Raw genomic sequence first — 89,425 nt, forward strand, 5'->3', positions numbered from 1 at the left:
CTGGTCAGCAGCGCCAGCAGGGTGGTCGGGCCGGCCAGGGTGATGCGGTGCTCGCGCTGCATCGCCTCGAACAGGCCGGGCCGGCGCAGCACCTCGGCGTACAGGCCCTCGGTGGGCAGGAACAGCACGGCGAACTCGGTGCTGTGCGGCGGCGCCACGTACTTGGTGCGGATCCGCTTGGCCTCCTCGCGCACGCGGCGCTCCAGCGCGTCGCCCGCTGCGCGGGCGGCGTCGGCGTCGGCGCGTTCCTGCGCGTCGAGCAGGCGCTCGTAGTCCTCGCGCGGGAACTTGGCGTCGATCGGCAGCCACACCGGCGCTTCCGGACTGGAGCCGGGAAACTTCACCGCGAACTCCACCCGTTCGGCACTGCCCGGCACGGTGGCCACATTGGCGGCGTACTGGTCCGGCGTGAACACCTGCTCGAGCAGGCCGGCCAGCTGCACCTCGCCGAACACGCCGCGGGACTTCACATTGGTCAGCACCCGCTGCAGGCCGCCGACGTCGGCGGCGAGCTTGGTCATGTCGCCCAGGCCCTGGTGCACCTGCGCCAGCATCCTGGTGACGTTGCCGAAGCTCTCGGTCAGTCGCGTCTCCAGCGTGGCATGCAGTTTCTCGTCGACGGTGGCGCGCATCTTCTCCAGCTGCTGCGCGTTGTCCTGCTGCAGCGCCTTGAGCTGGGCGTCGAGGGTGCCGCGTACCTCGACCATACGGCGCTCGTTGCCCTCGGCCACCGCGGCCAGCCGCGCCTGCATCTGCTCGCCGAACTGGCCGAGGGTCTGGCGCTGGTCCTCGCGGGACTTGCGGGCGTCCTCGGCCAAGCCGTTGCGCAGCGCCTCCAGGCCGCGCTCGGTGCGGTCGGTGAGGGTGGCCAGCCGCTGGCCGAACGCATCGATGCGCTCCAACTGCTGCTGCGATACCGCACCAAGCTGCTCGCCGACGTGCTGACGGAAGCGGTCGAAGCCCTGCTGCAGTTCCTCGCGACCGGCGCGTTGTTCCTCACGCAGCACGCGTTGCAGGCGCTCGTTGTCGTCCTTCAGCGCGTCCAGCCGCGCGGCGAGGTCGGTGTCGCCCCGCCCGCGCAGGAGCAGCACCAGTTGCAGCACCAGCCCGGCCAATGCGACCAGCAGCAGGGCGACGAGGAGGATCCTTTCGGGAGACATCGGTGATTCCATGGAGCACGAGACGCGAAGTCTACGCGCTGCCGTCTCGGATCCGGAGACGCCTGGTCGGCATGTGCCGTTGGTCGCTGTGCCTTTGGGCCGATGCGGCCGTTGCGCGTGGACGGCGATGCTGTGCGTCCTGCCCGAACGGGTGAATCGGAGCGATGGCGTGTCGCGAAGCTGGTCGAACTGGGCGCTGGTCGCCATCTGCATGGTGGCGATGCCGCTGCATGCCACCGATACCGCGGCGGTGCTGGCCCGCGCCAGGGCGGCCAGCGGCGGCGACCGCTGGAACACGGTGGGCGGCATCGAGATGCGGGGCCGGCTCGAGGCCAGCGGCCTGGCCGGCGAGGTCGTCGAATGGCAGGACCCGCGCACCGGGCGCTGGGCCAGTCGTGGCCGACTCGGCCAGCTGCAGCGGGCCGAAGGCTATGACGGTAGCAGCTCCTGGCAGCGCGATCCGGGCGGCGAGGTGAGCCGCACCACCGGTGCCAGCGAGCAGGCCCATGCCCGCACGGAAGCCTGGCTGGTCGCGCGCGGCTACTGGTTCCCCACGCGCTGGCCGGCGCAACTCGGCGCCGCCGAGTCGCGGAGCGAGGACGGCCGTCGCTACGAGGTGATCCGCGCCACCCCACGCGACGGCGTGGCGGTGGAGCTGTGGTTCGACCAGGCCAGCGGCCTGCTGGTGCGCACGCGCATGCGGCAGGGGCTGGACAGGCGCACCACCCGCTACGCCGACTGGCGCACGGTGGACGGGGTGCGGCTGCCGTTCCGCCGCGTGGAAGATCGCGGCGACCCGCGCACGGTGCAGCGGCTGACCTTGCACGAAGTGGCGATCCATCGCCCGGTACGCGACGCGCTCTATGCCGCCCCGGCGATGGACGACAGCGTGCGCATCGACAACGCCCGCGGCGTCGCCACGGTGCCGCTGCAGGTGATCAACAACCACCTGTTCGTCGACGCCCGCATCAACGGCCAGCCGGTGCACCTGCTGGTGGATACCGGTGGCTTCAACCTGCTCACGCCCGCCGCCGCGCGCCGACTGGGCCTGGCGACCGAGGGGCGGATGCGCGGTCGCGGCGCCGGTCAGAAGCAGACCGACGTCGCGCTGGCGCGTGCCGGCACGCTGCGGCTGGGCGACGCGCTGATGGAAAAGCCGGTGCTCTACGTGATCGACCTGGGCCGGCTCGACCAGGTCGAGGGCACGCGGGTCGACGGCCTGGTCGGCTACGAACTATTCCGCCGTTTTGGTGTGACCATCGATTACGCCGCGCACACGCTGACACTGGTCCGGCCGGACCGTTTCCAGCCACCGGCCGGGGCGGCGATGCTGCCGTTTACCCTGGACGAGCGCATCCCGCTGGTCCACGGCACGCTCGACGGCGTGCCGATGCGGGTCAGCATCGACACCGGCTCGCGTTCCACGGTGACCCTGCATGCGCCGTTCGCGCGCCGCCACGACCTGGTCGCGCGCTACCACGCGGCGGCCGAGGCGGTGGTGGGGTGGGGCGTCGGCGGGGCCTCCTACGGACGCCCGGCGCGGCTGGGGAGGCTTGACCTGGGCGGCATCCCGCTCGGCGGGCTGGTCGGCGACATCTACGTGCGCGACAGCGGCGCCTTCGCCGATCCGGACATCGACGCCAATGTGGGTGGTGGGCTGCTGCGCCGCTTCACCGTGGCGTTCGACTACGCACACAGCCGCATGTACCTCAAACCCAATGCGGACGCCCGTCGCCCTGACGACTATGACCGCTGCGGCTGCTGGCTGCTCGCCGACGGCGATCGACTGGAAGTGGCAGCGGTCACCGGAGCCGCGGCGGCCGCCGGGCTGGCGCTGGGCGACCGGATCACCGCGATCGGCGACGAGCCGGTCGGCCGACGCAGTCTGGACGCCTGGCGCCAGCGGCTTCGCGAGCTGCCGGCGGGCACGCGGCTGCGGGTGGACTACCTGCGCGGCGGGCGCGCGGAGACGCTCGAACTGGTGCTGGCCGACCGGGTGCCGCCGCCGCGTTGAGCGACGCATCGCCGCGAGCCCACGGCGGTGCTCACAGCACCTTGCAGAACACCGCCTTCAGGTAGCGGCTTTCCGGCACGTCGGCGCGCACCGGGTGGTCCGGGCCGGCGCCGCGCACGTAGAGGATCTGGATCTCGCGGCCGGCGTTGAGCGACACCCTGCGCAGCATCTCCAGGAAATCCGCCTCGCTGACCAGGCCGGTGCACGAGCAGGTCAGCAGCAGGCCGCCGGGCGGGATCACGTCCAGCACCATGCGGTTCATCGCGAAGTATTTCTTCAGCGCGTCCATCACCCGGTTGCGGTCGCGGGTGAGCTTGGCCGGGTCGAGGATCACCGCGTCGTAGCTCTCGCCGCGGGCTACCGCCGCGCGCACCCAGTCGAAGATGTCCGCCTGCTCGAAGGCGATGTCCAAGTGGTTTGCCGCCGCGTTGGCGCGGGCGATCTCCAGGATGCCAGCGTCCATGTCCACGCCGATCGCCGACTGCGCGCCGACGGCCATCGCGTGCACGGCGAAGCCGCCGGCGTTGCAGCACAGGTCGAGCACGCGGCGGCCCTTCGCCAGTTCGGCGAAGCGGCGGCGGTTGTCACGCTGGTCGGCGAAGAAGCCGGTCTTGTGGCCCAGCCCCGGCGCCGCATGGAAGGCCAGGCCGTGCTCGTGCACCTCGACCGGCTGCGGCGGCTCGGGGCTGCGGCAGTCGAAGGATTCCTGCTTCTGCACGTGGTTCTCGGCGAACCAGTACAGCCGCGCGTCGGGAAAGTGCGCGAGCAGGGCGGCGTGGATCGCCTCGCGGAACTTCCACATGCCGGCGGCGAAATACTCCACCACCAGGATGTCGGCGTAGCGGTCGACGATCAGGCCCGAGAGCCCGTCGCCCTCGCTGTGCACCACGCGCCAGGCGTCGCTGGCACCGTCCAGTTGCAGCCAGTCGCGGCGCAGCTGCACCGCCACGCCGATGCGGCGGGCGATCCAGTCGGCGTCGATGGTCTCGTCGTCCCTGTTGCTCAGAATACGCAGCGCGATGCGCGCATGGCCGTTCCAGAAGCCGCGGCCGACGAAGCGGCCCTTGGCATCGACTACCTCGACCACGCTACCCGGCGGCAGCCGGCCCTCCGGCTTGTGCACCTGCGCCGACCACACCCACGGGTGGCCGGGCGTGCGGTCGGACTTGAGCTGGATGACGGGGAGCGTGGCGGGCGTGTTCATCGGGGAATGATAGCTGGCGCCATCGGCGTTGTCGGCGGAGCGCACCTTCTGGTCAACTAGCCGAAGACCCAAGGCAAGGAGCGCACTGATGACATGGGCATTCGTTCGGGGCTGCATGCTGGGGGTGGGGCTTGTGCTCGGCGCCCCCGCGATCGCCGCCGTGCCGGCTCAAGGCAAGGCGTCCTCGGGACTCGACAAGCTGCTGAACATGGAGGGTATCGACGGCAGCTACGCCATTACCTATCGAGATGCCGAGGGCAAGGCGATCGCGCGCGCGGCATTCATCACCGCGGTGTTCGACCATCACGGCACTTTCAGCTTCGACCACGATCCGGCGAAACACACGGCCGACCTGCGACTCAATCGCCCCGGGAGCCAGGCTGCCCTGCTGGCTAAGGCCGCGGCGTCCAGCGCGCATGCGCGCGGAGCGATGCTCAAGTCCGGTCAGGCATGGCCGGCATTCCGGCTTGCCGATCTGCAGGGGCGCACGGTCGACGCGGCGTCACTGCGCGGCCACACCACGCTGATCAATTTCTACTTTTCGCAGTGCGCGCCGTGCATTCAGGAGACGCCCGTCCTGACCGCCTATGCGCACGGACATCCGGAGGTATCGGTGCTCGCCGTCACCTTCGACGATGCCGGAACCACCCGCGATTACGTCGCCAAACACCACTTCGGCTGGCCGGTACTGCCGGATGCCATGCCGTTGATCGAGTCTGTCGGCGTGAGCGCCTACCCTGCCATGGCGGTGGTCGGACCGGACGGCCGCGTCCTGCGCATGGCGCTATCGTCGGATATCGACCCGGGCCACGCCCTGACGGTGGCCGCGTTGTCGAGTTGGGTGGCCGGCGCGCAAGCGCCAGCCTCCCGCAACCATCCCATCGGGCGCTGACCAGCCGATCACTCGGCCTGCATCACCGCCAGTTCGTTGCCGTGCGGGTCGCGGAACTGGAAGCGGCGGCCGCCGGGGAAGCCGAAGATCGGCCGCACTACGGTGCCGCCGGCCGCGGTGACGGCGGCCAGCGCGGCCTCCAGATCATCCACCTGGACCACCGGCAGCGGCGCGGCCGGCGCCTCGCTGGCGTCGCCCTGCAGGCCGACGTCGACGTCGCCGGTGGTGGTCGCCGCGTAGGTTGGGCCGAAGTCGGCGAGCGCCCAGCCGAAGGCCTGGGTGTAGAAGGCCTTGGACGCCGCAATGTCGGCGGCGGGCAGCTCGATGTAGCAGGGTCGTGCCATGAAACCTCTCCTTGGTGGTTGACGATCGTTCCGGAAGATCAGCGCAGCTTGAGCACCAGCCAGGACAGCAGCGCCAGCAGGTTGAGGCCGATCCGCGACACGCCGGGTCCAGCCACCGCCAGCACGAAGCCGTGCGAGCCGATGTGGTAGTCCAGCCCCAGCCGCATGCCGTCGTGGATCACCGCGAACACGTTGACGAAGCCACCCGCGTGCAGCGCGTAGCTGAACACCGGGGTGGCGATCAGCGGCAGCTGCAGCAGCTGCGCCACGCGCGACAGCGACACACCGCGCTCGCTGCCTTCCAGCAGCAGCACGCCCGCGATGAGGATGAAGCCGAACAGCGCCAGGCCGATCAGCGCCATCAGCGTTTCGTAGGTGGAACCCAGCGGCAGCAACCGGCGGATCATCGCCACCACGCCGAGGAAGCCGCCGGCCACTTCGAGGATGCCGATCAGGCGGAACAGGAACGAACGCATGCAGTGCTCCGGAACAAAGGGAAATGGTTCTTGCAGGAGCGACCTTGGTCGCGATGTTCTTGCGGTTGCTGAGACAGCAAGAGCCAAAAGCATCGCGCCCGAGGGCGCTCCTACCTGAGGTAGCGCATCATTCCAGATCGTCGGCCAGTTCGTGCAGGTCTGTGACGTGCTGCTCCCACCAGCGCGGCTCGGCCACGAACGGGAACGCCAGCGGGAACGCCGGATCGTGCCAGCGCTGGGCGATCCAGCCGGCGTGGTGTACCTGGCGCATCGCACGCAGCGCCGGCACCAGCGCCAGCTCGGCCGGGTCGAAGTCGCGCATGCTGTTGTACCCCTCGAGCAGGGCCTCCATCGCCGCTTCGTCGTTGGCCAGCATCCACAGGTCCTGCACGGCCGGGCCGCTGCGCGCGTCGTCGAGGTCGACGAAGTGCGGGCCGGCGTCGGTCCACAGCACGTTGCCGGGGTGGCAGTCGCCATGCAGGCGCAGCGTGCGTATCGGGCCGACCGCCTCGAGCCGATCGGCCACGGCCTGGTCGAGCCGGTCGGTGGCGGCGCGGTAGGCGCCTTCCAGCGAGGGCGGCAGCAGCGGCGAAGCCAGCACGGCGGCCACCGGCGCGGCGATCATCGTGGCGCGGTCCAGCCGGCCGCGATGCGCGAACGGCGCGCGCGCACCGACGGTGTGGATACGGGCGATCAGCCGGCCCAGCCACTCCAGCTGGTCGCGCGATTCCAGCGACGGCGCGCGGCCGCCGTGGCGCGGCGCCAGCGCATAGCGGTAGCCGCCGTGCTGCAGCAGGCTGCGGCCGTCGAAGCGCAGCGGCGCGACCACCGGGATCTCCGCGTCGGCCAGTTCCTGCGCGAAGGCGTGCTCCTCCTCGATCGCCGCATCGCTCCAGCGGCCGGGCCGGTAGAACTTGGCGATCACCGGCGCGGCATCCTCGATGCCGACCTGCCACACGCGGTTCTCGTAGCTGTTCAGCGCCAGCAGGCGGCCGTCCGGCCACAGCCGGCAGGCGGCGACGGCATCCAGCACCAGGTCGGGGGTGAGCTGCGCGTAGGGCGCTTCGTTCGGCATCGGGGCGGGCGGCTCAGCCCTTGTTGCCGATCACGCGGGCCGGCACCACCGCCATGGTCAGGCGCGAGATGCACACCAGCGAGCCGTCCTCGTTCTCGATGCGGATCTCCCACACCTGGGTGGTGCGGCCGATGTGCAGCGGCCGCGCGGTGCCGGTGACGGTGCCGCTGCGCACGCCGCGCACGTGGTTGGCGTTGATGTCCAGGCCCACGGTGAGTTCCTGCGTCGGGTCCAGCGTGAGCATCGCCGCGGTGGACCCCAGCGTCTCGGCCAGCGCCACCGAGGCGCCGCCGTGCAGCAGGCCGTAGGGCTGGTGGGTGCGCGCATCCACCGGCATCGTGCCGCGCAGGAAATCCTCGCCGCGCTCGGTGATGCGGATGCCCAGCGCCTCCATCAGCGTGTGCTTCGACCAGTCGTTGATGGTGTCGACGCTGATGTCCTGCTTCCAGATACCCATGCTTGAACCCCGTATGACGAACCCGCATTGTCGGCTGACACCCGTCGCGGCGACAATCTCGCAAGTGTTCACCATCACCCTCCAGGCCACCGGCCACCGCTTCGCGGCGCAGCCGGGGGAAACCGTGCTCGAAGCCGCGCAGCGCGCCGGCATCGCCTTGCCGTATTCCTGTCGTTCCGGCGTGTGCGGCAGCTGCAAGGCGACTCTCATCGAGGGCCAGGTGGACTATCCGCGCCATCCGCCGCTGGCGCTGGACGCCGGCGAGCGCGCGCACCGCGCCGTGCTGCTGTGCCAGGCGGTGGCGACCAGCGACCTGCTGATCGCCGCGCGAGAAGTCACCTCGGTGGAGGACATCGCCCGCCGCGCGCTCGAGGTGCGCATCGTCGACAAGCGCCGGCTGGCGCCGGAGGTGACTGGCCTGCGGCTGGAGCCAGCCCCCGGCGAGCGCCCGCTGCGCCACCTGGCCGGGCAGTACCTCGACGTGCTGCTGGAGGAGGGCAAGCGTCGCCCGTTCTCCATCGCCAACATGCCCGCGCCCGACGGCAGCCTGGAACTGCATGTGCGCCATGTCGCCGGCGGCGGCTTCACCTCGTGGGTCAGCGACCGGGCGCAGGTGGGCGACACGCTGCGCATCGAGGGCCCACTGGGCACCTTCGTGCCGCGCGAGGATTCCGAGCGGCCGATGATCTTCATGGCCGGCGGCACCGGCTTCGCGCCGGTCAAGGCGGTGGTGGAGCACTTCCTCGCGCTGGGCACCCGTCGCGCCATCCGCGTCTACTGGGGCGCGCGCCAGCGCGGCGACCTGTACCTGCGCGAGCTCGCCGAGCAGTGGCAACGCGACGCGCACGACCTGGTCTTCATCCCGGTGCTGTCCGAAGCCGACGAGGCCACCGTCCGCACGGGCCTGGTGCACGAGGCCGTGCTCGCCGACCATCCGGATCTCTCCGCCCACGACCTCTACATGAGCGGCCCGCCCGCCATGATCGACAGCGCCCGCCACCGCTTCGTCGACGCCGGCCTGCCGGAAGATCGGCTCTATTACGACTCGTTCGAATACGCGCCGGACGTGCTGGCGCAGATCCTGGCGGGACGGGCGGGGATCCGGGCGCAGGGGTAGCGTGAGCAATCATCAAGTGGCTTGGTTAATTGCCTCCGTCCCCTTATGTCGACTCGACAGAAGGGGTGAGGCGGAGTGCCATCATGTGTCATTGCAGATTCGAAAAGACGGAGTCTTCTCATGAATCAGCTTGTTGAATCGATTATAAGCAGGGTCTATTTACTCATTGGTGCTCGCGGCACCTTTCGAAGGTATATTTTCGTGTTAATGGTCTTCTTCGCCATTATTTTCCTGGAGAAATATCTCGGGCGCTAGGAGCTGATCGCATTTTCCGCTAATGGGGTGCGGAGGTAATTAAGCCCCCGCCCGCACCGGTCTGGTGCACGAAGCCGTGCTCGCCGACCACCCGGACCTCTCCGCCCACGACCTCTGCATGAGCGGCCCGCCCGCCATGATCGACAGCGCCCGCCACCGCTTCGTCGACGCCGGCCTGCCGGAAGACCGGCTCTACTACGACTCGTTCGAATACGCGCCGGACGTGCTGGCGCAGATTCTGGCGGGAAGGGCGGGGATCCGGTGGCGAGGGTGATCTAGCTAGGGGCGGGCCTGAGTCCGCCTTTTTGCTCCAAGGACGACAATCCTTTGGGAAAAATTCTTACTTGATGCTCTCAGGGTTGGGATGTAACGTGACGATTGCCTTGGAAGGCCTTTGGAAATATTCGGAGAAATTGTGTGAAAGGACGCACAACTGCGGCACTCTTTTGTGTCTTAGCCCTGGTTTTGATAGGCGGTTAAGCTGAGGCTGCCTCATATATAAATTACAATGGATGCAATTCATGTCAAATGAATAATGCGGCCTTGGCAAACGGGGTTGGCAGGATTTTGGTAGGCAATCTTCAAGGTGATGATCTACAGGCGTTTCGCATTTATTATGCGCCTCAGCCAAGATCTGTTGGTGGCGTCGGTGCAAGCCTAAAAGTAAATAAATATGCGGAGCTGGACTCTTCGACGAGCAGCGAGGCAAACGCATTTTCTGCCTACAGGGCCTTGTATGTGGCTGCTGGAGGATCATACGTAAGGGTCGTTGCGAATATTTCGCTAAACAAGTCCAGCGTGGGTGCGGATCGAGCAAGGTACATCGAGCTGGCAAAGCCTGGAGCCCAGAGTAACCAGGTTTCTGGGGATGGAAATATTGACGCTTTCGATGTGGTTTCTACGCCAGTATATAGGGATCAAGTTGCCTCCAATATCAATGGGATTGCCATAAGCGGTTTCAAGAACATTCCCAATAGTTTGCAGCTTGCGATAGTTCGAGTTTTGAATTACGCGGGTATAGGAAAGATCATTTCTAGCCCCATTACGATTACTGTGACCGTGCAGTTTCAGGATCTTAGTCAGTCGGATTTTCACTGGGATTCCGTAAGCGGTGGCTGGATCTATATGCCGGGATCGTCCAAAGATTCTTCTGGAAATCCGATTCCTGAGAATGAGGCTGCGGCTCCCGGGATGCCAGCTGCTTCGGCACAAAAATATGTCTTCCCCGGCAATGTATACGGCATGCTGGATGGTTTTAACTAGATTGAAAATCTAAATCGTCTAGGTATTCCCATCAATAAACCAACTGTGAAGTCTGGCTATGGTTGGATAGTTGCATGTACATTTCTTGATGGTCATTCGCACTGTGTCGCTCAGCCGCAGTAGAAGTTCCGCCGGGGCGTCGTTCCGACAATCGTATAATTTTCGTCTGCTGAGATTGGCTAATGGCTGAATCAATGGTTTTCCTGGTGAGGTCCGCGTTTTTATTTTTCTTGTCATTGGTTGCTCTTACATGGGTGCAAGTTGCATGGGACGGAAACGCGGATTTCGTTCTTCTATTGAGTGCCTGCCCGGTAGTACTTGGGATCTTGGTTGCTCTGTTTAGGAAGTATTTGCTCAGGCGGGGTTTGATGGGAAGCGTGAGCGTACTTCTGTGCAATTTTTCAATTGTAGTATTGATATTTGCATCGGCCATTCCCGTGGTTCGAAAAATATTTTTCTCCTGATTGCTCCAATGTCGGATTGAGTGGTGCCAGGGTCTTAGGTTTCCCCACGTTTCATGCTGATAGCGCCATCTGATCGAGCACCTGCGGAGGCAGTGATCGCAGGCGATCGAGCCAACTTGATAGGGGCTCCATCGGCCAGCGTCCGACGAGCGCTTCGCGGCCGACGCGCAGCGTGGAGTAGAGTTTGCGCGTGCTGTGGATCGGGCAGAGCCATCGGTCGATACCGGTGGCTTCGCACCCAAGCACGCCAGCCAGCTGGCAAACGCAGCCAGCGTGTGGACGTCGGTGAGGCCGGCCGGCGTCAGCTCCTTGAACTTGCGCAGCAGGGTCATGAGCCATGTGACGACCGGCGCCAAATGCAGGCTCGCTTCAATCGCCTTGCGTGATCGTCAGGCCGGCTTTGCCACAAGCAGGCAGCTGCCGCCAAAGCGCATGGTCTTGCCGCGGGCCAGGCGGCTGATTTCGCTCTCCAGCACCCGGTCCAGCAGGCGGGCCACGGCGCCGCCGCGCGTTGCATGCTCACGGGCCGACGCCTCCGCGGCCTTCTCCTTCGACGACCATCCCAGGCGATAGGGAAATGCTCGGAGCAGCGCGATCGGAAGCGGCAGGAAGCGGAAGATGTAGGAGGAGAATTCCACCTCGAAGCCGGCGCGTTCGAGGACCCGGCGGATGCCCTCGCGTGTGTATCTCCGGTAGTGCCCCGCCGCGACGTCGTCCTGCGACCAGAGGAACGAATAGGCCGGCACCGTGATGTAGAGCCGCCCCTGCTCCATCATCAGCGCCCTGATCGACCGGAGGAATGCCAGGTCGTCCTCGATGTGCTCGACCACATCGAACAGACCGACCGCCGGAAGGGAGTTCGGGGTCAGTTGCGCCGAGTCGGTGGTGGCGCAGATCACGGTCTCCAACCCGCGGCGCTTTGCGTTGGCGGCTCCGGCTCGTCCGGGTTCGACCAGCGCGACCTCGAAGCCGGCGGCGGCGAGTGCGGCCGATACGCAGCCATTGCCCCCGCCAATGTCGAAGATCGCCCCTCGATTCGCTGGCGGATACAAACGCGCCATGGACAGGATGCAGTTGTTCCTGTGCCTGAACCAGAACGACTGGTCTTCCACCGCGAAGCAGAGTTCGTTGCCATCACTCGGGTAACTCACGCTGGCTTCGTGCTTGCCATACCAGATGCCATCCTCGCCAAGCTCGAGATTGGCGCTTATGGCCAGCATGTCCAGCATGAGTGACCCTCGGTTTGTTCGTTGCCGTCCGCTCGGCAGTCTATCGTCTCGCGTCGCCCCAGAGGCCAGGAGGGGCCGCTGCGCAAGACCGGGGGGCGACCCGGCTGATCCTTTGCCGGTGATCGCGTAGCGTGTCCGGCCCACGCTGCCACACCGGGACGGAGGCGGAAGCTCCCCCCAGCGAGCAAGGATTCCAGCGTTCCATCCGTGGTTTGGAGGTTTGTTCGGCTACGGTTTGCACCTTTCCCGTCTGGCGCAGATTCCATGAATCGGCGTGCTGAGACGCAGTCGCCTGATCCGGCAAAAAGATTGACCTGCCCGGACTGGCTGGGGGCAAAAAGAAACCCGCCGCGGCGCGATGGCCTCGGCGGGTCTGCGGCTTCGGTCGGCGTGTGCCGGATCGCCCTCTTTTAGGTAGTGAAGGTGGGGTTACTTTCCTTTCACCACCGGCAGCTGCGCCTGGGTCCACGCGCCCATGCCGCCGCCGAGGTAGAAGACCTTCTGGAAGCCGGCCTTCACCAGGCGCTGGGCGGCGCCCTGGGCGGTCTGGCCAGAGCGGCAGATGACGACCACCGGCAGGTCCCTGGCCTTGGCCAGGTCCTTGCTCTCCGGGTCGAACTGGCTCATCAGCACGTGCTTGGCACCCGGGATGTGGCCCTTCTCGAAGCTGTCGCGCGGGGAGATGTCCACCAGCAGCGGGTTTTCGCGGTTCATCAGCAGGGTAAGGCCGGCCGGCGTCAGCTCCTTGAACTTGCGCAGCAGGGTCATCAGCTGGGTGACGATCAGCGCCAGCAGCAGGACAACGAACAGCGCCGAGAGCGCGAGGTGGTTGCCCACGAAGGCGGGCAGCTTGTGCAGGAAATCGTTCATCGGGACTCGATTGGTGCGACCGCTGGGGTCGCCTGGGCATGCGGAAAGGAACGCGATTATAGGGGCAAGCGGTGGCGCCGCCCCTGCGGCATCACTGCCCGGGATCCAGGTCGGGCAGGCCGGTAGTCAGCCACCAGTGCTTGGCCTGCGGGTCGTATTTCCAGGTCTGGTGGTCGACGAGGGTGCGTTCGACCTGGGTGTGCACGTTGACGATGCCGATGTGCACCACCTGTTTGACCTCGTTCTCGCCGGTGGCGACCGGGCCCGAGCCGTCGTCGTAGTCGCTGACCCGGTACTGGGTGATCCGGGACAGCTCGATCGGGGTGAGCGGGTGCTGGTTGCGGATCGCCGGGTCGACGAACTGCTCGGCGTTGGCCAGGTTGCCCCAGCGGACGGTGCTGGCGTAGGCGTTGAGGGTGGCGGTCAGCGTCTGGTTGCGCTGGTCGGTGGCGCAGCCGGCGACCAGCAACAGGGCGGCGACGGCGGTGATGCGGGCGATACGACGCATGGCGCGTTCTCTTCGCGGGGAGGGCGTCGGCCATTGTGCCGGATGACGCCGTGCGGGCAAGCCCGCGAACGGCTCAGGAACTTGCGCGGCGCTTAGCGACGAAGCGCGCGGCCAGCGTGGCGGCGGGCTCGCCGTCCTCGCCGGGGACGGCGCAGCTCACCTCGATGCGGGCGCGCCCCCGAGCGGTCAAGGTGGCGAAGAAGGTGGCCCAGTCCGACGCCGGCGCCAGCACGGCATCAGCGCGGAAATCCGTCCACACCGGTGCCAGATAGCGCACGGTGGACTCGCCGACGAACACGTCGCAATCCTCCCCGCGTTCGCGCAGCGCCAGTTCCACCAGGGCCCAGCCGGCCAGCGTCATCAGGCTGACCAGGCTGCCGCCGAAGGCGCAGCCCTTGTCGTTGACGTTGGGCGCCAGCGGCACGGCCAGGCTGAGGCGATCCGGGGTGTGGGTGTCCAGATGCAGGTCCATCGCGCGGGCCAGCGGGATCTCGTCGCGGATGAATTGCACCAGCGCCTCGGCGGTGGCGTCGCGGGCGCGGGAGGGCACGGGGGAGGAAGTCGACATCGATATCTCGTGGTGCAGGGAGGACAGCAGCCCGGCGCGCCGGGCGGGGCAGGCCAGTGTAAGTGGCGGCAACGCTAGACTGCGACCCTGCCGCGCATCGTCGCCGACCTCCCCCGAACGCGAGGAACCCATCGCCATGTCCCGATCGCCTGTCCCGTCGCTGCATGGTCGCGTGGTGGTGATCACCCGTCCGGCCGGCACCGGTGCCAGCCTGGCGCGACGGGTGCGTGCGCAGGGCGGCCGGCCGCTGCTGCTGCCGGGCCTGTCGCTGCATGCGATCGACGATGAGGCGACGCGGGCGGGGCTGGTCCGGGCGCTGCGGGCGACGGCGGTGGTCTTCACCAGTCCGGCCGCGGTGCGCTTTGCGGCGGCACTGGCACCGATCCCGGCCGACTGCGCGGCGATCGGCGTGGGCCAGGGCACTGCACGCGCGCTGCGGCGGGCCGGCGTGACCGACCCGCAATCGCCGGCCCGGCAGGACAGCGAGGGCGTGCTGGCGCTGCCGGGGCTGCAGTCGCTGACCGGCCGGCCCGTGGCGCTGGTCGGCGCGGCCGGCGGACGCGGGCTGCTGCGCGAAACGCTGCTGGCGCGCGGTGCGCGGCTGGACGAGGTGCACGTCTACACGCGCGGCGCGCCGCGGCTGGACCGTCGCCACATCGCGGCCGTGCACGCCCTGCCGGCCGACGCCCGGCTGCTGCTGTCCAGCGCCGAGGCGTTGCACAACCTCGCCCGTTCGCTGCCGCCGGAGGCCTGGGCGGTCCTGCAGCGGGCGGTGGCCGTGGTCAGCAGCGAGCGGCTGGCCGAGGCCGCCCGCAAGGCCGGATTTTCCCGCATGGCGCTGGCCCGCTCGGCCGGCGCCACCGACCTGCTGGCGGCCGCCGGCGGGGACTTCACGCTGCCTTGATACGGCCCGGTGGGCCGCCGCTGCTAGCATGCGCGCATGAACAACGATGCCGCTCCGAACGAGACCGCCAAGGTCGCCCCCGCTTCCTCGCGCCCCGTCGCGTCGCGTCCGTCCGAGCCGAAGGGCGGCGGCAGCGCGCTTGCCCTGGCGCTCCTGCTCGCCCTGCTGGCCATCGCCGGCACGGCCTACGTCGGCTGGCAGCAGTGGCAGCGGGCCCGCGGCGATGCCGCTGCGGCCGGTACCGTGGCCCAGCTCGATACCCGCGTCGCCACGCTGGAAACCAGCCTGAAGGCGCTGGATGACGATCGCCGCTCGCTCAGCGCGCGGCTGCGCGACGCCGACGACGTCAACCGTGGCCTGCGCGAGGAGGTACTGGGCCAGAACGAGCGCCTGCGCAACCTCGAGGACGCGGTGGCCAAGCTGTCGGAAAAGAGCCTGTCCAGCCACGACGCGATGCTGCTGGACGAGACCGAGTCGCTGCTGCGCATGGGCAAGGAACGCTACGAGCTGTTCCACGACGCCGCGGGCGCGGCCGCCGCCTACGGGTTGGCCGATCAAGCGCTGTCCGGCGTGGACGACAGTGCTTTCTACGGCCTGCGCCAGAGCGTGGCCGCCGAGCACGAGGCGCTCGATCGTGCCGCTGCCAGCCACGACAGCGCCGCGCTGGCGAAGCTGCAGCAGTTGCGCGGCCAGATCGGCAGCCTGCCGCTGCGTCCGCTGGACGCACCGGCATCTTCATCGAGCAGTGGCGCGTGGGCGCGGATCGGGCAGGCATTGTCCAGCGTGGTGCGGATCGGTCGCGACAATGGCGCGCCGATGGCCGTGGCGGATGCGCGTCTCTCGCGTGAGCTGGTGGCGCTGGACCTGGCCCAGGCCGAGGCCGCGCTGCTCGCGCACGATGGCACAGCCTATCGCGCCGCCCTGAAGCGGGCCGACACCGGCCTGGCTGGCCAGTTCGACGCCGCCGATGCGACGGTGAAGACGGTGCGCGACACGTTGGCCGGCCTCATCAGGGACGCCGCGCCCGGCACGCCGGTGGAACTGGGTGAGGCGCTCACCGAGCTGCGCAATCTGCGTGCCGTGCACGCGCTCAAGCCGGCGGCTGGCGCCGCCCCGACCAAGCCCGCCGCGAACGGAGCACGTCCGTGAAGCTGTGGCGCTGGATTCTCCTGCTGGTGCTGATCGCCGCACTGGCGGCGTTCGGCTGGCACTGGGTCGCCGAAGACCCCGGCTACGTGCTGGTGCGCATCCGCGGCTGGTATGCCGAAACCACCGTGCTGGCGGCGGTCGTCATCCTGCTGCTGCTGTGGGCCGCGCTGGGCGCGCTGTGGCAGCTCGGGCGCTGGCCGCTGGGCGCATTCACCCGCCGGCATCGCCGGGTCAGTCGGCGCCGGTTGGCCGATGGCCTGGTGGCGCTGGCCGAAGGCCGTCACGGCGACGCCGAGCGCGACCTGGCCCGCGCCTCGCGGCTTGATGCGCTGCGCGGCCCGGCGCTGCTCGCCGCCGCCGAAGCCGCCGCCCGCCGCGGCGAGACCACGCGCGCCCGCGAATTCCTCGATCAGGCCGCACAGGACGTCCCGCCGGCCGCGCGCGTGCTGCGTGCCTCGCTGCTGCGCCGTGAGGGCAAGCCGGCCGAGGCGGTCGCCCTGCTGGCGCCGGAGGCCGACAACGGCAAGCTGACCCCAGGTGGCTGGCGCGAGCTCGCGCTCGCTGCGCTGGCCGCCGGCGATACCCGTCGTGCCCGCGCCGCACTGGCTCCCTTGCAGAAGAGTTCCGCACTCGGCACCCGCAGCTACCAGGCGCTGGAGACCCAGGTGCTGGTTGCCAGCGTGGCCGCCGCGCCGGATGCCGCGGCGCTCAACCAGCTGTGGTCGCAGCTGCCGAAGAACCAGCGGCGGACGCCGGCGGTGATCGAGGCCTATGCCCGCCGCGCCGCGGCGCTGGGCATGATCCTGCCGGCGATGGACGAGCTGGACTCGGCGCTGCGCCGCGAGTGGTCGTCCTCGCTGGTGCAGGTGTGGGGTGCGCTGGGTGACGAGGATCTGGAGGCGCGCCTGCGTCGCGCCGAAGGCTGGCTGGACGCGCATCCCAACGATGCCGGTCTGCTGCTGGCGATGGGCCGGCTGTGCGTGAAGCTCAAGCTGTGGGGCCAGGCACGCAAGCACCTGGAGCGTTCCATCGCGCTCGCCCCCAGTGCCGGGGCATGGGAAGCGCTGGCCGAGGTGTGGACCGGCCAGGGCGACGCGGTGATGGCACAGCGCTGCTACCGCAACGCACTGGCGCTGACCCGCGGCGACTCGGTGCTGAACGTGCCGACGGCATCGCTGGGTGCGATCGACACCCGCCCGATCGCTATCGAGGACCGCAACGAGCACGGCATGCCGCGTCTGCGCGAGTAGGGCACGCGCTTCGCGAGCGGGTCCGCTAGAGCACCACGCCGAGGCTGGCCAGCCGGGGATCGGCTATGCGCCAGTGCGGCCAGTAGCCCAATTGCACGCACTGGCGGATGTAGTGTCCGAGTCGACGCTTTTCGTCGTCGGACGCCGGCGGCGTCCAGCCCTGTCGGTGCACGCGGGATTCGACGCGCTGGCAGTCCGGTCCGTCGACCGTTGCCGGTGGTGCGGAGACCAGCAACGACACGGGTCGGGGCGCGCCGGCGGTCTGCTCGCTGACCTGCTGAGGGGGCGGAGTCCAGATCGACGCCGTGGGTGACGAATGACTGCCCACCAGATCGAGCAGCATGCGCAGCGCAAAGAAGATGCCTACCGCGAGTGCGCCAAAAGGGGCACCCTGGCGGGACCTTTGCCGGGGCCGGGTGCGCCGGTACGCGGCCGGCGAAGCCGGCGCGAATCCGGCACTCGCCCGCCCCTCGGCCAGTCCCCGTTGAAGCTCCGGCAACGCGGCGAATGCCTGTTGCCACGCCTCCAGCATCGGCCGGCCCGCGCGCAGTGGGATCAGGTTGGGGAACAGGCGCAGCGCCTGCAGGACAAACGGCCATTGCGCCGCCATGTCGGGATCCGGCGGCGAGCGGTCGCCGCGGATCAGGCGTTCGAACCAGCCGGCGCCCTGGCACGGTGTGGTGGCCTGTTCCCAGTGGCGCTGCTCGTGCATCACCTGCTGCAGCCACTGGCCGCGCGGGCCGAGCTGGGCCAGACGGGTCACGTCCATCCAGTCGAAGGCCTCGCGTGCCGTGTTGAACACCTCCAGCGGTGCATCCAGCGCGCCGGAGGCGAGGGCATCGATCAGCAGGCACTCGAAGATGGCCGGAAGCTGCAGGTGGCCCTGGCGGACCGCGGCAAGTACGCCGGTCAGCGCCGCGGTCGGCGGGGTGCCGGATGACAAGGCCTGCTGCAGCCTTGCCAGGGCTTGCCGGGCCTCGGTGACGACCGGGTTCAGCGGTGCGGCGGATGCGCCGGACGCGGATGCGGATGCGGATGTGCTGGTCGGTGGGTGGGACGGCGTCGCGGGTGCCGCCACCGGCGCCCCGTCGAGCGCGCGCAGCGCCGCCTCGTAGGCCTGGCGCGGGCGCGTGAAGCCCTCGATGTCGGTGGCCGGATCGAGCCGCTTGAGCTGCCTGGCATAGGCCTGCTTGATCGCGCGCTGGTCGGCATCGGCGGGCAGCTCGAGGTGCTGGAGATACCAGGGGACGTCCATGTGCTCGTCAGGCTTGCGAAGGTGATGCGAGGCTAGCGCGACGCCAGGGCGCTCGCCCAGTGGCGGGCGGGGACCCGGCTCCGGGGTTCGGCGTTGCCCTCAGCGCACCGAGATCGCCCAGGTGATCAGGCCGGCACTGACCGCGGTAAGGGTGAGGGCGACCAGGAACACCACGTCGGCGGTGCGCTCGACCCGGTGGTTGCGCTTGTGGTGGCGCGTGCGCAGCGCCCAGTAGGCGAGCAGGCAGGCGGCGAGGTAGAGGATCGCGTCGCCGGCCAGCAGGTCGTCGACGAACAGGTCCGCCTTCCGCAGCGAGATCACCACGCGGATGATGCCGATGACCGTCAGGCACACGCCGACCATGCCCGCCGAGGCGGTGAAGATGTGCACGCACAGGTCGTAGTCCAGCAGGCGGCTGGCGGGATCGTCGCGGCGCATGGTTCGCGCTCCGGTCGGTGGCTCCGGGGAAACGGAGCCTTGGACAACGCGGGCGCGACGAGTTCCCGGGGACGGGTTAGGCCGTCCTCAGAGCGGGGTGAGGTTGGCGTAGGCCGCCACAAGCCACTTGCTGCCGGCGTCGGCGAAATTCACCTGCAGCCGCGCGTGCGCGCCGGCACCCTCGGCGCTGAGCACCACGCCCTCGCCGAAGGTGGGGTGGCTGACGCGCTGGCCCAGCTTCACCGGCAGCGGTTCCTCCAGCGAGGCGCCGGCGCCGTAGCGGGATGCGCCGCCGTACAGCGGGCGGCTCACCTGCACGCGCGGACGCACCTCGTCGATCAGTTCGGCCGGCATCTCGGCGAGGAAGCGCGAGGGCCGCGCCAGCATCTCGGTGCCGTGCATGCGGCGCGATTCGGCATGGGTGAGGAACAGCTTCTGCCGCGCGCGGGTGATGCCGACGTAGGCGAGGCGGCGTTCCTCTTCCAGCCGGCCCTCGTCCTCGACCGAACGCTGGCTGGGGAACAGACCTTCCTCCATGCCGACCAGGAACACCACCGGGAATTCCAGGCCCTTGGCCGAGTGCAGCGTCATCAGCTGCACGCAGTCGTCCCAGGCCTCGCCCTGGCCCTCGCCGGCTTCCAGTGCAGCGTGCGAGAGGAAGGCGGCCAGTTCGGTGAGGCCGGCGTCGACGTCTTCGGCGGTCGGCTCGAAGCGGCTGGCGACGTTGACCAGCTCGTCCAGGTTCTCGGTGCGCGACTCGGCGTTGCCGCGGCTGTCCTTCTCGTAGAAGTCGCGCAGGCCGGTGTGGCTGATGGCGTGGTCCATCTGCTCGGCCAGGGTGAGGCTCTTTTCATTCCTCTCCCCCAAGCTTGCTTGGGGGAGAGGGTAGGGTGAGGGGGGCTCTTGATCATCGCGAGAGCCTGCCCCCTCACCCCGACCCTCTCCCTCGGCATCGCCGGGGGAGAGGGAGCCCGACAAGGCGGGGTTGAAGTCACGCGCCATCTGCTCGATCAGGGTGAGGAAGGCCTTCACCGCGTTCTTCGCGCGGCCGGCCAGCTCGCTGGCGCCGGACAGCTCGCCCAGCGCGGCTTCCCACATCGAGGTGTTGCTGCCGCGCGCGCGCCGGCGCAGCACGTCCAGCGTGCGGTCGCCGATGCCGCGCGGCGGGGTGTTCACGGCGCGCTCGAAGGCGGCGTCGTCGTGGCGGTTGGCGGTGAGCCGCAGGTAGGCCAGCGCGTCCTTGATTTCCGCGCGCTCGAAGAAGCGCAGCCCGCCGTAGACGCGGTAGGGAATGTTGCGCTGGGACAGCTGTTCCTCGAAGTTGCGCGACTGCGCATTGGAGCGGTAGAGGATCGCGCAGTCCCTGGCGTCGCCGTGTTCGTCGATGTACTCGCGGATGCGCTCGACCACGAAGCGCGCCTCGTCCTGCTCGTTGTAGGCGGCGTACAGCGCGATGCGCTCGCCGTCGCCGCCGTCGGTCCACAGCTGCTTGCCAAGGCGGCCGCCGTTGCGGGCGATCACCGCGTTGGCGGCCTTGAGGATGGTGGCGGTGGAGCGGTAGTTCTGCTCCAGCTTGATGGTGCGCGCGCCGGGGAAGTCCTTCAGGAACTGCTGCACGTTCTCCACTTTGGCGCCGCGCCAGCCGTAGATCGCCTGGTCGTCGTCGCCGACCACGAAGACCTGGCCGGTGGCGCCGGCGAGCACGCGGATCCAGGCGTACTGCAGCGTGTTGGTGTCCTGGAACTCGTCGATCAGCAGGTAGCGCCAGCGGTGCTGGTAGTGCTCCAGCACGGCCGGGTTCTTCAGCCACAGCTCGTGGGCGCGCAGCAGCAGCTCGGCGAAGTCGACCAGGCCGGCGCGGCGGCAGGCGTCCTCATAGGCCTGGTAGATCTGCACGAAGGTACGGGTGACCGGGTGGTCGTGGTGCTCGATGTTCTGCGGCCGCTTGCCCTCGTCCTTCCAGCTGTTGATCTGCCAGGTGGCCTGGCGCGGCGGGAACTTCGCGTCATCCAGGCCCAGTCCGGCGACCACGCGCTTGACCAGTCGCTGCTGGTCGTCCGAGTCGAGGATCTGGAAACCCTCCGGCAGGCCGGCCTCGGCCCAGTGCCGGCGCAGCAGGCGATGGGCGATGCCGTGGAAGGTGCCCACGGTGAGGCCCTGCGTGCTGTTGGGGATCAAGGCGCCGAGCCGCGCGCGCATCTCGCCGGCGGCCTTGTTGGTGAAGGTGACGGCGAGGATCGCCCACGGCGGCGCGCGCTCGACTTCGGTGAGCCAGCCGACGCGGTGGGTGAGCACGCGGGTCTTGCCGGAGCCGGCGCCGGCCAGCACGAGATAGTGGCCGGGCGGGGCGCAGACGGCTTCGCGCTGCGCATCGTTGAGCGAATCGATCAGGTGGGAAACATCCATCCGCGCCATTGTAGCGGCGCCGGGGCGATTGCTCCGGATAAAAGAAGGCCGCCGACCCTGGGGGCGACGGCCGGATGTCCTCGCGGATGAGGCCTCAGCGCTTGCTGACGAAGCCGCCGATGGCCAGCACGCCGCCGATCACGATGCCGGCGATGCCGACCCACTGCGGGATGGCCTGGTCGTGGGTCGCGGTGATCTCGGCCGGGCCGAGCTTGGCCACGGTATCGGTCTTCTTGTAGCTGCCGTTGCCGACGGTGACCCAGATACCTGCGGCCAACAGCAAGACGCCGACGATGATGAGACCTGCACGCATGGGTGATCCTCCTGTTTGGGTGCGCCGATCATACGGGGTTGGCGCGTGCAGGCCGGGTGCAGGCGATCGCCTTCATTCATGTCCCGCAGGCAAAAAAAGCCCCGAAGGCCAGGGGGTGCCTTCGGGGCCGGGTTTGGCGAAGCGGCCCAGGGGAAGACCGGTATCGCCGCGATACGGAGGCCCAGGGGAAGGCGCGTATCGGATGGGTTCTCCAGGGAGGGGTGGAACCCATGGATGCCGTTGCGTGCATCCGAGGGAATAGATCGTCCGAAGCCGGGAAAAGTTGCCCTCACCCCCGGGAAAGATTTAGCGCCGATTCATTTGACGAAAATCCAACAACCGCGCGGGTTCAGTGCGCCTCGTCCCAGTTGGCGCCAACGCCTACGTCGACCAGCAGCGGCACCTTCAGTTCGGCCGCGCCGCTCATCCGCGCGACCACGCCCTCGCGCACCGCGTCGACCGCGTCCGCTCGGACCTCGAACACCAGTTCATCGTGCACCTGCATCAGCATGCGGGCGTCGTCGCGACCGGCCAGCCAGCCGTCCACGGCGATCATCGCGCGCTTGATAATGTCCGCCGCGCTGCCCTGCATCGGCGCGTTCACTGCGGCGCGCTCGGCGCCCTGGCGCAGCGACTGGTTGCGGGCGCTGAGGTTCTCCAGGTACAGCCGGCGGCCGAAGATGGTCTGCACGTAACCGTCGCGGTGCGCCTGGGCGCGGGTGGCTTCCATGAAGGCGTGCACGCCGGGATAGCGGGCGAAGTAGCGCGCCATGTAATCGCCGGCCTCACCGCGATCCACGCCCAGCTGCCTGGCCAGGCCGAACGCGCTCATGCCGTACATCAGGCCGAAGTTGATCGCCTTGGCGGCGCGGCGCTGGTTGGCGCTGACTTCCTCCGGCGGCAGGCCGAACACCTCGGCCGCGGTGGCCCGATGCACGTCGCCGCCTTCCTGGAACGCCTTGAGCAGGCCCTCGTCGCCGGACAAGTGGGCCATGATGCGCAGCTCGATCTGCGAGTAGTCGGCCGCCATCACCCGCCAGCCCTCGGGAGCGATGAAGGCCTGGCGGATGCGCCGGCCCTCCTCGGTGCGCACCGGGATGTTCTGCAGGTTCGGGTCGGACGAGGAGATCCGCCCGGTCGCCGCGCCGCCCTGGTGGTAGCTGGTATGCACGCGGCCGGTGCGCGGGTTGACCATGCCGGAGAGCTTGTCGGTGTAGGTCGAGCGCAGCTTGGCCAGACCGCGGTAGTCGAGGATCAGCCGCGGCAGCGCGTGCTCGTCGGCGATCGCCTCCAGCGCCTCCTCGTTGGTGGAGGGCTGGCCGGTGGGCGTCTTCACCTTGGCCGCCAGGCCCAGCTCGTCGAACAGGATCGCCTGCAGTTGCTTGGGCGAGTCAAGGTTGAAGTCGCGGCCGGCCTCGGCGTACGCCTGCTGCTGGATCTCATGCATGCGCTTGCCCAACTGCTGGCTCTGCCGGCGCAGCTCGTCCACGTCGATCAGCACACCGCGCTGCTCCATCCGCGCCAGCACCGGCACCAGCGGCATCTCGATGGTCTCGTAGACCTCGCGCAGCTTCGGTTCGCTCCGCAGCTTCGGCCACAGTGCGTGGTGCAGGCGCAGGGTAACGTCGGCGTCCTCGGCGGCGTAGTCGCGCGCGGTTTCCAGGTCGACCTGGGAGAAGGAAATCTGCCTGGCGCCCTTGCCGGCCACCTGCTCGTACTTGATGGTCTCGTAGCCGAGGTACTTGCTCGCCAGCGAATCCATATCGTGCCGGGTGGCGGTGGCGTTCCACACGAAGGACTCGAGCAGCGTGTCGTGCTTCAGCCCCTGCACGGTGATGCCGTACTGGCTCAGCACGTTCATGTCGTACTTGGCGTGCTGGCCGAGTTTGGGGCGCGCGGGGTTTTCCAGGATCGGCTTGAGCGCGGCCAGCGTGGCGGCGCGATCGAGCTGCACCGGCGCGCCGGGGTAGTCGTGCGCCAGCGGGACATAGCAGGCGTGGCCGGTCTCGACCGCGAACGAGGCGCCGACGATCTCCGCCTGCATCGCATCCAGGCTGGTGGTCTCGGTGTCGAAGGCGATCAGCTCGGCTTTTTCCAGTTTCGCCAGCCAGGCATCGAGCTGGGCCGGGGTGGTGACCAGTTCGTAACTGCCCGGCGCGTTGTCTGCGGGTAGGAGCGCACCCTGTGCGCGATCGCCTTCTGCTGCATCAGGAGCAAGAGCATCGCGCACAGGGTGCGCTCCTACCGGGGCGTCGGTGCTGTCCAGTTCCTTCAGCGCCTGCTTGAACTCGTAGCGCGTGTAGAGCTCGCGCAGCGTCGCCACGTCGATGTCGCGGCGGGCCAGATCGGTCGGCACCTGTTCCAGTGCCACGTCGGTCTTGATGGTGACCAGGTCGCGCGACAGCGGCAGCTGCGGCAGCGCGGCGCGCAGGCTCTCGCCGATCTTGCCGCCGACCTGGTCGGCGTGCGCGATCACGCCGTCCAGCGAGTCGTATTCGGCCAGCCACTTGGCGGCGGTCTTCGGGCCGCATTTGGGCACGCCGGGCACGTTGTCGATGGTGTCGCCGGTGAGTGCCAGGAAGTCGATGATCCGCTCCGGCGGCACGCCGAATTTCTCCTTTACCGCGGCACCGTCCATCACGGAGTTGGTCATGGTGTTGACCAGGGTGATGTGCGGGCTGACCAGTTGCGCCATGTCCTTGTCGCTGGTGGAGATCTCCACCTCGATGCCGACCGCCTCGGCCTGCCGCGCCAGCGTGCCGATCACGTCGTCGGCTTCCACCCCGGGCACGCGCAGGATCGGGAAGCCCAGTGCCTCGACAATCGCCAGCATCGGCTCGACCTGGGCGCGCAGGTCGTCCGGCATCGGCGGCCGGTTCGCCTTGTACTGGTCGTACATGTCGTCGCGGAATGTCTTGCCGGGCGCGTCGCTGACGAAGGCGAGGTAATCCGGATTCGCCTTCAGCGTGGCGCGCAGCATGTTGACCACGCCGAACAACGCGCCGGTCGGCTCGCCCTGCGCGTTGGTCAGCGGCGGCAGCGCGTGGAAAGCGCGGTAGAGGTAGGAGGAACCGTCGATCAGGATGAGCTTGGCCATGCGTGGCATTCTCGCATGGGCCTGCGCAGGTGACCGCTGCGACATGGCCTTCAGCATTTGCGCGGGGTGGCCGCTGCTATGCTGCGGACCTGTCCCCTGCGTGAGGTTACGCGCCATGTCCGCCCGCCTTCCCCTGGCTCTCGCCGCCCTGCTGCTCGCTGCGCAGGTGCATGCGCAGGATGTTCCGGCCAAACCCGACCTGCCGGCCCTGCCGCCGCCGGGCCTGAACGACCCGGGCGTGAACACGGCCACCGCCCCTGCTCCGGCGAAGACTGCGCCGACGCCGGAATCGACGCCCGCCGAGATCACCCCGACCCATCTGCCCGGCAAGCCGATCCCGCTGCCGCGTGCACCGGGCGATAAGCGTCCGGCGGAGGCGATGCCCCAGGTCAGCGTGCATCGCGACGGCGACCAGACGGTGCAGGAGTACCGTCGCAGCGGCCGCCTGTACATGGTGGTCGTGACACCGAAGAACGGGATCGAGCAGACCTACATGGTCGATCCGAACGGGCGCTGGGTCGACGAGCACGGCCAGAAGCCGGTGGGTCCGGTGATGTACAAGATCCTGGAGTGGGGGAAGAGCCGCCCGCCGGCCGAGACCAGAGATAGCGGCGACGACGGCTCGAACTGAGTCGCGCAGGATGCCGCTGCGCGACAGCTGGCTGCTCTTCGCGTTGGGCTCGGCGTTCTTCGCCGCGCTCACCTCGCTGTTCGGCAAGCTGGGCGTGGCCGGGATCAATTCGAACCTGGCCACCTTCATCCGCACGGTGGTGATTCTCGGCGTGACCGCCGCAATTCTCAGCCTGCGCGGAGAGTGGGCCCGGCCGTCCGGCCTGCCCTGGCATAGCTGGCTGTTTCTGGTGCTCTCGGGTATCGCCACCGGATTGAGCTGGCTGTGCTACTACCGCGCGCTGCAGCTGGGGCCGGTGAGCAAGGTGGCGCCGATCGACAAGCTCAGCGTGGCGATGGTGATCGTGCTGGGCCTGATGTTTCTGGGGGAGAAGCCCAGCGTGCCGATGCTGGTGGGTGGCGGCCTGATCGTTGCCGGCGCCATGGTGATCGCCCTGTTCTAGCGCTCCCTGTGTAGGAGCCCGCTCGCGGGCGATGCTCCTGCTCCTGATTCCCATCAACGCCAAAAGGCATCGCCCGCGAGCGGGCTCCTACAGAGGCTGTAGTGACTCCGCGCGAGGATGCGACGTGCGATGCCACGGCGGGGTCCCAGGCAAGCGCAACCGTCAGCCGTCCAGCTCCGGGTAGTGGCGAAAGATGCCCTGCGTGTTGAAGGCCAGCCGCCGCGGTGACGCGAGATAGGCGGCGATGTTCGGGCGCTGCTCCACCCGGTCGGCCAGCGCGCGCAGGTGCGGCAGCTTGCGCGCCTGCCTGCGCATCGCCTTCGGGTAGGCGTATTCGAGCCCGCGCATCAGCTGGAACAGCGACAGGTCGACATAGGAATGCCGGCCCAGCGCGTGGTGCCCACCGGCCGCAGCGAGCTCGCGCTCGAAGTAGCCGAGAAAACGGCCCAGCCGATCGCGACGGAACGCCTCGGCCCGGCGCGCCGCTTCCTTGCGCTGCTCCTCGTAGTACAGCGATCCGCCCAGCGGGTGGTGGCTGTCGTGGATCTCGGTGACGAAGTCCGCGATGGTCAGTTGCCACTGCAGCGCCTGCAGGCGCCGTGCCTCGCTAGGCGGCACCAGCGCCAGCGCGGGGCCGAGGTAGTGCAGGATGTTCGCCACGTGCGCGATCACCTGCCGCCCGGCCTTGAGGAACGGCGGCGCAAAGGGCGTGACGCCCGGCTTCGCGCCGTCGAGGAACGGCTGCATGGCGCCGTCGCCGTGCACGCGCGCCACATCCACGTAGTCTGCTCCGGCATCTTCCAGCGCCAGTCGTACGAATTCACCGCGGCCCTGGATACCGGTCCAGTAGAAGAGCTGATAGCGCACGTCGGCTGCCTCGCAGGAAGTCGCCCCGACGCTAGCGGGCCGCGGCTTAAGCGGGCGTGTTCACCGCGGCACTCAGGCGCGCGCGAGCACGGCTACGTGCACGTCCGTGCGCCAGGCAAAGCCGAGCTGCTCGTAGAGCCGGATCGCCGAGGTGTTGTCACGCCAGGCATGCAGGAACGCGACATCGCCGCGTAGGGCGATGCGGGCGGCAACGTGCTGCGACAGCCGCCGCGCCAGGCCGCGGCCGCGGAAGTCCGGATGCGTGCACACCCCGCTGACTTCGGTCCAGCCGGGGAAGCGGAAGCGTTCGCCGGCCATCGCCGCGAGGCGGCCGTCGATGCGGATGCCGACGAAGCGGCCCATGCGATGCGTGCGGGCGAGAAACGGGCCGGGCTGGGTGAGCGTGGCCAGCGCCAGCATCTCCGCTGCGTCGTCGTCGCCCAGCGGCACGATGCCGCTCTCGTCCTCGCCTTTGGCCAGCGGCTGCTCGGCCAACATCTGCACGCCCCACGCCTGCTTCACGGCGACCAGGCCGGGCGGCACCGTGATGGCCGGCACCTGCAGCTGGTAGACCTGCTCGCCCGGGCCGACCAGCGCGGTGAGTGCGGCGAGCGCCTGGTCGCTGTCGTCGCGCGCCGAGGCGAACAGATTCACGTCGGGGAGGTAACGCCGCGCCAGCGCGTCGCCCAGCGACAGCGCTTCGTGCGCCGTCGACAAGCTGGACCAGATCGGGCGGTCGAGCGGATGCACGGCGCTGCGGCGATCAGTGGCGGAAGTGGCGCATGCCGGTGAACACCATCGCCATGCCGTGCTCGTCGGCGGCGGCGATCACCTCTGCGTCGCGCATCGAGCCGCCCGGCTGGATCACCGCGCTGATGCCGGCGGCGGCCGCCGCGTCGATGCCGTCGCGGAATGGGAAGAACGCGTCCGACGCCATCACCGATCCGCGCACTTCGAGCTTCTCGTCGGCGGCCTTGATGCCGGCGATCTTGGCGCTGTACACGCGGCTCATCTGGCCGGCGCCGATGCCGATGGTCTGGCGGTGCTTGGCGTAGACGATGGCGTTCGACTTGACGAACTTGGCCACCTTCCAGGCGAAGATCAGGTCGTCGATCTGTTGCGGCGTCGGCGCGACCTGGGTGACCACCTTGAGGTCTTCGGCCTTGACCATGCCGGTATCGGCTGTCTGGATGAGCAGGCCCGAACCGACCCGCTTGACGTTGTTGCCCGGGTGCGCGGCGACCAGGTCGGTGCCCGGCGGCACGGGAATTTCCAGCACGCGCACGTTGCCTTTCTTCGCAAACGCCTTGAGCGCCTCGTCGCTGTAGGACGGCGCCAGCACCACTTCGACAAACTGACGCGCCACGATCGCCTGCGCAGTCGCGCCGTCGCACTCGCGGTTGAAGGCGATGATGCCGCCGAAGGCCGAAGTCGGGTCGGTCTGGTAGGCCAGGTCATACGCCTTGCCGATGCCGTCCAGGCTCACCGCCACGCCGCAGGGGTTGGCGTGCTTGACGATCACGCAGGCCGGCTTGACGAAGCTGCGCACGCATTCCCACGCAGCGTCGGCGTCGGCGATGTTGTTGAACGACAGCTCCTTGCCCTGCAGCTGCTTGAACGTGGCGAGCGTGCCGGCGTGCGGATAAAGATCGCGGTAGAACGCGGCGCTCTGGTGCGGGTTCTCGCCGTAGCGCAGGTCCATCACCTTGACGAAGCGGGAGTTGCTTTGCGCCGGGAAGGCCTCGTGGCCGGCGATCGCCTCGTGCGCCTCGTCGAGCTTCAGGCCCGAGAGGTAGTCGCTGATCGCGCCGTCGTAGTTGGCCACGTTATTGAACGCGGCGACGGAGAGCTTGAAGCGAGTGGCGCGGGTCAGGCCGCCATGCTGCTCGATCTCGGCGATCGCCTCGGCGTACTGCGCCGGCTCGGTAAGCACGCCGACGTCGTTCCAGTTCTTCGCCGCCGAGCGCAGCATCGCCGGACCGCCGATGTCGATGTTCTCGATCGCCTGTTCCAGCGTGCAGTCCGGCTTGGCCACGGTGGCCTCGAACGGATACAGGTTCAGCACCAAGAGGTCGATCGGTGCGATTCCCAGTTCGGCCATTACCGCATCGTCGGTACCGCGGCGGCCGAGCAGGCCGCCGTGCACCTTCGGGTGCAGCGTCTTCACGCGGCCGTCCATGATTTCGGGGAAGCCGGTGATCTCGCTGACGTCGGTCACCGCGATGCCGGCCTCGCGCAGCGCCTTGGCGGTGCCGCCGGTGGACAGCAGCTGCACGCCGGCCGCGGCGAGGCGCTTGCCCAGGTCGAGCAGCCCGGTCTTGTCGGAGACGCTGAGCAGGGCGCGGCGGACGGGCGTGACGGCAGGGGCGGACATGGCGGCTTCCAGGGCTTCGGGAACCGGAGATTATAGCTCAGGAGCCCCGCGTCATTCCGCCCGTTGCCGGGAATCGCTCGGCGGTATGGATGGCCAAACGAAACAGGGCCCCGCAGGGCCCTGATGCATCGCTGGGCGATGTCCCGCCCGGTCAGAGCAGGCCGTGCTGGGCCAGTTTCTTGCGCAGCGTGGCGCGGTTGATGCCAAGCGCGGTGGCAGCGCGGCTCTGGTTGCCTTCGTGGAACGCCATCACCTCACGCAGGAGCGGCCCCTCGACCTCGCGGATCACCAGCGCGTGCAGGCCCTCGCTGCATTCCGTGTCGCCGATGTCGGCGAGGTAGCGACGCACGGTGCGCGCGACACACTCGCTCAGCGCGCTCTGTGACGAGGCATCCCGGCCGGCCTCGGGGACAGGCAGTCTCACGGCATTCAAAGGCATATCCCTCACGTCCTAGGGCGACGGCTGCGTCGGCCGTCGCCTCGATCTGATTGGTGGTTGCCGCGGAAGCGGCAGGCAGCCGATGCCGAACGACCTGCTGCGCGAAGTCACGGAGTGTACTCGCGCCGGGGTGCAAAATTAAGTGCGTGGCGCCCTTGACTATTCGAAGCCGAACTCGAACGCCACGGCCCTGCGGCCGGGATCCTCGACCTCCAGCACGACGGCGGTGGTCGCGCCGGGCGCCATGCCGGCGCGCAGGCTTTCGCTGTCGTCCAGGTACTCTGACGGCCGCAGGCGGCGCATCGCCACGTGATGCCCCTGCGGGTCGGACAGCACGAGGGTGATGATCGGATAGGGCTGGGCGAACGGGGCATCGTTGCGGAACGTGGCGCTGATCATCAGCGCGCCCTTGACGCTGGGATGCGCCTCCACGTCACGGGCGAGCAGATGCATCTGCCGCACGCTGCGTACCAGTGGCAGCCGGCAACCGAGGACGGTGCACGCCTGCCGCAGCCAGGGACCGGTCACCGGGTCCGACAACAGGGTGTTGCGCTGGGCCCATGCGACCTGGGCGCCGAGCAGCAGCGTCAGCAGCAGACACACCGTCACCCAGGGCCAGCGGCGCTCGCCCAGGCCGTGGTCCGATGCACTGCGTCTCCGCCGCCGGGCGAAGCGCGGGGCGATGTCCTGGTCCTGCCAGGCAACGGGCAGTCCGTTCGCCCCCACCACGGCTTCCGGCTCGGGGCGTGGCCGATACACGGCCAGCTCCAGCTGGGGCGGAGGACCGGCCACGGCAGGCGGCGCCAGGCGCTGGAAGGGTTCGGGCGGCAGCTGGCTGGCGATGCAGGCGAGCGCATCGAACACCGTCTGGCAATGTCCGCATTGCACGTGCCCACCCGCCGGCATCAGGGCGTCGGCGTCGAGCGAAAAAACGGTGAGGCAGTCAGGGCACTGGGTGTACATGCGGACCGGCGCGGTGAAGTGCCGCCAGCCTAGTGCAGCGGAGGCGACAAATCATCGTGGCATTGCGCGGAACGCGCGGCTCAGCGGCGGCGTCCGCTGATGCGGACCCAGTCCTCCCGCCGGTCCACGCGCAGTTCGTCGAACCACTCGGCGTAGTGCTCGAGCAGTTCGTCCTGCTGCCCGTCCAGGATGCCGGAGATGGCGAACGGTGCACCCGGCTTCGCCGCGGCGGCGAAGGTCGGTGCCAGTTCGCCCAGCGGGCCGGCCAGGATGTTGGCGACGAACACGTCGGCTGGCGGTGCATGGAAATCCTCCGGCAGGCACACGGCGAGGCGGTTGGCCACACCGTTGCGTTCGGCGTTGTCGAGCGAGGCGGTCAGTGCCTGCGGATCGTTGTCCACACCGACCGCGTTGGCGGCGCCGAGCTTGAGTGCGGCGATGGCGAGGATGCCGGAGCCGCAGCCGAAGTCGGTCACCGTCCTGCCGGCGAGGTCGAGCGAGTCCAGCCACTCCAGGCAAAGCGCCGTGGTGGGGTGGGTGCCGCTGCCGAAGGCCAGGCCCGGATCGAGACGGACGACCACGATGGCGTCGTCCTGCGGCGGCTCGATGTTCCACGGATAGATCCAGGTCCGCCGGCCGAAGGCCATCGGCTGGAACTGGTCCATCCACGCGCGCTCCCAGTCCTGGTCCTCGACGTCGGTGAAGGCGAGCTGGTCCGGCTCCACCCAGGGCAGCAGCTCGGCCACCGCCTCGGCTAGGCCGCGGCGGTCGGTGTTGGCCTCGAACAGGACGTTCAGCGTGATCGTCGGCCACAGCGGCAGCTCACCCACGCCCGGCTCGAAGATCGCCCGCTCGTCCGGCGTTTCGGCGTCGGCATCGCGCAGGGTGATCGACAGCGCGCCCAGTTCCTCCAGCGCCTCCTCGACTTGGGGCTGCTGTTCGGCACGGACGGTGAGAGAGAGTTCGAGGAAGGGCATGAGGAGGGAGGTGGGCGAAGAGAAGTGAGGAGTGGGAGAAGTGCGTGTCGGCTGGGAAGAAAAAGAGGCAGGGCGATCGCACCTGCCTCTGAGGTTTTTGATATCCGCTGCGGGGTCAGTGGTCGCCGGACGGATGGCCCTTGTGCTCGGCCATGCGCTTTTCCAGGTAGTGGATGTTCTGCCCACCCTGCTGGAAACCGACGTCGGCCATGATGCGCTGCTGCAGCGGAATGTTGCACTTCACCCCTTCGATCACCGTCTCGGCCAGCGCCAGGCGCATGCGCGCGATGGCGGTGGCACGGTCGCGGCCGTGCACGATCAGCTTGCCGATCATCGAGTCGTAGTTCGGCGGGATGCGGTAACCGTCGTACAGGTGGGTGTCCACGCGCACGCCGGGGCCGCCCGGGGCCTCGAAGCGCTTCACCGTACCGGGTGAGGGCATGAAGTTGTCCGGGTCCTCGGCGTTGATGCGGCACTCGATCGCATGGCCGGTGATCTTGATGTCCTCCTGCCGGATCGACAGCTTCTCGCCGCCGGCGATCAGCAGCTGTTCGCGCACCAGGTCGACGCCGGTGATCAGCTCGGTCACCGGATGCTCCACCTGGATACGGGTGTTCATCTCGATGAAGTAGAAGCGGCCGTTCTCGAACAGGAACTCGAACGTGCCGGCGCCGCGGTAGCCGATGCGGATGCAGGCATCCACGCAGACCTTGCCGATCTCCGCGCGCAGCTCCGGCGTGATGCCGGGGGCCGGCGCCTCCTCCACCACCTTCTGGTGGCGACGCTGCATCGAGCAGTCGCGCTCGCCCAGGTGGATCGCATTGCCCTGGCCGTCGGCCAGTACCTGGATCTCCACGTGGCGCGGGTTCTCCAGGAATTTCTCCATGTACACCATGTCGTTGCCGAAGGCCGCCTTGGCCTCCTGCTTGGTCATGGTGATGGCATTGCCCAGGTGTGCCTCGGTGCGCACCACGCGCATGCCGCGACCGCCGCCGCCGCCGGCGGCCTTGATGATCACCGGGTAGCCGATCTCGCGCGCGATGCGCATGTTCTGATCATTGTCTTCGCCCAGCGGGCCGCCGGAGCCCGGCACGCAGGGCACGCCGGCCGCCTTCATCGCCTTGATCGCCTCGACCTTGTCGCCCATCAGGCGGATCACGTCGGCGGTCGGGCCGATGAAGATGAACCCCGACTGCTCCACCTGCTCGGCGAAGTCGGCGCGCTCGGAGAGGAAGCCGTAGCCCGGGTGGATCGCCTGGGCGTCGGTGATCTCCGCCGCGGCGATGATGCGTGGGATGTTGAGGTAGCTGTCGGTCGATGGCGCCGGACCGATGCAGATCGCCTCGTCGGCCAGGCCCACGTGCTTGAGGTTGCGGTCGGCGGTGGAGTGCACCGCGACCGTCTTGATGCCAAGGCTGTGGCAGGCGCGCAGCACGCGCAGCGCGATCTCGCCGCGGTTGGCAATGACGACTTTTTCTAGCATCGGAATATGTCCTGCCGGATCAGGCGATGACGAACATCGGCTGGTCGAATTCCACCGGCTGGCCGTTCTCGACCAGGATGGCCTGCACCGTGCCGCCGACGTCGGCTTCGATCTGGTTGAACATCTTCATCGCCTCGATGATGCCGATCGTCTCGCCCTGCTTGACCTGCTGGCCGACCTTCACGAACGCCGGGGCGCCCGGGGTGGAGGAGGCGTAGAAGGTGCCGACCATCGGCGCCTTGACCACATGGCCGGCCGGCAGCGCGTCGGCGGCAGGCGCCGCGTCTGCCGCCGGGGCGGCGGCCACCGGGGCCGCCGGAGCCGGCGCCGCGACCGGCGTCGCCGCCGGTGCCGGGGCGGCCACGGTGATGCCGCCCTTGGGTACGCGCGACAGGCGGACGACTTCCTCGCCCTCCTTGATTTCCAGTTCGGCGAGGTTGGACTCCTCGAGCAGGTCGATGAGCTTCTTGATCTTGCGCAGGTCCATAAGGCAAACCTTTTTGCAGGGTTACCGCCCGCGGGCGGCTGGAAAGGAAAACGGAATCCGGACTGCCGCGCTCAGCGCGGCATGTCGGCCTCGGGCCGGGCCAGCCGACGTACCGCGGCATCCAGCGCCAGCCGATAGCTGTCGCTGCCGAAGCCGCTGACCACGCCGACGGCGATGTCCACCAGGTAGGAGTGGTGGCGGAACGGCTCGCGGGCGTGCACGTTGGACAGGTGCACCTCGATGAACGGGATCGCCACGGCGGACAGCGCGTCACGCAGGGCGATGCTGGTGTGAGTGAATGCGCCGGCGTTGCACAGGATCATCGCGGTCCGGTCGTCGCGCGCCTGGTGGATGCGGCCGATCAGTTCGTGCTCGGCATTGGACTGGTACCAGCTCAGTTCGTGACCCGCGGCGTGTGCCTGTTCGGCCAGGCCGGCGTTGATGTCCGCCAGCGTCTCGCGGCCGTAGATGTCCGGCTCGCGCACACCCAGCAGGTTCAGGTTGGGGCCGTGCAGGGCCAGGATCTTCGCCATGCGGCTGCCTTCGCCAAGGTCGGAACGGGTCCGGAAGCGCCTCAGTGTGATCGCACCGATTCGAGTTGTCCAGTTCGGCGCAGATCGACGATGTTTGACGGAGAAGTCCGCGTTAAACCGTGCGCGGACGTATGTGACCGGTCAAGTTCAGTCCACCGGGCCGCCGCCGAGCCAGCGCGCCAGCGTGGTGGGGTCGAGCGGGCCGCGGCGCGTGGCGAGCAGGCGCCCGTCCGCGTCCAGCAGGGCGCTGTACGGCAGCACCTGCGTGGTATCGCCGAAACGCAGCGAGGTACTGGGCGAGACCAACTCGCCCAGCAGAATCGGGTAATCCACCGGGTGCACGGAAAGAAAGGCGCGGGCGCGGGCCGGATCGTCCATCGCGATGCCGATCACCGTCGCGCTCCCGGCATGCTGCCGGGCAGCCTGTGCCAGCGTCGGCATCTCCTCCAGGCAGGGGCCGCACCAGCTGGCCCAGAAGTTCAGCAGCACCCGCTTGCCGCGGTAGTCGGACAGCCGATGCTGGCGGCCGTCGCTACCCATCAGGGCAAGGTCGGGAGCGAGGTCGCCGATGGTCGTCACGTGCACGCCTGCCGGCACGCGGGCCAGCCGGCTCCGGTGCTGCAGCCAGCCGCCGGCGGCGGCGAACAGGGTGGCGACCAGCAGCACGGTCCAGGTCTGGCGGTTGAACATCAGTGGCTGGCCTCGGTCAGTGCCTGCTCGACGATGCCGGCGGTCAGGACGGTCGGCAGCGCCTTGCCCTCGCCGCCGCCCTTCGGGAACACCACGTACAGCGGTACACCCGGCGAGTGGTACTGCTGCAGGAAGGCGGCGATGGTCGGGTTCACGTCGGTCCAGTCCCCCTTCATGTAGACCGCGCCGGTGCGCTGGAGCAGGGTGCGGAAGCGGTCGGTGTCGAGCACCGTGTGTTCGTTGGCCTTGCAGGTGACGCACCAGTCGGCGGTCATATCGACGAACACCGGCGTGCCGGCCGCGCGCAGTTCGGCCAGCTTCGCGGGCGAGTAGGCGACCACGCCCTCGGCGGCCACGGGTCTGACCGACGGCGGCGGCATGCGGGTGAGGTAGTAGAGCGGCACCACGGTCAGCGCGAGGAGAGCCAGCACCCACAGGCGGCTGGCCGGGCGGCCGCCACGGCTGCGCTCGAACCACCAAAGCGCCATGGCCAGCAGCACCATCGCCACCAGCAGCAGGCCGATCGCGTCGGCGCCGCGCTGGTGCGCCAGCACCCAGGCCAGCCACACGGCGGTGAGGTACATCGGGAACGCCAGCACCTGCTTGAGCGTCTCCATCCAGCGGCCCGGGCGCGGCAGGCGGCGAGCCAGCGACGGCACGAAGCCCACCAGCAGGAACGGCAGCGCCAGGCCCACGCCGAGCATCAGGAACACCGCCAGCGCGGCAGCGATCGGTGCGGCGAACGCGTACGCCAGCGCGCTGCCCATGAACGGCGCGGTGCACGGGCTGGCGACCACCACGGCGAGCACGCCGGTGAAGAAGTCGCCGGCCGGGCCGGAGCGGCTGGCCAACCCGGCGCCGGTGTTGCCCAGCGAAGCGCCGAACTGCACCACGCCGGACATCGACAGGCCGACCGCGAACATCACGCAGGCCAGCAGGGCCACCACCAGCGGCTGCTGCAGCTGGGCGCCCCAGCCCAGCGCGTGGCCGGCGGCGCGCAGGCCGACGATCGCCACGCCGAGCACGGCGAAGCTGCTCATCACGCCGGCGGTATAGGTCAGCGCGTGGCGGCGGGCGCGGGCAGGACTCTCGCCGCTTTCGAGCAGGCTCACCGCCTTGATCGACAGTACCGGCAGCACGCACGGCATCAGGTTCAGCACCAGGCCGCCGCCGAGGGCGAGCAGCAGGGCGAGCAGCAGCCCATCGTGCGGGGCGGCGGAGGCGGTATCGCCGCCAGTCGCTTCGGTAGATGCCGATGCCTGGCCGGCGCCGGCGGCGGGCAGCGACACCTGCAGTGTGCGGGTCATGACCGGGTAGCAGATGCCACCGTCCTGGCAGCCCTGGAAGCGCGCCTGCACGCTGAGTTGATGGCGGCCGCCGAGGTCGCCGGCGATGCCGACCGGGACTTCCACCTCGTCGTAGTAGATGACCGTCTCGCCCTGGTAATCGTCCTGGTGGTGCGTGCCGGCCGGCCAGGCGGGCTGCAGCTTCAGGCCGCCGGCGCCGGGTGTGGAGAGTTCGGTCTTGTCGCGATACAGGTAATAGCCGTGCGGCATGGACCAGCGCAGCAGCAGCCGGTCCGGGGCCGTCGCCACGGCATCGAGGCGAAAGGCCTGCTCCGGTGGCAGCGGCGTGCCCGGCGCACCCAGGGCCCCGGCCGCGCCCAGCTTGCCGAGGGTGGCCCCGAAGCCAGTCGGGCTGGTGGCGCCGGCGGCTGCCGCCGGCAGCGGCAGGTCGAGCTTCTCGGTATGCGGCGGGTAGCAGATCTTCGGGTCGACCTCATGGCAGCCCTGGAACTGCACCGCCACCTGCAGCCTCGTGGCGCCCGCGGCGGCGGTGTAGGGCAGGCGAGCATCGATGCCGTGGTGATAGGTCTCGACGTCGCCGAGGTATTCGTCGTGGTGCTTGTCGCCATCGGGCAACTGCGCGGTGCCGAGTGTGATGCCTTCGCCGGCGGTGAACTTCATCCGTCCGCGATACAGGTAGTAGTCCGGGGCGATGTCCCAGTGCAGCTTCAAGACACCGGGCTGGCTGGCATCGGCGCTGAGCTTGTAGGCCTCGGTGACCGGCAGCAGGCTGGAGGTGTCCTGGGCCAGGGCTGGGCCAGCGGACAGCGACAGTGCGGCGAGAAGGAGGCGGGCGACGAGCCGCCCCGGGTTGATCAATCGCATTACGTTTCCAGCGTTTCGGTTCGCGGAGAGCGAACGGGGATTATGGAGCAGGGGACGGCGCGGTGCCGTCGCCCCCGCCGACCGCGCCGTGGGCGCGCACCCAGTCCAGATAGGGCGCATGTCCGTCGACCACCGGCAGGGCGACCAGTTCGGGTACCTCGTACGGATGCAGGGCGATCAGCCGTTCCCGCAGCGCCTCGAAGCGGCCGGTAGTGGTCTTGATGACCAGCAGCACCTCCGGATCGGAGTGCAGGCGGCCCTGCCACGCATAGGTGGAGATCGCCCCGGGCAGCTGGTTCACGCAGGCGGCCAGACCCTCGGCGACCAGCGTCTCGGCCAGCGCCCGGGCGGACTCGGCTCCGGGGCAGGTGCTCAGGCAGACCAGGACATCGTCGGGCATGACAGGTGGGGGCGAGAACGGAAAATGCAGCCTAGCAGGCAGTGCCGGGGTGTTCGCCTCTTGAGATGACCAGGTTACGTCCCAACTTGGCAGCGAGCCGCCCGGGCCTTGCATGGGGTTCATGCATCGCTAGAATTGGCACTCATCGGTACCGAGTGCTAACAACGGCATCGGACCGGGCCTTTTCCCTCAACCATCCAAAGTGAGCTGGAGCCACCCATGAGCAAACTGCGTCCGCTGCACGATCGCGTCATCGTCAAGCGCCTGGAAGAGGAGCGCGTCTCCGCCGGCGGTATCGTGATCCCCGATAGCGCCACCGAGAAGCCGACCCGCGGCAAGGTGATCGCCGCCGGTACCGGCCGCATCCTCGAGGACGGCAACGTCCGCCCGATGAGCCTGAAGGAAGGCGACATCGTCCTGTTCGGCAAGTACGCCGGCCAGGAAATCAAGATCGACGGCGAAGAGCTGGTCTTCCTCAAGGAAGACGACATCGTCGCGGTGATCGAAGGCTGATCGGCCTCTCCCGCATCTCTCGCCAAAACCACTGAATTTCGAGGAATACAAAGATGGCAGCCAAAGAAGTCCGCTTCAGCGAAGACGTCCGCGCCCGCATGCTCAAGGGTGTCAACACCCTGGCCAACGCGGTCAAGGTCACCCTCGGCCCGAAGGGCCGCAACGTCGTGCTCGAGAAGAGCTTCGGCGCTCCGACCGTGACCAAGGACGGCGTGTCCGTGGCCAAGGAAATCGAGCTGGCCGACAAGTACGAGAACATCGGCGCGCAGATCGTCAAGGAAGCCGCCTCCAAGACCTCCGATGTGGCCGGTGACGGCACCACCACCGCCACCGTGCTGGCGCAGGCGTTCATCCAGGAAGGCCTCAAGGCGGTCGCCGCCGGCATGAACCCGATGGACCTCAAGCGCGGCATCGACCAGGCCGTGGTCGCCGCGGTCGGCGAGCTGAAGAAGCTCTCCAACCCGACCACCGACGACAAGGCGATCGCCCAGGTCGGCACCATCTCGGCCAACTCCGACGCGGCGATCGGCGAGATCATCGCCACCGCGATGAAGAAGGTCGGCAAGGAAGGCGTGATCACCGTCGAGGAAGGCTCGGGTCTGGAGAACGAGCTGGACGTGGTCGAGGGCATGCAGTTCGACCGCGGCTACCTGTCGCCGTACTTCATCAACAACCAGCAGAGCCAGCAGGTCGAGCTGGATGACCCGTTCATCCTGCTGCACGACAAGAAGGTCTCGAACGTTCGCGAGCTGCTGCCGATCCTCGAGGGCGTGGCCAAGGCCGGCAAGCCGCTGCTGATCGTCGCCGAGGAAGTGGAAGGCGAGGCGCTGGCCACCCTGGTGGTCAACACCATCCGCGGCATCGTGAAGGTGGCCGCCGTGAAGGCGCCGGGCTTCGGCGACCGTCGCAAGGCGATGCTGGAAGACATGGCGATCCTGACCAACGGCCAGGTGATCTCCGAGGAAGTCGGCCTGTCGCTCGAGAAGGCGACCATCGCCGACCTCGGCCGCGCCAAGAAGGTCGTGATCACCAAGGAGAACTCGACCATCATCGACGGCGCCGGTGAGGCCGACAAGATCCAGGCCCGCATCGCGCAGATCAAGGCGCAGATCGAGGAGACCTCCTCCGACTACGACCGCGAGAAGCTGCAGGAGCGCGTGGCGAAGCTGGCCGGCGGCGTGGCCGTCATCAAGGTCGGTGCCGCCACCGAGGTCGAGATGAAGGAAAAGAAGGCGCGTGTCGAAGACGCCCTGCACGCGACCCGTGCGGCCGTCGAGGAAGGCGTGGTGCCGGGTGGTGGCGTGGCGCTGATCCGCTCGCTGAAGGCGGTCGAGGGTCTGAAGGGTGCCAACGCCGACCAGGACCTGGGCATCGCGATCACCCGTCGCGCGCTCGAGGCGCCGCTGCGCGCCATCGTGGCCAACGCCGGCGAGGAGCCGAGCGTGGTGCTCAACAAGGTGAAGGAAGGCCAGGGCAATTTCGGCTACAACGCCGCGACCGGCGAGTTCGGCGACATGATCGCCTTCGGCATCCTGGACCCGACCAAGGTGACCCGTTCGGCGCTGCAGTTCGCCGCCTCGGTGGCCGGCTCGATCATCACGACCGAAGCGGCCGTGACCGAAGTGCCGAAGAAGGAAGAAGCCCACGCCCACGGCCCGGCCGGCGGCATGGGTGGCATGGGCGGCATGGACTTCTAAGTCCGCCTCGCCATCGCAGTACCCGGAAACCCCGTCGCAAGGCGGGGTTTTCCTTTTGCAGAGGGTCGATTTCCGTTTGGCCCGGCTCGAACGTCATGCAGGCAGTCACCACACGGATGCTCCAAGCATGCCTCGGGAGAGTGCCTTGTCTCTTGCTGATGCCGGAACGGCGGAAACCATGCCGCCAGATCCGGCCATGGCTACCATCGGCAGGCCCCTGCCGAACCCGGATGAACGCCGGACACCGCCCATGCATACGCCAGATCACGATCGCGGCACGATGCGGGAATCGCCCGATCCGGCACATGCTCTTCGCGTGGCCGAGCTGTTCCGCGAGCACAACCGCGCGCTCGTAGCGTTCCTTCGCTGCCGGCTGGACTCGCTCGCCGACGCACAGGAGGTGGCGCAGGAAGCCTATGTGCGACTGGTCACCCTGGAACATCCGGAGGCGGTGGATTCGCTGCGGGCGTATCTGTTCCGGATCGCTTCGAATCTCGCGGTGGACCGGCTGCGGATGCGCCAGGTGCGCACCAGCCATGCGCCCGAGCCGGAGGGGCCGGAACTGCATCTTGCGCCGGTGCCGGAGCGCACGGCCGAGGCCGGCGAGCGCCTGCACCGGGTGGCAGCAGCATTGCGCGAACTGCCCGCGAAGACCGCCCGGGCGTTTGTCGCCCACATGATCGACGGCCGCGACGTCGGTGCAATCGCCCGCGACATGCGGGTCACCGAGCGCATGGTGCGCTACCACGTCACCCGTGCCCTCGCCCATTGCCGGGCGCGGATGGACGAACCGGAGAACCCCTGATGCCCCGTCCCATCGACGAACAGACCCTGCACATGGCCGCCGACTGGTGGATGCGCCTGCGCGCCGCCGATGCCGGCGAGCGCACGACCAACGAGTGGCTGGTCTGGATCGACCAGGATGCCAGCCACCTGCCGGCGTTCGAACAGATCGGCGACATGGCCGAGCGGCTCGGGCAAGCCGGCGCGGTGACACGGGCCCGGCTGGTAGCCGAGTTCGCTCCCGCGCGCGTGCGCCCGCGCTGGATGCCGTTGGCGGCCGCCGCGGCCGTTCTGCTTGCGGTGGGACTTGGCTATCTCGCCTGGCCGGATCGCGGCAGCACCACACAACGTTATGCCAGCGGGACCGGCGCTCGCCAGGAGATCCGCCTGGCCGACGGCTCGCAGATCGTCCTCGGCGCAGCCACGGCGCTCCGCACCCGGCTGGCCGACGGACGGCGCGCGGTCGAGCTTGAGCGCGGCGAGGCTCTCTTCCGCGTCGTGCACGACCCTCGGCGACCGTTCCTGGTGCGGGCGGGCGCGGTGACGATCCAGGACATCGGCACTGCGTTCGACGTGCGCCGCACCGGTGAGCAAGTGACGATCTCCGTGGCCGAGGGCCGCGTGCGCGTGGCCGACGGGCATGGGGGCAGCCTGGAGGCCGGCGCCGGGCAGGCCATCCGCTTCGATCCCACGCATCCGGCGATGCAGGTGGTCGCGATCGATCCGGCCCAGGTGGCCACCTGGCGCGACGGTCGGCTGGATTTCGACAATGAGCCGTTGCCGGTGGTGGTGGCCAACATCAATCGCTACCGGCCCTCCCCGCTGCGCATCGGCGATGCCCGGCTGGAGGCATTGACCTTCACCGGCACCGTGCGCATCGATGCCATCGACGAGTGGCTGCGCACGCTACCGCAGGTGTTGCCGGTGGTAGTGCGCCAGCAGGCCGGCTCGACCGTGCTCGAACGCAACGGGGGCGACCGCGGGCCACGCTGACATCTGTCGCCGCGGCGGTCAGCCCATGCCACACTGCCGGCTTTCGCCGGGGAGCGCGGGGGCACATGGGGAGGGCAAGGGCATGCTGGCTGCTGGGCAGCCTGCTGGTCGGGCTGCCCCGGCTTTGCGCGGCGGTCCCTTCCACCGCATGCCGGCGTTTCGACCTGCCCGCCCAGCCACTGGCCACAGCGCTGATCGCATTCGGCCGGCAGGCGAACCTCCAGGTGCTCACCGACGGCGCCGCCGTGGCACGGGTGCGCTCGCCGGGTGTCCGCGGTTGCCTCGGGTCGGAGGTCGCGCTGGCGGATCTGCTGCAGGGCACCGGGCTCGGCTTCTCGTTCAGCGGCGCGGATACCGTGGCGGTGACGCCCCTGGCTACCCGCGCCGCTTCGCGGCCGGCATCGCCGCCGACCCGCGAACTGGCGCCGGTGGAGGCCGACGCGATGGTGGCCAGGGATCGCGGCTTTCTGGCCATGCTGACCAGCACGGCGGCGCGTGACGATGCGGCGCTGATCGACGTGCCGCAGTCGGTCAGCGTGATCACCCGCGACCTGATGGACGCGCAGCAGGCGCAGAGCGTGGCCGACGTGGTGCGCAACGTCGCCGGCGTGCAGGCGATCGCCGGCGCCGGTGGCTTGCCGTCGTTCCGGATCCGCGGCTTCGATACCGGCAACGGGTTGATCGACGGCATGCCGGGCAGCATCGCCGGCTCGGGTGACCTGCCGCCGCTGATCGGGCTGGATCGGGTGGAGGTGTTCAAGGGGCCGCAGTCGATCCTTGGCGACAGCACCGGCAACACCTTCGGTGGTCTGCTCAACGTCACCCTGAAACAACCACAGGACCGGCCGGCACGCATGCTGCAGTACGCGCTCGACGGCGGCGGTCGGACCAGCCTCGGCGTGGACCTGACCGGGCCGCTGCGTGGACATCCCGGATTTGACTACCGCCTGATCACCTACGGCGACTATGCCGACCATTCGGTCCAGGGGTATCGCAACCGTCGCAGCGGCTACCTCGCTCCCTCGATCGCCTGGCAGGACGGGCGCAGCCGGCTGGTGGTGGGCTACCAGCGCATCGCCAACCGCCTGCCGGTGCCGGATCATCTGGTGCTGCTTGGCGGGAGCCTGTCACAGGCCTCGCCGTTCGGCGTGCTGCCGGGCTACCCGGGTGACTACGCCAGCTATCACACCAGCCGTCTCTACTACCTGTTCGACCGCCAGCTCGATACGCGCTGGACCTGGCGCAGCCGCGGCCAATACGTGCGGCAACGCAACGCTTCATCGGCGTGGACGCTGACCGACCCGCAGCCAGGTGGTCAGGTGCTGGCGATCGCCCAGCAGTACCGCTACAGCGACGCCTACGCTTCGTTGCAGAACGACCTGATCGGCACGTTCACGACCGCTGCGACCGAACACACGGTGACGCTGGGGTTGGACTATGCACGCGCCCACGTCGGCCACATCGAGGACCGCGTAGGGCTGGACAGCAACCCGTTCTTCGACTTCAGTGGGACCGCCACGCTGCCTCCGGCTGCGTCTGTCCTCACGCCCGCCGACGATCAGCCACAGCCGGGTTCGCCCTGGCAGACCGACACCGGCCTGTTCGTGCAGGACCAGTGGGCGATCGGCGAGCGCTGGAACCTGATCACCACGGCCCGGCGATCCGCCTACGAGGTGTTCGCCGCGGACGGGCAGGGGCGGACCGTACGACTGCGCCGCGCGCGGTGGGTGCCCGATGCCGGCGTGGCCTTCGAGCCCGTGCCGGGAGCGACGCTGTACGCCAGCGTGGCCAGCGGATTCCAGTCGCTTTCCTACCTGGGCAGTGACGGTCGCCTGTTGCCGCCGGCGCTGTCCCGCCAGGTGGAGGCCGGTGCCAAGTTCGAGCTGTTCGACCACCAGGCGCGATTGACCGTTGCGGCCTATCGCATCCGGCTCGATCACAGTTACCTGCTGGTATCCGCGCAGCAACCGGGCTTCGCCTCGCTCGGGCCGGGTCAGACCAACCGCGGCGCGGAGGTGGAGCTGATCGGGCGTCTCGCCAGCGGACTGGATGCCAGCCTGGGCTACACCCGCGCGCACATCGCCAACCGCGACGGCACCGCGGCCCCCGGCGCGCCGCGACAGCGCCTGGACCTGTGGCTGGATTACCGGTTCCGGGGGGCATGGCTGCAGGGCTGGGGTATCGGTGGTGGGGTCCACGCACGCAGCCGTTCGCTGGGACAGAGTTCGGACTTCAGCACCCGGTATCGCGTACCCGGGCAGGCCGAGTTCGAGCTTGCCCTGTCCTATCGCACCCCGCGCTGGCGGGTCGCCCTCGGGGCGGCCAATCTGTTCGGTCGAAGGCTCTATGCCGCCGATTTCGACGAGACCTTCGTGCCCTTGCGCACCCGCACCCGGCTGCGCCTCAGCGGCAGCGTCGACTTCTGACGCCCGCCATTTCCGTTTCCCCGCCCTCGCACGTCCTGTGAGCGAAGGGCCGGTTGCCCGCGCGGCAGCCGGTCCCTTTCGTCGGCCCCGCCGGGGCCCGGCGAGACCGTCAAGACAAAAACCGGGGAGACAGGGGTGAGCAAGATTGCATACCGGCCATTGGCCATCGCACTGGCGTGCGCGTTCGCGTCCCACGCCTGGGCACAGACCACCGACGTGCCACTGGACCTGATCAGGCAGGACTACGGCAACGGCCAGTACGGCTACCGCCTGGGCATCAACGTGGGCGTCAACGGTGCTGCCCCGAAGGAGTACCTGTTCGACACCGGCTCCGACTCCTTCAACATCGACGTGGGCCTGGGCGCCCTGCAGGGCAGCTCGCCCGACTGGTTTCCCAACGAGGCCGGCGCCAGCACCGGGCCGCTGCAGTTCTACCTGTACGGCGACGGCAGCTACGGCTACCTGCAGTCCTCCACGACCGTGTCCAGCATGCAGTTCTACAACAGTGGCTCCAGCACGCGGGTGGGCAGCTTCGGCACTGCCGCCGGGGCACCGGTCGCCATCAACTACGCCTGGGTGAGCTCCACCTCCACCGGCGATCCGGTCGGCACCGTCGGCAACGTGACGCTCAAGATCGACACCGACTTCCAGAAAAACCTCGCTGACGGCAAGGCGCCGGAAGAGGGGGCGTTCTACGGCACCTTCGGTGCCGGCGACTTCGGCAACGGCGTGCCGGGCATGCTCACCAAGAGCGGCTACATCGTCGAGGCCAACGGCGGTGCCGGCGTGCCGGGCCAGTGCGGCCAGGGCTGCATGATCCTTGGCCTGACGCCGGCGTTGCGTGCGCAGTTCCTCAGCGTGGTGTCCTGGAGCGGTGGCGCGCAGGGTCAGTTCGCGCTGTCCGGGGCGCCCTCGGCCAGCCAGTTCGATACCCAGTTCGTGTACGCACTGAGCGACGGCAGGCACACCTCCACGGCAGTGCTTCCGACGCTGTTCGATACCGGCACGCCGAACATCATGCTGATCGACAACGGCGTGGGCCTGGTCGCTGGCGAAACCACCGCGGGCCATCTCAATCCGTATGGCGACGAGAACCCTGGCATCACCCTCACGGTGACCGGGGCGGCGCACGGTGCCTTGCCCGCCTCGATCACCACCGGCAACGATGCCAGCGGCGACTACAGCAACGTGGTCACGCTGGGCCCTTACGGCGGCTTCCCGAGCAGTGCGATCTACGGCATCAGCTTCTTCATGCACAACGCGGTGATGTACGACCTGGCCAATCAGTCGACCGGCTACACGCCGTTCTACGTCACCGACGCGCCGATCACCACCGGCTTCACCGCGACCGCGGCGATGGGGCCGCTGGGCCTGGCCGGCACCATCTCCGGGAACGGACCATTCGCGGTGGCGACCGGTGGCGTGGCCAATCTCAGCGGCAGCAATACCTACACCGGTGCGACGGTGGTCGAGCATGGCGGCTGGCTGGGCCTGGCCGGGCCGGGCAGCATTGCGCAGTCCTCGGGCGCGCAGATCGATGGGGCGTTGGACATCTCACGTACCGCGCAAGCTACCAAGCTGGCCTCGCTTTCCGGTAGCGGCGAGGTGCTGCTTGGCAGCAACGTGCTGATGCTGACCGGGGCTTCAGGCAACTTCGCCGGCCGTCTCGCCGATGGTGGCCTGAGCGGTACGGGCGGTGGTGCCCTGGTGGTCGCGGGAGGGCGCCAACAGCTCAGCGGCAGCAACACCTACACCGGGACGACCGGGGTGGCGGCCCGTGGCGAACTGCTGCTGACCGGCTCGCTGGTCAGCGGAGTCCTCAACCTCGGCGTGTTGGACAACCAGGGCCGTATCGGTGGCTCGGTGGTGAACCAGGGACTGCTGAATGACAGCGGCGACATCGGCGGTGGCCTGGACAGCAGCGGCATCCTTGCCGGACAGGGCCGGATCGGCGGCGATCTGCTGGCCAGCGCCGGCGGCATCGCACCGGATGGAAGGGGCCTGCTCGGCGCAGGGGACTATCGCCAGTCCGCCGGGGCGACCCTCCGCGTGCAGCCGCTGGCCAGCCAGCCGGACGCCGCCGCCGGCATCGCCGTCGACGGTTCGGCGTACCTGGCCGCCGGGGCCCTGCTCGGAGCGGCACCCTCCGTGCCCGGCCGGTTCTATCAGGCTGGCGCGCGCTACACCGTGCTGAGCGCGGGGCGGGGCGTGCAGGGGCGGTATACCCTGGCCGGCAACGGTGCGGTCAGCGCAGTGCTCGGTGTGGCGCCTGCCTACGATGCCGATCACGTCTACCTCGACGTGGTCCAGCAGCGCAGCCTCGCCAGCATCGACGGGACGCGGAACCAGCGGGCCGTACTTGGCGGCGTGCAGACGCTCGCTGTTGCCAACCCGGTGTTCACCGCGGTCGCCAACCAGCCGACCGATGCCGCGATCCGCAACGCGGGCGATGCGCTTTCCGGCGACATCCATCCGAGCTTTCAAGGCACCCTGCTCGACGACAGCCGCTTCATCCGCGACGCGGCGGACGGACGCCTGGTGCAATCGACCGGAGCAGACCTTGCCGCGGGCCCGGCGGTCGACGCGCCCACCGCGAACGGGCTGACCGCCTGGGGTCAGGTGGTCGGTGCGTGGGGACACCGGGCGAGCGATGGCAACGCGGCGGGAACGCCTCGTTCGCTGGGCGGTGCGATCGTCGGAGGTGACCTGCCGGTCGGCGAGCAGGCGCGCGTGGGCTTGATGGCGGGCTATACCCGCACCTCGCTGCGTGTACCGGCGCGCGCTGGCACCGACCGCAGCAACGACACGCACCTGGGCATCTACGCCGGTGAGCAGCGTGGCAACTGGCGCCTGCGCGGCGCCCTCGCGTACAGCTGGCATCGGTTCGATGCGGCGCGTACCGCGGCATTCGACGGCTTTTCCGAGCGCCTGTTCGCGCATGGTCATGCGGGCACCACGCAGGCGTTCGGCGAGCTCGGGCGCCTGATGTCCTGGCATGGCACGTCGCTGGAGCCATTTGCGCAGGTGGCCTACGTGCGCCTGGCCAGTCCGGCTTTCGCCGAGCGGGGCGGGCAGGCTGCCCTGGCCGTGCAGGGGCATGATGACGTGCTGGCCTACGGCACCCTGGGTACCCGTGCCGGCACGCGCTTCCTGATGGGCCGCCGCACTCTAGATGCGCATCTGCAGATCGGCTGGAGGCACGGCTTCGGGCGGATGCGCCCGCAGGCGGAGATGACGTTTGACGGAAGCTCGGCCTTCATCGTCGAGGGCGTCCCAATGGCGCGGGATGCGATGGTGCTGGATGCCGATCTGACCATGCCGCTGTCACGCAGCACCGCGCTCACCCTGGCGTACGACGGCCTGCTCGGCCATCGCAGCGTGGACGGTGCCGTCCGTGGCGGGATCGTCTGGAGGTTCTGATCCGCGGCGTGTCCGGTCGGCGGGTCGCCGACCGGACACGCGCGTTCATTGCGTGGCGCCGACGCTGCCGTCGGATGGTCCGTGCGGCGGCGGTGCGTTGGTGGCCGGGGACGTGGCGAGTTGCTGCTGCGGAAGCAGTGCTTCCAGCTTGCCGTCCAGGCGGAGCAGCGCGACATCGGACATCTCGTGGTCGGTCTGGCGTTCCTGCGTGTCTTCCGGCGGCGGCGGTGCATCGGGCGCGCGGGTCAGCGCAGCCAGGTCCTGACCGACCACCTGGGTGAGCGCGAAGTAGGCATCGTGGATGCCCGCTGCCTGCAGCAGTCGGCCGGGCAGCATCCACGAGGCGGTATCCACGTGCTGCGGTGTCATCGCCTTGCGTGGGTCGACCAGCAGCCAGGTGCCGGGCTCACCCAGCATGTCGCCGCCATCGACGAAGCCGTCGGTCTGGAACACGCCGCTGAGCGCAGGCAGGTGGTCGCCGTAGAACATCAGCAGGGTCGGCCGGTCGCGCTTGGCCAGCGCCGCGGCGAGGCGCCCCAGCTCCTGGTCGGCATGGCCGATGTGATAGAGGTAATTCTGCAATTCCAGCTTGTCCTTGCCGGTAATGCCGGCCGGCACCGGGATTGCGTCGCGCTCGGCCGGATCGGAAGGCACCGTGTCGTAGGGGCCGTGTGCCTCGATGCTGATCGCGAACAGGAACTGCGGCGGGCCACTGTCTTTCAGCTGGGTCAGGATCTCGTCGGTCATGCCGCGGTCGGCCATGTACTGCCCGTCGTTGGTGGCGCTGGGCGGGAACGACGACTGCGAGACGAACCGGTCGAAGCCGATCGCCTTGAATGCGCTGGTGCGGTTCCAGAACGACGGGTCGTTGCCGTGGATCGCCACCGTCTCGTAACCATGTGCGCGCAGCGTGCGCACCAGGCTCGGCACCACCTTGGCGTTGAGTTGCAGGTACGGGAACTGCAGGTTGCGGAAGTAGCGCAGCGACAACCCGGTAAGCACCTCGAACTCGGTGCGGATGGTGCCGCCGCCGAAGGTCGGCACGTGCAGCGCCCCGCTGACGCCGTGGCGGGCCAGGCGATCCAGGTTAGGGGTCAGGTCGGCGTGCTGGAAGCCCTTGAGGATGCGCGGGTCGAAGAACGATTCGCTCTGCACCACCACGATGTCCGGCTGCGCGCCGTCGGTAGCCGGCGTCTGCAGCTCCTGCCGCAGTGCGTCGTCGTTGCGACCGATCAGCTCGCGCGCGGCGGAGGGGTCGGGCTTGCGGTCGTGCTTGCCGTATTGCAGGTGGTAGATCATCAGCGAGCTGACCAGGCCCGAGTGGGTGGCGGTCGAGCTGGCCGACCACGGCTCCAGCCACAGCATGCGTCCGTTGTAGAGCTTCGCCCAGGCCGGGGTGCCGGCCAGCAGGGTCGCCAGCAGGACGAAGCAAACGGCGCCCGCGGTCATCCTGGGCGGGCGCGGCCGCCTGGCCAGGAAAGGGGGCTCGAGCCGCCAGAGTGCCACCACCAGCGCGATGGCGGCGGCGATCGCCAGGTAAGGCCACGGACTGTGCGGCAGATAGGCGCCCAACACGTGCATGCCGCCCTTGTCGAGCTGGCCAAGCATGTGGAAGTCCGCCGGGATCAGCGGCGTCCCCAGGTTGTCGACCTTGAGCCTGTTCACCGCATACACCAGCCCCTCGGCGGCCAGTGCCAGGCCGAAAGACAGCAGCACGCGACGGGTCAGTGCCAGCAGGGTGAAGGCCAGCAGCAGGCCGGGCAACGCATTGGCGAACACGTAGGCCGGCTGGTCCAGCAGTCGCCGCGGCACCACGCCGACGCCACCATCGATGGTGCCGGTGAGCAGGGTGAACGCCAGCACCATGACCGCCAGCGCCAGGGCTTTCTGCCAGGCGGGGCGCAGGCGAACCGGGCGATCCGGAGAGGGGTTCATGGCTGTCCGTAAGATGTCACGATCTGGACGCAGGAATGTAACGCCGTCCAGATGAACCGCCGGCATGGGGCCGGAAGATGGCTCCCCTGGGCCGTATCGCCGGCCGGCGTCGGTTGCTGCGGCACAATGGTCGCCATGAAGGCTCCCGAATCCACCGCGCTGCAGGCGCTGATCGACGATCGCTATGCCCAACTGGTGGCGGCCTGCCGCGGGGCCGGCGTGGCTGTGCAGGACGATGCCGGTGTCGCCGAGCGCATCCGTCGCACCCTGCTGGCCAGCGACTTTGCGTTCGAAGTCTGGCGCAGCCAGCCGCAGCTGCTCGCCCCCGCTGGACTGGAACGCCTGAGCTCCTCTTCCGACGCGGCTTCGCGCGGCGAGGCCTTGCGCCTGCCGGCGGACGAGGCCGAAACGCTGTCGCTGCTGCGCCGGTTCCGCCGGGCCGAGTCGCTGCGGCTGGTGTTCCGCGACGTCAACGACCTGGACGACGTGCCGACCACGCTGGCCGACACCAGCGTGCTCTACGAGGTGTTGCTCGATCGGGCGCTGGCCTGGTCCGAGCAGATGCTGGCCGGCCGCTACGGCCAGCCGCGCGGAGCCGACGGCAGCCTGCAGCGGCTGGTCGTGGTCGGCTTCGGCAAGCTCGGCGGCAACGAGCTGAACTTCTCCTCCGACATCGACCTGGTGATGGCCTACCCCCAGGGCGGCCAGAGCGACGGCGCGCGCAGCCTGGACAACAGCGAATACTTCGTGCGGCTGGTGCGCCAGCTGGTACGCCTGCTCAACGAGCCGACCGTCGACGGCATCTGCGCCCGGGTCGACCTGCGCCTGCGGCCGTTCGGCACGGCTGGGCGGCTGGCGCTACCGTTCGCCGCGATGGAGCAGTACTACCAGAGCGAGGGACGCGACTGGGAGCGCTACGCCTGGATCAAGGCGCGTCCGGTGGCCGGTGACCGCGTGGCAGGCAAGCAATTGCAGGAGCTGCTGCGCCCGTTCGTCTATCGAAAGTACCTCGACTACACGGCGTTCGCCGGGCTGCGCGAGATGAAGGCGCTGATCGACGCGGAGGTGGCGCGCAAGGACCTGGCCGATAACCTCAAGCTCGGTCCGGGCGGCATCCGCGAGATCGAGTTCATCGTGCAGCTCACCCAGCTGATCCGCGGTGGCCGCGAGCCGACCCTGCGCGTGCGCGGACTGCTGCCGGCGCTCACCGCCTGCGAGGCGCGCGGACACATCCCGGCGGTCCGCGCCCGCGCCCTGCGGGAGGCGTACTTCTGCCTGCGCCGGGTGGAGAACCGGGTGCAGATGCTGCGCGACGCGCAGACCCACGACATCCCCGAGGACGCGCTCAGCCGCGAGCGGATCGCCCGTGGCCTGGGCCATCACGACTGGCTGTCGCTGGCCGCCGAGCTGGCGCGTCACCGGGCCGTGGTCAGCGAGGAGTTCGCCGCGGTGCTGATGCCGCAGGGCGGACGCGCCGCCAGCGCCCCGGTCGCCGACACCCGCCTTTGGCACGACGCCTGCGCCGGCACGTTGGAGCCGGCCATGATGGAGGGTTCCGGCTTCGTGCCCGGCGACGCCGCGGCCGAGGCGCTGGCGAAACTGCCGCAGGGCTCCAACGTGAAGGCGATGTCGCCCGGTTCGCGCGAGCGGCTGGACCGGGTGATGCCGCAACTGCTGATCGCCGCGCGGCAGACCGCCGCGCCTGTGGCCTGCCTGCTGCGGCTGGTGCAGTTGGTGCACGCGGTGGCTCGGCGCTCGTCCTACCTGGCCCTGCTGGAGGAACAGCCGGCGGCGCGGCGCCGGCTGGCGCGGCTGTTCGCCGACCGGGCCTTCCTCGCCGAGCGGGTGATCGCCCAGCCGCTGCTGCTGGACGACGTGCTCGATCCGCGCATCGATCAGTTGCCACTCAAGCGCGCCGACATCAGCGCGGAGATCGCCCGTGTGCTGTCGACGCTCGACGAGCGCGAGGCCGAGGCCGAGCTCGACCGCATCAACGAGTTCAAGGCCAGCGTGGCGTTCCGGCTGGGCCTGGCCTTCAGCGATGGCCGCGCCGATGCGGTGTCCACCGCGCGACGGCTGGCCGCACTGGCCGAATCGGTGGTGGTGGCGGTGACCGCGCTGGCCGAGCGCGAACTCGCCGCCCAGCATGGACGATTGCCGGGCCAGGGCTCGGGCTTCGCGGTGCTGGGCTACGGCAGCCTCGGCGGCGAAGAGCTGGGTTTCGCCTCGGATCTCGACCTGGTGTTCGTCTACGACGGCCGCCGCGCGCAGGCGATGAGCGATGGTGCCCGGCCACTGGAGGGCTCGCGCTGGTACCAGCGGCTGGCGCAGCGGGTGATGAACTGGCTCACCATGATGACCCGCGCCGGACGCCTGTACGAAGTCGATACCCGGCTGCGCCCGGATGGCTCCAAGGGCCTGCTGGTATCCAGCTTCGATGCGTTCGCCGCCTATCAACGGGGGCGCGCCTGGACCTGGGAGCACCAGGCCCTGCTGCGCGCGCGGCCGGTGGCCGGCGACGTCGCGTTGCATGCCGACCTGGCGGCGCTTCGACGGGAGATCCTGGCGATCGCGCGCGATGTAGACGTGGTGTACGACGAGGTGTCGAGCATGCGTCGCCGCTGGCGCGCCGAACGCGATCGTTCAGACCCGTCACGCTTCGACCTGAAGCAGGGGCCGGGTGGCCTGCTCGACATCGAGTTCGCCCTGCAGGGACTGGTGCTCGCCCATGCGGTGCGCCATCCGAGCCTGCTCGAGATGACCAGCAATGCAGCCCTGATCGAAGCCTGTCGCGAAGCGGCCCTGCTCGACGCCGGCCAGGCGGAGGTATTCCTGCACGCCCACGCCGAATTGCTGCAGCGTGCGCTGACCTGCACGCTCGACCTGCGCTCGCGCATCGGCGAACGCGAGCCGGAGCTGATGCAGCGGGTCGCGACGGTCCAGGCGGTGACGCGTGCGCTGGGTTTCGCCTTCGAACCCTAGGCCGCGTCGATGCCGGGGTGCCGGGCACGGATCGCCTGGCCCACCCGGGCAGCGAGGGTGGCAGTTTCGCGCAGCGGTCCGGCGGCAGGGCCGCCATCGCCGAGCCAGCCACCATCGCGCAGGGCCCGGTGGAAGCTTGCGATGCGCGGTGGCAGTCGAGCGGGTGCCAGTGTTTCGACCGGGCAGCCGACCGCACAGGCTTCGCTCAGCATGTTGACCGAGTCCGGCGTCACCAGCAGCCGGTCCGCCCAGCCGAGCACGCCCGGATAGGGGTTGGGGCCGTCCGATGGGCCACGCCAGAACAGGCCGGGCAAGTCGCGCACGGCATGCCCCACGGCATCGCTGAGCGAGGATGGCGTCCGTCGCGATGCGACCACCATGGCGCTGCCGCCGTTCCCGGTGACCTGCCGGCGCACTTCGTCGCCCAGCGCGTGGGCATAGCCCGCGTCCATCGGAACACCACGCCGCGGACCGCCGAGCAGCACGCCGAGGCGTGGCCCCGGTAGCTCGCCCAGAGCGGGAAACGCCTCGCGGGCGTCGTCCAGCCAGGCGTCGTCGATGGGATTCAGCGAACCGACCGGGTGGAGCACGTTGGGTCCGGTGAGCTCGTCGTGCCGTGGCGCGATGACCAGGTCCCATTCGCCCGGATCGATGCGTGGATCGAGGATCTGCACGGTGAAGCAGTCACCGTCGGAGAGTCCGCGCAGCATCCGCGTGAACAGCGCCGCGGCGCGGCCGCAGCCGATCGCGGCCACTGGCCAGGGGGGGGCGAACAGCTCGCGCTGCGCCGCGGGCAGGGCAAGCCGGCCGCCGGAGAGCAGGCGTGGCGCGAACCACGACCAGGGTGCGCGCGGCTCCAGCACCAAGTGGCGAACGGGCATGGCCAGCCGCTCGGCCAGCGCGAGCGCCTGCCGCTGGTTGCCGGCGGCGTCGTCGGTGATCGCCCAGCACTCGCCCGCGGACCTCAGCATGCGCGCGTCGCCACGACGATTGTTTCCGGATCAAGCACAGTTCGTTCCACGCGGCGGGGTCCTGTGGGCGGGGCCGCCCACGTAAACTGGCGACTTCCTGCGCCAACATCGGCGCGTCACGCTGGAACAAGGATACCCATGAGCGAGATGCTTTCCGATACCGCCCTCGACCAGCTCTTCCGCAACGCGCGCACGTTCAATGCGTGGCTGGATCGCGAGGTGACCGACGCGCAGCTGCATCAGCTGTACGACCTGCTGAAGTTCGGCCCGACCAGTGCGAACAGCTCGCCGATGCGGCTGGTGTTCGTGAAGTCGGTCGAGGCCAAGGCGAAGCTGTCGCCGTTCCTGTCCGAGGGCAATCGCGCTAAGACCATGGCGGCCCCGGTCACGGCGATCGTCGCCAACGACCACGCCTTCCACGACAAGCTGCCGCAGCTGTTTCCGCATGCCGACGCGAAGAGCTGGTTCGAGGGCAATCAGCCGCTGATCGACACCACCGCGTTCCGCAACGCCACGCTGCAGGGCGCCTACCTGATCCTGGCGGCCCGTGCGGTGGGCCTGGACTGCGGCCCGATGTCCGGCTTCGACAACGCCGGCGTCGATGCCGCGTTCTTCGCCGGTACCTCGGTCAAGTCCAACTTCCTGATCAACATCGGTTACGGCGATGCCAGCCGCGACCTGTTCCCGCGCAGCCCGCGCCTGTCGTTCGACGAAGCGTGCACGATCGCCTGATCGGCCGTTCCTCCCTTTCCCTTCGGAGTTTTCCCATGCGTGCATTGAAAGTATTCGCCCTCGCCGGCCTGCTTGGCGCCGCGTTCGCTGCCCAGGCGGCCCCGCAGACCTTCAACCTCGATCCCACCCACACCGTGGTGACGTTCACCTGGAACCACCTGGGCTTCTCCAACCCCAGCGGCTACGCAGCACTGGGCTCGGGCACGGTGGTGTTCGACAAGGCCGATCCGTCCAAGTCCTCGGTCGAGGTGACCCTGCCGGTGTCCGGCTTCGACACCCACGTGGCCAAGCTCAACGAGGAATTCCAGTCGCCGGCCTTCTTCGACGCCGCGAAGTATCCCAACGCCGTGTTCAAGAGCACCAAGGTGCAGGCGCTGGGTGGCGACAAGTACAAGGTGACCGGTGACCTTACCCTGCACGGCGTGACCAAGCCGGTGGTGCTGACCGCCCACCTGAACAAGCTCGGCATGCACCCGATGGCCAAGGTCGAGGCGATCGCCTTCGACGCCACCGGTACCCTCAAGCGCTCGGATTTCGGTGTGTCGAACTACGTGCCGTACGTCAGCGACGAGATCAAGCTGCAGATCACCACCGAAGGCGAAATCGCCAAGTAATCCGGTTACCTGCGGTACCCGTCTGGACAAGGGCCGTACCTCCGGGTGCGGCCCTTGTCATTGGGTCGGGCGTCGGGTCTACCCCGGACCCGGCCGGGGTGTCCGTGCGGCCTTGGCACGGAGGGTTCTCCCCATCGCCTGCTAAGATCGCCTTCTTGCATCCCCTCCCGGAGCCCGATCCATGTCGTCCCCCTCTGCAGCGGCGGTCACCCCGATCCCGGCGAATGCCCAAAATCGTTACGAAGTGACGCTCAGCGACCTTCCGTTGTCCTGTCCGATGCCTGGCATGGCCCTGTGGAACTCCCATCCTAAGGTCTACCTGCCGATCGTCGACGACGGCGGGGAGTCCACCTGTCCCTACTGCGGCGCGCATTACGTCCTGCGCGACTGATCATGGGGCCGGAAACTTCGGCCGGATCGCGGCTTTAGGCACGATCGCTGCTTGCCTGAAGGGATGAAGGCCTTGATGCAAGACACCATGCCTGCAGCCGCCAGTCATCCCGCCCGGGTCCTGACCGTGGTCCAGCTGATCCCGGCGCTTCATTCCGGCGGGGCCGAACGGTCTGCGCTGGAGATTGCCCGTGCGCTGGTGGCGGCGGGGCATCGTTCGGTGGTGGTGTCGGCCGGCGGCCGTCTGGTGGACCGCCTGCTGGCCGAGGGCAGCGAGCACGTCACGCTGGATATCGGCCGCAAGTCGCTTGGCACGCTTACACGGGTGGGCGCGGTGCGCCGGGTGCTGAAGTCGTTGGATGCCGACATCGTGCACGCCCGCTCGCGCATGCCGGCCTGGATCGGTCGTCTGGCGATCCGTGGCATGGAGCGCAAGCCGCACTTCATCACGACCGTGCACGGGCTCAACTCGCCGGGCCGATACAGCGCGGTGATGCTTCGTGGCGAGCGCGTGATTGCCGTGTCTCAGACCGTGCGCGCCTACGTACTGGGTCACTACCGGTGGCTGGAGCCGGCGCGCGTACGGGTGATACCCCGCGGCATCGACCCCGAGGCCTTTCCCTACGGTCACCGCCCCGACGATGCTTGGCAGAAGGCGTTCTTCGCCGAATTTCCGCAGCTCGACGGCGCCCCCCTGCTCACCCTCCCCGGGCGCGGTACCCGCTTGAAGGGTCACCACGACGCCATCGAACTGCTGGCCGACCTGCGCGATCGTGGCGTGGCGGCCCGGCTGCTTCTGCTGGGTGTGCTCGAACCCGGGCGCGAGGCCTATGCCGAGGAATTGCGTGAGCTGGTCCGCTCGCGCGGACTGCAGGCGGAGGTGGTGATGACGCCGCCGCGCGACGATATCCGCGACATCTATGCGATATCCGCGCTGGTGCTGCAGTTGTCGAACAAACCGGAAGCCTTCGGGCGGACCGTGGTGGAGGCGCTGTCGCTGTGCCGTCCGGTGCTCGGTTATGCGCACGGCGGGGTTGGCGAATTGCTGGCCGAGCTCTATCCGGCTGGCCGGGTGCCGCTGGGCGACCGTGAAAAACTGGTCGAGCGGGCTGCGGAATTGCTGCGTGTCGCGCCCCCGATCCCGATGCTGCAGAGCTACCGGCTGGCCGACATGCAGCAGGCCACGCTGGAGTTGTACGAGGAAGTGGCGGGCGCGGACCCGCATTGATCGAGGCCGCGCTGTCCTCGTCGCCCAGCGCCGGAGCGCTCGCCTACAATGCCGGCTTTCTCCATGCCGGCCACAGCATGCCTTTGCTCTCCCCGCATCTCGTTGCTGCGCTGCGCTCGCCGTTGCTGCCGTTCTGGCTGGTGGTGGCGCTGCTGCCGTTCGGACGCAGCGCCGAGCTGGGAACCGCGCTGTGCCTGTTCGGCACGGTCATGCTGTTCCTGCGCTTCCCGCATGCGCTGTCACAGCACGAGGGCGCGCGCTGCCTGCTGGTGATCCTGGCCGGATACGTGGGCGCGGCCCTCGTTTCCGCGCTGGACTCGGTGGCGCCGGGCAAGAGCTGGGAAACCGTCGCGGGCCTGTTGCGTTTCGCGCCGCTGGGCATCTACGCCTGTTTCGCCCTGCGCCGGGCCGACCGCGTGCGCACGCTCTACATCGCGGTGGCCGCGGTAGTCGCGCTCTGGGCGCTCGACGCCTGGGTACAGGCGCTGACCGGTTGGAGCCTGGGCGGACATGCCGAGGCAGAGCGCCTGTCGGGCATCTTCGGCGCCGATAATCTCAAGCTGGGGCCGACCCTCGCCGTGCTCTCGCCGTTCGTGCTGTGGGCTGCGCACGCACGGTGGGGACGTTGGGCGTTGTGGCTGGCCACGCTGGTACTGCTCGGGCCGGTGCTGCTGGCTGGCTCGCGCGCGGCGTGGGTCTGCTACGCCGTGGTGGTGCTGGCGTTCGCCTGGCGCGAGCTGGGCTCGTTTCGCCGGTTTCTGACGTTCGGGCTGGTTGCCGCCGTGGTGCTGGTGTTGGCCGGCGCGTTGGCGTGGAAGACGTCGACCCGCTTCCATGCACGCATGGAGCGCACGCTGGAGGTCTTCAATGGCAGCGAGCATGCGGTGGACCAGGCGCTGACCGGGCGGCTCGACATTTGGGGCACCAGCCTGCGCATGATCGCGGCGCACCCGGTCAACGGCGTCGGCGTACGCGGCTATCGCTATGCCTACCCGGCGTTCGCACCGGCCAACGACCACTTCGTCACGGCAGAGGCCTGTGGCGTGGGCGAGGGTGCCTGCCACGCCCACCAGATCGTGCTGGAGGTGCTGACCGAGACCGGCACGATCGGGCTGCTGCTGTGGCTGGCCGCGCTGGCCTGGGCGCTGCGCTATTGGCGACGGGTCGGGCGCGAGGCGCGCGCGCTGGCTTTTCCGGCCACGGTGGCGCTGGGCGCGATGCTGTTTCCGCTGAACACCCATCTGGCGTTCTACTCGGCCTGGTGGGGGCTGCTGTTCGCCTGGCTGCTCGGCCTTTGGTGCGCGTCGCTGGGCGCGTTGCCGGAGGAGCGCGCCGATGCCGCGTGAACCGCTGTCGGTGGTGGTGATCACCTACAACAACGCCGACACGCTCGACGCCTGCCTGCACGAGGTGGGCTGGGCCGACGAGATCGTGGTGCTCGATTCCGGCTCCACCGACGACACCGTCGCCATCGCCGAACGCCACGGCGCGCGCGTGGCGGTGCACCCGTTCGACGACTACGGCCCCCAGAAGCAGCGCGCGATCGACCTGGCGCGTCACGACTGGGTGCTCAACCTCGATGCCGACGAAGTTCTTTCGCCGGGTACCCGCGAAGCGATCGAGCGGGCGCTGGAACACCCGCGTCACGCGGGCTTCCGCTTGCCCCGCCGCGAGCGCATGTTCTGGACCGTGCAGCACCGGCGCAGCTGGCGCAACGGCCACCTGCGCCTGTTCGACCGCCGGCGCGGCCGCATGAACGACGTCGAGGTGCACGCCGCGGTGGAGGTGGACGGACCGGTGAGGACGTTGCGCAGCGCGGACTTCGTCAACGATGGCGACGGCGACATCGCCACCCGCGTGGACAAGATCAACCGCTACACGACCGGCATGGTGGCGTACAAACTGCGCAGGCGTCAGCGCTTCACCGGCCTGCGCATGGTGCTCTACCCGCCGGTGTTCTTTCTGCGCCAGTACTTCGGCAAGCGATACTTCCTCAACGGCTGGGCCGGCTTCATCGCCAGCGTCACCGGGGCGTTCTACGCCTTCCTCAAGTACGCCAAGCTGCACGAAGCGCGCCAGCACCAGCGGGCATCAACCCGGCGTGGCACCTAGCCCGTCGAGCCCCGCTGAGCCGTGGCCGGCCGGCGCCGGCTGCAGTTGGGCCACGAAGTCGCGGGCGATCACATGGGTGGCAAATCGTTGCAGCACCCACTCGCGTGCGGCCGATCCCATCTGCTGCCGGATGGCGTCGTCGCACATGGCCAGGATTGCGTCTCGCCATGCCGCCACGTCACCCGGTGGCAGCAGCATGCCGCTCTCACCGGGCGACAGGGTTTCCGGCACTCCGCCGATGTCGCTGGCCAGCACCGGCACTCCGCAGGCCTGCGCCTCGATCGAAACCCGGCCGAACGTCTCGGTGGCGATCGAGGGGAAGGCCAGCATCGACAGACTGCGGAAGTAGTCCGCGGTGTGGTTGTTCCAGCCAGCGAAGCGATGCCGGGTGCCGACGGCGGTGTCCGCGACCGCCAGCGCCTGCAGCCGGACCGCGTCCGGTCCGTCGCCGATCCACAGGCAGTACAGGCGGGGCTCGCGCCGCATGGCCGCGCTGGCCGCCTCCAGCAGCGGGAACACGCCCTTGCCGGTGTGCATGCGTCCGACGTAGCCGAGCACGATCGCGTCATCGGGGATACCCAGCGACGCGCGCATGGCGGCGCCGGCATCCGCATCCGGACGGAACAATGAGGCGTTCACCGGGTTGTACAGCACCTGCACCCGCTGCGCAGGGATGCCGCGGTCCAGGTAGGCCTGGCGCGCGTGCCGCGAGACCGCGAAGAAGCGCGAGGCCAGCCGCGGCAGGAGCAGCGCCGACAATCGCTTCATCGGTGGCGTGCGGTGCCGGAAGAGCGCCACCGGAATGCCGAGGGCACGGCCGATCAGCACCAGCGGCCAGTACTCCTTGCCGAAGTTGCCGACGATCCAGTCCGGTCGTGCTTCGGCGATCTGCCGTCGTACCGTGGCGTAGCCGCGCGGGTCGAGCGCATTGCGGAAGAAGCCCGGCTGGCAGCGCACGCCGCTGTAAGCCAGCCCCTCCCAGATCAGGGTGTCCGGGCGCAGGATCGCGTCCACGTCATGTCCCGATTCGACCAGCGACTGCGCCAGTGCGACGAAGTGTGTGGCTGCACCGGTGTTCTCCGGGTGGGTGCCCACGAACAGGAACCTCATGCGCGGCGGTCCTCGTAGGCGGTGAACACCCGTTGGGCGAACGGCAGCAGCCAGTGGTGACGGGCTACCTGCACGCGCGGAAGCTGGAACAGGTCCATGCCGGGTCGGGCGCGGCCGCGCCGGGTAGCCGTGGCCGCTTCGTAACCGGCCCGGCGCGCGGCTTCGGCGACCCGTTCGTCGGTGTCGCCATACGGGTAGCAGAATTGGCTCACGGTCGCGCCGATCACGTCCTCGAGTTCGGCGCGGGAGCCGGCGACCTCGTCGCGCAGCGACGACTCGTCGCATTGGGTCAGGCGCGGGTGGCTGCGGCTGTGCGCTCCGACCTCCATGCCGGCGTCGTGCCACTGGCGCAGCTGGGCGCCGTCCATCAACCGCTTGCGCACCCCGAGCTTTTGCTCGTCCCAAAGGTTGTGGCTTCCGAGGGTGGCACTGACCACATAGCAGGTGGCGGTGAAACCCTGGGCGAGCAGCGCCGGTAGCGCGTTCTCGAGATTGTCCAGGTAGCCGTCGTCCAGCGTGATCACGGCGACGCGGCCGCGCCGCTCGCCACGCAGGTAAGGCATCGCGTCGCGCATCGACAGGCCGGTGTAGCCGGCGCGCCGCAGCAGGGTCATCTGACGCGCGAAGGCTCGCGGCGCGACATACAGGCTGCGGTAGACGCGAGCCTCCCGCGGCGGCCGGGAGACGTTGTGATACATGAGGATGGGCACGGGAAAGGTGGGTTCCACGTGCTGCTGTTTCAGGGGCGAGGGCATGGTCATGCTGCTGAGCGCGTGCCGGCGCCATGGCGGGTGCTGCTGCACCGCTTCCCTGGCCTGCGCCGGCTGTGGCGCGGAGCTTCCGCGCCGTGACTTTCAGCCGGCTGTCGATACGGGTGTCGAGGTGTGCTCAGTACACCGAAGGTTTACCTTCGGGGCGGGTCTTGAACCGCTTGTGCACCCACAGGTACTGCTCGGGTGCCTCGCGCGCCATCTGTTCGATGCAGGCGTTGACCCGGGCGGTGTCCTCCAGCACGTCGTCGCTTGGAATGCCCTGCAGCGGCGCGCCCAGGCGCAGCGCGTAACCACCGTTGCCGGGCAGGCGACGGTGGAAGAACGGAATCACCACGGCGTTGCCCATGCGCGCCAGGTGATGGGTGGCGGTAATGGTGGCCGCCGGCACGCCGAAGAACGGCACGAACACGCTGTCCTTGCTGCGCATGTCCTGGTCCGGGGCGTACCAGAGCGTGCCGCCGCCGCGCAGGTATTTCACCGTGCCGCGGATGTCATCCTTTTCGAACATCGCATCGGCGTAATGCAGGCGTGCGCGCAGCACCACCCATTCGAACACGGTCGAGTCCATGCGGCGGTACATGCCGGCAATGCGGATGCGCTGGGAGACCAGCCGGGCGCACAGTTCCAGGTGCGAAAAATGACCGCCGACCAGCAACACACCCTTGCCCGCGGCGCGCGCCTGTTCCAGATGCTCCAGTCCCTCGATGCTCAGCGGCAGACGGGCGATCGCCTCGTCCCGCCCCATCCAGCCGAGGGCGAATTCGACCAGCATGAGGCCGATGTCGCGCAGGTGGGCGTCGACCAGCGCAGCCTGCTGGTCCGCGTCGAGTTCGGGGAAGCACAGCGCGATGTTCGCCTCGGCCACCGGACGACGGGCCGAGTCGATGCGCATGGCGAGCGCACCCAACCAGTGTCCCACGCGCATCAGCGCGGAATAGGGCAGGCGGGCGATCAGCCATATGCATCCCACACCGAGCCAGGCGGGCCAATGGCGGGGAGACAGCAGGGAGGCACGAAATGAGGGGCGGGGCATGCCGGGCATCCGCCCATTGTAGCCAAGGCATCGCGCCGAGCCGCGGGGCACGCGCTTTATACTGGCGGACCGCACAGGGGATGCTGCCGTTGCGTTATCTCTACACCTTGCTGATGTACCTGGCGACACCGGTGATCGTGTTGCGCCTGCTCACGCGCGGGATCCGCTATGGCAGTTACCACCAGCGCTGGCCGGAGCGGTTCGGACTGTTCCCCGCGCCCGGGCTGAACGGTTCGTTGTGGGTGCATGCGGTTTCCGTCGGCGAGGTCAATGCGGCCGAGCCCCTGATCAAGGCGCTCAGGCTGGCCTACCCCCACGCGCCACTGGTGATCACCACGGTGACGCCGACCGGTTCCGAGCGCGTGCGCCAGCTGTTCGGCGACAGCGTGTTCCATGTGTATCTCCCCTACGACCTGCCGTTCGCGGTGCGGCGCTTTCTGCTTCGGGTGCGTCCGCGGCTGGCGGTGATCGTGGAGACGGAGATCTGGCCGAACCTCTACTTTGCCTGCCGCCGACGCGGCATTCCGCTGATGATCGTCAACGCGCGGCTCTCGGAGCGCTCGATGCGCGGTTACCGGCCCGCACGCGGACTGGTGCGGGCCGCGCTGCGCTGCGTGAGCCTAGTGGCAGCGCAGTCGCGGACTGATGCCGCGCGCTATCGGGTGCTCGGGGCACCGGCCGAGCGGGTGGTGGTCAGCGGCAACCTCAAGTTCGACATGCCGGTGCCCGCGCAGGCGAAGGTGGACGGCGAGGCGATGCGCGATCGATGGGGGCGCCTGCGCCCGGTGTGGATGGCGGCGAGCACCCATGAGGGTGAGGAGCTGGCCGTGCTGGAGGCTCACCTGGAAGTGCTGCAGCGCCTGCCCGATGCCCTGCTGCTGCTGGCGCCGCGTCACCCCGACCGCTTCCGGCTGGTCGAACATCTGGTGCGAAATCTCGGGTTCACAGCCGGTACGCGCAGCGCCGACCGGGTTCCCGCGGCGGCGCACCAGGTGTTCGTGATCGATGCGATGGGCGAGCTGATGCCGTTTTTCGCCGCGTCGGATCTTGCGTTTGTCGGTGGCAGTTTGGTGCCGATCGGCGGCCATAACGTGCTCGAGCCTGCGTCGCTGTCGCGGCCGGTGCTAGTGGGGCCGCACACCTTCAATTTCGACGACATCACGCAGACGCTCGTCCGCGAGGGCGGGGCCGTCCGGATCGAGAGTGGCGACCGGCTCGGGGCTGCCGTTCAGCAGTTGCTGCGGGACGCGCCGACCTTGGGGCAGATGGGGCGCTGCGCGCACGATGTCTTCGCCAGCGAGCAGGGCGCGGTGCAGCGCGTGATGACCCTGGTCGACCGCATGCTGCAGGAGTAAGTGCGGAAACAGAAAGGCCGCCCGGAGGCGGCCTTTCTTGCCGGGTTCGCGAGGGTCGCCCGCCAGCGGCGTCACTCGAGCAGGGTGTTGATCGACTCCATGTCCTTGAAGTCCGCCGCGCCCGCGGCCTGCTTCAGCAGCAGCTTGTCGAGGATGAACTGGTGGCGCGCCTGCGAGTACTGGCTTTCGGAGGAAGTCAGGGTCTGGATGGCAGTCAGCACGTCCAGGATGGTCTTGGTGCCGACGCTGAAGCCGGCACGCGTGGCATCCAGTGCCTTCTGACCCGCCTCAACGGCGGACTTGGCCGCTTCTACCTGGCTGATCCCGGCAATCACCGAGCGGTAGTAGTTCAGCGTGTTGCGCTGGACCTGACGGCGGTCGGCTTCCAGCGAGTCCTGGGCGGCATCGCGCTGATAGATCGACTGGCGTACCCGCGACTGGGTGGCGCCACCGGAGAACAGCGGCACCGACAGCGTCAGGCCGACCGTGGTGGAACTGGGGCGACGGAAATGGTCTGTCGAGTTCTGGTACCAGGTCGCACTCTTGCCATAGTTCACCGTCGCGCTGATCGTCGGCAGGTGGCCGGCGCGCGCTGCGGAAATGCTGTGTTCTGCCGCATCTACGCTGTACTTGTCCGACAGAAGGTTGGGGTTGTTCTGCAGCGCCTGCTGCACCCAGGCTTTCTGATCGTTCGGCTGCGGCGGGTCCATCGGCAGGTCGTCGCGGAGCTTCTTCAGCTCGCCGGTGGGCTTGCCGGTGATCTGCGCGAGCGCTTCGCGGGCGTCGTCCAACGCATTCTGTGCGGCGATGGTCTGCGCCTTGGCCGACTCGTAGAACGATTTGGCCTGGTAGACATCGGTGATCGCCGACAGACCGACCTTGTAGCGCTGGTCCGACTGCTCGTACTGCTGCCGGTAGGCCTCTTCGTTGGCCTTGGCGAACGTCAGCGAGTCCTGGCTGGTGAGCACGTTGAAGTAGGCGGTGGCCACGCGTACGAAAAGATCCTGCAGCGCCGCCTGGTACAGCGCATCCTGCGCGCTCGCCTGAGAATGCGCGGCCTTGAGATCGGCAATCTTGCTCAGGTCGAGAATGCTCTGGCTGAGGGTGGCCGAAATATCCCGAGTACGAGAGTGACCGACATTGCTGTTGGCCGCGCTCGACTGCAATGGGCCAGTGCAGTTGTAGCTGCCGCTCCCCGCCGCGATGCCGCTGCAGAGGTAGCTGTCGGGGCCGTAATTTTGCGAGCTGCTGCTGGTGCTGCTGCTGGTGCCATTGGTCTGGCTCAGCGTCAGCCCAGCCGAGATCTGCGGCAGCAGCAACGCGCGTGCCTGGGTTACACCCTCGCCGACCGACAGGCGCTGGGCATCTGCCTGGGAGAGCACCGGGTCATTGGCGCGCGCTTCCCGATAAGCATCCAGCAAATCCTCGCCGTGGCTGGGCAGCGAAATTGCCGACAGAGCCAGGGCAAGAGTCAGAAGCTTCAAACGCATGAGGTGCCTCGCAGGTCTCGAATGGGGTCAGAAAACGAACTGGCGCGGCGGTTCAGCGTGCACCAGGTAGGGGAGGTCGGTTTCCAGCAGCACCTCTTCGCGATAGCGGCCGGCGCCTTCCTGGGTCATCAGCACGACCTGCTGCGCCGGAGACATACCACGGATCGCCAGCAGGCGACCGCCGGGCTTGAGCCAGGCGAGCATGCGTTCGGGCAAGTGGGCCACGGCGCCGGTCAGCACGACGACGTCGAACTGGCCGGCGGGCGACCAGCCGATCACGGCGTCACCGGTGTCCAGCGTGACGTTGCCCACGCCGGCGGCAGTCAGCCGCTGTGCGGCGGAGTGGGTGAAATCGGCATGGATATCCACACTGACCACCTGTCCGGCAAGACCTGCCAGGCAGGCCGTGAAAAAGCCCGAACCGGTGCCGACTTCCAGCACCCGGGCATCCGGATTGAGCCCGAGCCCCTGCAGCAGGCGACCCTCAAGCACCGGTTTCATCATCACTTCGCCGTGGCCCAGCGGCAGGCACACGTCGGCAAAGGCCAGCTGGCGATGTTCGGGGGCCACGAAATCCTCGCGCCGAACCCGTCCAAGGACGTCCAGCACTCGCGCGTCAAGCACCTCCCAGGGGCGCACCTGGTTTTCCACCATGTTCTGCCGCGCCTGTTCGAAGTTCATCGCCATGTTCTGTCACGTCCCGTACGGATCGAAAAAGGTCAAAAAGGATAAGCGCTTAGGCCATTTCCGACAATCGCTAGCGTGCGGGCTGAGCGCACGCAGCCGAAGTGCCGGAAGTCACCGCGTGGCGCTGACGGAAGTCATGCGTGGCGCGGTGTCCGCGGACACCGGCCGTTCGGCGGCCAGGCGCACGGCCTCCACCGCATGCATGGGCGGCAATGTCGCCAGAGTGGTCCGCATCGATGCGTGCAGGGATGCGTCCAGTTGTCGCAGGCGTTCATCCAGGCGCCGGCTGCCCCGGCAGCGCTCGGCGCTGACGATCCAGGCCAGCCAGCGGGCGAGCCTGTGGCGATCGGCCAGGTCCAGCTGGGCGACGGCGGTCCGCGCCCTGAACGCCTCGCGTCGGGCGGCCGCATGCCGGGCATCGATCCACTGCGAAAGTACGCGCTGCGCGTGGCGATACACTGACGAGAGGGTCAGTTCCATGAACGTCGTCTGCACTGGCGGGATTTCCCTGAGCTGGAAATAATTGGACCGATCCGTATAATAATTTTGCTGCCGAGCATTGTGAAGGTATGTCGATGAGTTCTGCCTCGCCCGTGAAGTGCCAAGGCCCGGGCCGCCCGAAAGACATGGAAAAGCGCGCCGCTATCCTCGAAGCGGCCAAGGCGCTGTTTGTCCGAAATGCTTTTGCCGGCACCAGCATGGACGCGGTGGCCTCCGAGGCCGGCGTCTCAAAACTGACCGTCTACAGCCATTTCGGCGACAAGGACAACCTGTTTCGCGAGGTCATCCGCGCCCGCGTGCAGGACCTCATTCCGGACAACATCTACGACTTCGATCCCTCCACCGACATCGGCCAGACCCTGCTCCGGATCGCGTTGACCCACGCGCGGCTGGATTGCGATCGCGAGACCGTCGGCACGTTCCGTGCCATCCTCAGCGATTGTCGCCAGGGCAATCCCCGTTACGGGCGGCTGCTGTGGGAAGAGGGTCCCATGCGCACGCACAGGCTGATGGAACGCCTGCTGCAGCGGGCCGTTGACGCGGGCTTGCTGCATATCGAGGACATTCCGCGTGCCGCCGTGCAGTTCCTGTCGCTGATCAAGGGGGATCTGGTCCTGCGTCGCATGTTCGGCTGCGACGATTGCCAGCAGGCTTACGCGGAGGAGATCGAGGCGACCGCCAGGGCGGGCGTGTCGACATTCCTGCGGGCGTACCAGCAGCGCTGAGCCGGGCGCGGGCGTTCGCTCGCAAAATCCTCGCGTCGGTTTCACCGGCGCTTCGCACCGCATTCCTAGGATGGTACGGGTGCCTGCCGTCAAAGGCAGACAAGCCCCCGACCACGCCAAGGAGTTGCGGTATGTCCAGCAAACCGTTCATCAGCGATATAGAGACGATCCGCAAGCGCGCCCGCGAGCACATCGAACGCGGCGCGGTGACCGCGGGCTACGGCGCCGACCGCGATACCGTGGTCAACCTGCTCAACGAAGCGCTCGCGACCGAGATCGTCTGCGTGCTGCGCTACAAGCGGCATTACTTCATGGCTTCCGGGATTCACGCCAAGAGCGTCGCCGCCGAATTCCTCGAACATGCCAACGAGGAGCAGTCGCATGCCGATCGGATTGCCGAACGCATCACCCAGCTCGACGGCGCGCCCAATTTCAATCCGGAAGGGCTGCTCACCCGCGCCCATGCCGACTACGTGGAAGGCGACGATCTCGTCGACATGATCAAGGAGGACCTGGTCGCCGAGCGCATCGCGATCGACAGCTACCGGGCAATCATCCGCTTCCTGGGCAATGACGATCCGACCACCCGCCGGATGATGGAAGAGATCCTCGCCATGGAAGAGGAGCACGCCGAGGACATGGCCACCCTGCTGGAAGAGCTCGGCAAGAAGGGGGAGCCCGCCAGGGCGGCCCGGAAGACGCACTGATCCGGTGCGCACCGGGCCATCTCACGGCATGGAACCGAGGAGCCGCCCCATGAGCATTCTGCAAGGACGTTGTGCCTGCGGAACGATCGGTTACGAGGCACGCGTGGATTACCTCGATCGACGCTTTTGCCAATGCCCGTTGTGTCGCGGACTGCTCGATCACCGTGTGGTGGTAGGCGTGTTGGTCGTGCCGCGAGGCGGCCTGAGCTGGCATGGCGAGGCGCCGGTACTCTACGAGGACGGGGGCAGGGGCATACGTGCGGTCTGTGGTGTCTGCGGCAGCACGCTCGCCACGTGGTCGCCAGGCGGAAGCCTTGTGGATCTGGATGCGAGCCTGCTGGAGGACGAGGGGGCGATCGGCACGCGCTCGCACGTGCGGCCTCCGCCACGGGTTCCGCTGACCGGCGTCGCGCCGGCATCTGCCGGATAGTCGTGTCGACGACCGGAAACAAAAAAGGCGCGCCCGGGGCGCGCCTTTTCATGCCAGGGAGAGGGATGGATCAGGCCCTGTCCTGCACGTAGCGCTCGATGCCCTTGAGCACTTCTGCCTTGGCTTCGGCCGCCTTGGCCCAGCCATCGAGCTTGACCCACTTGCCCTTCTCCAGATCCTTGTAGTGCTCGAAGAAGTGACCGATGCGCTCAAGCCAGTGGCCGGACACACCATCGATGTCGCGGATGTGGGCGTAGCCGGCGAAGATCTTTTCCACCGGTACCACCACCAGCTTCTCGTCGCCGCCGGCTTCGTCGGTCATGCGGAGCATGCCGACCGGATGGCAGCGGATCACCGAGCCCGGAATCAGCGGCAGCGGCAGGATGACCAGCGCGTCGAGGGGGTCGCCGTCGTCGCCCAGTGTGCCCGGCACGTAGCCGTAGTTGCAGGGATAGCGCATCGGGGTGGACAGGATGCGGTCGACGAAGATCGCGCCCGAGGCCTTGTCGACTTCGTACTTGACCGGCTCGGCGTCCTTGGGGATTTCGATGATGACGTTGATTTCGTCCGGCACGTTGCGGCCGGCGCTGACCAGATCCAGACCCATGAAGGTGATCCTGCACTAGGAGAAAGTAGGGCCAGATAGGATAAGGCAACTGCTGTTGCGACGCAGCACTCCCGCGGTCAGCGGACGAACGGGCGTTCACGCAGCCATTTGGTGGCGATCCATTTTTCGCCGCGCTCCACCGGCAGTCCGGCGTGCAGCGAGGACGTGTCGTTCGTCTCGTAGGCGAAATAGGCAGCCCCCCCTTTGAGCGCCGTGACGGTGAGTCCGGCGTTGGGGAAGCCGGTACCACCCCCGGCCTCTGGGGTGTTGAGATACATCACCACACTGGCGATGCGCTGGCCGCCGTGGGCAGTAACCGCCTCGAAGCCGGGCTGGGTCGGATCGAACCAGTCGTAATGGGGCTCGTACTCCTGGCCTGGGCCGTAGTGAAGCACCTGCAGCCCCTCGCCATGACTGACCGGGATTCCGAGCAGGGCGGCTAGCCGGGATTCGATCCGCTCGATCAGCGGCGTCTCGCCGAGACGGAAGAACATGCCCTCGCTGGTGCGGCGCTGGTCCACCTGCTGCCCGCCCTGGGCGTCCACGGTTCTTGCCCGGTCGAGGCGGGGACGCGCCAGCGCGATCAGCTCGTCGCATTCCAGCGGATCGAGCAGCTGGTCGAGCACGCGCACCACCGGTTCATCCAGCGAGGCCAGTACCCGCACGTCGCGGTCGCCGGCGCGGGTGGCCGGTGCCTCCGGGTGGCGTGGCCGCAGGGCATGGGGATGTGCCACGCCGGTCAACGCCGCGAGCGGCATTTTGAGTACCGTGGCGACCATGCTGCGGCTCTCCCGCGGGTCGTAGCCGGCCTCCTTCAGTTGCTGAAGGATCTGGTCGACGCTCTGGCCGTTGCGGGTGGAGTCGAGGATCCACTGGCGCAGTTCGGGACGGATGCTGGTATTTCGCTTCATACCGGAACCGGGGGAAAGCTGAAAATCTGATGATAAGCCAGCCCCGCCGCCTGTGCCGGCAGCGGGGCTTCGCAATCACCGCAGCTGATTCCAGAGGAACGAGTAGGCCAGCGCGTGCATGTACGCCGACTGGCGGTTGTCCGCACCTGCGCCGTGACCGCCCTCGGTGTTCTCGTAGAACCAGACGTTGCGGTAGCCCATGCCCTGCATCTTCGCGGCCATCTTGCGTGCCTGCACCGGACCGACGCGGTCGTCGCTGGTAGCGGTGTAGAACAGCACGGGCGGATAGTGCATGCCCGGCTTGACGTTCTGGTACGGCGAAAAGGTGCGGATGAAGTTCCAATCCGAGGTGTCGGGATTGCCGTACTCGGCCATCCACGAGGCGCCAGCGGACAGGTGGCTGTACCGCTTCATGTCCAGCAGCGGCACCTCGCAGGCGATCGCTCCGAACAGTTGCGGGTACAGCGTAAGCATGTTGCCCATCAGCAGACCGCCGTTGCTGCCGCCCTCGGCGCCGAGGTGCTTCGGCGAAGTGATCCCCCGGCGCACCAGGTCTTGCGCCACCGCGGCGAAATCCTCGTAGGCGCGCAGCCGCTTGGCCTTGAGCGCGGCCTGGTGCCAGGCCGGGCCGTACTCGCCGCCGCCGCGGATGTTGGCGATGACGTAGACGCCGCCGCGATCGAGCCAGGCGCGTCCGATGCTGCCGCTGTAGGTAGGTAGCAGCGAGACTTCGAAGCCACCGTAGCCGTATAGCAGCGTACGATTGCTGCCGTCCAGCTTCATCGTCTTCGGAGCGATCTCGAAATAAGGCACACGGGTGCCGTCCTTCGAGGCCACGAAGTGCTGGCTGACCACGAACTTCGACGCATCGAAGAACGCCGGTTCGCGTTTGAGCGTTTCCGGGGCCGCGCCCCCGATCACGCCGTATTGCAGCGAGGACGGGGTGAGGAAGCCGGTGACGCCCAGCCAGTATTCGTCACTGTGGTCCGGGTCGGTATCCACCACGCTGACCGTACTGAGCGCGGGCGCGCCCTCCATCGGGGCCTGCTTCCAGCCGCCCGCTTCCGGGGTCAGCACTTCCAGCCGGCTCTTCACGTCGTCCAGCACGTCGAGGATCAGGTGGTGGCGCGTCCAGCTGTAGGATGCCAGCGAGGTGTGCGCATCGGGCCGGAACAGGACTTCGAACTGCCGCTTGCCTGCCATGAAGTCGTCGAAGCGGGTGACCAGCAGGGCACCGGAGGGATAGGTGGTGTCTCCCACGGTCCACGGCGATCGCGTCTCGACCAGCAGCCATTCGCGATGGGCGTCGGCGGTGGCGTCCTCGGGCACCTCGACCCGCTGCAGCTTGCCGTCCTTGCGCAGGAACAGCTGGCTGTGGAAGAAGTCCTTGGCGACCGAGACGAAGTCCCGCTCGAATCCGGTCGTGTCGTCGTGGCTGGCGCCCACCGCCAGATCCTTGGGCGTGCCCTCGTATACGACCGTGGCTTGGTCCAGCGGCGTGCCGCGGCGCCATTGTTTGACGATGCGGGGATAACTGGACTCGGTCATCGAACCCGGGCCGAAGTCGGTGCCGACGTAGATGGTGTCGCGATCGATCCAGTCCACTTCGCTCTTGGCGACCGGCAGCGCGAAGCCGCTCTTGACGAAGGAGCGCGAGGTCACGTCGAACTCGCGCACGGCCACCGCGTCGCCGCCGTCCGGTGACAACGAGACCAGGCAGCGGGTGTAATCGGGCTTCAGGCACTGCACGCCCTTGAACACCCAGCGCCTGTTCTCGGCCTTGTTCAGTGCGTCGACGTCAAGCAGCACGTCCCAGTGCGGCTTCTCCTTGCGGAACTCCGTCAGCGTGGTGCGACGCCACAGACCACGCGGGTGCGCTTTGTCGCGCCAGAAGTTGTACAGGTACTCCCCCATTCTGCTGACGTAGGGGATGTGCTCATCCGAGTCGAGCACCTCGAGAATCTGCTTGCGCGTCTTCTCGAACGGGGCGTCGTCGGCGAACCGCTTGGCGGTGGCCTCGTTCTGCTGCTCTACCCAGGCCAGCGGCTTCTGTCCGTGGATATTCTCCAACCAGAGATAAGGATCGTCAGCGACCGGAGGCTTGGCCTGGTGTTCATCGGCGTGGGTCATGCCGGCCAGTGTGAGACCGAAGATGCAGAACAGCCAATGGAGGCCAACGATTCTTCCTTGCCGAGGGATCACGGAGTCACTCCTGTCTGGACGTCTGCGCCAGTGTGGGACGACTCCGTGCTCGAGTACGCATGACTAAAGTCACGTGTGTCGAAAGTCATGCATGGCCGCCGCCCTGCAAGGTTTCAGCGGCGGTCCAATGCGGGGCTGGTAGCAGTCGGCCATCGCAAGAACAATCCGATGCATCCAATTACTTGACATGAACGTTAAAAACGCATGATCTTGCCTCTACAGGGAGCTTGGGGGAGCAAGTACAGATGTCTCTCATGGATGAGCCAAGTACATCCGGCCCGTGGAGGGCCAGACAAGGGATCGCTTGATCTACGCCAAGTGCGCGGTGGACAGCGGTTGTTCTGTTTTAAGGGGAGAAGTCGATGAATCGGAAGTTGCTCTATGTTGCGCTGGGTGCCGCCCTTTCGTGGGGTCTGCCGGCCATTTCTCTGCATGCCCAGCCGGCCAGCGGGCAGGATGCCAGTGGGTCTCAGGACACCTCGGGCGATCAGGCCAAGAAAGCAAAGAAGCTCGAAACCATCACCGTGACCGGCTCGCTGCTGCCGCAGGCAGAGATCGAGACCTCTGCGCCCACGGTGCAGATCACGGCCAAGGACATCGAGTCGCGCGGCTATGCAAACGTGTATGACGTGCTGCGTTCGCAGCCGCTGGCCACCGGCCAGGTGCAGGATAGTCAGTATGCCGGCGGATTCACGCAGGGTGCGACTACCGTTAGCCTGCTGGGCCTGGATCCGGGATTCACCCTGATCCTGTTGAACGGCCACCCGCTGGCTGACTATCCGCTGCTCTACAACGGCAGCAGCAACTTCACTGACTTGTCCTCGATCCCGGTGTCGATGATCGATCACATCGACATCCTGCCGGGCAACCAGTCGGCGATCTATGGTTCGAGCGCGATCGCCGGCGTGATCAACATCATCCTCAAGGACCGCGTCGAGGGCGTCGACGTAACCGCGCGCATGGGTGGCTATACCGACGGCGGCGGCGAGAACCAGCGCCTGGCGCTCAGCTTCGGCCACAGCTGGGGCAAGTTCGACCTGACCGGCGCGCTGCAGCTTGAGCATCAGTCACCCATCTGGGGCTACGACCGCAGCTACACCAACTCGGCCGCGGACAATCCTGCGCTCAATGGTGCTACGCCCATTGCTCCGCGCGACGTGCTGATCCTCAACGGCAGCACCGGGAAGTATGTGGATCCCGGTCAGGCGGCCTGCAATAACCTCAGCAACACGTACGGCGGCACGTTGAAGTACGCCTACCGCCCGAATTCCGGCTACTACTGCGGCAGCCTCAACGAGCCGGGTTACACCACCTTCATGAACGGCTCGAAGTCGGCGAGCCTGTACCTGCACTCCAAGTACCACCTCACCGACAACACCACGCTGTACGGCGACCTGCTGTACAACCACAACAAGATCAACCTCAATGCGGGCACCCGCTTCTGGTACTCGTCGATCGGCACCGGCGGCTACTTCCTGAATGCCAATACCGGACAGTTCGAGCTGTGGCAGCGCGTATTCGCGCCCGAGGAAATCGGCGCCACCACCAACAACGACAGTCAGACTTCCGACAGCGTGACCCTGACCCTCGGCGCGCGCGGTACCTTTGGCCATTCGGACTGGGATTGGGACACCTACTACTTCCGTTCGCAGCAGCAGGTGAAGGACAAGATGCTGTGGCCGCTGGCGTCCAAGGTTGAGCAGTTCTTCCTCGGCCAGCAGCAGGGTTCGTATTACGGCTATCCGATCTATGCGCCGGACACCAGCAGGCTTTATACCCCGCTGACTCCGGCCGACTATCGCGGCTTCAGTGACTACGACCAGACCACTTCCAAGACCTACACGCAGAACCTCAACCTGCAGATCACCAACACCAGCCTGTTCTCGCTGCCGGCGGGCGACGTGGGCGTGGCAGGCCTGCTGCAGGCCGGCGAGCAGTACTGGTCGAACCCGACCGACCCGCGCGTCATCGCCGGTGATTTCTGGGGCCTGACCGGCACCCAGGGCAAGGGCACCCGCCGCAACTACGCAGCGGCGGCCGAGTTCCACGTGCCGATCTTCAGCATGCTGTCGGCCAATCTCTCGGGTCGCTACGACAAGTTCAACTACCAGGGTCTCAGCGACAGCAAGGCCACCTACAAGCTGGGCCTGGAGTTCCGTCCGTTCGAAAGCCTGCTGATCCGCGGCAACTACGCCACCGCATTCCGTTCGCCGGACATGGGCTACCTGTTCGCCGGCCCGAGCGGCTACTACACCAGTGCGACGGACTATTACTACTGCCGCACGCAGGAGCCCGGCGTACCGATCGCGAACTGCTCGAAGAACAGCGTGCAGATCTCCGGTCGCACCGGCGGCAATCCGAAGCTGAAGAGCATTACCGCCAAGTCGTGGGGCTATGGCGTGGTGTGGTCACCGTCGAGCGACTTCAACATCAAGGCCGACTACTACCACATTGCGATCAAGGACGAGGTCAACAGCCTCAGCATCGATCGCATCCTGCAGGACGAGGCCAACTGCCGCATCGGCCAGAGCACCGGTGGCGTGCCGTACGACATCAATTCCGGCCTGTGCCAGAGCGAAATTGCGCTGGTCCATCGCAATGCTGCCAACGCACCGCTGAATCCGGACGGCCTGCAGGCGGTGGACACGCTGCCGATCAACATCTCCGACGAGACGGTGAACGGCATCATCGCCAGCACCAACTGGCGCCACGACATGGGCCGCTGGGGCGAGTTGGGCCTGGGCGCGCAGTACAACGTGCTGCTCAAGCACGACTACCGCCAGATCGCTGGCGATCCGGTGCAGAACATCCTGAGCCTGCGCAGCTACTACAACGGCTATCGCCAGGTGGCGTCGGCCAATGTCGATTGGTCGGTGGGCAAGTGGTCGTTCTCGGTGCTCGGTACCCGTCGCGGCAAGACCTACAACTACGCCGGCACGGGTAGCGTGGGTGCCTGGACGACCTACAACGCCAGCATCGGCTACAAGTTCAGCGACATGGTCGACCTGTCGCTGATCTCCAACAATGTCACCAACAAGCGGCCGCCGCGCGACAACACGTACTCGGCCTACCCGTACTACAACGTGTTCAACTACAACTCCTACGGACGTGCCGTATGGTTCCAGGCAGCCATCCACTTCAAGTGATCGAAGTGGCTTGATCCGAGCCGGAAGGGCCGGTCGTGAGACCGGCCCTTTTCTTTGCCCGGTCACCATTCCTGCCGTCGGGCCTCGAGGCGTTGCCCGTTCCTGTCCCGGCATGGATTCCGTGCAATCTCTTGAGGCCAGGGCAGATGTGCCCGTGGTTCCAAGAAAAAGGGCCCCGCCGAAGCGGGACCCCTGAGGTGTTGCCGAACCCCGGTCCTACAGCAACGGGATCAGTAGCAGTGCCACGATGTTGATTATCTTGATCAGCGGATTCACCGCCGGACCGGCGGTGTCCTTGTAGGGGTCGCCCACGGTGTCGCCGGTGACGGCGGCCTTGTGTGCCTCCGAACCCTTGCCGCCGTGGTGGCCGTCCTCGATGTATTTCTTGGCGTTGTCCCAGGCGCCGCCGCCGGTGGTCATCGAGATCGCCACGAACAGGCCGGTGACGATGGTGCCGATCAGCACGCCGCCCAGCGCCTGCGCGCCGGCTTCCGAGCCACCCAGCCACTTGAAGCCCACCACGACGACGACCGGCACCAGCACCGGCAGCAGCGATGGCACGATCATCTCCTTGATCGCCGCGCGGGTGAGCATGTCCACCGCCTTGTCGTACTGCGGCTTGCCGGTGCCCTCCATGATGCCGGGGATGGAGCGGAACTGGCGGCGCACTTCCTCTACCACCGCGCCAGCGGCGCGGCCGACCGCCTCCATCGCCATCGCGCCGAACAGGTACGGGATCAGGCCGCCGATCAGCAGGCCGATGATCACGTAGCGGTTGGACAGGTCGAACGCCGGCGCGTGGCCGCCGAAGTGCGTGGCCAGGTTGTGCGTGTAGTCGGCGAACAGCACCAGTGCGGCCAGTGCCGCCGAACCGATCGCATAGCCCTTGGTCACCGCCTTGGTGGTGTTGCCCACCGCATCCAGCGGATCGGTGATCGCACGCACTTCCGGCGGCAGCTCGGCCATCTCGGCAATGCCGCCGGCGTTGTCGGTGATCGGGCCGTAGGCGTCGAGCGCGACGATCATGCCGGCCATCGACAGCATGGCCGTGGCGGCGATGGCGATGCCGTACAGACCGGCGAACGCATAGGCGCTCCAGATCGCCGCGCAGATCACGATCACCGGCAGCGCAGTGGCCTTCATCGAGATGCCCAGGCCGGCGATGATGTTGGTCCCGTGGCCGGTCGTCGAGGCCTGCGCGATGTGCTGCACCGGCTTGAACTGGGTGCCGGTGTAGTACTCGGTGATCCACACGATCAGGCCGGTCAGCACCAGGCCGATGAGCGAGCAGTAGAAGATCGCGTGGCTGGAGATGACCAGTCCGTCGGCGTCGGTCAGCCCCTGCGGCAGCAGGCCCGCGGTGACGAACCAGAAGGCGACTGCCGAGAGTACCGCCGAGACGATCACGCCCTTGTACAGCGCACCCATGATCGAGCCGCCTTCCTTCACCCGCACAAAGAAGGTGGCGATGATCGAGGCGATGATCGACACGCCGCCCAGCAGCAGCGGGTACATCACCGCATCCACGTTGCCGGCGAAGCTTAGGCCGGCCAGCAGCATCGTGGCGATGATGGTCACCGCGTAGGTCTCGAACAGGTCGGCCGCCATGCCGGCGCAGTCGCCCACGTTGTCGCCCACGTTGTCGGCGATCACCGCCGGGTTGCGCGGGTCGTCCTCGGGAATGCCGGCCTCCACCTTGCCGACCAGATCGGCACCGACGTCGGCCCCCTTGGTGAAGATGCCGCCGCCGAGGCGGGCGAAGATCGAGATCAGCGACGAGCCGAACGCCAGCCCGACCAGCGCGTGCAGCGCGGATTCCCCGCTGGCACCCAGATGGCCGAGCACCAGGTAGTAGCCGGCCACGCCCAGCAGGCCCAGGCCGACCACCAGCATGCCGGTAATCGCGCCACCGCGGAACGCCACGTCCATCGCCTGCCGCATGCCCTGGCGCGCCGCTTCGGCGGTACGCACGTTGGCGCGCACCGAGACGTTCATGCCGATGTAGCCGGCGGCGCCGGAGAGCACCGCGCCGACCAGGAAGCCCACCGCGGTGAGCCAGTTCAGGCCGAAGCCGATCACCACGAACAGCACCACGCCCGCGACGGCGATGGTGGAGTACTGGCGATTCAGGTAGGCGCGGGCGCCTTCCTGCACGGCGGCAGCGATTTCCCGCATCCGCTCATTGCCGGCCGACTGCGCCAGGATCCAGCGCACCGACAATCCCCCGTAAAGAATCGCTATTACCGCGCAAGCCAATACCAACCACACGCCATACTGCTGCAGCATCGGAACCTCCCCATGAGTAGTCACCGTGGTGCCGGGCGGTCCGGGAACGCGCCCGAGATGGCCGTCTAGAGATCAGGCGGTCCCGGCGAGTATAGGCAGAGCGTGTGACGCTCGCCGTTGTGCGCTGCAATGCATGGGGCCGCGGGGTAGCGCAAAAAGAAAGGCGGCGCCGAAGCGCCGCCTTGCCGGACATTCATCACTTCGCCGCGGGATCAGTGCAGCGCCATGTCCAGGATGATGCCGGTAGCGATGCCGACCAGCAGGTAATCGCCATCGTCGGCGCGAACCCAGTGGTAGCCGCGCGGCGGCGTGCGCAACCGGTACTCGCGATAGTCATGGACCACGTAGACCGGTCCTTCATAGCGATGACCGCGCTCCCAACGGTGGCCAGGGGGCACCCAGTCCCGATCGTGGCCGCGGCCGTGACCGTGGTCCCGGTAGTCATCGTCCCGGCGGCCTTCGTACCGGCGCCTGTCGTCATAGCGGTCGTGGTCGCGATCGTCGCCGCGGTCATGACCGTGACCATGACCACGCTCGTGATCCTGATCGTGCCAGCCGTGGTCACCGCGATCACCGTGGTCTGGCTGCGCCATGGCCAGCCCGCTGCAGGTCACCAGTGCAGTCGCAAGCAGCATGGAAGTGAGCAGTTTCATGGCGTCCTCCTTCTGGACGTCGGCCGGGATTGGCCTTTGCGGTGTTGCGACTGTGAGCCTAGGGAGTCGAGCCTGAATCAAATACCTGTCGTGTCCAGCAGCTTTTCAGACGGGGGTCATCAAGCTGAGCGAGCCGTTCATTCTTGCTTCGGGGGGAGCCGCCTGGCTACGGGGGCGAGGCGCAGAGTCCCGTAAGCGGGAAGTCCATCACGCCTCCATGGCAGTGGAGCCTCGCCGGCGATCAGTGGCGACAGGTAGCGGCGGGCTGCGGCGGTGATGCCGAAGCCATCGCGGCGGATGAAGCCCTTCGGCATCTTTTTTTCCTTGTTGGCGATCTTTGCCAGCGGCGCCGGTTCCACCTTCCAGCGATAGGGCGCGTCGGACGTGCGCACGATCACCGGCATCACCGCGTTCATGCCCGCCAGCGCGTAGTCGACCGCCGCCTTGCCGACCGCGTAGGCCTGCTCGGCGTCCACCCTCGAGGCGGCATGGCGGGCCGAGCGCTGCAGGTAGTCCGGCAGGGCCCAGTGGTACTTGTAGCCGAGCTTCTCCTTGACCAGCCGCGCCAGCACCGGCGCGACGCCGCCAAGCTGGGTGTGGCCGAACGCGTCGCGGGTGCCGGCCTCGGCGAGGAACTGCCCCTGCGCATTGCGCACGCCTTCGGAGGCGACCACGGTGCACCAGCCGACGCGTTCGACCGTGGCCTTCACCCTGGCCAGGAAGGCGGCCTCGTCGAACGCAACTTCCGGGAACAGGATGACGTGCGGCGCGCCATCCACGCCGTCGCCGGCCAGGCCGGCCGCCGCGGCGATCCAGCCCGCGTGGCGGCCCATCACCTCGAGGATGAATACCTTGGTCGAGGTCTCGGCCATCGAGGCGACGTCCAGGCTCGCCTCCAGCGTGGAGACAGCCGTGTACTTGGCCACCGAGCCGAAGCCCGGGCAGCAGTCGGTGATCGCCAGGTCGTTGTCCACCGTCTTGGGCACGCCGATGCAGCGGATGTCGTAGCCCATCGCCTTGCCAAGCTGGGAGACCTTCAGCGCGGTGTCGGCCGAGTCGTTGCCGCCGTTGTAGAGGAACCAGCGGATGTCGTGGGCGCGGAACACCTCGATCAGCCGCTCGTACTCGGCCCGGTTGGCCTCCAGCGACTTCAGCTTGTAGCGGCAGCTGCCGAACGCTCCGCCCGGCGTGTGGCGCAGGGCGGTGATGGCCGCCCTGGACTCCTTGGTGGTGTCGATCAGATCCTCGCGCAGTGCGCCGAGGATGCCGTTGCGGGCGGCGTAGACCGGCACCCCCTTCGCGCGCGCTGCTTCGATCACGCCGGCCGCGGTGGCGTTGATCACAGAGGTGACACCGCCGGACTGCGCATAGAGGAGACGGCCTTGGGGACTGCGGGTAGCACGGGTCATACGGGCTCCTTGATTCGCTCGTTGCGCCGCGTCAATTCGACTTTGGCAGGACAGACAGACACTTGCCGCATCTCTGGCGCCGGATCGGTTTGACGACCCCGGGGCCAGACGGTACTTTGAGCGTCATTTTGATGAATCCGGCGAAGCGCCGCAGCGTGCGGCCCGACGCGGATGGTGTGGAGCATTATGCGACTCGTGCTACTCGGCGCGCCCGGTTCGGGCAAGGGAACCCAGGCTGGCCGTCTCAAGGCCGAACTCGGCGTTCCGCACATCTCCACTGGTGACATGCTGCGCGCCGCCGTCGCGGCCGGTACCGCCCTGGGCATGAAGGCCAAGGCCGTGATGGATGCCGGGCATCTGGTGTCCGATGACATCCTGCTCGGCATGCTGGAGGAGCGCCTGGCTCAGGATGACGCCCGCGCCGGCTTCATCCTCGATGGCTACCCGCGCAACCTCGCCCAGGCCGCCGCGCTGGACGAGCTGCTGGCCAAGATCGGCCAGCCGCTGGACGCGGTGGTCAAGCTCGAGGTGCCGAACCAGGCGATCATCGAACGCTGCGAGCTCCGCTTCGCGGCGGAAGGCCGGGCCGACGACAACCCGGACACCGTGCGTCGCCGTCTCGGTGTGTATGCCGAGCAGACGGCTCCGGTGGCCGATTTCTATTCCCGCCGCGGCAAGCTGCAGGTGGTCGATGGTGTCGGCGACCTGGACGAAGTCACCGCGCGCGTGAAGCGGGCACTGGCGGGCGACTCGGCGACGGTCAACGGCTGATCCGGCTCCCTGTCCGAGGGGGTCACGTTTCCGCGACGGCAGCGCCTGGTGCGCTGCCGTCGTCGTATCCGGCGGGCATACTCGCGACGACGCGCTCCGCGCGCGGGTTTCCAGAAGGACTTTTCATGCGTCTGCACATCCTCGGTATCTGCGGCACTTTCATGGGCGGTGTGGCGGCGCTTGCGCGCGAGCTGGGCCAGACCGTGGAAGGCAGCGACGCCAACGTCTATCCGCCGATGAGCACCCAGCTCGAGGCGCTCGGCATCCGCCTGATGGAGGGCTACGCGACGGAGCACCTGCAGCCGGCGCCGGATCTGGTCGTGGTGGGAAATGCGTTGACCCGCGGCAACCCCGCCATCGAATACATGCTCGATGCGCAGCTGCGCTACATCTCCGGCCCGCAGTGGCTGGGCGAGACGCTGCTGCACGGTCGCGAGGTGCTGGCGGTGGCGGGCACCCACGGCAAGACCACCACCACCAGCCTGCTAGCGCACCTGCTCGAAAGCGCGGGGATGGCGCCCGGCTTCCTGGTCGGCGGCGTGCCGGGCAACTTCGGCGTGTCTGCCCGGCTGGGCGAGGGCGGGCCGTTCGTGATCGAAGCGGACGAGTACGACACCGCATTCTTTGACAAGCGCTCGAAGTTCGTGCACTACCGTCCGCGCATCGCCATCCTCAACAACCTCGAATACGACCATGCGGACATCTTCCCCGACGTGGCGGCGATCCAGCGCCAGTTCCATCATCTGGTGCGCACCGTGCCGGGCAACGGCCGGCTGATCGTCAACGCGCACGATGCCTATCTGGCCGAGGTGCTGGCGATGGGCTGCTGGACGCCGGTGGAGACCTTCGGCATCGGCGCGGGCGACTGGCAGGCCGAGCTGGTCGAAGCGGACGGTACGCGCTTCCTCGTCAGTCTTCGTGGCGAACGGCTGGGCGAGGTCACCTGGCCGCTGCTGGGCCGGCACAACGTGATGAACGCGCTGGCTGCGCTGGCGGCCGCGGCGGCCGCCGGTACCGATCCGGTGGCCCTGTTGCCGGCGTTCGCCGACTTCCGCAGCGCGGCGCGGCGCATGGAGCAGGTGGCCGAGGTCGACGGCATCACCGTCTACGACGATTTCGCCCATCACCCCACGGCGATCGCCACCACGCTGGCCGGGCTGCGCGCGAAGGTCGGCAAGGCGCGCATCCTCGTGGCGCTGGAGCCGCGTTCGAACTCGATGCGGCTGGGTGCGCACGCCGAAGGCTTGGCCCCTTCGCTGGCCGATGCCGATGCGGTGGTGTTCCTGCATCGTCCAGAGCTGCCGTGGGATGCGCAGAAGGTCACCGGCGCGCTCGGCGGCCGAGGTCGCACCGTGCCCACCGTCGATGCGTTGGTCGATGCGCTGCGGGTGGCGGCCCGGCCCGGTGACCACGTGGTGTTCATGTCCAACGGTGGCTTCGAGGCGGCGCCCCGGCGTTTCGCCGAGGCGCTGCGTCAGCGCGGCGACTGATTCAGGCCGGCGGCGGATCGAAACAAGGTGTGCGACGCTGGTACTCGCGCTGCGCGGCGAACCACACGCCCAGACCGAAGCTGATCGCCACCAGCGCCAGCAGCGCACCGCCCAGCTCCACGCCGAGCAGGCCGAGCAGCAGGTAGCCGCCCCAGTAGCTGGCCATCGCTCCGAGCACCACGGCAATGTTGACCAGGCCGCGACCGAAGCTGCCTTCCGGGCCGATCAGGTGCACCGCCAGCGCCACCAGGCTGGCGCTCGCTCCAACGATCGCCGCGGTCAGCAGCATCCGGCCCGGTTCGGTGGCATGCACCAGCACAATACCCAGCGCGGTGTAGGCCAGCGCGCTCAGCACGGTGACCGGCACCAGCAGGAGCAGGGCGTGCACCAGGGTCCGCTGGTACTCGGAACGACTCTCCGGTGCCAGCGTGAGATAGAGGTCGGCCAGGTTTGGCCGCATCCGCAGCATGCCGCGCCCGAGCTGCGGGAAGCGGGTCAGCGAGAGCAGGACGGCGTAGGCGCCCACCACCGCTGCGTTGTAGTGCGGACGATGCAGTATAGCGAAGAAGTAAGCCCCGACGATCGCCGCGACCAGCACCAGGCGCAGCGCGATCGCTTCCGGGTTGTCGTGTGGCAGCAGCAGGCTGCGGATCAGCGTCATGCGCTGGCGCGTGCCGGGATGTCGGCGGTATGCGGCCAAGGCCCGCTCCATTGCCCGCTGCGCCATGCCGTCGAACCAGCCCTGGATGCGCTTGCCGATCGCCCCGCGCGCCGGCCGTCCCTGCATGGCAGGCGACTGCATCCGGCCCAGCCCCGTGCTCTCCAGCGGCGAGGTATCCGGTTCGATGTCCTCGATGCGCAGCAACGGCCGCAGCGCCAGCCGGAACACGAGCACGGCAGCGAGCGCCAGCAGTGCAGGCGTCCATGGCGAGTGCATGGCGATGTCGACCACCCGCGCGGCCAGATGCGGCTTCCAGCCGACGGCGATGAAACCCGCCCAGATGAATAGCCCGACCCGCTTGCCTGTGCCGCTGGCCAGCCCGACCGCGGTTATCAGCAACAGCCCGGCGGCGCCCATGACGACATGGGGCATGCCACACAACGCGGCGACCATCGCCGGCAACGCGACCCAGAGCGTCAGATCCAGCGCGCCGGCGCCGGCCAGCCGGGCGCGGAAACGCGGCAGCAGGTGGATTTCCGGCCGGCACAGGCCGCGCAGCATCTGCCCCTGGCCGATGTGCCAGAACCAGCCCCCGAAGGCGACCAGGCCCAGTCCGGTGCCGGTCAGGGAGGCGTCCGTGTGCGTCGACCACACCAGCAGTCCCAGGCCGCAGAGCCACAGCGCGCCGGCCAGCACCACCAGCACCGCCATCTGTCGCCACAGCTGCAGCGAAAGCTGCCACACCGCCCTCATGCCAGCTCCACGAACAGGTCTTCCAGCGTCGGCGTCTCGATCTGCACGGTCGCGCCCTCGCGGGTAGCCAGCGCCTCAAGGCTCTCCGGCATCGGGTCTTCCACCAGCAGCTCGGCGCGTGGGCCCTTGATGCCGGCCTTGAGCAGGCCGGCCACCACCGGCGCCTGCGGCCAGCCGCTCTCCCGCGTGAACACCACGCGGCGCAGGCGTGCGCGCAGCTCGGCCAGCGGGCGGGTGAACTGGATCCGCCCGTCGCGCAGCAGGGCAATGTCCGCTTCGGCGCGCTCCAGGTCGGCGGTGATGTGGGTGGAGAAGATCACCGTCTTGTCGGGCCCGCGCATCAGCTCCAGCAGCTCGGCCATGAAGGCGCGGCGGGCCTGCGGATCCAGGCTGGCGACCGGCTCGTCCAGCACCAGCAGGTCCGGTTCCGGCGCGATCGCCCGCACGATGGCCAGCTTCTGCCGCTGGCCCTGCGAGAGCTGGCCAATCTTCTGCTTCGGATCCAGCTGCCACTCGCCGAGCAGGCGATCGGCCAGCGACCGGTTCCAGCGTGCGTAGAACGCAGCGGTGAAGTCGAGATAGGCGCGCACCTTCATCCACGGAAACAGGTCGAAGGTCTGCGGTACGAAGCCGATGCGATGCATGCGCTCGCCGCCGGGTTCGGTCATCGGCTCGCCGAACAGGGCGATCTCGCCGCCATCGATCGGCGACAGACCGAGCAGGCAGCGCAGCAGGGTGGTCTTGCCGGCGCCATTGCGACCCAGCAGGCCGATCACGCGACCGGCCGGCACGTTCCAGTCCAGCCCGCGCAGGACCTCGCGCTTGGCGAATGATTTCTCCAGCCCCTTCACCGCGACGACGGTCGGCGACGATGCCGGCGGATGCGCCGGAGGGTGTGCGGCAGGCGACAGGTCGAAGAGGGACATCCGTGCTCCTGGGTGCGCGGCCGCCGGTGGCGGCAGGCCCTCCATCGTCCATCGCGAGGCGGGCCGCGGCAACCGTCGGCCGTTACACTGACGCCGATGGATACTCCGATACCACTGGCCGACCTGCCGCTGTTTCCGCTCGCTACCGTGCTCTACCCCGGGGCACCGCTGCAGCTGCGCATCTTCGAGCCGCGCTACCTGGACATGGTGCGCGAATGCGCGCGCACCGGTGGCGGTTTCGGCGTCTGCCTGATCCTGGACGGCTACGAGGTGGGCGAGCCGGCGATGCCCGAGGCAGTCGGCACGGTCGCCACCATCACCGACTTCCACACCACGGAAGAGGGGCTGCTGGGCATCGTCGCGCGGGGCGGCTCCCGCTTTCGCGTCGAGCGCGCGCGGGCGGCCGGTGACGGCCTGCTGCGTGGCGACGTGGCGCAGTGGCCGGACGAGCCGAAGGTGACGGTGCCGGTGGAGTTCGCGCTGCTGCAGGTGATCCTTGAACGTCTGGTGGAGACGCTGGGCCCGCACTGGCGTGATGCCCCGCAAGCCGACTACGACGACGCCAGCTGGCTCGGCTTCCGTTTGGCCGAGTTGCTGCCGCTGGCGAATCCGGAGCGCCAGCAACTGCTCGAACTCACCGATCCGGTCGAGCGCCTCGGCCAGCTGCGCGACATTCTGCCCCGCTTCCAGAAGCCCTGAGCGGCGGCGCTACACTCGCGCCTCCGAGCAACCGAGGATCACCCGCATGACCACCCTGGCCGGCAAGACCCTGTTCATCACCGGCGCCTCGCGCGGCATCGGCCTGGCGATCGCGCTGCGCGCTGCGCGCGACGGCGCCAACGTGGTGATCGCGGCGAAGAGTGGTGTGGCCAATCCCAAGCTGCCCGGAACGATCCATACCGCGGCAGCCGCGGTCGAGGAGGCCGGTGGCCGCGCGCTGGCGCTCAAGGTCGACATCCGCGACGAGACTCAGGTGGTCGACGCCGCCGCGCAGGCTGCCGAGCACTTCGGCGGCATCGACATCCTGGTCAACAACGCCAGCGCGATCTGGCTGGCCGGCGTGGAAGGCACGCCGATGAAGCGCTTCGACCTGATGAGTCAGGTGAACACCCGCGGCACGTTCGTGACCACCCAGGCTTGCCTTCCCTACCTCAAGCGCGCCGCCAATCCGCACGTACTGATGCTGTCGCCGCCGCCCACGCTCGATCCGAAGTGGTACGCGCCGCATACCGCCTACACCATCGCCAAGATGGGCATGAGCCTGTGTGTGCTCGGCATGGCCGAGGAGTTCCGGCCGCTCGGCATCGCCGTCAACGCGCTGTGGCCGCGCACGGTGATCGCCACGGCGGCGATCGCGATGATCGATGGTGTGAGGCCGCAAAACTGCCGTACCCCGGCGATCGTTGCCGATGCTGCGCACGCAATGCTGGTGCGATCGTCCCGCGAGGTGACGGGGCAATTCGCCATCGATGACGAAATACTGGCCGGGATCGGGGTGACCGAGGTCGATCGCTATGCCCTGCAGCCAGGCGCTCCGCTACTGCCGGATCTGTTCCTGTAGAGCGGTCGGCGCGGGGTATGGGACTGGCAATTCATGAATGCTAAGTCCATGAATATTGGATAAATATTGGCGACTTTTCGGCGGTAGATCCTGCTCTGTTTACGTGCTTCTGTCATGGACGAGGCGTAGCATGAAGTACTGTTGTGTCGTGGTAAGTGTGTTCGACAGCGACACGACACCACGTGAGGAGCCACAGGGGGACCATCGGCTGGAGAGATGGCCATGCAGTTGGAGGTGGTCGCAGCGCAACGCTGCGTGATTTGGCTCGGCAGGCCCACCGGCGAGGAGGTTCGGGCGTTGGCGAGCGAGGGCTGGTCGATCAGGGTGGTCGATGCAGTCGATGTCGGCAGGCTGCAGCAGCGCGAGGGCGATCCGATGGTCGCGCTGGCCGATCTGCGCGGTTGCGATGTGCAGATGCAGTCGGCGATTGCGCGTCAGCTTGAGGAGTCTTCGAACCTGACGTGGCTGGCGCTGCTGGGGACCGGAACCAAGACAGGCTCTCCGGCGGTGCAGCGCATTCTTCGGGACAGCGCCGAGTATTTCACGGTGCCGCTGGACGTCGCGCGGCTGGCCAGGGTGTTGTCCTCGATCGCGCAGGGCGTGCCCGCGCCGGAGGGCGATGACTTCCCGGATATCGTCGGGCAGAGCGACATCGTCCGCAGCATGTGCTCTTACCTGCGCAAGTTCGCGCCGGTCGACCTGCCGGTGCTCATCACCGGCGAAACCGGCACCGGCAAGGAGGGGGCTGCCCAGGCACTGCACCGCTTTTCCCGGCGGCGGGATCGTCCCTTCGTGCCGATCAACTGCGGTGCCTTGCCGGTGCATCTGGTGCAGTCCGAACTGTTCGGACATGAGCGAGGCGCATTCACCGGTGCGACGGCACGGCGGATCGGCCACATCGAGAGCGCGGCGGGCGGCACCGTATTCCTCGATGAGATCGGCGACCTGCCGCTGGATGCGCAGACCAGCCTGCTGCGCTTCCTGCAGGAAGGCACGATCGAGCGACTCGGCAGCAGCCAGCCGATCCGCGCCGACGCACGCGTGGTGGCGGCGACCCACGTGGACCTGGAGCGCGCGGTGGAGGCCGGCCGGTTTCGCGAGGACCTGTTCTACCGGCTCAACGTACTGCGCCTGGCCGTACCGCCGCTGCGCGAGCGGGGCGGCGATGTCGAGCTGATCGCACAGCACGTGCTCGATCGTTTCCGCGAGCATCATCCCTGCCGCGCGCGGACTTTCGGCGTGGCAGCGCGTGCGGCGATGCGAAGGTATGCGTGGCCCGGCAACGTGCGCGAGCTGATCAACCGTGTGCAGCGCGCGGCGGTGGTCGCAGAAGATGCAGTAATCGGGGCCGCGGATCTGGACTTGTCCACTGCGGTGGGGCAGGGCGACGGTGTTGCCTCATTGGACGCCACCCGCGTCCGGGCAGAGCGGGAAGCCATCCTCGCCTGCCTGCGCGAGAGCCGCTTCAATATCAGCGAATGCGCGCGTCGCCTCAGCATCTCGCGGGTCACCGTGTACCGGTTGTGCAAGAAGCACCATCTGGCGCTCGACGAGCTGCGCTGAACCGGCGGGTCGCGGGAGGCACGCCAGGCGTCTGCATGCGGCAGCTCCTTGCTGGACACCTCAGATGCCGGCCAGGTGCCGCTCTTGCGAAGCCATCCTTGGCATCGGTCGAGGGCAGTGCCCACCGCGGGCGCCAGCATCGCAACCTTGTTCGCAGAGAAGGCGGCGATATCACCCTGGCCTTGTTCGGAGCGGCGGCGGTTGCATCCGGCCGCCATCCGGGGTCTCTCCCGAAGCGGCGAGTGAAAAGGGGCTGCGAAGGGGATGCCGCAATCGCGAGGCTTCCTCATCCTGCCATTCGCGCTCCGTGCAAAGACCTCGACGAGGTTCTACGATGACGCCCCTTCCACCCTTGGCGGCGCCTGTCGCCTGGCACCCGTTGGACCGGCGATGCAACCGAAGAATGGCCATCTGATCGAGCTTGGCAAACGCTACTGGCTGCCCGTGTACAAGCCCCGCGAGCTGGTGCTCGATCACGGCAAGGGTGCGCGGGTGTGGGATGCCGAGGGGCGCGAGTACGTAGACTTCGGCGCCGGCATAGCGGTGAATGCGCTGGGTCATGCCGATCCCGGACTGCTGGCCGCGCTGACCGCGCAGGCGGGGAAGCTCTGGCACAGTTCCAACGTGTTCTACACGGAGCCGCCGCTGCGGCTGGCCGAGGAACTGGTCGAGGCGTCCGGCTTCGCCGAGCGCGTGTTCTTCTGCAACTCGGGCGCGGAGGCGAACGAGGCGGCGATCAAGCTGGTGCGCAAGTGGGCCACCGCACAGGGCCGGCCGCCCGAGCGCCGCACCATCGTCACCTTCCGCGGCTCGTTCCACGGTCGCACGCTGGCGACCGTGACCGCGACCGCGCAGCCGAAGTACCAGGAAGGCTACGAGCCGCTGCCGGCCGGCTTCCGCTACATCGATTTCAACGACGAGGCCGCGCTGGAGGCCGCATTCGCCCCGGGCGACGTCGCCGCCGTGATGCTCGAGCCGGTGCAGGGTGAGGGTGGCGTGCTGCCGGCGGCGCCGGGCTTCATCCGGCGCGTGCGCGCGTTGTGCGACCGCCATGGCGCGCTGCTGGTGCTCGACGAGATCCAGTGCGGCATGGGCCGCACCGGCACCCTGTTCGCCCACGTGCAGGACCACGTCACGCCGGACATCGTCACCCTGGCCAAGGCGCTTGGTTGCGGCTTCCCGATCGGCGCGATGCTGGCCGGGCCGAAGGTGGCCCAGGTGATGCAGTACGGCGCGCACGGCACCACGTTCGGCGGCAACCCGATGGGCGCGGCGGTGGCCCGGGCGGCGCTGGCCAGGCTCGGTTCGCCGGAGGTGCTGCTGAACGTGGAGCGCCAGGCGCACGACCTGCGCGAGGGCCTGGCGGACATCAACGCGGAGCTTGGGCTGTTCGAGCAGGTGCGCGGCCGCGGCCTGATGCTGGGCGCGGTGCTGGCCGGGCCGTGGAAGGGGCGCGCCGGCGAGGTGCTCGACTGCGCTGCGGCCCACGGCCTGCTGCTGCTGCAGGCCGGCCCGGACGTGCTGCGCTTCGTGCCGCCCCTGGTGCTCACCGACGCGGACGTCGCCGAGGGCCTGCAGCGCCTGCGCGCGGCCTTGGCGGATTTCGTCGCGGCGACGGGAGCGGCGGCATGAAGTACCTCCACACCATGGTCCGCGTGCGCGACCTCGATGCCTCGCTGCGCTTCTACTGCGAGGGGCTTGGCCTGCGTGAGGTGCGCCGGCGCGACGTGCCGGCCGGCAAGTTCACGCTGGTGTTCCTGGCCGCGCCGGAGAGCCCGGACGCGGAGATCGAGCTCACCTGGAACTGGGACTCCAGCGAGGACTACGGCTCGGCCCGCAACTTCGGCCACCTGGCGTTCCGCGTGGACGACATCTACGCCACCTGCGCCCATCTGCAGGCGATGGGCTACACCATCCATCGTCCGCCGCGCGACGGGCACATGGCCTTCGTCCGCTCGCCGGACCTGATTTCGGTGGAACTGCTGCAGGCCGGCGACGCGCTGCCGCCGGCCGAGCCGTGGTCATCGATGCCGAACACCGGCAGCTGGTGAACCCGCCCCTGGCGTTCCGGGCCCGGACAGCTTCTCGCCGCAATGACGGCAGAACCGGGCATCCGCCTCGTGGCCGGCCAGCCCGCAGCCTTCGCAGCGCCGAGCTTCGCGCGCCTGGCGCATGCCGTTGGCGAGCTCGGCGGTGAAGATGCCGGTCGGCACCACGATGATGCTGTAGCCGACCAGGATGATCAGCGACGTGAACATCTGGCCCAGCGGCGTCTTCGGCGTGATGTCGCCGAACCCCACCGTCGTCATCGTCACCACCGCCCAGTACATCGACTGCGGGATCGAGGTGAAGCCGTGCTCCGGGCCCTCGATCAGGTACATCGCCGCGCCGAAGATGAGCACCAGGGTCAGGAAAGTGCTGACGAAGACCAGGATCTTCCTCCGGCTGCGGATCAGCGCCGACCAGAGCAGGGTTGCCTCGCCCACGTAACGCGTGAGCTTGAGCACGCGGAAAATGCGCAGGATGCGCAGCGCCCGGATCACCAGCAGATACTGGCTGCCGGTCAGCATCAGGCTCAGGTAGGTCGGCAGCACCGACAGTAGGTCGACGATGCCGAAGAAACTGCGCGCATAGCGCCAGGGACGCCGCACCACGTAGAGCCGGACCAGGTACTCGGCGGTGAAGAGCATGGTGAACAGCCATTCCAGGCGATAGAGCAGCTCGCCGAAGCGCTGATGCAGGGACTGCACCGAGTCCAGCAGGGTCACCAGGATGCTGGCGACGATCGCCACGATGAGTGCCACATCGAACAGGCGGCCGGCACGATCGTGGTGGCCGAAGATCACGTGGAACCCGCGCTCGCGCCAGGTCGCACCCGCGGGCGGGTGCGGTTCGCCGGGGTGTCGTGGTGTCGGTTCCCCGCTCATCCCCGGCGACTCCGGATCAGTCCGGCGTCAGGGTCGTCATGACCTGGCGCGCCGCCTCCAGGGTGGCGGCGATATCGTCATCGCTGTGCGCCGAGGACATGAAGCCCGCCTCGAACGCGCTCGGTGCCAGGTAGATACCCCGCTCGAGCATGCCGTGGAAGAAGCGGTTGAACCGTGCGGTGTCGGCAGCGGTGGCCTGGGCGAAGGTCTCGACCTTCTCGCCGGTGAAGAACAGGCCGAACATGCCGCCCACGCTGTTCGTGCTGAATGGCACGCTGGCGCCGTCCGCCACCGCCTGCAGGCCGTCGCACAGCAGGCGTGTCCGGGCCGCCAGCGCGTCGTGGAAGCCCGGGGCCTGGACCAGCCCGAGCATGGCCAGGCCGGCGGCCATCGCCACCGGATTGCCGCTCAGCGTGCCCGCCTGGTAGATCGGCCCGGCCGGTGCCACCTGCTCCATCAGGTCGCGGCGGCCGCCGTAGGCGCCGACCGGCATGCCGCCGCCGATCACCTTGCCGAAAGTGGTCAGGTCGGGTTTCACGCCGTAGTGCGCCTGGGCACCACCGAGCGCCACGCGGAAGCCGGTCATCACCTCGTCGAAGATCAGCAGGGCGCCATGCTCGTCGCACAGCGTGCGCAGGCCCGCGAGGTAGCCCTCGCGCGGGAGGATGCAGTTCATGTTGCCGGCGACCGGCTCGATGATCAGCGCGGCGATGTCCTGACCGTGTTCGGCAAACAGCGTGCGCGCCGCGTCGAGGTCGTTGTAGGGCAGGGTGAGGGTGAGGTCGGC

At 68.2% G+C, this 89,425-nt stretch carries 79 protein-coding genes and 2 pseudogenes (2 of these 81 cut by a window edge); 35 read left to right on the forward strand and 46 right to left on the reverse strand.

Annotated elements, in window-relative coordinates:
- Nucleotides 1-1,160, reverse strand: the 5' portion of a protein-coding gene (locus tag NC595_RS03605; protein ID WP_253564899.1) for a DNA recombination protein RmuC. It extends 271 nt beyond the left edge of the window; only the first 1,160 of its 1,431 coding nucleotides appear in the window; it begins with the start codon at nt 1,158-1,160; the stop codon falls past the left edge of the window.
- Nucleotides 1,161-1,329: 169 nt separating this feature from the next.
- On the opposite strand from NC595_RS03605, the gene NC595_RS20455 reads away from it, so the two are divergent.
- Complete coding sequence (locus tag NC595_RS20455; RefSeq protein WP_253564900.1) at nt 1,330-3,174, forward strand: retropepsin-like aspartic protease; 1,845 nt, start codon at nt 1,330-1,332, stop codon at nt 3,172-3,174.
- A 31-nt stretch (nt 3,175-3,205) separates the two neighbouring features.
- Here the strand turns inward: NC595_RS20455 and NC595_RS03615 are convergent, their stop codons facing one another.
- On the reverse strand, nt 3,206-4,378 hold the full coding sequence (locus NC595_RS03615) for a class I SAM-dependent rRNA methyltransferase (protein ID WP_253564901.1): 1,173 nt from the start codon (nt 4,376-4,378) through the stop codon (nt 3,206-3,208).
- Between the two features lie 115 nt (nt 4,379-4,493).
- On the opposite strand from NC595_RS03615, the gene NC595_RS03620 reads away from it, so the two are divergent.
- Nucleotides 4,494-5,270, forward strand: coding sequence for a TlpA family protein disulfide reductase (locus tag NC595_RS03620; protein ID WP_253564902.1), 777 nt, complete (start codon nt 4,494-4,496; stop codon nt 5,268-5,270).
- An 8-nt stretch (nt 5,271-5,278) separates the two neighbouring features.
- On the opposite strand, the gene NC595_RS03625 is transcribed toward NC595_RS03620, so the two are convergent.
- The 4 genes from NC595_RS03625 to NC595_RS03640 form a co-directional block, all read right to left on the reverse strand.
- Complete coding sequence (locus tag NC595_RS03625; protein ID WP_253564903.1) at nt 5,279-5,614, reverse strand: VOC family protein; 336 nt, start codon at nt 5,612-5,614, stop codon at nt 5,279-5,281.
- A gap of 38 nt (nt 5,615-5,652) precedes the next feature.
- Nucleotides 5,653-6,090, reverse strand: a complete 438-nt coding sequence (locus NC595_RS03630) for a hypothetical protein (protein ID WP_253564904.1) — start codon at nt 6,088-6,090, stop codon at nt 5,653-5,655.
- Between the two features lie 127 nt (nt 6,091-6,217).
- Entirely contained in the window at nt 6,218-7,165 is a 948-nt protein-coding gene (locus NC595_RS03635) for a serine/threonine protein kinase (RefSeq protein ID WP_253564905.1), read from the reverse strand.
- 13 nt (nt 7,166-7,178) lie between these two features.
- The gene (locus NC595_RS03640) at nt 7,179-7,622 is read right to left on the reverse strand and encodes a hotdog fold thioesterase (protein ID WP_017463074.1); all 444 of its coding nucleotides are present in this window, start codon (nt 7,620-7,622) and stop codon (nt 7,179-7,181) included.
- Nucleotides 7,623-7,686: 64 nt separating this feature from the next.
- On the opposite strand from NC595_RS03640, the gene NC595_RS03645 reads away from it, so the two are divergent.
- The 3 genes and pseudogenes from NC595_RS03645 (at nt 7,687) to NC595_RS03655 (ending at nt 10,257) form a co-directional block, all read left to right on the forward strand.
- Complete coding sequence (locus NC595_RS03645) at nt 7,687-8,739, forward strand: 2Fe-2S iron-sulfur cluster-binding protein (protein WP_253564906.1); 1,053 nt, start codon at nt 7,687-7,689, stop codon at nt 8,737-8,739.
- Between the two features lie 307 nt (nt 8,740-9,046).
- Nucleotides 9,047-9,268: pseudogene (locus NC595_RS03650) on the forward strand (NAD(P)H-flavin reductase); the annotation flags it as partial.
- A 254-nt stretch (nt 9,269-9,522) separates the two neighbouring features.
- Nucleotides 9,523-10,257: a hypothetical protein gene (locus NC595_RS03655; RefSeq protein ID WP_253564907.1), complete on the forward strand. Its 735-nt coding sequence runs from the start codon at nt 9,523-9,525 to the stop codon at nt 10,255-10,257.
- Between the two features lie 515 nt (nt 10,258-10,772).
- On the opposite strand, the pseudogene NC595_RS03660 reads toward NC595_RS03655, so the two are convergent.
- The 5 genes and pseudogenes from NC595_RS03660 to NC595_RS03680 all read right to left on the reverse strand — a co-directional run.
- Nucleotides 10,773-11,002: pseudogene (locus NC595_RS03660) on the reverse strand (IS4 family transposase); the annotation flags it as partial.
- 108 nt (nt 11,003-11,110) lie between these two features.
- Entirely contained in the window at nt 11,111-11,950 is an 840-nt protein-coding gene (locus NC595_RS03665; protein WP_253564908.1) for a class I SAM-dependent methyltransferase, read from the reverse strand.
- 429 nt (nt 11,951-12,379) lie between these two features.
- Nucleotides 12,380-12,820: a rhodanese-like domain-containing protein gene (locus NC595_RS03670; RefSeq protein ID WP_253564909.1), complete on the reverse strand. Its 441-nt coding sequence runs from the start codon at nt 12,818-12,820 to the stop codon at nt 12,380-12,382.
- A 91-nt stretch (nt 12,821-12,911) separates the two neighbouring features.
- Entirely contained in the window at nt 12,912-13,328 is a 417-nt protein-coding gene (locus NC595_RS03675) for a hypothetical protein (protein ID WP_253564910.1), read from the reverse strand.
- Nucleotides 13,329-13,401: 73 nt separating this feature from the next.
- Complete coding sequence (locus NC595_RS03680; RefSeq protein WP_253564911.1) at nt 13,402-13,896, reverse strand: YiiD C-terminal domain-containing protein; 495 nt, start codon at nt 13,894-13,896, stop codon at nt 13,402-13,404.
- A gap of 136 nt (nt 13,897-14,032) precedes the next feature.
- On the opposite strand from NC595_RS03680, the gene NC595_RS03685 reads away from it, so the two are divergent.
- From NC595_RS03685 to NC595_RS03695, 3 genes are read left to right on the forward strand one after another with little or no spacing between them, the layout of a single operon-like run.
- Nucleotides 14,033-14,800 (forward strand): uroporphyrinogen-III synthase, encoded by a 768-nt coding sequence (locus tag NC595_RS03685; protein WP_253564912.1) that lies wholly within the window; start codon nt 14,033-14,035, stop codon nt 14,798-14,800.
- 36 nt (nt 14,801-14,836) lie between these two features.
- Nucleotides 14,837-15,949: a uroporphyrinogen-III C-methyltransferase gene (locus NC595_RS03690; RefSeq protein WP_253564913.1), complete on the forward strand. Its 1,113-nt coding sequence runs from the start codon at nt 14,837-14,839 to the stop codon at nt 15,947-15,949.
- Nucleotides 15,946-17,199, forward strand: coding sequence for a heme biosynthesis protein HemY (locus tag NC595_RS03695; protein ID WP_253564914.1), 1,254 nt, complete (start codon nt 15,946-15,948; stop codon nt 17,197-17,199). The genes NC595_RS03690 and NC595_RS03695 overlap by 4 nt, the downstream gene beginning before the upstream one ends.
- Before the next feature lie 25 nt (nt 17,200-17,224).
- Here the strand turns inward: NC595_RS03695 and NC595_RS03700 are convergent, their stop codons facing one another.
- The 5 genes from NC595_RS03700 to polA form a co-directional block, all read right to left on the reverse strand.
- Entirely contained in the window at nt 17,225-18,454 is a 1,230-nt protein-coding gene (locus NC595_RS03700; RefSeq protein WP_253564915.1) for a hypothetical protein, read from the reverse strand.
- 99 nt (nt 18,455-18,553) lie between these two features.
- Nucleotides 18,554-18,892 (reverse strand): hypothetical protein, encoded by a 339-nt coding sequence (locus tag NC595_RS03705; protein ID WP_063673806.1) that lies wholly within the window; start codon nt 18,890-18,892, stop codon nt 18,554-18,556.
- A gap of 87 nt (nt 18,893-18,979) precedes the next feature.
- Nucleotides 18,980-21,298: a DNA helicase II gene (locus NC595_RS03710; protein WP_253564916.1), complete on the reverse strand. Its 2,319-nt coding sequence runs from the start codon at nt 21,296-21,298 to the stop codon at nt 18,980-18,982.
- Nucleotides 21,299-21,392: 94 nt separating this feature from the next.
- Nucleotides 21,393-21,611 (reverse strand): hypothetical protein, encoded by a 219-nt coding sequence (locus tag NC595_RS03715; RefSeq protein ID WP_253564917.1) that lies wholly within the window; start codon nt 21,609-21,611, stop codon nt 21,393-21,395.
- Between the two features lie 349 nt (nt 21,612-21,960).
- Nucleotides 21,961-24,708 (reverse strand): DNA polymerase I, encoded by a 2,748-nt coding sequence (gene polA, locus NC595_RS03720; RefSeq protein WP_253564918.1) that lies wholly within the window; start codon nt 24,706-24,708, stop codon nt 21,961-21,963.
- A gap of 115 nt (nt 24,709-24,823) precedes the next feature.
- On the opposite strand from polA, the gene NC595_RS03725 reads away from it, so the two are divergent.
- Together NC595_RS03725 and NC595_RS03730 are read left to right on the forward strand one after the other, a co-directional pair.
- A complete protein-coding gene (locus tag NC595_RS03725) occupies nt 24,824-25,339 on the forward strand; it encodes a DUF2782 domain-containing protein (protein WP_253564919.1) in 516 nt (171 codons plus the stop codon).
- 10 nt (nt 25,340-25,349) lie between these two features.
- Entirely contained in the window at nt 25,350-25,781 is a 432-nt protein-coding gene (locus NC595_RS03730; protein WP_253564920.1) for an EamA family transporter, read from the forward strand.
- Nucleotides 25,782-25,943: 162 nt separating this feature from the next.
- Here NC595_RS03730 and NC595_RS03735 read toward each other — a convergent pair whose 3' ends face one another.
- From NC595_RS03735 to cutA, 12 genes are all read right to left on the reverse strand, one after another.
- The gene (locus NC595_RS03735; RefSeq protein ID WP_253564921.1) at nt 25,944-26,648 is read right to left on the reverse strand and encodes a glutathione S-transferase; all 705 of its coding nucleotides are present in this window, start codon (nt 26,646-26,648) and stop codon (nt 25,944-25,946) included.
- Nucleotides 26,649-26,720: 72 nt separating this feature from the next.
- On the reverse strand, nt 26,721-27,398 hold the full coding sequence (locus NC595_RS03740; RefSeq protein ID WP_253564922.1) for a GNAT family N-acetyltransferase: 678 nt from the start codon (nt 27,396-27,398) through the stop codon (nt 26,721-26,723).
- 13 nt (nt 27,399-27,411) lie between these two features.
- Nucleotides 27,412-29,022: a bifunctional phosphoribosylaminoimidazolecarboxamide formyltransferase/IMP cyclohydrolase gene (gene purH / locus NC595_RS03745; RefSeq protein ID WP_253564923.1), complete on the reverse strand. Its 1,611-nt coding sequence runs from the start codon at nt 29,020-29,022 to the stop codon at nt 27,412-27,414.
- 151 nt (nt 29,023-29,173) lie between these two features.
- Nucleotides 29,174-29,461 carry a helix-turn-helix domain-containing protein gene (locus NC595_RS03750; RefSeq protein ID WP_253564924.1) on the reverse strand — a complete coding sequence of 96 codons (288 nt, stop codon included), beginning with the start codon at nt 29,459-29,461 and terminating at the stop codon, nt 29,174-29,176.
- Between the two features lie 159 nt (nt 29,462-29,620).
- Nucleotides 29,621-30,424, reverse strand: coding sequence for a zinc-ribbon and DUF3426 domain-containing protein (locus tag NC595_RS03755; RefSeq protein ID WP_253564925.1), 804 nt, complete (start codon nt 30,422-30,424; stop codon nt 29,621-29,623).
- A gap of 80 nt (nt 30,425-30,504) precedes the next feature.
- Entirely contained in the window at nt 30,505-31,401 is an 897-nt protein-coding gene (gene prmA / locus NC595_RS03760) for a 50S ribosomal protein L11 methyltransferase (RefSeq protein WP_253564926.1), read from the reverse strand.
- 115 nt (nt 31,402-31,516) lie between these two features.
- Nucleotides 31,517-32,884, reverse strand: a complete 1,368-nt coding sequence (gene accC, locus NC595_RS03765; RefSeq protein WP_253564927.1) for an acetyl-CoA carboxylase biotin carboxylase subunit — start codon at nt 32,882-32,884, stop codon at nt 31,517-31,519.
- 19 nt (nt 32,885-32,903) lie between these two features.
- Nucleotides 32,904-33,371, reverse strand: coding sequence for an acetyl-CoA carboxylase biotin carboxyl carrier protein (gene accB / locus NC595_RS03770; RefSeq protein ID WP_253564928.1), 468 nt, complete (start codon nt 33,369-33,371; stop codon nt 32,904-32,906).
- 71 nt (nt 33,372-33,442) lie between these two features.
- Entirely contained in the window at nt 33,443-33,904 is a 462-nt protein-coding gene (aroQ, locus tag NC595_RS03775) for a type II 3-dehydroquinate dehydratase (protein WP_253564929.1), read from the reverse strand.
- Nucleotides 33,905-34,051: 147 nt separating this feature from the next.
- Nucleotides 34,052-34,594 (reverse strand): TlpA family protein disulfide reductase, encoded by a 543-nt coding sequence (locus NC595_RS03780; protein WP_253564930.1) that lies wholly within the window; start codon nt 34,592-34,594, stop codon nt 34,052-34,054.
- On the reverse strand, nt 34,594-36,765 hold the full coding sequence (locus NC595_RS03785) for a protein-disulfide reductase DsbD family protein (protein WP_253564931.1): 2,172 nt from the start codon (nt 36,763-36,765) through the stop codon (nt 34,594-34,596). The genes NC595_RS03780 and NC595_RS03785 overlap by 1 nt, the downstream gene beginning before the upstream one ends.
- Nucleotides 36,766-36,805: 40 nt before the next feature.
- Nucleotides 36,806-37,165, reverse strand: coding sequence for a divalent-cation tolerance protein CutA (cutA, locus tag NC595_RS03790; protein WP_253564932.1), 360 nt, complete (start codon nt 37,163-37,165; stop codon nt 36,806-36,808).
- 219 nt (nt 37,166-37,384) lie between these two features.
- Here cutA and groES point away from each other — a divergent pair, with 219 nt between their 5' ends.
- The 6 genes from groES to NC595_RS03820 all read left to right on the forward strand — a co-directional run bounded on the left by groES (nt 37,385) and on the right by NC595_RS03820 (nt 46,997).
- Nucleotides 37,385-37,678 carry a co-chaperone GroES gene (gene groES, locus NC595_RS03795; RefSeq protein ID WP_017462604.1) on the forward strand — a complete coding sequence of 98 codons (294 nt, stop codon included), beginning with the start codon at nt 37,385-37,387 and terminating at the stop codon, nt 37,676-37,678.
- Between the two features lie 53 nt (nt 37,679-37,731).
- A complete protein-coding gene (gene groL, locus NC595_RS03800; RefSeq protein WP_063673822.1) occupies nt 37,732-39,375 on the forward strand; it encodes a chaperonin GroEL in 1,644 nt (547 codons plus the stop codon).
- 250 nt (nt 39,376-39,625) lie between these two features.
- Entirely contained in the window at nt 39,626-40,180 is a 555-nt protein-coding gene (locus NC595_RS03805; RefSeq protein ID WP_425493077.1) for an RNA polymerase sigma factor, read from the forward strand.
- Nucleotides 40,180-41,151: a FecR family protein gene (locus NC595_RS03810; RefSeq protein WP_253564933.1), complete on the forward strand. Its 972-nt coding sequence runs from the start codon at nt 40,180-40,182 to the stop codon at nt 41,149-41,151. The genes NC595_RS03805 and NC595_RS03810 overlap by 1 nt, the downstream gene beginning before the upstream one ends.
- Before the next feature lie 65 nt (nt 41,152-41,216).
- Nucleotides 41,217-43,577 carry a TonB-dependent siderophore receptor gene (locus NC595_RS03815; RefSeq protein WP_253564934.1) on the forward strand — a complete coding sequence of 787 codons (2,361 nt, stop codon included), beginning with the start codon at nt 41,217-41,219 and terminating at the stop codon, nt 43,575-43,577.
- Nucleotides 43,578-43,712: 135 nt separating this feature from the next.
- Nucleotides 43,713-46,997: an autotransporter family protein gene (locus NC595_RS03820; RefSeq protein ID WP_253564935.1), complete on the forward strand. Its 3,285-nt coding sequence runs from the start codon at nt 43,713-43,715 to the stop codon at nt 46,995-46,997.
- A gap of 45 nt (nt 46,998-47,042) precedes the next feature.
- Here the strand turns inward: NC595_RS03820 and NC595_RS03825 are convergent, their stop codons facing one another.
- Nucleotides 47,043-48,932 carry an LTA synthase family protein gene (locus NC595_RS03825; RefSeq protein WP_253564936.1) on the reverse strand — a complete coding sequence of 630 codons (1,890 nt, stop codon included), beginning with the start codon at nt 48,930-48,932 and terminating at the stop codon, nt 47,043-47,045.
- A 135-nt stretch (nt 48,933-49,067) separates the two neighbouring features.
- Between NC595_RS03825 and glnE the strand changes: the two genes are divergently transcribed.
- Nucleotides 49,068-51,914 (forward strand): bifunctional [glutamate--ammonia ligase]-adenylyl-L-tyrosine phosphorylase/[glutamate--ammonia-ligase] adenylyltransferase, encoded by a 2,847-nt coding sequence (gene glnE / locus NC595_RS03830; RefSeq protein ID WP_253564937.1) that lies wholly within the window; start codon nt 49,068-49,070, stop codon nt 51,912-51,914.
- Here glnE and NC595_RS03835 read toward each other — a convergent pair.
- A complete protein-coding gene (locus NC595_RS03835) occupies nt 51,911-52,885 on the reverse strand; it encodes a mitochondrial fission ELM1 family protein (protein ID WP_253564938.1) in 975 nt (324 codons plus the stop codon). The genes glnE and NC595_RS03835 overlap by 4 nt on opposite strands.
- Before the next feature lie 138 nt (nt 52,886-53,023).
- On the opposite strand from NC595_RS03835, the gene NC595_RS03840 reads away from it, so the two are divergent.
- The 6 genes from NC595_RS03840 (at nt 53,024) to NC595_RS03865 (ending at nt 57,961) form a co-directional block, all read left to right on the forward strand.
- Nucleotides 53,024-53,617: a malonic semialdehyde reductase gene (locus NC595_RS03840; RefSeq protein ID WP_253564939.1), complete on the forward strand. Its 594-nt coding sequence runs from the start codon at nt 53,024-53,026 to the stop codon at nt 53,615-53,617.
- Between the two features lie 35 nt (nt 53,618-53,652).
- Nucleotides 53,653-54,231 (forward strand): YceI family protein, encoded by a 579-nt coding sequence (locus tag NC595_RS03845; protein ID WP_253564940.1) that lies wholly within the window; start codon nt 53,653-53,655, stop codon nt 54,229-54,231.
- Nucleotides 54,232-54,412: 181 nt separating this feature from the next.
- Nucleotides 54,413-54,622: a zinc-finger domain-containing protein gene (locus NC595_RS03850; RefSeq protein ID WP_063673830.1), complete on the forward strand. Its 210-nt coding sequence runs from the start codon at nt 54,413-54,415 to the stop codon at nt 54,620-54,622.
- A 75-nt stretch (nt 54,623-54,697) separates the two neighbouring features.
- Entirely contained in the window at nt 54,698-55,849 is a 1,152-nt protein-coding gene (locus tag NC595_RS03855; RefSeq protein ID WP_425493065.1) for a glycosyltransferase, read from the forward strand.
- A 77-nt stretch (nt 55,850-55,926) separates the two neighbouring features.
- The gene (locus tag NC595_RS03860) at nt 55,927-57,195 is read left to right on the forward strand and encodes an O-antigen ligase family protein (protein ID WP_253565697.1); all 1,269 of its coding nucleotides are present in this window, start codon (nt 55,927-55,929) and stop codon (nt 57,193-57,195) included.
- Nucleotides 57,185-57,961, forward strand: coding sequence for a glycosyltransferase family 2 protein (locus NC595_RS03865; RefSeq protein WP_253564941.1), 777 nt, complete (start codon nt 57,185-57,187; stop codon nt 57,959-57,961). Before NC595_RS03860 ends, NC595_RS03865 begins: the two co-directional genes overlap by 11 nt.
- On the opposite strand, the gene NC595_RS03870 is transcribed toward NC595_RS03865, so the two are convergent.
- The 3 genes from NC595_RS03870 to lpxL all read right to left on the reverse strand — a co-directional run bounded on the left by NC595_RS03870 (nt 57,941) and on the right by lpxL (nt 60,877).
- Entirely contained in the window at nt 57,941-59,071 is a 1,131-nt protein-coding gene (locus tag NC595_RS03870) for a glycosyltransferase family 4 protein (protein WP_253564942.1), read from the reverse strand. The two genes, NC595_RS03865 and NC595_RS03870, sit on opposite strands and share 21 nt — an antisense overlap.
- On the reverse strand, nt 59,068-59,826 hold the full coding sequence (locus tag NC595_RS03875) for a polysaccharide deacetylase family protein (protein ID WP_253564943.1): 759 nt from the start codon (nt 59,824-59,826) through the stop codon (nt 59,068-59,070). Before NC595_RS03875 ends, NC595_RS03870 begins: the two co-directional genes overlap by 4 nt.
- Nucleotides 59,827-59,959: 133 nt before the next feature.
- Nucleotides 59,960-60,877: an LpxL/LpxP family Kdo(2)-lipid IV(A) lauroyl/palmitoleoyl acyltransferase gene (lpxL, locus tag NC595_RS03880; RefSeq protein ID WP_253564944.1), complete on the reverse strand. Its 918-nt coding sequence runs from the start codon at nt 60,875-60,877 to the stop codon at nt 59,960-59,962.
- Between the two features lie 80 nt (nt 60,878-60,957).
- Here lpxL and waaA point away from each other — a divergent pair, with 80 nt between their 5' ends.
- Nucleotides 60,958-62,232 carry a lipid IV(A) 3-deoxy-D-manno-octulosonic acid transferase gene (waaA, locus tag NC595_RS03885; protein WP_253564945.1) on the forward strand — a complete coding sequence of 425 codons (1,275 nt, stop codon included), beginning with the start codon at nt 60,958-60,960 and terminating at the stop codon, nt 62,230-62,232.
- A gap of 71 nt (nt 62,233-62,303) precedes the next feature.
- On the opposite strand, the gene NC595_RS03890 is transcribed toward waaA, so the two are convergent.
- The 3 genes from NC595_RS03890 to NC595_RS03900 form a co-directional block, all read right to left on the reverse strand.
- Nucleotides 62,304-63,722, reverse strand: coding sequence for a TolC family outer membrane protein (locus NC595_RS03890; RefSeq protein ID WP_253564946.1), 1,419 nt, complete (start codon nt 63,720-63,722; stop codon nt 62,304-62,306).
- A 27-nt stretch (nt 63,723-63,749) separates the two neighbouring features.
- The gene (locus NC595_RS03895; RefSeq protein ID WP_253564947.1) at nt 63,750-64,409 is read right to left on the reverse strand and encodes a protein-L-isoaspartate O-methyltransferase family protein; all 660 of its coding nucleotides are present in this window, start codon (nt 64,407-64,409) and stop codon (nt 63,750-63,752) included.
- Between the two features lie 111 nt (nt 64,410-64,520).
- Nucleotides 64,521-64,889 carry a hypothetical protein gene (locus NC595_RS03900; RefSeq protein ID WP_253564948.1) on the reverse strand — a complete coding sequence of 123 codons (369 nt, stop codon included), beginning with the start codon at nt 64,887-64,889 and terminating at the stop codon, nt 64,521-64,523.
- Nucleotides 64,890-64,984: 95 nt separating this feature from the next.
- Between NC595_RS03900 and NC595_RS03905 the strand changes: the two genes are divergently transcribed.
- From NC595_RS03905 to NC595_RS03915, 3 genes are all read left to right on the forward strand, one after another.
- Complete coding sequence (locus NC595_RS03905) at nt 64,985-65,635, forward strand: TetR/AcrR family transcriptional regulator (RefSeq protein WP_253564949.1); 651 nt, start codon at nt 64,985-64,987, stop codon at nt 65,633-65,635.
- 131 nt (nt 65,636-65,766) lie between these two features.
- Nucleotides 65,767-66,342 carry a ferritin-like domain-containing protein gene (locus NC595_RS03910; protein ID WP_253564950.1) on the forward strand — a complete coding sequence of 192 codons (576 nt, stop codon included), beginning with the start codon at nt 65,767-65,769 and terminating at the stop codon, nt 66,340-66,342.
- 49 nt (nt 66,343-66,391) lie between these two features.
- A complete protein-coding gene (locus NC595_RS03915) occupies nt 66,392-66,772 on the forward strand; it encodes a GFA family protein (protein WP_253564951.1) in 381 nt (126 codons plus the stop codon).
- A gap of 70 nt (nt 66,773-66,842) precedes the next feature.
- Here NC595_RS03915 and ppa read toward each other — a convergent pair whose 3' ends face one another.
- The 3 genes from ppa to NC595_RS03930 all read right to left on the reverse strand — a co-directional run bounded on the left by ppa (nt 66,843) and on the right by NC595_RS03930 (nt 70,420).
- Nucleotides 66,843-67,379, reverse strand: a complete 537-nt coding sequence (gene ppa, locus NC595_RS03920; protein ID WP_253564952.1) for an inorganic diphosphatase — start codon at nt 67,377-67,379, stop codon at nt 66,843-66,845.
- Between the two features lie 77 nt (nt 67,380-67,456).
- On the reverse strand, nt 67,457-68,290 hold the full coding sequence (locus tag NC595_RS03925) for a 2OG-Fe(II) oxygenase (protein WP_253564953.1): 834 nt from the start codon (nt 68,288-68,290) through the stop codon (nt 67,457-67,459).
- A gap of 75 nt (nt 68,291-68,365) precedes the next feature.
- Nucleotides 68,366-70,420, reverse strand: coding sequence for a prolyl oligopeptidase family serine peptidase (locus NC595_RS03930; protein WP_253564954.1), 2,055 nt, complete (start codon nt 70,418-70,420; stop codon nt 68,366-68,368).
- Between the two features lie 434 nt (nt 70,421-70,854).
- On the opposite strand from NC595_RS03930, the gene NC595_RS03935 reads away from it, so the two are divergent.
- Nucleotides 70,855-73,638, forward strand: coding sequence for a TonB-dependent receptor plug domain-containing protein (locus NC595_RS03935; RefSeq protein WP_253564955.1), 2,784 nt, complete (start codon nt 70,855-70,857; stop codon nt 73,636-73,638).
- Nucleotides 73,639-73,854: 216 nt separating this feature from the next.
- Here the strand turns inward: NC595_RS03935 and NC595_RS03940 are convergent, their stop codons facing one another.
- From NC595_RS03940 to NC595_RS03950, 3 genes are all read right to left on the reverse strand, one after another.
- Nucleotides 73,855-75,924 carry a sodium-translocating pyrophosphatase gene (locus NC595_RS03940; RefSeq protein ID WP_253564956.1) on the reverse strand — a complete coding sequence of 690 codons (2,070 nt, stop codon included), beginning with the start codon at nt 75,922-75,924 and terminating at the stop codon, nt 73,855-73,857.
- Between the two features lie 212 nt (nt 75,925-76,136).
- Nucleotides 76,137-76,577 carry an RcnB family protein gene (locus NC595_RS03945; RefSeq protein WP_253564957.1) on the reverse strand — a complete coding sequence of 147 codons (441 nt, stop codon included), beginning with the start codon at nt 76,575-76,577 and terminating at the stop codon, nt 76,137-76,139.
- A gap of 137 nt (nt 76,578-76,714) precedes the next feature.
- Complete coding sequence (locus NC595_RS03950; protein WP_253564958.1) at nt 76,715-77,986, reverse strand: 6-phosphofructokinase; 1,272 nt, start codon at nt 77,984-77,986, stop codon at nt 76,715-76,717.
- A gap of 186 nt (nt 77,987-78,172) precedes the next feature.
- On the opposite strand from NC595_RS03950, the gene NC595_RS03955 reads away from it, so the two are divergent.
- Together NC595_RS03955 and mpl are read left to right on the forward strand one after the other, a co-directional pair.
- A complete protein-coding gene (locus NC595_RS03955) occupies nt 78,173-78,757 on the forward strand; it encodes an adenylate kinase (protein ID WP_253564959.1) in 585 nt (194 codons plus the stop codon).
- 125 nt (nt 78,758-78,882) lie between these two features.
- Nucleotides 78,883-80,247, forward strand: a complete 1,365-nt coding sequence (gene mpl / locus NC595_RS03960) for a UDP-N-acetylmuramate:L-alanyl-gamma-D-glutamyl-meso-diaminopimelate ligase (RefSeq protein ID WP_253564960.1) — start codon at nt 78,883-78,885, stop codon at nt 80,245-80,247.
- Between the two features lies 1 nt (nt 80,248).
- Here mpl and NC595_RS03965 read toward each other — a convergent pair whose 3' ends face one another.
- A complete protein-coding gene (locus NC595_RS03965) occupies nt 80,249-81,661 on the reverse strand; it encodes a hypothetical protein (protein ID WP_253564961.1) in 1,413 nt (470 codons plus the stop codon).
- Nucleotides 81,658-82,587, reverse strand: a complete 930-nt coding sequence (locus NC595_RS03970; protein ID WP_253564962.1) for an ABC transporter ATP-binding protein — start codon at nt 82,585-82,587, stop codon at nt 81,658-81,660. Before NC595_RS03970 ends, NC595_RS03965 begins: the two co-directional genes overlap by 4 nt.
- Before the next feature lie 96 nt (nt 82,588-82,683).
- On the opposite strand from NC595_RS03970, the gene NC595_RS03975 reads away from it, so the two are divergent.
- The 5 genes from NC595_RS03975 to NC595_RS03995 all read left to right on the forward strand — a co-directional run bounded on the left by NC595_RS03975 (nt 82,684) and on the right by NC595_RS03995 (nt 87,762).
- On the forward strand, nt 82,684-83,286 hold the full coding sequence (locus NC595_RS03975) for an LON peptidase substrate-binding domain-containing protein (RefSeq protein ID WP_253564963.1): 603 nt from the start codon (nt 82,684-82,686) through the stop codon (nt 83,284-83,286).
- Between the two features lie 46 nt (nt 83,287-83,332).
- Nucleotides 83,333-84,148, forward strand: coding sequence for an SDR family oxidoreductase (locus NC595_RS03980; RefSeq protein ID WP_253564964.1), 816 nt, complete (start codon nt 83,333-83,335; stop codon nt 84,146-84,148).
- 216 nt (nt 84,149-84,364) lie between these two features.
- Nucleotides 84,365-85,711: a sigma-54 dependent transcriptional regulator gene (locus tag NC595_RS03985; RefSeq protein ID WP_425493066.1), complete on the forward strand. Its 1,347-nt coding sequence runs from the start codon at nt 84,365-84,367 to the stop codon at nt 85,709-85,711.
- Between the two features lie 390 nt (nt 85,712-86,101).
- Nucleotides 86,102-87,343 carry an acetylornithine/succinylornithine family transaminase gene (locus NC595_RS03990; protein ID WP_253564966.1) on the forward strand — a complete coding sequence of 414 codons (1,242 nt, stop codon included), beginning with the start codon at nt 86,102-86,104 and terminating at the stop codon, nt 87,341-87,343.
- Entirely contained in the window at nt 87,340-87,762 is a 423-nt protein-coding gene (locus NC595_RS03995) for a VOC family protein (protein ID WP_253564967.1), read from the forward strand. Before NC595_RS03990 ends, NC595_RS03995 begins: the two co-directional genes overlap by 4 nt.
- Here NC595_RS03995 and NC595_RS04000 read toward each other — a convergent pair.
- Nucleotides 87,733-88,638 (reverse strand): ion transporter, encoded by a 906-nt coding sequence (locus NC595_RS04000; protein WP_253564968.1) that lies wholly within the window; start codon nt 88,636-88,638, stop codon nt 87,733-87,735. The genes NC595_RS03995 and NC595_RS04000 overlap by 30 nt on opposite strands.
- Nucleotides 88,639-88,654: 16 nt before the next feature.
- Nucleotides 88,655-89,425 carry the 3' portion of a glutamate-1-semialdehyde 2,1-aminomutase gene (gene hemL / locus NC595_RS04005; protein ID WP_253564969.1) on the reverse strand. Its footprint extends 513 nt past the window's final position, so 771 of the gene's 1,284 nt are visible here — the last part of the coding sequence; its start codon lies off the right edge, out of view; it ends in the stop codon at nt 88,655-88,657.

This window comes from Dyella lutea (assembly GCF_024158035.1).
In the GTDB taxonomy this organism is placed as follows: domain Bacteria; phylum Pseudomonadota; class Gammaproteobacteria; order Xanthomonadales; family Rhodanobacteraceae; genus Dyella_A; species Dyella_A lutea.

Bases quoted from the DNA above. Each gene is read 5' to 3' on its own strand.
- NC595_RS03615 (WP_253564901.1), bottom strand. From the start codon at position 4,378: ATGAACACGCCCGCCACGCTCCCCGTCATCCAGCTCAAGTCCGACCGC.
- NC595_RS03620 (WP_253564902.1), top strand. From the start codon at position 4,494: ATGCTGGGGGTGGGGCTTGTGCTCGGCGCCCCCGCGATCGCCGCCGTG.
- NC595_RS03625 (WP_253564903.1), bottom strand. From the start codon at position 5,614: ATGGCACGACCCTGCTACATCGAGCTGCCCGCCGCCGACATTGCGGCG.
- NC595_RS03630 (WP_253564904.1), bottom strand. From the start codon at position 6,090: ATGCGTTCGTTCCTGTTCCGCCTGATCGGCATCCTCGAAGTGGCCGGC.
- NC595_RS03635 (WP_253564905.1), bottom strand. From the start codon at position 7,165: ATGCCGAACGAAGCGCCCTACGCGCAGCTCACCCCCGACCTGGTGCTG.
- NC595_RS03640 (WP_017463074.1), bottom strand. From the start codon at position 7,622: ATGGGTATCTGGAAGCAGGACATCAGCGTCGACACCATCAACGACTGG.
- NC595_RS03655 (WP_253564907.1), top strand. From the start codon at position 9,523: ATGAATAATGCGGCCTTGGCAAACGGGGTTGGCAGGATTTTGGTAGGC.
- NC595_RS03665 (WP_253564908.1), bottom strand. From the start codon at position 11,950: ATGCTGGACATGCTGGCCATAAGCGCCAATCTCGAGCTTGGCGAGGAT.
- NC595_RS03670 (WP_253564909.1), bottom strand. From the start codon at position 12,820: ATGAACGATTTCCTGCACAAGCTGCCCGCCTTCGTGGGCAACCACCTC.
- NC595_RS03675 (WP_253564910.1), bottom strand. From the start codon at position 13,328: ATGCGTCGTATCGCCCGCATCACCGCCGTCGCCGCCCTGTTGCTGGTC.
- NC595_RS03680 (WP_253564911.1), bottom strand. From the start codon at position 13,896: ATGTCGACTTCCTCCCCCGTGCCCTCCCGCGCCCGCGACGCCACCGCC.
- NC595_RS03685 (WP_253564912.1), top strand. From the start codon at position 14,033: ATGTCCCGATCGCCTGTCCCGTCGCTGCATGGTCGCGTGGTGGTGATC.
- NC595_RS03690 (WP_253564913.1), top strand. From the start codon at position 14,837: ATGAACAACGATGCCGCTCCGAACGAGACCGCCAAGGTCGCCCCCGCT.
- NC595_RS03700 (WP_253564915.1), bottom strand. From the start codon at position 18,454: ATGGACGTCCCCTGGTATCTCCAGCACCTCGAGCTGCCCGCCGATGCC.
- NC595_RS03705 (WP_063673806.1), bottom strand. From the start codon at position 18,892: ATGCGCCGCGACGATCCCGCCAGCCGCCTGCTGGACTACGACCTGTGC.
- NC595_RS03710 (WP_253564916.1), bottom strand. From the start codon at position 21,298: ATGGATGTTTCCCACCTGATCGATTCGCTCAACGATGCGCAGCGCGAA.
- NC595_RS03715 (WP_253564917.1), bottom strand. From the start codon at position 21,611: ATGCGTGCAGGTCTCATCATCGTCGGCGTCTTGCTGTTGGCCGCAGGT.
- polA (WP_253564918.1), bottom strand. From the start codon at position 24,708: ATGGCCAAGCTCATCCTGATCGACGGTTCCTCCTACCTCTACCGCGCT.
- NC595_RS03725 (WP_253564919.1), top strand. From the start codon at position 24,824: ATGTCCGCCCGCCTTCCCCTGGCTCTCGCCGCCCTGCTGCTCGCTGCG.
- NC595_RS03730 (WP_253564920.1), top strand. From the start codon at position 25,350: ATGCCGCTGCGCGACAGCTGGCTGCTCTTCGCGTTGGGCTCGGCGTTC.
- purH (WP_253564923.1), bottom strand. From the start codon at position 29,022: ATGTCCGCCCCTGCCGTCACGCCCGTCCGCCGCGCCCTGCTCAGCGTC.
- NC595_RS03750 (WP_253564924.1), bottom strand. From the start codon at position 29,461: ATGCCTTTGAATGCCGTGAGACTGCCTGTCCCCGAGGCCGGCCGGGAT.
- NC595_RS03755 (WP_253564925.1), bottom strand. From the start codon at position 30,424: ATGTACACCCAGTGCCCTGACTGCCTCACCGTTTTTTCGCTCGACGCC.
- prmA (WP_253564926.1), bottom strand. From the start codon at position 31,401: ATGCCCTTCCTCGAACTCTCTCTCACCGTCCGTGCCGAACAGCAGCCC.
- accC (WP_253564927.1), bottom strand. From the start codon at position 32,884: ATGCTAGAAAAAGTCGTCATTGCCAACCGCGGCGAGATCGCGCTGCGC.
- accB (WP_253564928.1), bottom strand. From the start codon at position 33,371: ATGGACCTGCGCAAGATCAAGAAGCTCATCGACCTGCTCGAGGAGTCC.
- aroQ (WP_253564929.1), bottom strand. From the start codon at position 33,904: ATGGCGAAGATCCTGGCCCTGCACGGCCCCAACCTGAACCTGCTGGGT.
- NC595_RS03780 (WP_253564930.1), bottom strand. From the start codon at position 34,594: ATGTTCAACCGCCAGACCTGGACCGTGCTGCTGGTCGCCACCCTGTTC.
- NC595_RS03785 (WP_253564931.1), bottom strand. From the start codon at position 36,765: ATGCGATTGATCAACCCGGGGCGGCTCGTCGCCCGCCTCCTTCTCGCC.
- cutA (WP_253564932.1), bottom strand. From the start codon at position 37,165: ATGCCCGACGATGTCCTGGTCTGCCTGAGCACCTGCCCCGGAGCCGAG.
- groES (WP_017462604.1), top strand. From the start codon at position 37,385: ATGAGCAAACTGCGTCCGCTGCACGATCGCGTCATCGTCAAGCGCCTG.
- groL (WP_063673822.1), top strand. From the start codon at position 37,732: ATGGCAGCCAAAGAAGTCCGCTTCAGCGAAGACGTCCGCGCCCGCATG.
- NC595_RS03805 (WP_425493077.1), top strand. From the start codon at position 39,626: ATGCATACGCCAGATCACGATCGCGGCACGATGCGGGAATCGCCCGAT.
- NC595_RS03810 (WP_253564933.1), top strand. From the start codon at position 40,180: ATGCCCCGTCCCATCGACGAACAGACCCTGCACATGGCCGCCGACTGG.
- NC595_RS03815 (WP_253564934.1), top strand. From the start codon at position 41,217: ATGGGGAGGGCAAGGGCATGCTGGCTGCTGGGCAGCCTGCTGGTCGGG.
- NC595_RS03825 (WP_253564936.1), bottom strand. From the start codon at position 48,932: ATGAACCCCTCTCCGGATCGCCCGGTTCGCCTGCGCCCCGCCTGGCAG.
- glnE (WP_253564937.1), top strand. From the start codon at position 49,068: ATGAAGGCTCCCGAATCCACCGCGCTGCAGGCGCTGATCGACGATCGC.
- NC595_RS03835 (WP_253564938.1), bottom strand. From the start codon at position 52,885: ATGCTGAGGTCCGCGGGCGAGTGCTGGGCGATCACCGACGACGCCGCC.
- NC595_RS03840 (WP_253564939.1), top strand. From the start codon at position 53,024: ATGAGCGAGATGCTTTCCGATACCGCCCTCGACCAGCTCTTCCGCAAC.
- NC595_RS03845 (WP_253564940.1), top strand. From the start codon at position 53,653: ATGCGTGCATTGAAAGTATTCGCCCTCGCCGGCCTGCTTGGCGCCGCG.
- NC595_RS03850 (WP_063673830.1), top strand. From the start codon at position 54,413: ATGTCGTCCCCCTCTGCAGCGGCGGTCACCCCGATCCCGGCGAATGCC.
- NC595_RS03855 (WP_425493065.1), top strand. From the start codon at position 54,698: ATGCAAGACACCATGCCTGCAGCCGCCAGTCATCCCGCCCGGGTCCTG.
- NC595_RS03860 (WP_253565697.1), top strand. From the start codon at position 55,927: ATGCCTTTGCTCTCCCCGCATCTCGTTGCTGCGCTGCGCTCGCCGTTG.
- NC595_RS03865 (WP_253564941.1), top strand. From the start codon at position 57,185: ATGCCGCGTGAACCGCTGTCGGTGGTGGTGATCACCTACAACAACGCC.
- NC595_RS03870 (WP_253564942.1), bottom strand. From the start codon at position 59,071: ATGAGGTTCCTGTTCGTGGGCACCCACCCGGAGAACACCGGTGCAGCC.
- NC595_RS03875 (WP_253564943.1), bottom strand. From the start codon at position 59,826: ATGCCCTCGCCCCTGAAACAGCAGCACGTGGAACCCACCTTTCCCGTG.
- lpxL (WP_253564944.1), bottom strand. From the start codon at position 60,877: ATGCCCCGCCCCTCATTTCGTGCCTCCCTGCTGTCTCCCCGCCATTGG.
- waaA (WP_253564945.1), top strand. From the start codon at position 60,958: ATGCTGCCGTTGCGTTATCTCTACACCTTGCTGATGTACCTGGCGACA.
- NC595_RS03890 (WP_253564946.1), bottom strand. From the start codon at position 63,722: ATGCGTTTGAAGCTTCTGACTCTTGCCCTGGCTCTGTCGGCAATTTCG.
- NC595_RS03895 (WP_253564947.1), bottom strand. From the start codon at position 64,409: ATGGCGATGAACTTCGAACAGGCGCGGCAGAACATGGTGGAAAACCAG.
- NC595_RS03900 (WP_253564948.1), bottom strand. From the start codon at position 64,889: ATGGAACTGACCCTCTCGTCAGTGTATCGCCACGCGCAGCGCGTACTT.
- NC595_RS03905 (WP_253564949.1), top strand. From the start codon at position 64,985: ATGAGTTCTGCCTCGCCCGTGAAGTGCCAAGGCCCGGGCCGCCCGAAA.
- NC595_RS03910 (WP_253564950.1), top strand. From the start codon at position 65,767: ATGTCCAGCAAACCGTTCATCAGCGATATAGAGACGATCCGCAAGCGC.
- NC595_RS03915 (WP_253564951.1), top strand. From the start codon at position 66,392: ATGAGCATTCTGCAAGGACGTTGTGCCTGCGGAACGATCGGTTACGAG.
- ppa (WP_253564952.1), bottom strand. From the start codon at position 67,379: ATGGGTCTGGATCTGGTCAGCGCCGGCCGCAACGTGCCGGACGAAATC.
- NC595_RS03925 (WP_253564953.1), bottom strand. From the start codon at position 68,290: ATGAAGCGAAATACCAGCATCCGTCCCGAACTGCGCCAGTGGATCCTC.
- NC595_RS03930 (WP_253564954.1), bottom strand. From the start codon at position 70,420: ATGACCCACGCCGATGAACACCAGGCCAAGCCTCCGGTCGCTGACGAT.
- NC595_RS03935 (WP_253564955.1), top strand. From the start codon at position 70,855: ATGAATCGGAAGTTGCTCTATGTTGCGCTGGGTGCCGCCCTTTCGTGG.
- NC595_RS03940 (WP_253564956.1), bottom strand. From the start codon at position 75,924: ATGCTGCAGCAGTATGGCGTGTGGTTGGTATTGGCTTGCGCGGTAATA.
- NC595_RS03945 (WP_253564957.1), bottom strand. From the start codon at position 76,577: ATGAAACTGCTCACTTCCATGCTGCTTGCGACTGCACTGGTGACCTGC.
- NC595_RS03950 (WP_253564958.1), bottom strand. From the start codon at position 77,986: ATGACCCGTGCTACCCGCAGTCCCCAAGGCCGTCTCCTCTATGCGCAG.
- NC595_RS03955 (WP_253564959.1), top strand. From the start codon at position 78,173: ATGCGACTCGTGCTACTCGGCGCGCCCGGTTCGGGCAAGGGAACCCAG.
- mpl (WP_253564960.1), top strand. From the start codon at position 78,883: ATGCGTCTGCACATCCTCGGTATCTGCGGCACTTTCATGGGCGGTGTG.
- NC595_RS03965 (WP_253564961.1), bottom strand. From the start codon at position 81,661: ATGAGGGCGGTGTGGCAGCTTTCGCTGCAGCTGTGGCGACAGATGGCG.
- NC595_RS03970 (WP_253564962.1), bottom strand. From the start codon at position 82,587: ATGTCCCTCTTCGACCTGTCGCCTGCCGCACACCCTCCGGCGCATCCG.
- NC595_RS03975 (WP_253564963.1), top strand. From the start codon at position 82,684: ATGGATACTCCGATACCACTGGCCGACCTGCCGCTGTTTCCGCTCGCT.
- NC595_RS03980 (WP_253564964.1), top strand. From the start codon at position 83,333: ATGACCACCCTGGCCGGCAAGACCCTGTTCATCACCGGCGCCTCGCGC.
- NC595_RS03985 (WP_425493066.1), top strand. From the start codon at position 84,365: ATGGCCATGCAGTTGGAGGTGGTCGCAGCGCAACGCTGCGTGATTTGG.
- NC595_RS03990 (WP_253564966.1), top strand. From the start codon at position 86,102: ATGCAACCGAAGAATGGCCATCTGATCGAGCTTGGCAAACGCTACTGG.
- NC595_RS03995 (WP_253564967.1), top strand. From the start codon at position 87,340: ATGAAGTACCTCCACACCATGGTCCGCGTGCGCGACCTCGATGCCTCG.
- NC595_RS04000 (WP_253564968.1), bottom strand. From the start codon at position 88,638: ATGAGCGGGGAACCGACACCACGACACCCCGGCGAACCGCACCCGCCC.